The organism is uncultured Pontibacter sp. (assembly GCF_947502515.1).
Taxonomy (GTDB): domain Bacteria; phylum Bacteroidota; class Bacteroidia; order Cytophagales; family Hymenobacteraceae; genus Pontibacter.
The window spans coordinates 1-115,343 of the sequence record NZ_CANNAI010000007.1 but is presented as its reverse complement, the minus strand read 5'-3'; the positions used below and the strand labels follow the sequence as shown (position 1 = coordinate 115,343).

99 protein-coding genes (1 of these 99 running past the window's edge) are annotated in these 115,343 nt (G+C 48.9%); 55 read left to right on the top strand and 44 right to left on the bottom strand.

Annotation, left to right across the window (positions count from 1 at the left end; all coding sequences use genetic code 11):
• Nucleotides 1–236, top strand: the end of a protein-coding gene (locus Q1A54_RS16875; protein ID WP_299990521.1) for a DUF354 domain-containing protein. It extends 871 nt beyond the left edge of the window; the window shows 236 of its 1,107 coding nt (coding positions 872–1,107); its start codon lies beyond the left edge, outside the window; its stop codon occupies nucleotides 234–236.
• Nucleotides 237–344: 108 nt separating this feature from the next.
• Here the strand turns inward: Q1A54_RS16875 and Q1A54_RS16870 are convergent, their stop codons facing one another.
• A complete protein-coding gene (locus Q1A54_RS16870) occupies nucleotides 345–1,730 on the bottom strand; it encodes an exopolysaccharide biosynthesis polyprenyl glycosylphosphotransferase (protein ID WP_299990519.1) in 1,386 nt (461 codons plus the stop codon).
• Between the two features lie 802 nt (nucleotides 1,731–2,532).
• Between Q1A54_RS16870 and Q1A54_RS16865 the strand changes: the two genes are divergently transcribed.
• From Q1A54_RS16865 to Q1A54_RS16840, 6 genes are all read left to right on the top strand, one after another.
• Nucleotides 2,533–4,203, top strand: a complete 1,671-nt coding sequence (locus tag Q1A54_RS16865; protein ID WP_230392243.1) for a GNAT family N-acetyltransferase — start codon at nucleotides 2,533–2,535, stop codon at nucleotides 4,201–4,203.
• A 214-nt stretch (nucleotides 4,204–4,417) separates the two neighbouring features.
• Nucleotides 4,418–6,058 carry a GNAT family N-acetyltransferase gene (locus tag Q1A54_RS16860; RefSeq protein ID WP_299990506.1) on the top strand — a complete coding sequence of 547 codons (1,641 nt, stop codon included), beginning with the start codon at nucleotides 4,418–4,420 and terminating at the stop codon, nucleotides 6,056–6,058.
• A 436-nt stretch (nucleotides 6,059–6,494) separates the two neighbouring features.
• Nucleotides 6,495–7,880: an MBOAT family O-acyltransferase gene (locus tag Q1A54_RS16855; RefSeq protein ID WP_299990504.1), complete on the top strand. Its 1,386-nt coding sequence runs from the start codon at nucleotides 6,495–6,497 to the stop codon at nucleotides 7,878–7,880.
• Nucleotides 7,881–7,894: 14 nt separating this feature from the next.
• A complete protein-coding gene (locus Q1A54_RS16850; RefSeq protein WP_196119822.1) occupies nucleotides 7,895–8,839 on the top strand; it encodes a hypothetical protein in 945 nt (314 codons plus the stop codon).
• Between the two features lie 46 nt (nucleotides 8,840–8,885).
• Nucleotides 8,886–10,718 carry an asparagine synthase (glutamine-hydrolyzing) gene (gene asnB / locus Q1A54_RS16845; RefSeq protein ID WP_299990501.1) on the top strand — a complete coding sequence of 611 codons (1,833 nt, stop codon included), beginning with the start codon at nucleotides 8,886–8,888 and terminating at the stop codon, nucleotides 10,716–10,718.
• Between the two features lie 66 nt (nucleotides 10,719–10,784).
• Nucleotides 10,785–11,756 (top strand): glycosyltransferase, encoded by a 972-nt coding sequence (locus tag Q1A54_RS16840; protein ID WP_299990499.1) that lies wholly within the window; start codon nucleotides 10,785–10,787, stop codon nucleotides 11,754–11,756.
• 94 nt (nucleotides 11,757–11,850) lie between these two features.
• Here the strand turns inward: Q1A54_RS16840 and Q1A54_RS16835 are convergent, their stop codons facing one another.
• The 3 genes from Q1A54_RS16835 to Q1A54_RS16825 form a co-directional block, all read right to left on the bottom strand.
• A complete protein-coding gene (locus tag Q1A54_RS16835) occupies nucleotides 11,851–12,648 on the bottom strand; it encodes a polysaccharide lyase (RefSeq protein WP_230392244.1) in 798 nt (265 codons plus the stop codon).
• A 55-nt stretch (nucleotides 12,649–12,703) separates the two neighbouring features.
• A complete protein-coding gene (locus Q1A54_RS16830; RefSeq protein ID WP_299990498.1) occupies nucleotides 12,704–13,783 on the bottom strand; it encodes a polysaccharide deacetylase family protein in 1,080 nt (359 codons plus the stop codon).
• Between the two features lie 714 nt (nucleotides 13,784–14,497).
• On the bottom strand, nucleotides 14,498–15,694 hold the full coding sequence (locus Q1A54_RS16825) for a polysaccharide lyase (RefSeq protein WP_299990496.1): 1,197 nt from the start codon (nucleotides 15,692–15,694) through the stop codon (nucleotides 14,498–14,500).
• 1,772 nt (nucleotides 15,695–17,466) lie between these two features.
• On the opposite strand from Q1A54_RS16825, the gene Q1A54_RS16820 reads away from it, so the two are divergent.
• The 10 genes from Q1A54_RS16820 to Q1A54_RS16775 all read left to right on the top strand — a co-directional run bounded on the left by Q1A54_RS16820 (nucleotide 17,467) and on the right by Q1A54_RS16775 (nucleotide 31,826).
• The gene (locus Q1A54_RS16820; RefSeq protein WP_299990494.1) at nucleotides 17,467–19,944 is read left to right on the top strand and encodes an InlB B-repeat-containing protein; all 2,478 of its coding nucleotides are present in this window, start codon (nucleotides 17,467–17,469) and stop codon (nucleotides 19,942–19,944) included.
• 614 nt (nucleotides 19,945–20,558) lie between these two features.
• On the top strand, nucleotides 20,559–22,004 hold the full coding sequence (locus Q1A54_RS16815; RefSeq protein WP_299990492.1) for a T9SS type A sorting domain-containing protein: 1,446 nt from the start codon (nucleotides 20,559–20,561) through the stop codon (nucleotides 22,002–22,004).
• A 72-nt stretch (nucleotides 22,005–22,076) separates the two neighbouring features.
• Nucleotides 22,077–23,552, top strand: a complete 1,476-nt coding sequence (locus Q1A54_RS16810; protein WP_299990490.1) for a protein kinase — start codon at nucleotides 22,077–22,079, stop codon at nucleotides 23,550–23,552.
• 81 nt (nucleotides 23,553–23,633) lie between these two features.
• A complete protein-coding gene (locus tag Q1A54_RS16805; RefSeq protein WP_299990488.1) occupies nucleotides 23,634–25,109 on the top strand; it encodes a DUF5687 family protein in 1,476 nt (491 codons plus the stop codon).
• Nucleotides 25,110–25,163: 54 nt separating this feature from the next.
• Nucleotides 25,164–25,859: an ABC transporter ATP-binding protein gene (locus tag Q1A54_RS16800; RefSeq protein ID WP_299990486.1), complete on the top strand. Its 696-nt coding sequence runs from the start codon at nucleotides 25,164–25,166 to the stop codon at nucleotides 25,857–25,859.
• Nucleotides 25,860–26,042: 183 nt separating this feature from the next.
• Entirely contained in the window at nucleotides 26,043–27,413 is a 1,371-nt protein-coding gene (locus tag Q1A54_RS16795; RefSeq protein ID WP_299990484.1) for an amidohydrolase family protein, read from the top strand.
• Nucleotides 27,414–27,494: 81 nt separating this feature from the next.
• Complete coding sequence (locus tag Q1A54_RS16790; protein ID WP_299990482.1) at nucleotides 27,495–28,268, top strand: MBL fold metallo-hydrolase; 774 nt, start codon at nucleotides 27,495–27,497, stop codon at nucleotides 28,266–28,268.
• Between the two features lie 21 nt (nucleotides 28,269–28,289).
• The gene (locus Q1A54_RS16785; protein WP_196121089.1) at nucleotides 28,290–28,652 is read left to right on the top strand and encodes a DUF1622 domain-containing protein; all 363 of its coding nucleotides are present in this window, start codon (nucleotides 28,290–28,292) and stop codon (nucleotides 28,650–28,652) included.
• 102 nt (nucleotides 28,653–28,754) lie between these two features.
• Complete coding sequence (locus Q1A54_RS16780) at nucleotides 28,755–30,875, top strand: ABC transporter substrate-binding protein (protein WP_299990480.1); 2,121 nt, start codon at nucleotides 28,755–28,757, stop codon at nucleotides 30,873–30,875.
• A gap of 267 nt (nucleotides 30,876–31,142) precedes the next feature.
• Nucleotides 31,143–31,826, top strand: a complete 684-nt coding sequence (locus Q1A54_RS16775; protein WP_076423239.1) for a hypothetical protein — start codon at nucleotides 31,143–31,145, stop codon at nucleotides 31,824–31,826.
• Nucleotides 31,827–31,888: 62 nt separating this feature from the next.
• Here the strand turns inward: Q1A54_RS16775 and Q1A54_RS16770 are convergent, their stop codons facing one another.
• On the bottom strand, nucleotides 31,889–32,014 hold the full coding sequence (locus tag Q1A54_RS16770; RefSeq protein ID WP_255531127.1) for a hypothetical protein: 126 nt from the start codon (nucleotides 32,012–32,014) through the stop codon (nucleotides 31,889–31,891).
• A 650-nt stretch (nucleotides 32,015–32,664) separates the two neighbouring features.
• Here Q1A54_RS16770 and Q1A54_RS16765 point away from each other — a divergent pair.
• Together Q1A54_RS16765 and Q1A54_RS16760 are read left to right on the top strand one after the other, a co-directional pair.
• Nucleotides 32,665–35,784 (top strand): SusC/RagA family TonB-linked outer membrane protein, encoded by a 3,120-nt coding sequence (locus Q1A54_RS16765; RefSeq protein WP_299990474.1) that lies wholly within the window; start codon nucleotides 32,665–32,667, stop codon nucleotides 35,782–35,784.
• Between the two features lie 14 nt (nucleotides 35,785–35,798).
• Nucleotides 35,799–37,217, top strand: coding sequence for a SusD/RagB family nutrient-binding outer membrane lipoprotein (locus tag Q1A54_RS16760; protein WP_299990472.1), 1,419 nt, complete (start codon nucleotides 35,799–35,801; stop codon nucleotides 37,215–37,217).
• Between the two features lie 250 nt (nucleotides 37,218–37,467).
• On the opposite strand, the gene Q1A54_RS16755 is transcribed toward Q1A54_RS16760, so the two are convergent.
• Entirely contained in the window at nucleotides 37,468–38,751 is a 1,284-nt protein-coding gene (locus tag Q1A54_RS16755; protein ID WP_299990470.1) for a serine hydrolase, read from the bottom strand.
• A gap of 228 nt (nucleotides 38,752–38,979) precedes the next feature.
• Between Q1A54_RS16755 and Q1A54_RS16750 the strand changes: the two genes are divergently transcribed.
• The 5 genes from Q1A54_RS16750 (at nucleotide 38,980) to Q1A54_RS16730 (ending at nucleotide 42,253) form a co-directional block, all read left to right on the top strand.
• Nucleotides 38,980–39,297 (top strand): antibiotic biosynthesis monooxygenase, encoded by a 318-nt coding sequence (locus tag Q1A54_RS16750; RefSeq protein ID WP_299990468.1) that lies wholly within the window; start codon nucleotides 38,980–38,982, stop codon nucleotides 39,295–39,297.
• Between the two features lie 19 nt (nucleotides 39,298–39,316).
• Nucleotides 39,317–39,988 (top strand): porin family protein, encoded by a 672-nt coding sequence (locus Q1A54_RS16745; protein ID WP_299990466.1) that lies wholly within the window; start codon nucleotides 39,317–39,319, stop codon nucleotides 39,986–39,988.
• Nucleotides 39,989–40,062: 74 nt separating this feature from the next.
• The gene (locus Q1A54_RS16740) at nucleotides 40,063–40,590 is read left to right on the top strand and encodes an N-acetyltransferase (protein ID WP_299990464.1); all 528 of its coding nucleotides are present in this window, start codon (nucleotides 40,063–40,065) and stop codon (nucleotides 40,588–40,590) included.
• A gap of 180 nt (nucleotides 40,591–40,770) precedes the next feature.
• On the top strand, nucleotides 40,771–41,616 hold the full coding sequence (locus Q1A54_RS16735; protein WP_299990462.1) for a carboxypeptidase-like regulatory domain-containing protein: 846 nt from the start codon (nucleotides 40,771–40,773) through the stop codon (nucleotides 41,614–41,616).
• Between the two features lie 22 nt (nucleotides 41,617–41,638).
• Nucleotides 41,639–42,253, top strand: a complete 615-nt coding sequence (locus Q1A54_RS16730; protein ID WP_299990460.1) for a carboxypeptidase-like regulatory domain-containing protein — start codon at nucleotides 41,639–41,641, stop codon at nucleotides 42,251–42,253.
• Nucleotides 42,254–42,337: 84 nt separating this feature from the next.
• On the opposite strand, the gene hemA is transcribed toward Q1A54_RS16730, so the two are convergent.
• Nucleotides 42,338–43,600: a glutamyl-tRNA reductase gene (gene hemA, locus Q1A54_RS16725; RefSeq protein ID WP_299990458.1), complete on the bottom strand. Its 1,263-nt coding sequence runs from the start codon at nucleotides 43,598–43,600 to the stop codon at nucleotides 42,338–42,340.
• A 186-nt stretch (nucleotides 43,601–43,786) separates the two neighbouring features.
• On the opposite strand from hemA, the gene Q1A54_RS16720 reads away from it, so the two are divergent.
• Nucleotides 43,787–44,902 (top strand): Fic family protein, encoded by a 1,116-nt coding sequence (locus Q1A54_RS16720; RefSeq protein ID WP_299990456.1) that lies wholly within the window; start codon nucleotides 43,787–43,789, stop codon nucleotides 44,900–44,902.
• A gap of 7 nt (nucleotides 44,903–44,909) precedes the next feature.
• Here Q1A54_RS16720 and Q1A54_RS16715 read toward each other — a convergent pair whose 3' ends face one another.
• From Q1A54_RS16715 to ric, 12 genes are all read right to left on the bottom strand, one after another.
• Entirely contained in the window at nucleotides 44,910–45,971 is a 1,062-nt protein-coding gene (locus tag Q1A54_RS16715; RefSeq protein ID WP_007658680.1) for a response regulator, read from the bottom strand.
• A gap of 2 nt (nucleotides 45,972–45,973) precedes the next feature.
• The gene (locus Q1A54_RS16710; RefSeq protein ID WP_299990454.1) at nucleotides 45,974–47,203 is read right to left on the bottom strand and encodes an ATP-binding protein; all 1,230 of its coding nucleotides are present in this window, start codon (nucleotides 47,201–47,203) and stop codon (nucleotides 45,974–45,976) included.
• A 218-nt stretch (nucleotides 47,204–47,421) separates the two neighbouring features.
• A complete protein-coding gene (locus tag Q1A54_RS16705; protein ID WP_196120965.1) occupies nucleotides 47,422–47,868 on the bottom strand; it encodes a response regulator in 447 nt (148 codons plus the stop codon).
• 6 nt (nucleotides 47,869–47,874) lie between these two features.
• Complete coding sequence (locus Q1A54_RS16700) at nucleotides 47,875–49,419, bottom strand: PAS domain-containing sensor histidine kinase (RefSeq protein ID WP_196120964.1); 1,545 nt, start codon at nucleotides 49,417–49,419, stop codon at nucleotides 47,875–47,877.
• A gap of 93 nt (nucleotides 49,420–49,512) precedes the next feature.
• Nucleotides 49,513–51,069, bottom strand: coding sequence for an L-aspartate oxidase (nadB, locus tag Q1A54_RS16695; protein ID WP_299990451.1), 1,557 nt, complete (start codon nucleotides 51,067–51,069; stop codon nucleotides 49,513–49,515).
• Between the two features lie 95 nt (nucleotides 51,070–51,164).
• Nucleotides 51,165–52,208 carry a quinolinate synthase NadA gene (gene nadA / locus Q1A54_RS16690; protein ID WP_299990449.1) on the bottom strand — a complete coding sequence of 348 codons (1,044 nt, stop codon included), beginning with the start codon at nucleotides 52,206–52,208 and terminating at the stop codon, nucleotides 51,165–51,167.
• Between the two features lie 46 nt (nucleotides 52,209–52,254).
• Nucleotides 52,255–52,710: an Rrf2 family transcriptional regulator gene (locus tag Q1A54_RS16685; protein WP_076423179.1), complete on the bottom strand. Its 456-nt coding sequence runs from the start codon at nucleotides 52,708–52,710 to the stop codon at nucleotides 52,255–52,257.
• Nucleotides 52,711–52,749: 39 nt separating this feature from the next.
• Complete coding sequence (locus Q1A54_RS16680) at nucleotides 52,750–53,070, bottom strand: metal-sulfur cluster assembly factor (RefSeq protein WP_299990446.1); 321 nt, start codon at nucleotides 53,068–53,070, stop codon at nucleotides 52,750–52,752.
• Nucleotides 53,030–54,358 carry a hypothetical protein gene (locus Q1A54_RS16675; RefSeq protein ID WP_299990444.1) on the bottom strand — a complete coding sequence of 443 codons (1,329 nt, stop codon included), beginning with the start codon at nucleotides 54,356–54,358 and terminating at the stop codon, nucleotides 53,030–53,032. The genes Q1A54_RS16680 and Q1A54_RS16675 overlap by 41 nt, the downstream gene beginning before the upstream one ends.
• A 213-nt stretch (nucleotides 54,359–54,571) precedes the next feature.
• A complete protein-coding gene (locus Q1A54_RS16670) occupies nucleotides 54,572–55,390 on the bottom strand; it encodes a DUF2249 domain-containing protein (protein WP_299990442.1) in 819 nt (272 codons plus the stop codon).
• Nucleotides 55,391–55,392: 2 nt separating this feature from the next.
• Nucleotides 55,393–55,899 carry a hemerythrin domain-containing protein gene (locus tag Q1A54_RS16665; RefSeq protein WP_299990440.1) on the bottom strand — a complete coding sequence of 169 codons (507 nt, stop codon included), beginning with the start codon at nucleotides 55,897–55,899 and terminating at the stop codon, nucleotides 55,393–55,395.
• A gap of 403 nt (nucleotides 55,900–56,302) precedes the next feature.
• Nucleotides 56,303–57,259 carry an iron-sulfur cluster repair di-iron protein gene (ric, locus tag Q1A54_RS16660; RefSeq protein ID WP_299990438.1) on the bottom strand — a complete coding sequence of 319 codons (957 nt, stop codon included), beginning with the start codon at nucleotides 57,257–57,259 and terminating at the stop codon, nucleotides 56,303–56,305.
• A 193-nt stretch (nucleotides 57,260–57,452) separates the two neighbouring features.
• Here ric and Q1A54_RS16655 point away from each other — a divergent pair, with 193 nt between their 5' ends.
• Nucleotides 57,453–60,752 (top strand): vitamin B12-dependent ribonucleotide reductase, encoded by a 3,300-nt coding sequence (locus Q1A54_RS16655; RefSeq protein WP_299990436.1) that lies wholly within the window; start codon nucleotides 57,453–57,455, stop codon nucleotides 60,750–60,752.
• A 173-nt stretch (nucleotides 60,753–60,925) separates the two neighbouring features.
• Here Q1A54_RS16655 and Q1A54_RS16650 read toward each other — a convergent pair whose 3' ends face one another.
• Nucleotides 60,926–61,441: a GNAT family N-acetyltransferase gene (locus Q1A54_RS16650; RefSeq protein WP_299990434.1), complete on the bottom strand. Its 516-nt coding sequence runs from the start codon at nucleotides 61,439–61,441 to the stop codon at nucleotides 60,926–60,928.
• A 52-nt stretch (nucleotides 61,442–61,493) separates the two neighbouring features.
• A complete protein-coding gene (locus tag Q1A54_RS16645; protein ID WP_299990432.1) occupies nucleotides 61,494–62,732 on the bottom strand; it encodes an MFS transporter in 1,239 nt (412 codons plus the stop codon).
• Nucleotides 62,733–62,818: 86 nt separating this feature from the next.
• On the opposite strand from Q1A54_RS16645, the gene Q1A54_RS16640 reads away from it, so the two are divergent.
• Nucleotides 62,819–63,685 (top strand): LysR family transcriptional regulator, encoded by an 867-nt coding sequence (locus Q1A54_RS16640; protein ID WP_299990430.1) that lies wholly within the window; start codon nucleotides 62,819–62,821, stop codon nucleotides 63,683–63,685.
• A gap of 262 nt (nucleotides 63,686–63,947) precedes the next feature.
• On the opposite strand, the gene Q1A54_RS16635 is transcribed toward Q1A54_RS16640, so the two are convergent.
• From Q1A54_RS16635 to Q1A54_RS16625, 3 genes are read right to left on the bottom strand one after another with little or no spacing between them, the layout of a single operon-like run.
• Complete coding sequence (locus Q1A54_RS16635) at nucleotides 63,948–65,228, bottom strand: hypothetical protein (protein ID WP_299990428.1); 1,281 nt, start codon at nucleotides 65,226–65,228, stop codon at nucleotides 63,948–63,950.
• 3 nt (nucleotides 65,229–65,231) lie between these two features.
• A complete protein-coding gene (locus Q1A54_RS16630) occupies nucleotides 65,232–65,672 on the bottom strand; it encodes a hypothetical protein (protein ID WP_299990426.1) in 441 nt (146 codons plus the stop codon).
• Nucleotides 65,669–66,313, bottom strand: coding sequence for a thioredoxin family protein (locus Q1A54_RS16625; RefSeq protein WP_299990424.1), 645 nt, complete (start codon nucleotides 66,311–66,313; stop codon nucleotides 65,669–65,671). The genes Q1A54_RS16630 and Q1A54_RS16625 overlap by 4 nt, the downstream gene beginning before the upstream one ends.
• Nucleotides 66,314–66,552: 239 nt before the next feature.
• On the opposite strand from Q1A54_RS16625, the gene Q1A54_RS16620 reads away from it, so the two are divergent.
• From Q1A54_RS16620 to Q1A54_RS16605, 4 genes are all read left to right on the top strand, one after another.
• The gene (locus tag Q1A54_RS16620; RefSeq protein WP_299990421.1) at nucleotides 66,553–67,746 is read left to right on the top strand and encodes a proline dehydrogenase family protein; all 1,194 of its coding nucleotides are present in this window, start codon (nucleotides 66,553–66,555) and stop codon (nucleotides 67,744–67,746) included.
• Nucleotides 67,747–67,978: 232 nt separating this feature from the next.
• Nucleotides 67,979–69,784: a hypothetical protein gene (locus Q1A54_RS16615; protein ID WP_299990419.1), complete on the top strand. Its 1,806-nt coding sequence runs from the start codon at nucleotides 67,979–67,981 to the stop codon at nucleotides 69,782–69,784.
• Between the two features lie 6 nt (nucleotides 69,785–69,790).
• Nucleotides 69,791–70,240 (top strand): 6-carboxytetrahydropterin synthase, encoded by a 450-nt coding sequence (locus Q1A54_RS16610; RefSeq protein ID WP_299990417.1) that lies wholly within the window; start codon nucleotides 69,791–69,793, stop codon nucleotides 70,238–70,240.
• Nucleotides 70,241–70,394: 154 nt separating this feature from the next.
• Entirely contained in the window at nucleotides 70,395–70,628 is a 234-nt protein-coding gene (locus tag Q1A54_RS16605; protein WP_196120953.1) for a hypothetical protein, read from the top strand.
• 132 nt (nucleotides 70,629–70,760) lie between these two features.
• Here Q1A54_RS16605 and Q1A54_RS16600 read toward each other — a convergent pair whose 3' ends face one another.
• The 15 genes from Q1A54_RS16600 to Q1A54_RS16530 form a co-directional block, all read right to left on the bottom strand.
• Nucleotides 70,761–71,528 carry an ABC transporter permease subunit gene (locus Q1A54_RS16600; protein ID WP_299990415.1) on the bottom strand — a complete coding sequence of 256 codons (768 nt, stop codon included), beginning with the start codon at nucleotides 71,526–71,528 and terminating at the stop codon, nucleotides 70,761–70,763.
• The gene (locus tag Q1A54_RS16595) at nucleotides 71,525–72,235 is read right to left on the bottom strand and encodes an ABC transporter ATP-binding protein (protein ID WP_299990413.1); all 711 of its coding nucleotides are present in this window, start codon (nucleotides 72,233–72,235) and stop codon (nucleotides 71,525–71,527) included. Before Q1A54_RS16595 ends, Q1A54_RS16600 begins: the two co-directional genes overlap by 4 nt.
• On the bottom strand, nucleotides 72,180–73,448 hold the full coding sequence (nosD, locus tag Q1A54_RS16590; RefSeq protein WP_299990411.1) for a nitrous oxide reductase family maturation protein NosD: 1,269 nt from the start codon (nucleotides 73,446–73,448) through the stop codon (nucleotides 72,180–72,182). The genes Q1A54_RS16595 and nosD overlap by 56 nt, the downstream gene beginning before the upstream one ends.
• 31 nt (nucleotides 73,449–73,479) lie before the next feature.
• Nucleotides 73,480–73,947: a nitrous oxide reductase accessory protein NosL gene (locus tag Q1A54_RS16585; RefSeq protein WP_299990409.1), complete on the bottom strand. Its 468-nt coding sequence runs from the start codon at nucleotides 73,945–73,947 to the stop codon at nucleotides 73,480–73,482.
• Between the two features lie 16 nt (nucleotides 73,948–73,963).
• Nucleotides 73,964–74,545, bottom strand: a complete 582-nt coding sequence (locus Q1A54_RS16580; RefSeq protein WP_299990407.1) for a hypothetical protein — start codon at nucleotides 74,543–74,545, stop codon at nucleotides 73,964–73,966.
• Between the two features lie 83 nt (nucleotides 74,546–74,628).
• Complete coding sequence (nosZ, locus tag Q1A54_RS16575; RefSeq protein WP_299990405.1) at nucleotides 74,629–76,665, bottom strand: Sec-dependent nitrous-oxide reductase; 2,037 nt, start codon at nucleotides 76,663–76,665, stop codon at nucleotides 74,629–74,631.
• Nucleotides 76,666–76,682: 17 nt separating this feature from the next.
• Nucleotides 76,683–77,228, bottom strand: coding sequence for a cytochrome c (locus tag Q1A54_RS16570; RefSeq protein WP_230392323.1), 546 nt, complete (start codon nucleotides 77,226–77,228; stop codon nucleotides 76,683–76,685).
• A 251-nt stretch (nucleotides 77,229–77,479) separates the two neighbouring features.
• On the bottom strand, nucleotides 77,480–78,247 hold the full coding sequence (locus Q1A54_RS16565) for an ABC transporter permease subunit (protein ID WP_299990402.1): 768 nt from the start codon (nucleotides 78,245–78,247) through the stop codon (nucleotides 77,480–77,482).
• Nucleotides 78,248–78,250: 3 nt separating this feature from the next.
• Entirely contained in the window at nucleotides 78,251–78,958 is a 708-nt protein-coding gene (locus tag Q1A54_RS16560) for an ABC transporter ATP-binding protein (RefSeq protein ID WP_299990400.1), read from the bottom strand.
• Nucleotides 78,921–80,219: a nitrous oxide reductase family maturation protein NosD gene (locus Q1A54_RS16555; RefSeq protein WP_299990398.1), complete on the bottom strand. Its 1,299-nt coding sequence runs from the start codon at nucleotides 80,217–80,219 to the stop codon at nucleotides 78,921–78,923. Before Q1A54_RS16555 ends, Q1A54_RS16560 begins: the two co-directional genes overlap by 38 nt.
• Nucleotides 80,203–80,670: a nitrous oxide reductase accessory protein NosL gene (locus tag Q1A54_RS16550; protein ID WP_196120944.1), complete on the bottom strand. Its 468-nt coding sequence runs from the start codon at nucleotides 80,668–80,670 to the stop codon at nucleotides 80,203–80,205. Before Q1A54_RS16550 ends, Q1A54_RS16555 begins: the two co-directional genes overlap by 17 nt.
• Nucleotides 80,667–81,269: a hypothetical protein gene (locus tag Q1A54_RS16545; RefSeq protein ID WP_299990396.1), complete on the bottom strand. Its 603-nt coding sequence runs from the start codon at nucleotides 81,267–81,269 to the stop codon at nucleotides 80,667–80,669. The genes Q1A54_RS16550 and Q1A54_RS16545 overlap by 4 nt, the downstream gene beginning before the upstream one ends.
• Before the next feature lie 91 nt (nucleotides 81,270–81,360).
• Entirely contained in the window at nucleotides 81,361–83,379 is a 2,019-nt protein-coding gene (gene nosZ / locus Q1A54_RS16540) for a Sec-dependent nitrous-oxide reductase (RefSeq protein WP_196120942.1), read from the bottom strand.
• A gap of 29 nt (nucleotides 83,380–83,408) precedes the next feature.
• On the bottom strand, nucleotides 83,409–83,891 hold the full coding sequence (locus Q1A54_RS16535) for a cytochrome c (protein ID WP_299990393.1): 483 nt from the start codon (nucleotides 83,889–83,891) through the stop codon (nucleotides 83,409–83,411).
• 212 nt (nucleotides 83,892–84,103) lie between these two features.
• Nucleotides 84,104–84,505, bottom strand: coding sequence for a cupin domain-containing protein (locus Q1A54_RS16530; protein WP_299990391.1), 402 nt, complete (start codon nucleotides 84,503–84,505; stop codon nucleotides 84,104–84,106).
• A gap of 183 nt (nucleotides 84,506–84,688) precedes the next feature.
• On the opposite strand from Q1A54_RS16530, the gene Q1A54_RS16525 reads away from it, so the two are divergent.
• From Q1A54_RS16525 to Q1A54_RS16505, 5 genes are all read left to right on the top strand, one after another.
• Nucleotides 84,689–85,063: a hypothetical protein gene (locus tag Q1A54_RS16525; RefSeq protein WP_299990389.1), complete on the top strand. Its 375-nt coding sequence runs from the start codon at nucleotides 84,689–84,691 to the stop codon at nucleotides 85,061–85,063.
• Between the two features lie 65 nt (nucleotides 85,064–85,128).
• Nucleotides 85,129–86,028, top strand: coding sequence for a hypothetical protein (locus Q1A54_RS16520; protein WP_299990387.1), 900 nt, complete (start codon nucleotides 85,129–85,131; stop codon nucleotides 86,026–86,028).
• Between the two features lie 73 nt (nucleotides 86,029–86,101).
• A complete protein-coding gene (locus tag Q1A54_RS16515) occupies nucleotides 86,102–88,402 on the top strand; it encodes a nitric-oxide reductase large subunit (protein WP_299990386.1) in 2,301 nt (766 codons plus the stop codon).
• A 329-nt stretch (nucleotides 88,403–88,731) separates the two neighbouring features.
• Nucleotides 88,732–89,364: a hypothetical protein gene (locus Q1A54_RS16510; protein WP_299990384.1), complete on the top strand. Its 633-nt coding sequence runs from the start codon at nucleotides 88,732–88,734 to the stop codon at nucleotides 89,362–89,364.
• A gap of 228 nt (nucleotides 89,365–89,592) precedes the next feature.
• A complete protein-coding gene (locus Q1A54_RS16505; RefSeq protein ID WP_299990382.1) occupies nucleotides 89,593–91,245 on the top strand; it encodes a M28 family metallopeptidase in 1,653 nt (550 codons plus the stop codon).
• A 157-nt stretch (nucleotides 91,246–91,402) separates the two neighbouring features.
• On the opposite strand, the gene glgP is transcribed toward Q1A54_RS16505, so the two are convergent.
• Both glgP and Q1A54_RS16495 read right to left on the bottom strand, forming a co-directional pair.
• Nucleotides 91,403–93,049 carry an alpha-glucan family phosphorylase gene (glgP, locus tag Q1A54_RS16500; protein ID WP_299990380.1) on the bottom strand — a complete coding sequence of 549 codons (1,647 nt, stop codon included), beginning with the start codon at nucleotides 93,047–93,049 and terminating at the stop codon, nucleotides 91,403–91,405.
• Nucleotides 93,050–93,364: 315 nt separating this feature from the next.
• A complete protein-coding gene (locus Q1A54_RS16495) occupies nucleotides 93,365–96,106 on the bottom strand; it encodes a S8/S53 family peptidase (protein ID WP_299990378.1) in 2,742 nt (913 codons plus the stop codon).
• A gap of 431 nt (nucleotides 96,107–96,537) precedes the next feature.
• Here Q1A54_RS16495 and Q1A54_RS16490 point away from each other — a divergent pair, with 431 nt between their 5' ends.
• Nucleotides 96,538–97,056: a GNAT family N-acetyltransferase gene (locus tag Q1A54_RS16490; protein WP_299990376.1), complete on the top strand. Its 519-nt coding sequence runs from the start codon at nucleotides 96,538–96,540 to the stop codon at nucleotides 97,054–97,056.
• Nucleotides 97,057–97,073: 17 nt separating this feature from the next.
• Here the strand turns inward: Q1A54_RS16490 and Q1A54_RS16485 are convergent, their stop codons facing one another.
• Both Q1A54_RS16485 and Q1A54_RS16480 read right to left on the bottom strand, forming a co-directional pair.
• Entirely contained in the window at nucleotides 97,074–97,937 is an 864-nt protein-coding gene (locus tag Q1A54_RS16485) for a pirin family protein (protein WP_299990374.1), read from the bottom strand.
• A 125-nt stretch (nucleotides 97,938–98,062) separates the two neighbouring features.
• A complete protein-coding gene (locus tag Q1A54_RS16480; RefSeq protein WP_196120932.1) occupies nucleotides 98,063–98,719 on the bottom strand; it encodes a response regulator transcription factor in 657 nt (218 codons plus the stop codon).
• A gap of 489 nt (nucleotides 98,720–99,208) precedes the next feature.
• Between Q1A54_RS16480 and Q1A54_RS16475 the strand changes: the two genes are divergently transcribed.
• Nucleotides 99,209–99,556, top strand: a complete 348-nt coding sequence (locus Q1A54_RS16475) for an STAS domain-containing protein (protein WP_299990371.1) — start codon at nucleotides 99,209–99,211, stop codon at nucleotides 99,554–99,556.
• Between the two features lie 51 nt (nucleotides 99,557–99,607).
• Here Q1A54_RS16475 and Q1A54_RS16470 read toward each other — a convergent pair whose 3' ends face one another.
• Nucleotides 99,608–100,468 carry a hypothetical protein gene (locus Q1A54_RS16470; RefSeq protein WP_299990369.1) on the bottom strand — a complete coding sequence of 287 codons (861 nt, stop codon included), beginning with the start codon at nucleotides 100,466–100,468 and terminating at the stop codon, nucleotides 99,608–99,610.
• A 329-nt stretch (nucleotides 100,469–100,797) separates the two neighbouring features.
• Between Q1A54_RS16470 and cphA the strand changes: the two genes are divergently transcribed.
• From cphA to Q1A54_RS16385, 17 genes are all read left to right on the top strand, one after another.
• Complete coding sequence (cphA, locus tag Q1A54_RS16465; protein WP_299990367.1) at nucleotides 100,798–103,440, top strand: cyanophycin synthetase; 2,643 nt, start codon at nucleotides 100,798–100,800, stop codon at nucleotides 103,438–103,440.
• 131 nt (nucleotides 103,441–103,571) lie between these two features.
• Nucleotides 103,572–104,537 (top strand): isoaspartyl peptidase/L-asparaginase family protein, encoded by a 966-nt coding sequence (locus Q1A54_RS16460; protein WP_299990365.1) that lies wholly within the window; start codon nucleotides 103,572–103,574, stop codon nucleotides 104,535–104,537.
• A 358-nt stretch (nucleotides 104,538–104,895) separates the two neighbouring features.
• Entirely contained in the window at nucleotides 104,896–105,519 is a 624-nt protein-coding gene (locus tag Q1A54_RS16455; RefSeq protein ID WP_299990363.1) for a hypothetical protein, read from the top strand.
• A gap of 7 nt (nucleotides 105,520–105,526) precedes the next feature.
• On the top strand, nucleotides 105,527–105,835 hold the full coding sequence (locus Q1A54_RS16450; RefSeq protein ID WP_007660395.1) for a transcriptional regulator: 309 nt from the start codon (nucleotides 105,527–105,529) through the stop codon (nucleotides 105,833–105,835).
• Between the two features lie 79 nt (nucleotides 105,836–105,914).
• Entirely contained in the window at nucleotides 105,915–106,253 is a 339-nt protein-coding gene (locus Q1A54_RS16445; RefSeq protein WP_299990360.1) for a potassium transporter KefB, read from the top strand.
• Nucleotides 106,254–106,305: 52 nt separating this feature from the next.
• Nucleotides 106,306–107,547: a DUF4153 domain-containing protein gene (locus Q1A54_RS16440; RefSeq protein ID WP_299990358.1), complete on the top strand. Its 1,242-nt coding sequence runs from the start codon at nucleotides 106,306–106,308 to the stop codon at nucleotides 107,545–107,547.
• Between the two features lie 42 nt (nucleotides 107,548–107,589).
• Nucleotides 107,590–107,877: a hypothetical protein gene (locus tag Q1A54_RS16435; RefSeq protein ID WP_299990356.1), complete on the top strand. Its 288-nt coding sequence runs from the start codon at nucleotides 107,590–107,592 to the stop codon at nucleotides 107,875–107,877.
• Nucleotides 107,878–107,929: 52 nt separating this feature from the next.
• Nucleotides 107,930–108,220, top strand: a complete 291-nt coding sequence (locus Q1A54_RS16430; protein WP_299990354.1) for a hypothetical protein — start codon at nucleotides 107,930–107,932, stop codon at nucleotides 108,218–108,220.
• A gap of 11 nt (nucleotides 108,221–108,231) precedes the next feature.
• The gene (locus Q1A54_RS16425; RefSeq protein WP_196120923.1) at nucleotides 108,232–108,504 is read left to right on the top strand and encodes a hypothetical protein; all 273 of its coding nucleotides are present in this window, start codon (nucleotides 108,232–108,234) and stop codon (nucleotides 108,502–108,504) included.
• A gap of 144 nt (nucleotides 108,505–108,648) precedes the next feature.
• Complete coding sequence (locus Q1A54_RS16420; protein WP_196120922.1) at nucleotides 108,649–109,662, top strand: NAD(P)/FAD-dependent oxidoreductase; 1,014 nt, start codon at nucleotides 108,649–108,651, stop codon at nucleotides 109,660–109,662.
• Nucleotides 109,662–109,985, top strand: coding sequence for a 2Fe-2S iron-sulfur cluster-binding protein (locus Q1A54_RS16415; protein ID WP_196120921.1), 324 nt, complete (start codon nucleotides 109,662–109,664; stop codon nucleotides 109,983–109,985). The genes Q1A54_RS16420 and Q1A54_RS16415 overlap by 1 nt, the downstream gene beginning before the upstream one ends.
• Nucleotides 109,986–110,010: 25 nt before the next feature.
• Nucleotides 110,011–111,288 (top strand): tyrosine-type recombinase/integrase, encoded by a 1,278-nt coding sequence (locus Q1A54_RS16410; protein ID WP_299990349.1) that lies wholly within the window; start codon nucleotides 110,011–110,013, stop codon nucleotides 111,286–111,288.
• Nucleotides 111,289–111,489: 201 nt separating this feature from the next.
• Nucleotides 111,490–112,374, top strand: coding sequence for an ankyrin repeat domain-containing protein (locus Q1A54_RS16405; protein ID WP_299990347.1), 885 nt, complete (start codon nucleotides 111,490–111,492; stop codon nucleotides 112,372–112,374).
• Nucleotides 112,375–112,500: 126 nt separating this feature from the next.
• Nucleotides 112,501–113,001, top strand: a complete 501-nt coding sequence (locus tag Q1A54_RS16400) for a hypothetical protein (RefSeq protein ID WP_299990345.1) — start codon at nucleotides 112,501–112,503, stop codon at nucleotides 112,999–113,001.
• 655 nt (nucleotides 113,002–113,656) lie between these two features.
• The gene (locus tag Q1A54_RS16395; protein WP_299990343.1) at nucleotides 113,657–114,127 is read left to right on the top strand and encodes a hypothetical protein; all 471 of its coding nucleotides are present in this window, start codon (nucleotides 113,657–113,659) and stop codon (nucleotides 114,125–114,127) included.
• An 88-nt stretch (nucleotides 114,128–114,215) separates the two neighbouring features.
• On the top strand, nucleotides 114,216–114,788 hold the full coding sequence (locus Q1A54_RS16390) for a hypothetical protein (RefSeq protein ID WP_299990341.1): 573 nt from the start codon (nucleotides 114,216–114,218) through the stop codon (nucleotides 114,786–114,788).
• 75 nt (nucleotides 114,789–114,863) lie between these two features.
• Nucleotides 114,864–115,307, top strand: a complete 444-nt coding sequence (locus tag Q1A54_RS16385) for a hypothetical protein (RefSeq protein ID WP_299990339.1) — start codon at nucleotides 114,864–114,866, stop codon at nucleotides 115,305–115,307.
• Nucleotides 115,308–115,343 lie beyond the last annotated feature (36 nt).

The window sequence follows — 115,343 nt, the reverse complement described above, 5'->3', positions numbered from 1 at the left end:
TCACAGAAAGCTTGGAAGACCAGGAACGGGCTATAGCAAAAGCAGAAGAACTTATAATGGATGATCAAAGCTTCGAAAAGTTTAGGAAGATTCGGGAGAAGCTTTTATCCGAATGTATCGATACTACTCAATTTATGGTGCATGAAGTATTGAAATACGACATGACTAATACAACACCTACCTTTATTCGGCCCTTGCAGCAACTTACTACACCTCCCTTTTCTACTGCCATATAATTAAGGCAGGCCTTCTTTAATAATGCAATCTTTTTTAAACTGAAAAACCTGTGATCAGACGTGCTTATCACAGGTTTACTTTTTATAATTCGGAACCATAGAAAACTGTTAGAAAGCGCTTAGATGAGTCTTTTTGTCAAAAACAGTCATATACACTATTTTAAGATCAAGCGATAGCGTCCAGTTTTCGACATACCACAAATCGTGTTGTGTGCGCTGGCTTTTCTGTTCTTTGGTTTCAGTAGGGCCTCTCCATCCATTAACCTGAGCCCATCCGGTTATGCCCGGTTTGCAATAATGACGGATCATGTACTTTTCTTCACTGGCTTGGAACTGTTGGTTCAGGTAGCTCCTATGTGGCCTAGGTCCCACGACACTCATATCTCCGAGAAGTACATTTAGGAATTGTGGCAATTCATCCAAACTATATTTTCTCAGGATACGGCCTAGCCTTGTGATACGCTCGTCTCCTGCTTTTGTTGATAAACTTCCTCCTACTGCCTTATCGCATACCTTCATGCTTCTAAACTTGAAGAGTCTAAATGGCTTGCCTCCTTTTCCTATCCGGACTGGGCAATAAAAGATAGGTCCATCTGAATCTAGTTTAATAAGAATTGCAATAATAGCAAAGACAGGCATCAGGAAAAGAAGTGCAAAGAAAGAGAATAGTACATCAAATACATATTTGGAGATGGATGCACTTTTTTTATCGAGTGGTACCTGTCTTACATTAATAACATCCATGTTTCCATAACGGCATAGCTTATATGACTTACCCAAAACACCTTGAAAATCGGGAATATACTTAACCCTAATGCCATGATAATCGGCAGCATCAATTACACGCTTTACTTTTTTGGAAACTTTAATAGGTAATGCGATAACAATCTCATCAACCTTATTTGACATAAGATATTGGTTCATGGCATCTAAGTCACCAACTATCCTATCTTGCTCAACCTGGCACTCTTCCTCTTTACATTTAATAAAACCTTTAATATTGTGAGTGGCTAATTGGCTGCTTTGAAGTTGCTTGTAAGCATGGTTAGCAGAATCACCTATACCTGCTATTAGCGTATGTTTCGTCTGGTTAACTGCTATCTTTTCTACAAAGCGATTAAGAAGATAGTTTAAAGGTATGCCAATTAATGGGATGCCTAATGAAAACGCAATAAGTACGTTACGATTAGGTGCTAGTAATCCAAATACCTCAAAAAAGACAAATGCGAAGCCAACTAGCATTATGTAAGTCTGAGCATACTTATAAACCTTCGAACCTTTCCTCACAGAGTTGTCACTATACAGGTTTTTCCAGTAACCTAACAAAAACCAGGAGAAAAACATACTTAAAAATAATGCCCATTCAGCCCCCATATACTCTCTGTCACTAAAAAGATATAATGAAAACAGGAATGAAATAAATAACACGAATATGTCTCTACCAAAATACACAGAATTTACTATCTGCTTTGATTTAATCATAACCTTCTCCATATTATTTACAATATTATCATGAACAGAGTGGCCTTATCTTTACACCTTTATTACCTTGATTTTGTTTGTATTAGGATAGGGTAAAGTCTAGAGCATATAATCTAAATTAAAAGTAAAATTCAATTTATAACACAAGACAATTATTCGATTAAATCACATTAAATTTTATTATTCAGGTTTAATAATTAAACTTAACATAAATTAACTATAACTATATTGTGTATTATAGTAACGTATTTATTATAAATTGGATTTGAAAAATTGATTTTTTAAATAATTATTTTAACATCAAAAAGGTTTAATATTTAAAAACATAAAACGCTTGCTTTTTCAACGTGTTCCTCAAAGCTACATGTTCGGTTATGGGTCATATAGGTAATCTGAAGCAAATCTCTTCTATATAGAATTATAAACTGACTTGAAATTGGGTATAAGCAGAATGAAATCAGTCTAGATTTAGCTCATTCTAAAGGTCTAATTCTTATGAAATTATATTTTTTATGGGGAAATGTATCTTTTTACTAAAATATCGTATAGTGTTTATACTTATATCATGTTAAATATCACAGTACAGATCCTTTAATTATATCTTATATTGATAAAATATTAGCGTAAAGAGTTTGAATTATTAATAGCCAGCAGGAACAATAAGTGACATATAGAGCTAAGCATAGTTTTAACTAACCTGCTGATAAGCCTCGATACTTTGTCTTCATTATCAAAAACCCCGAAAGGAAGGCAGAACACTGTAAATGATTAACAATATTGAAATCGACATGGTTAAACCTCTATCTTGATTCATATGATGCAAGAGCAAATCAATGCCTCACCCGTTATACCTGCAATGACGACACCCTTAACTGATAAATTGAAAATTGTAGTAGGGGAAGCGGCACTTGGACTGATACATGAACAAGCCTTTATAGATGAATGGGATACATTGTATAATGCCTGTCCTTGGGCAACTATATTTCAAGAAAAAAAGTTTGCGGCAGCATGGTACCAGCTCTATAATAGTGAGTTCACACCAATCATTGTCAGTAACTGGCAAAATGGCAACCTCACTGGCTTACTATTATTAGCACAAAATAGGAAAGATAAGAAAATCCAAGGTGCTGGTGGTGATTACGCTTACTATAAAACTTGGCTTTCTACTGAATCAGACAATGACTTTATCAAAGCATCACTTCGAAAATTAATAAAATATTTTCCTGGGCATATCATTTCTTTATCCCAGCTTCCTCCGAACACCCCTATAAGCTGGATAGAGGAGGACCCCTATTTTAGAAAGAGGAGTATATTAAGAACAATATCTCGCCCTCTAGTGAATCTAAAGAACCCGGAGGCTGAAAAGCTGGTTAACAAAAAAGAATTCAAATCTAATTGTAATCGTCTAAAACGCTCGGGAGAATTAAGCTACGAACGAGTAATTGATTTTGACGAATTTTATAGTGTTCTAGACGAGCTCATTTATCAGTATGACTTTAGGCAGGGGGCTATAAGAAATCTGACACCATTCCGCAATTCTCCCGCTAGAAAACAGTTGTTAATAGAAATGTTCAATCAAGATATGCTACATGTAACATTGCTTAAGCTAAACAATGACATAGTAGCATCATTAGTTACCACAAAAGAAAGGAACAACTGGATGCATGGTGTAGGTATTAACAGCTACTCCCCTATTTATGCCAACTACTCTCCTGGATTTATATGTTTTGTAAAATTTGTGCAGCTGCTTATTCATGAAGGATATGACACCTTAAACATGGCCACAGGTAATCAGCACTACAAAGGAAGATTGGCAAATAGTTATGATCAAGTATATGAACTTACTGTAACAAATAAATCTACCTATGTTGCTAAAGAATACTTAAAAGCGAGCATACGCAAGCATGTCAAACCAAATTTTATAAGACTGCTAAAACAGTACAGTGCTTATCTATTTCATACTAAACAAAAATTTGGGGTTATCAAAAACCAAGGCTTAGTTTCATATTATTCGCATTATCAAAAGAATAAGAAATTAGTATTATGTGATTTTAGAACAGATCAAGAGCCTAACAATTTGGTGGATGCTATACAAATAAAGCGAAACAGTCTTCAGGACCTTCTATGCTTCGATGAGACTAAGGCCTTTGTGGGTCGGCAAGAGTTTCTAAGTGATGCCATGAAGAGGTTTGAGCTAGGAGAGCAGTCATTCACATGGGTAGAAGATGGGAAACTAATCGCTTGCGCTTGGCTTCTTGGTCCAGAAAGATCGAGAAAAGACAATCGCGCAATTGTATTACCTGAAGGCTGTGCCATCATACACGGTATTTCTCATCATACCATAGTTGGAGATCAACTGGGTAGATTCCTCCATATTGTAAAAGTGGAAGCGACTAGGCTCCTTGATGCAGTAAGAATTCTTGCTATTGTATCTGAAGCAGATGCTAAGCGAAGCAAAATACTTGCCAGGTCAGCCCTAGTTTAACACTCCAGTTGAAGCTTTAGTCTAAGACTTTTAATCTCAGGTCTTATCAATTTCGATTATCCACTTAGTTAGCCTCATTCAAAAAGCTAAAGTTTGTAAACCCTCAAAGCTTAGAAACTGATTAAATCACAAATAATTTAAAAAGGGTGTCATTTCGAACATCTACTTAATAAATACTTCCCAGCTACTTAAACAGGTATAACTTTTCGATAATATGATTGATATTAACCAAAACATACTGGAAAGAAGAGTTGAGACTTTAGATTTGTTAATTGGTGATGATGCATTATCACTTATTTATGATGACTGGTTCATAGCTGAATGGGACAGTTTGTATGAGCGCTGTCCATGGGCCACTGTTTTTCAAAAAAGGGAGTTTGTAACCTCATGGTATACTGTCTATTTAGAAAAGCATATTCCCATTATTGTTTTAGCAAAAGATAATGGGAAGCTCACAGGCCTACTAACTTTAGCAAAGACCAATGAAAAGTATATAACTGGTGCAGGTGGGAACCAGGCCGAATACCAGGTCTGGTTAGCTGAAGAGGTTAATAGCTCGGTCTTTATTAAAAAGACGCTAGAACTGCTCCGAAAGCATTTTCCTAAAGCTACTATTCAATTGAATTACATCCCTTATGCGACTCCTATTAGCTGGATAAAGACTGATGCATATTGGAGTAGACAATGCAAGATACAGTCTTTTAAACAGCCACTACTTATCGTAGATGAGGACAGTATTACTAAAGAATTAAGGAAGAAGAATAAAAGAGAGAAAATAAATCGTTTGAAAAGACTTGGTGAGTTGAAGTTCGAGCGAATAACAGAAGTTGGAGAGTTTACTTCTATCATCGATGAACTTGCAATTCAGTTTGATTTCAGAAAAGGAGCTACAGTAAATATTAGCCCGTTCAAAGATGACAAGCTGAAGAAAAAATTCATACTAGCCTTATTTGATCAAAATGTAATACATGCTACTATTCTTAAGTTAAATGATGAAATTATTGCTTCTAATATAGGAGCTACAGGAAAGAACTGGATTCATTTACAAGGGCTCAATACCCATTCTCCCTTCTACGCAAAACATTCTCCAGGTATATTACATTTCCTGATGTTAGGAAAGCAGATGGTAGATGAGAACTTAGAAGTTTTTGATTTAACGCCTGGTGAAAATTCTTATAAAGATGGTCTTGCAAACCATTATATACAGGCATTCAGTCTTACCTTTAGTAGCCCTCGTCATATTTTAATCCAAAAGATACAGTACATACTGACTAATTATATAAAGGCGCTTATGCTGAAAGCAGGAGCAAAAAAAACTGCTTTCAAAGACTTTAAAAAAACTGCTTGGATAGTATCTAAAAAAGTCAGACAAAATCTAAACCCAACAATTATTGATCGTGTTAATTTTATAAAGCTAACCAATAAGGATATTATTTACAGTGCTGACTTATATTCAATTAAGGCACTAAACACAGCAATACAAGTTAATAGCATGAGCCTGGAAGATCTACTAAATTATAACGATCAAGGTGAATGGCTTACTCGCTGGGAGTTTCTAGAGGATGCTATGAAGCGTTTTGAAGGCGGGCAGCGCTGCTATACTTGGGCAAAGGACGGTCTTCTGCTAGCATGCGCCTGGTTAGGGCCTTGGACAATAAATGTCGTCACACCAAAAGAGGCTGACTTGATATTACAGGGGCTGTACGGTCACCGGGAAAGTATTGGACATTTAGCAAGTTTCTTAGCTTCTGTTGCAGTTAAGTCCTCAGATGATCGGGTAGTGTATGCTATGACAAAGGAACGACACATAAGCAGGGCTTTAGAAGAGGCAGGCTTTAAGTCTACTTTATTTTAAATTTTGCATAAAGGAAGTCATTCTTATTACAGATTATTTTGTAATGCTATGAAGTCAATACTAAATAGCACTACAACTAATTCCTCTCATTAAACTTAATGCTTTACAGACGTCATCCTTAATTAAAGTATTATGTTTAGGCAATTCAAATTGCAGCTACATTTAATAGTAGACAAAGTTGGAGTTCGCGTGTACAACTTAAATTACACCGTCAGCTTTTCAGTTATAGCACATCAATTCACTGCTTAATAATTCATATTTTTTATTAAAATAAAAACAACACTATATATAAAGCGTATAAGTATTGCATGGTTTATTATAAACCAATTTAAAAAAACTTAGACTTAACCAATCCAGTGTATTATAGGAACGTTTAATATAATAGAATATGCTATTCAATTCTTTCTCGTTCCTGCTATTTTTCCCTAGCATTTGCTTGCTGTATTTCGCCCTACCAGCCAGGTATAGGTGGGTGCTGCTGCTGGCAGGAAGCTATTACTTTTACATGAACTGGATTCCGGTTTATGCTTTGCTTCTATTCCTCTCCACCATTATAACCTACTTCTGTGCACTTCTGATCCATAAGACACATCACGCTAGTAAAAAGAAAGCATTCCTACTCTTCAGTTTAGTTTCCAACTTCAGCATTCTGTTCTTCTTCAAGTATTTCAATTTTATAAACGAGTCTGTTTTCGAGTTGCTGTCTCAGTTCAATATGCGCTGGGAAGTTCCTAATCTACATATTCTGCTTCCAGTTGGCATATCTTTCTATACCTTTCAAGCAGTAGGTTATTCTATTGACGTATACCGGGGCAACTTAAAGCCTGAAAAGCACCTGGGTATTTACGCCCTGTTTGTTTCCTTTTTTCCGCAGTTAGTCGCAGGTCCTATTGAACGTGCAGCCAATCTGCTGCCGCAGTTTCACCAAAAGTTTGACTTTAACTACCACCGCGCCGTGCAAGGCCTCAAACTTATGCTCTGGGGCTTTTTCATGAAACTGGTTGTGGCCGACAGGTTGTCGATTTATGTTGATGCCGTGTACAACAACGCCGACAAGCACGACGGCACCACATTGCTTCTTGCCACGCTTTTCTTTACTGTCCAAATTTACGGGGACTTTGCAGGTTACTCCTACATCGCCATTGGGAGCGCCCGTGTGATGGGTTTTAACCTGATGATGAACTTCAACCAACCATATTTTGCAAAGTCAATCGCGGAGTTTTGGAGTCGCTGGCACATCTCACTCTCTACCTGGTTCAGAGACTATGTATACATTTCTATGGGTGGCAACAGGGTTCCATTCCACCGTTGGCAGTTTAACCTCCTTGTTACGTTTTTGGTAAGCGGCATCTGGCACGGAGCTAACTGGACTTTTGTGCTCTGGGGCACAATGCACGGTGTGTTTCTGATTATGAGCAATATCAGCAAAAAATATATTTTCAGGCAAAGCATTTGGAACAGGCTGGCAACAAACAGCAGCGTTTATCAAAGCCTTCAGATTATCACAACCATCATGCTGGTTGCCTTCACCTGGATATTATTTAGGGCCAATACCTTATCAGATGCTTTTCTGATTATCAGCAAGATTTTTACAACGGCTAACGTGCCTTTTATTGGAGATAGCAGGTCATATATGGTATACTCTGTTATGGCAATTGCGCTACTCTTTATTGTAGAATATGTGCGGGAGTACTATCCTAACATTGAGCTCTTCGAAAACAGAAAAGTGCAGGTACGCTACTTCTCCTATACCGCTATGGCTGTGATCATTCTTTTGTTCGGTGTATTCGATGGTGGTCAGTTCATTTATTTTCAATTCTAAAGGTATAGGGCGATATGAAACATCAACTGAACAAATTCCTTAAGAAACTCGCACTAATGCTATCGCTTGTTTTTGCTACTGACTTTGGTATTGGAAATTTGCTAGAACACTTCTACTTCCGGATGGGCCCATCTGCGCCGGAATACAACACTACCTATGCGCTTAACAAGGCAGAGGAAGACATTCTTGTATTTGGATCTTCGCGAGCACAGCACCACTACGACCCGACCCCATTTGAGGAAAACTTAAATAAAACCTTTTACAACACCGGCCAGGATGGACAGGGCATTCTGTACTCGTATGTGGTGCTGAAGAGTATACTGCAGCGTTCCCAAAAGCCCCGGATTATTCTACTAGACTTGAACCCGAATGAATTTCATGCCCACCAGGATGATTACGACCGATTGTCAGAACTGCTCCCCTACTACCACTCCAATAAAGCGGTGAAAGAGGTGGTAGACCTTAAAAGCAACTTTGAGTATCTTAAGGCACAGTCTTATTTATACCGCTACAACTCGCTTCCCCTTACTATCATTATGCATAACTTGTCTTTAGAAGAGGACAATACAGAGAAGGGCTTTGAGCCTATACCTGATCAGGTATGGACAGAAGAACTGCAAACGTATACGGAAGAAGAGCAGATAGACAGTACAGAAGTCAGGCTTTTTAAAAACTTTCTGGAAGCTGCCCAAAAAGCCAATTGCGAGGTATATGTCATTATATCGCCCTCTTACCGCAAGTATAGCCAGGAAACCCTGAGCATCCAGCTCGCAGAAGAGATTTGCGAAGATTTGGGTGTAAACATGCTCGACTATAATCAGGATGCTCATTTTCTGAAAAACAGATCGCTTTTCGTAGACCCAACACACCTTAATGAAGATGGCGCCGAGATATACTCTAAAATAATTGCCTCCAAACTAACAGCAGCCAACATAAAACTAATAACTGGCTTACACTAATTGCCGATCCAAAATCTATAGTTATACCCCTTATATATTTAAACCGATGTGTGGAATAGCAGGAATAATTCAGTTTGAAAACAAAACACCCCAAGAAACAGCTTTGCGAAACATGATGCAGCGAATGAAGCATCGTGGTCCGGATGATAACGGGGTCTTTATAGAAGATAAGGTAGGTTTAGGTTTTGTAAGGTTAAGCATTATTGATTTGTCACCGGACGGGCACCAACCTATGGTGTCGGATGACGGCAGGTATGTGCTTGTCTTTAATGGGGAGATTTTTAACTATGTCGAGCTCAGAGAAGAGCTCTCTCAAAAAGGGGTAAAATTCAAGACCAAGACAGACACAGAGGTCCTTCTCAATTCCTACATCTATTGGGGAGAGCAATGCATGCATCACTTTAATGGCATGTGGGCCTTCGCTATTTATGACCGGGTAAATAAGTCTGTGTTCGCGTCGAGAGACCGTTTCGGTATCAAACCCTTTTATTACCTGCAAACTGACTCCTCTTTTGCTTTCTGCTCTGAAATCCCGCCATTACTCACCTTGCTGGAAAACAGACCGACACCGAACCAGCAAAGCATATTCGACTACCTGGCTTTCAGCAGAACAGACCAAAATGAAAACACATTTTTCAACGAAGTTAAAAAGCTGCAGCATGGCTGTAAACTCTCTGTAACAGATGGGCATGTAACAATAGACAAGTGGTATCACTTAAAAGAAAGAGTGGCTGACACAGAAGCATTTAATAACCCCGAAGAATACCGGGAATTACTCGCTTCGTCCATCAAACTCAGGCTTAGGAGCGATGTGCCCGTTGGTGTTTGCCTGAGCGGAGGGCTGGACTCATCCAGCATTGTTTCTGTATTGCTGAAGGACTTTAATAAAACAGATCTGAACACCTTTTCAGCAGTATATGAAGATGGGCAGTTTGGCGATGAAAAGCGATTTATACACGAGTATAAGGCCACTCTGCAAAATATGCACTATACCTCACCCAGTGCTTATACTTTACAAAACGACCTGCACGACTTTGTAAGAGCACACGCAGAGCCGCTCCCATCCACTTCCCCCTACGCCCAGTACAAGGTAATGGAACTGGCTAAAGGCAATGTTGTAGTAACATTAGACGGGCAGGGCGCTGATGAGAAGCTGGCTGGCTACCACTACTTCTTTGGTTTCTACTTTAAAGATTTGCTTCGATCGGCCAGGCTTGGCAGGTTGAGCGGTGAGGTATACCATTATATGGCCAGACACAGGAGTTTGTATGGCTTAAAGGCTTTCATCTACTTCATGCTCCCAGAAAACTCCAGAACCTCGCTGCGGGTAGATGAAAAAGGATACATGGAAACTGCTTTTGTGGACAGGTATAGCAAATCAAACGCTATTGCAGGGCAGTTGTACGGCTCCAACACTTTAAAAGACTCGCTGCTCGATCACTTCGAAAACAAACTGGAGCATTTGCTTAAATGGGAAGACATCAACTCCATGCATTATTCACTGGAGGCCCGAGTGCCGTTCCTTGATTACCGGTTAGTAGAGAAAACGCTGGCAAGTTCCGATAACTGGTCTATACGCAACGGCATCACCAAGTATATTCTAAGGGAAGCTATGAGAGGCACGCTTCCGGAAAAAATACGCCTGCGCCAGGATAAAATGGGCTTTGGTACACCGCAGGATGAGTGGTTCAGAGAGCCTGCTTGGCAAAAAACAATCACAGATTTACTACAGAGCGATTCCTTTAAAGCACGAGGCATTATTAACCCAAGTATAGCACTGAGGAAGTATAATGAGCATTTGGACGGCAAAACCAATATTGCAAAAGAGATTTGGAAATGGATACACCTTGAGCTGTGGTTCCGTGAGTTCATTGATTAGACAGATATAGTCAATGCATTGTTATAATCAGATTTATTCATTAAAAATAATACAGGAGACCTCGCTTTGGAAAAGAAGATGAAAGTACTGTTTGTGTCGTCAGGCAACTCTAAAGCCTTTGATATTGCACCCTTCATAAAAGTTCAGGGAGAATCATTGAGGGAAAAGCAAATTGATATAGAATACTTTAAAATTACTGGAAAAGGGTTCTCTGGCTACCTTTCGAATGTTAAATTACTGAAGGAACAATTGAAATCGAACGAGTTCGACGTGATACATGCCCATTTTACACTTTCGGCTTGGGTAGTGGTGCTAGCTATGCCCCGAGTTCCGGTGGTGCTGTCTCTTATGGGAGATGACGCCCGCGGAAGAGTAAGGAAGCTTGTTAAAAACAGGGTGTATATTAATTTTTTTACTTTTTCGACGCTATTGATTCAACCATTTGTAAAGAAAATCATCTCAAAATCTCCCAATCTCGAAAAATTCGTTTGGCAGAAAAAAAAGTCGTACTTATTGCCAAATGGCGTTGATGTGCAAAAGTTTTGCCCAACAGAGCAGGATTTTCGAGAAGAATTAGGCTTGATCAAAGATAAAAAATATGTTTTATTTCTTGGGAATACCCAAGACCCGACAAAAAACTTTCAGTTATTAAACGCGACGAGAGAAAAACTGGCGCTGCATGGTATTGAGATTGTCTCGCCCTATCCAATTCCCCATCAGCAGGTTTTCAAGTATTTAAATTCTGTTGATGTACTTGTGATGTGCTCTCTCGACGAAGGCTCTCCTAATGTAGTTAAAGAAGGTATGGCCTGCAATTGCAAAGGTGTTTTTACTGATGTTGGGGATGTACGTTATCTGGTTAACAACACACCAGGCTATGCTATTACGGATTTTGATGCTGACGATCTTACACAAAAGATACTGGAGGTGATGGAAATGGACACTTGCAAAGGCAGACAGAGGCTTTTGGATCTTAAGTTAGACTTACCTACAGTAGCCGATAAACTGAAAAGAATATATCAGGAAGCGCAAGCTTGATCATCCAGTGCTTATCTACATCTATCACTAACATTCCATTGAACACATGGCCAATTAAAGCTTTTAGCTAATTGATTTTATCTGGTAAAGGCGTTTAGGAAGAGATCATATCAGTCAGTTTAGTGCCTGCCCTTCCCACCTGTATGTTATCGAAGTATAGTACGCGTTTATCGGTAGTGGTCTTTTCCTTAGCCCAATCTGACTTATATATACCCAGTTTCAACTTTGGCATTCCCCCTTCGTTGTACATGTTCCCTCCCTTTCGCGAGAGTAACTTTTTGCCATCTATCCAAACCTCAGTGAGGCCGTCAGAGTCATAAGAATGCACCATATGTACCACAATACTGATCCACTTGTTCTTTTTTATTGGGCCTAGGTCCACCTTATCCTTCTCCTCCTGTTCATTGCGGACTGTTATCCTAAGGCGACCGTTTTTTGTACGGATGGAGGCCGACGGGCTGCCCATTCCGCTCTGATGCCATTGCGTGATACACTCGTCATCCTTCTCGTCCACAAAGCCGTCCGAAGGAAAGTAAACTTCATAAGCGTACCACATTTCTCTTTCTAAATTACCTTTGACCACCGTCACCTCTGCACGGCGACTACCCTTTACGTCAGGATCGCTCTGGCGGAGCTCAAAACGTGCTGCTTTGCCATTACCCTTTGGCCTTTTTACTATATTTAGAGAGTGGGGGGCGCCCAGTTCAAGGCTGTAGAAAGAAGAGAGCGGGTTACTACCCTCGAAGCTTTGGCTGAAGACAAGGGAAGCCGTGGTCAGGCTCGTAGATTCAACTCCATTCGATGTCTCAAGCTTTTCAAAATACTGTTGTACGTTTAACAGTAACAGGAGACATATCACACAAAATACGAGAATTTTATTAAAGTTTGGCATCATAATAGTCTGGATTAGCAGTCGTATAAATGTTCCAGAAATGGCAATTCTTCTACTATGACATTTTAACATGCACATTACTAGCCGTAGGGTACACTGGTTCTCTTATGCTATCCTTACTACTTTTAAAAATTTTCTTTAAGCTGCGTACCGTTGGGTGCCACACACCAACCATTCGACAGATATTCTCGGCTAATGAAGCGCCTTCTAGCAAACCAATTCGTGGAATCTCGTATTTGTGAGTCAGTTGAGATTTGGTTAAATAGGTAGGCACATTCGAAAAGGCCAATCTATATCCCTGCTCTTTTAGTGCCCTAACCTCACGCTGACCATAATCTCCATTAGGATATGCGAAATAAGAAACTTCCTTGTTAATCCATTTCTCAAGTTTCTTCTTAGAGAAACTAATTTCATGGTATAACTCTGCATCCTCGCAATTTACAAGAATGGGATGCGAGTGGGTATGGCCACCAATTGTAACTACTGACGATCTGGAGATTCGTTTTATTTGCTCAACCGTCATTGCCTCTCTTGGAATATTAGCGTATTTTTTAAGTTTTTCTACAATTGCAAGTCGTTCTACATTAGGCAGTTGTTTTAATGTTGCTACCCTGTTCTTAGAATTATTTTTAATACTCTTGTTTACATAGGACCACCAATAAGCTCCTTCTTCCACTGCCTGAGTCGATACAAATATGGTTACAGGGACTTCATACTTAGCTGCTATTTCTACAATATTCTGTTCATTTGGCTGCCAACCATCATCCACAGTCAACAGCACACTGCTCTTTGGAAATTGCATTTCGTTATTAACAATCCTTTCTAGATCGTTAATAGTTAAAAAATTAAACTTCTGTTTAATCAGCCATTTTATACAAGCTTCAAACTCTCGCTTTGTGGGGTTATGAGAATAAATCGAAAGTATATAATCACCATTCAAAGCTCTCATTTTCGCCTTCTTTACAAAGCCAAAATTGATAAGTGCTTTTGCCAGAAACCAGGCACAGAGATTTCTGAAATTAAAGTCCATAGGTAGTATTATAAGTAAACGTTTGCTGAAAAAAGTATTTAAAAAATAAATCTGTTGTACTAACTTTCTTCCATCTCGTTGCTGTCCGGTAATCTTGTTTATCACCAGAGCTCTACACGATAATATCTACAAGAGAATTACAGTACTTCAGTATGGAGTTATAGTTATGCACCTTAATTGGCTCCTTTCTGCCCCTTCTTTGGACTGAATCCAGTGGCAGCAAACCAATCTTAAACTTTGCACCTTCAAAATAGACTAGAACCTTTGAACTTTACCTCAAAAAAAATAGTGTATAAGTTTCTCATCCATAATGCATCTTAAATATTTAAACTAAACTCTTCGTGATTCACTCCTAATGTCACATCCTGGTTGAATCTTAAAACCTAAAGAGCAATTAGCAGGGCTAATATAGATTCTACTTGAAAACTCAGAGAATTTGATAAATTTTGCCTTTAATGTTTAGACTTGATAATTTATTTCTACAGAAGCCATTTGATCTTTTATACCCCCTAAATATCATTACTAAATTTATAAAATTTTGTTTTATTTTATTATTCTATTTGTATTACTTTTAGTGTCTCTGCTAGCTTTCATGGTATTACTCGTCAATAATATGTACGTATCATAATTATTTCTAATAGCATACATGTGGATTACACATTTATGTTATTATATGTAGGAACATTTATTAAACTCTTCTAAATAAAAAAAGCAGCTATATATAGCTGCTTTTTTTATTTAGATCAAGATTACCAACCAGTCAAGGTCTAATCCGATTTTAAGACAATAAGATTCTATAATTGTCGAATTTATAAATGCTTATTTCGTGATTGTGAAGGTATACGTTACCGGCGTTCCAGCTGATCCTGACCCTTTTGCCTGTGTGTAAGGAGTAGCTGTTAGGGTGTAGGTACCGGCTGGCAAGGTAGTATTGCCGTAGTAGTAATTACCTTTTCCATCATCACCGAACAGTGCATGGGGAGCTGCATTATCAATATAAGTATGCGACTTAGCACCTCTTAGTTCGAATTTAACGCTACCTACAGACGAGCCTAGGTTGGCACGGAAGTTTACTTTCTGGCTTCCCATCTGATGGAAGCTGATCTTGCTACCATTTGTCAGGGTAGCAACGTCTCTCTCTGTCTGGGCATTTACAACAGTCAGGCTAGTTATTTGATTGCCCGTACCAGGCTGCACTGGTGCTGGCGTAGGAGCCGGTGCTGGCGTAGGAGCCGGCGCTGGCGTAGGAGCCGGCGCTGGCGTAGGAGCCGGTGCTGGCGTAGGAGTCGGTGCAGGAGCCGTAGATGACGAAGAAGAAGTCATGTCAGACAATTTGGTACCTGCTTTACCTACTTTGATGTTATCGAAGTATAGCACGCGCTTATCAGTAGTGGTTTTCTGATCAGCCCAAGTAGACTTGTACACACCCAGTTTCAACTTAGGAAGTCCACCTTTGCTATAAAGGTTACCGCCCTTGCGGGAAAGTACTTGTTTGCCATCGATCCAAACCTCACTCAGGCCATCTGATCCGTGAGAGTGTACCATGTGCACAACAATGTTAAGCCACTTATTTTTAGTTATCGGACCTAAGTCCACTTTTTCTTTTTTACTCTGCTCATTACGTACCGTCATTATAATACGGCCGTTCGCTGTGCGGATGGAGGCAGATGGGCTGCCCATGTCGCTCTGGTGAAACTGCGTGATACACTCGTCGTCTTTTTCGTCTACGAAACCGTCAGCAGGGAAATAAACGTCATAAGCGTACCACATCTCCTTCTGTATTTCGTTCGATTCAACTACTGTTACCTCGGCGCGGCGGCTGCCTTTTACCTCAGGGTCATTCTGGCGCAGCTCGAAGCGGGCTGCCTTGCCACCACCACCAATACGGTCAACTACATTAAGAGAGTGGGATGAACCCAGCTCAAGGCCATGAAAGGTGTTTAGCGGCTTGCTGCCTTCAAAGTTCTCACTGAAGAGCATACTAGCAGTCGCATGGGCCACTGACTCAACTCCCATCGATGGGCTAATTTCTTCTAATTCTTTCTGCTCACAAGACACTGTTATTGCAGCTAAAAGTACTGGTGTTAGTAAATAACGAAACTTGAAATTCATTTTGGTTTGGCTAAAGTTGTTAATAATTTAATTGTACTATTATTATAAAATATCTTTTTCAACAAAGTTAAAATCGATTATGGAATTCATTCTGTAGATTGTTAGCAACTAGGACTTTTATAAAAGTTCACTCTTTAAAAGTTTAATCATAGGCTTACATAGACAGCTAAAATTCAACATATAAACATCCATCATTAGAGAACTGAAAAGCAATTAACAATTGTACATTTCATCCATATGACTGTCACAAATGTAAAGGATCAATAAGTTAATTTCAAAATGCATAATGCCTAAAAGGGCTTAAATTATTGTTATTTCATATTTTATATTAAAAAAGTTAATTTAAAATCAGATTTATGCCGAAACTTTTATGAAACGGATTCGTTAGACAATTTTTAGTGTTTGTATTATTTTTATCTGTTTTATAAGATGAATTTAAGATTACTTAACCCATAAATGTCTTATGATCAAAAGTATACAATCGCAATTAACTATAAAAATTTTCAATTATTTATATTAATAAATATACAAGCCATAAATAGAATCAAAATAAACTTTTAGCCAATTGGACAAATATCAGCCAAAGTCATTTTACATACATGATGGCTTCCATCAAACCATAAATCTGTTATTGTATATAAATTTTGTTATATATAAAACTCGATTTAGAGGCTAGGAACTATTTATAAAAAAATTTAGAACAATATTAAGAAATAGCTATATAGTTAAGGCGCATCATACGTCTTGTTTTTTAGCTTCATTTTTCCCCTTGATGGGATAAAAGGTAAGAAACTGGCTGGATCCAACACAATTGATAACAATTCTCCTGTGTTTATTCCAATAAGGAGTTACCAGTTTGGTTAAAATCTATCTAAATTTTGTTAATCTCAATTTCTAGTTAAGCTTTATCCCTTCACATTTCTTTTAACAGTATCCTTGGTTTCTCAACTAGAACGATTTGCAAGTATGATTGAAATTAAAGGTATAATCTAGGTCAGGATAATTCAGAAAACATGCAACGAAGCAGGTTTTCTAAAAAAATTCTATAATTATTGTAACTTTTTTTTAAAATAATAATATAAGGGTTATAACCAAAATTATGGAATCGGCTGATAAGTAAGCACATACAAAAGGCCCTATATCCTAAGCTGCTAAAGGCAAAAAACTTGATCTTATTATCACTCTTTTATAATAGTTCTTTACAACTATATCGCAACTCCAAAAAATACTTATGCAAGAAATTTAACTCTAAGAATATGTCCAGACTTTTTTTACTCCTGCTCGTTTATTTATTTTCTTCTATCACGGCATCGGCTCAGTTTTCGTCTCTCCAGCAAATAGAGCCGTTACCGATAACATCCAACACTCAGGATAAAACACAATCAAAGTTATTTGCGCACGACGGTAAGCACTGGGCAGTGCTACCAAATGCAACAGGCACACATTTGTGGAGGTTAGACGGAGATTCATGGACTCACATACTCAGATTGAGTACCAAGACCGGGTCGAGAGCCGATTGCAAGGTAGTAGGCAATCTAGTGCATATATTCATGTATCAAGGTACAAACTCTCAATTAGTGTCACTTGAATACATACCAGGTTCATCCACATACAAACTGTGGACAGCGCAAAATTCATTGGTTAGCATTTCAATAAATTCTGGAGTTGAAACGGCTATGATTGAGGTAGACGACACAGGTAGAATGTGGCTGGCCTACGACGGATCAAGCACCGTTAATGTTAGATGGAGTGATGCTCCCTATACTCAGTGGAGTTCGCCTATTACGTTAGCTTCAGGCATTGCTTCGAATGATAAGTGTGCCATCATTGCTATGCCTGGCAAAATTGGAGTGTTCTGGTCTAACCAAAATACTAAAAGATGGGGTTTCAAGACGCATACTGATGGAGATTCCCCTACAAACTGGTCTGTTGATGAAGTACCTGCTTCACAGTCTGCATTAAACGTAGGGTACGGGATGGCTGATGACCACATGAACCTGAAAGTAGCTAGTGATGGCACCCTATACTGCGCCATCAAGACAGGATATAATGATGAATCATATCCCCTGATAGGGCTTTTAGTACGCAGAGCAAACGGTACTTGGGATAACTTATATGATGTTTCTCGCTTAGGAACAACCCCTATTGTCGTTCTAAATGAAGATGCTGGAAAATTAAGAATAGTTTACTCTTCAAGAACGTACGGAGGGGATATTCTCTATAACGAATCCCCAATATCCAACATCTCCATTGGACCACAAATGACCTTAAAGGAAGGAGCTAGATTTCGTGATCCTACTAGCAGCAAACAGAATTTCAACCCAGACGGGCTCATACTTATAACAAACGTAGATGCAGGTGTTGCAGTTGGAGTATTAGCAAGTGATGACGGCTCTTCACCTGATCCTACAGATAAGTTTCATTTAACTATTAACACTATAGGCGACGGCACTGTTGCCAAGACCCCCAGCCAGGAAACCTACGACGCCGGCAGCGCCGTGAGCCTGACGGCAACGCCGGCCGCCGGCTACCGGTTCGCCGGCTGGGGCGGCGACGCCTCCGGCACGGCCAACCCCCTGACTGTGACGATGGACGGCGACAAGGCCGTCACGGCCACCTTCGAGGCAATCCCTGCCAGTGAGTACAGCCTGGCTGTGAGCACGACGGGCGGCGGCGCGGTGTCAAAGAGCCCAGACCGCGCGACCTATACGGCCGGCAGCGCCGTGAGCCTGACGGCAACGCCGGCCACCGGCTACCAGTTCGCCGGCTGGGGCGGCGACGCCTCCGGCACGGCCAACCCCCTGACTGTGACGATGGACGGCGACAAGGCCGTCACGGCCACCTTCACCGCCGTCACCGCGGGCCCGTCACAGGTGACAGGGTTTACCTTGGTGGACGCCCAGACGGAGCAGGACGTGCAGCCCCTTGAGGATGGGGCCACCATCAGCCTCTCATCGCTGAGCAACTCCAAGCTCAACATCCGGGCTAACACTTCGCCGACCTCGGTGGGCAGCGTGCTCTTCGAGCTGAGCGGAACGCAGAGCAGGACCTACTCCGACAACGCCGCCCCTTACGCCCTGCACGGCGACAACGGCAGCGGCAACTACTACTACGGCAACTGGAACCCGCCGGCGGTGGGCACCTACACCCTCAAGGCAACCCCCTACTCGGGCAGCAAGGCCACCGGAGCAGCCGGCACCCCGCTCACCATACGCTTCACTGTAGTGGAGCAGGTAGTTACTCCTACAGATAAGTTTCATTTAACCATTAACACTATAGGCGACGGCACTGTTGCCAAGACCCCCAGCCAGGAAACCTACGACGCCGGCAGCGCCGTGAGCCTGACGGCAACGCCGGCCACCGGCTACCAGTTCGCCGGCTGGGGCGGCGACGCCTCCGGCACGGCCAACCCCCTGACTGTGACGATGGACGGCGACAAGGCCGTCACGGCCACCTTCACCGCCGTCACCGCGGGCCCGTCACAGGTGACAGGGTTTACCTTGGTGGACGCCCAGACGGAGCAGGACGTGCAGCCCCTTGAGGATGGGGCCACCATCAGCCTCTCATCGCTGAGCAACTCCAAGCTCAACATCCGGGCTAACACCTCGCCGACCTCGGTGGGCAGCGTGCTCTTCGAGCTGAGCGGAACGCAGAGCAGGACCTACTCCGACAACGCCGCCCCTTACGCCCTGCACGGCGACAACGGCAGCGGCAACTACTACTACGGCAACTGGAACCCGCCGGCGGTGGGCACCTACACCCTCAAGGCAACCCCCTACTCGGGCAGCAAGGCCACCGGAGCAGCCGGCACCCCGCTCACCATACGCTTCACTGTAGTGGAAAGCAATCTGACAACTCAATCTGAAAAAAGCTTATTTGTAAATCAGCCCAGACTTGAAAAATTGAGTGCCCATCCTAATCCTTTTTCAGACAAGGCCAGGGTTAGGTTTACAGTATCAGAAGGTCAAGATTATACTCTCTCACTTTACGATAGCAAAGGAAGTCTAATCAAAACCCTACACCAAGGCAAAACCGTGTCAGGACAGTTACACCAGATTGATATTGATGGTACTGATTTAGGGAAGGGACTCTATATACTCAGGCTACAGACAAAAAGCAAAAACGAAACGTTTAGGCTAATGCTAGATCGCTAACAGTTTCAAATCGAATCTGAAGAGTAATTTTATAAAAACCTCATCCTTGCCCTCCCTCATAATTAATTATGAGGGAGGGCAAGGATGAGGTTTTTATATTATTCAATTACAAGGTTGGTATTTTAGATAATATTAAAATGAATATCAAATAACACCTTAATACTAGCACTAATATAAAAAAACGAGACTACAAGCTGATTTTTACTTCTCTGACATACTCTTCCGAATTCACACTTCTTAAGCATAATATGCCTAAGGTTTTTCAGGAACTGCTATATCAAATAGCTCCTTCTTCTGCCTGGTCTTAAAATAGTGCATTGAGTATAACTATCAATTGGAAGCATATCAAATCATACAACTTTAAAGTGAGTATAGTTGATATAAAATTACAAACAAATCAAAATATTTAGATTTATATCATGCTATTATATTCTATCTATTTTATACGTTCAAATGAATCTATTTATTATTCTAAACGTAAATTCATATATATTATATTAAGTAGTTTGAATAATTTTTAATTTAAACTGGACAGCTCTTCAGTTATTAAACCTAGTTAAACTGTGCATTTGTCTTCCTGAATTATTAATTCTGCGTGTTTAAAGGCCATTTGTATGAGAAATACATTTACGTTATTCCTAATTTGCACCCTTGCTTTTTCATTTGAATTAGCAGCACAATTTACTAGTGTAAGTGATTTAAACCCACTAAAGACAGCTGCCTTTGCAACCAGAGAGAAACCACAGGCTAAAGTCCTCTTACTCGATGGAAAATATTGGGCTGTTTTAGCCAATACCACGGGGACGCATTTGTGGCGACTGGAAAACAATGATTGGAAACATGAACTAGAACTAAGTACAAAGAACTCATTGGCAGACTATGTTATGATTGAAAACAAGGTCCATATTCTGCTTTATTCTGGATCTCAATCACAGTTTGTTTCACTGGAATATGATAAAAGCCAGAAGAAGTTTATGGCATGGAAACAAAATAAATCAACCGTCAAAATTGATCTTGAAGAGAAAGTTGAAGTTGCCTCGATAACTGCAGATAATGCCGGGACGCTGTGGATTGCTTCATCAGGAGGTGATGGCAATGTTAATGTCCGCTGGAGTACTGCCCCCTATACGGAATGGAGTTCGCCCCTCACAATAGCACAGGGTTTAAACCCAGATGATATATGTGCTGTTATATCACTTCCAAAAACAAATCAAATCGGGGTAATGTGGTCAAATCAGAAGACTAAAAGATGGGGATTTAAGACACATACTTTAGGTGATGAATCTACCAAATGGTCAAAGGATGAAGTCCCTGCATCTCAGTCTGCCCTTAGTCAAGGAACTGGCATGTCAGATGATCATATCAATATGAAGGTAGCATCTGATGGTACACTGTATGTAGCTATTAAAACCGGATATAATGCGATAGGCTACCCGCTTATCTCTTTATTGGTTAGACGGCCTTCAGGTGTTTGGGATGACCTTTATGAAGTTTCTCAAACTGGTACATTGCCTATTGTGATTTTGAATGAAGAACAAAACCTATTGAAAGTTGTGTATACCTCTGCAACATATGGCGGGGATATACTTTACAAAGAAACATCGCTTAGCAATATCAGTTTTTGTACGCCACATGTTCTTCTGAAAGGGAAATACAATTATGCCACTAGCACAAAAGATGGTTACAGTTCAGAAACAGTAATACTAGCCTCTAACGAAACACATGTGGTAGGTGTGGTAGCAACAGATAACCTTGACCTAAGATCTCCTTTAGTTGCTGATTGTGATAATGGAGAAATAGAACCAAGTTTTAATGCATATCCTAACCCCTTTCTTAATGAAACTATAATAAATTTCAGGTTACCAAAAGATCAAAACTATTCCCTGACTTTGTATAATAGTAATGGAGGTAAGGTTTCACAGCTTCATAGTTCAACAGCAGTTGCCAGTAAACTAAATAGCTTTACACTGGACGCTTCCAAACTAGCCAGAGGCTTGTATATACTTAAGCTTGAAACCTCTGATAAAGTAGAAGCGATTAAGCTTATACACGAACGATAAGCGCATACTATTACCCATTTCATCACCTTAATCCCTCATTCCCGTATTACCCCATGTGAATACAGGGGTTTTATGAGCATACCGGAAACGAACGGCATATTTGCGTCACATTATTTATTAAAGGAACAGCTTAGTTCAGGAAGGGTTGAAGAAGTCTGGAAAGCAGAAGACTGGACTGCGGAAGGGGCTCCTGTCACGCTGAGGCTGTATGCGCCCCATATCCGGCTCGATCACCACAGCCTGGAACAGCTGCAACGGGAGCAGGAACAACGGGCACAGCTACAGCACCCTCACCTGCTTACACCTACCCATTTTGGCGTGCACGAAGGTATACCTTTTGAAGTAGCTCCGCTCCACTTGCAGCAAACCGTGGCACAGGCCGCACCGCTTCCGGAAAACCAGATAGCCCGACTGATCGCCCAGGTAGGTAGCGCTTTGGAGTATCTGCACACACAGCAACCTCCTGTGTTGCATCGCCAAATCAACCCGGACAATATCATACTGGATGCACAGGGCAATTACCTCCTGGCCGTACCTGCATTAAGCAGTCAACTGCGCACGCTCCTGCACCGGGCTACCGGCACCCCGTTGGCCCAGGGCACAGCTTATGCTGCTCCTGAGCTGTTCGGTCCTCATCCTATGCACTCGGGAGCTAGCGATGTGTTTGCACTGGGGGTGAGTCTGTATGAGCTGTGCATGGGAGAAACTCCGTGGCTCGGCAATGGGGGGCTGAGCCTGAGCCAAGGGGCAGAGATTCCGATCATTGCAGCTCCTTATTCCCGTATATTGAGCAATCTCGTGCGTGCCTGCCTGCACCCCGACCCTGAAAGAAGACCTTCGGCACAAGTACTGGTTGAAGAAGCTACTTATTACCTCGAGTATGGGAATTGGAAATCCTATGGTGCTTTTGGTAATGTTACGGCAGAGTCGATCGTGTATAGGAAGAGATCGCGCCTATGGCCGGTGCTGCTCATACTGCTACTGGCAGGGGCGCTGGCTGCCGCCTACTATTTTTTTGTATGGAAAGCACCCCATGAGGAGTTGGCTGCCGATGTTGCTGTGACCGCCGCTGATACAACGACTGCCCAGCCAGCCATCACGGACACCTCGGTTGCGGCCCGCACACCGGAGGAGGCTAAGCCAGACACTCCAGTCAAAAGGCAGGCTGCCGTCCAAAAGCCGCAAGCCCGTACCAGAACACAGCAAACCCCGACTACTACCAAGCCTGCCCCATCACGTCCGGTGCAACCGGCCTACCCACAGCCCACCAGCCTGGAAGGTTACCTCAATGGTTTACTCAACGAGGAGATCCCCCTGCAGGTGCGAGACCGGTGGCGGACACAAATCCTGAAATACTTCTCTCCGGACGCTATCATTTACGCCCGCATGCATGACGCCCCCTTAGGCAGCTTTGGCGTAGGAGAATTTATCGATATTCTGTTAAGTACGGAGGAAGGCAATAGTATTGTGATTGATAAAGTGATCTATGACCCTGAGGAGGAAGATGCCATTGACGAAATCAATGTGAGCATCATCGCTGCCCAATAATTTTAAGGCATGTAGCGCATTTAGTTTGGCATTCTGAGCATATTTTATAATATTTAGTAAGTCATATATTTTTGCACAGTTATGCTCGGAACACTCCTTAGTCTGCAATGGAAGCAGAGCCGTCGATCGCCAGCTTATCAGAAAAGCCTGGTGGTAAAGATCATACTCGGCTTTTTCATCGTCTACTTTGCGCTCATCTTTATTGCGCTTGGCTTTTTTAGTCATAAACTGCTTACCGAGATTTATCCGGATCAAAGCCCCATTGTCTCGTTCAACAGCTTCCTGCTCTTTTACTTTCTGATAGACCTGGTTTCGCGCTTCATGCTGCAGGACTTACCGGTACTGGCCATTCAGCCTTTCCTGCACCTGCCTTTGAAGCGGAACAAGCTTGTGCACTTCGTGCTGCTGCGTTCCATACCCAGCGTGTTTAATCTGCTTATGTTGCTGGTATTCGTGCCATTTATGCTTCGTGCGGTGGTGCCGGTGCATGGTACAGGTATAGCGCTGGTGTGGCTGGCTGCTCTCCTGCTGCTCACATTTATCAATAATTTCATCCTCATTTATTTTAAGCGTCAGCTTACCTCTAATCCCAAGCTTACGCTCATACTCGCTCTGGTGGTCGGTGGCCTCATTCTATTGGACTACCTGCAGCTGCTGTCTCTGCGTCAGGCTTCGGTAGCCGCATTTGGCGCCTTGCTACAGCAACCCTGGCTCCTGTTTGTGCCTGTGCTTGGCCTCGTGGGGACATACCTGCTCAACTATCGGTTCCTGATGCAACATCTATACCCGGAGGAAATCTTCATTAAAAAAGTAGCTACAGTAGAAGGCAACGACATGGCTTTCCTGAACAGGTTTGGTGATACCGGAAAGTTGATCGCCCTGGAGTTAAAACTGATCTGGCGTCATAAGCGACCGAAATCGATGGTGATGATCTCAGCTTTTCTGCTGTTTTATGGCCTTATCTTCTACACCAACAAGGTATACTTGGAAGGTTGGGGCATGCTTATTTTCGTAGGCATATTTGTCACGGGCTCTCCGATGTTCAACTATGGTCAGTTTGTGCCAGCCTGGCAAAGCGCGCATTACGATGCTCTGCTCACCAGACCCATTACCACGTACCAGTATGTGAAAGCCAAATACCTGATGTTTGTGCCTTCTATTCTTCTTGTAACAGTCCTGACACTCCCTTATGCGCTGTTCGGCTCCAAAGTACTCCTGATTAACCTGGCCAGTTGCCTCTTTAATATTGGGGTGAACAGCATTGTGGTGCTTTACTTTGCGGCACTCAACAAAGACCGGCTCGACCTGAGCAATGGTTCTGCCTTTAACTGGCAGGGCGTAGGCGCCTCCAGATTTGTGATGATGCTACCCATGGTGCTCGGGCCGATTGCGATCTTCCTGCCTTTCTCGTTCATGGACATCCCGCAATGGGGCATTTTCGCCATCGCACTGAGCGGTGTACTCGGCATCGTTTTCCATCGCCAGCTGCTCAGCATGATGGCCAAACGACTTCAAGAGCGGAAGTATACTTTGGCTGCTGGGTTCAGACAACACTAAGCGCCACCCCTACCTGAAGAAGAAAACATCAGCTATACCTGAAAAGAAATGAATATGATTGAAGTAAGAGATCTCGTAAAGTCCTACAGCAGTGCTACAGTCGTGAACATACCTGCGCTGTACATTGCGCCCGGCGAAACCATTGGTCTGGTGGGGAACAACGGTGCAGGCAAAACTACACTGTTCCGGATGCTGCTGGACCTGGTGCGCCCTACAGACGGCGTGGTTACCTCCAAAGGTATACCTGTGGCGCACACCGACGCCTGGAAATACTATACCGGTTCACACCTCGATGAGGGTTTCCTGATCGACTACCTGACGCCGGAAGAATACTTTAAGTTTATCGGTGACCTGCATGGCCTATCCACCGGCGACATACAGGAGCGGCTGCTGCCATTTACTGATTTGTTCAACGGGGAAGTACTGAAGCAGCGCAAGTATATCCGCGACTTTTCGAAAGGCAACCAGAAAAAGGTAGGTATAGCGGCGGCGGCTCTGTCCCACCCTGAACTCCTGATCCTGGATGAGCCATTCGCCAACCTCGACCCTAGCTCCCAGATCAGGCTGAAGAACCTGTTGCGCAGCCTGCACGAACAGCACGGCATGACCATGCTCATCTCCAGCCACGACCTTAACCACGTGACGGAGGTATGCAAGCGCATTGTCATATTGGAGAAAGGGCAGATCGTACAAGATATGCAGACTACCGAAAATACCCTGCAGGCTTTGGAGGCTTACTTCACAGTTTAACTTAAGTATCATAGCAAACACCAAAAGCCACCTATCCCGGATCAGGTGGCTTTTGCTTTCCAGCGAAGGCTGCTTCGAATACACATCGACTTAATAGCTTGTTTTACGTTTAAGCATACAGACAATATAAATCAGCCAACTTTGACTTTAACAAAACAAATATAACCTTTATCATATTTCATCATGAAGGCATACTTTCTACTTCTTATTCTGATTGTCAGCTTATACCCGGCTCTGGCTCAGCAGCCTATTAACTCCCGCGATCGGGAGGTGGTGTTTCGGGGAGTCAGCCTGATACCGATGGACAAAGAGCAGGTGATCGAAAACCAGACGGTAGTGGTGAAAGACGGGAAAATAACTGCCATCGGTAGCGCCGCAAAAGTGAAGCATAGCAAAAATGCGCTGATCGTAGACGGCAAAGGGAAATACCTGATGCCGGGATTGGCTGAGATGCATGCTCACGTCCCCCCTGTCGATGACCTGGAGCCGATGAAAGAGGTGTTGCAGTTGTTTACCCTCCATGGCATCACCACCATTCGGGGAATGCTGGGTCACCCGCGCCACCTGGAGCTGCGCAGTAAGTTGCAGTCCGGCGAACTGCTTGGGCCAAGGTTCTATACCTCCGGGCCCTCCCTAAATGGCAACAGCGTCAAAACGCCGGAAGCCGGTGCTGAGATGGTGCGACAGCAAAAGCAGGCTGGATACGATTTCCTAAAGCTTCATCCCGGGCTTAACAACGAAACCTTTGGTGCAATTGCCAGCACGGCCAACCAGATCGGGATGCCTTTTGCCGGCCACGTATCCTATGATGTTGGTGTTTGGCGAGCCATTGAGGCGGGCTATGCTTCGATCGACCACATGGATGGTTTTGTCGAGAGTCTGGTCCCCGGGCTGGAGGCTATACCTGAGCAGGAGGCCGGACTCTTTGCTATGTACATCGCAGACCAGGCAGATACGACGCGTATACCTAAACTAATGACTGCATTGCGCGAGAAGAACATCTGGGTAGTGCCCACGCAGGCCCTCGCCGAACGCTGGATGTCACCTACAGAGTCACCTGAAACGTTGGGCAACAAGCCTGAGATGAAGTACATGAATCCTAAAACAGTACAGAACTGGGTGGCTACTAAACAGAAACTGATGGCTGACCCGCGTTACGATGCAGAAGCTATCAACAGGTATGTGGACCTCCGCCGGAAACTGATCAAAGCCTGCAACGACAACCAGGTGGGCTTGTTGCTTGGCTGCGATGCGCCGCAGGTATTTAACGTGCCGGGCATCTCTACGCACCAGGAACTCGAATACCTGGTAGCCGCAGGGCTCAGTCCATACGAAGCGCTTCGTACGGGCACGGTCAATGTCGGCAGGTATTTCAATCGCAACGATATAGGTGTGCTGAAAGTAGGAGCCACTGCTGACATGCTCCTGCTCCATGGCAACCCGCTCAACGATATCTCCCAAACCCAACGTATAGCAGGTATAGTAATTGGCCATACCTATCTGCCCGAAACTTATATCAAACAGGAACTGAAGAAGATGGAAAAGACAAGGTGAACAAGAGGATGTAACCAAATACCCTTTGGCTTGTTAGCAATCGGATAATGAAAGAAATATGATCATCTAAAAGCTAAGACTATGAAATTAAAATTGACTTTGCTCCTCACAGGCATGCTACTGTTTGTGGCAGCATATGCACAGCAAGCAGAAACAACAGACCAGATCGAAACCGAGAAAGGCCCGCTTACCATCCAGCCCATTTTGCATGGCACGCTGGTTTTCACCTGGGATGGCAAAACGATTTATGTTGATCCGTACGGGGGTGGAGAGGCGTTCAAAGGTATAGCAGCCCCAGACCTGATCCTGATAACCGACATCCACGGCGACCACCTCGATATGAAAACCCTGGAGGCTATCAACACTGACAAAGCTACTTTTGTAGTGCCGCAGGCGGTGGCCGACAAACTGCCCGAAAACTTTAAAAAGCGTGCTGTTGTACTGAGTAACAATGAACACATACAGCAACTCGGTATTGCCATTGCGGCGCTGCCGATGTATAATCTGCCTGAAAGCGAGGACTCCCGCCACACCAAAGGCCGTGGCAATGGCTATGTGTTGGAGTTCGCAGACAAGACCGTATACCTGTCAGGTGACACCGAAGACATACCTGAGATGCGCGCCCTGCGCAACATCGATGTCGCCTTTGTATGCATGAACCTGCCGTATACCATGGACATTGATCAGGCTGCCTCTGCTGTGCTCGAGTTCAAGCCTGCTATCGTATACCCTTACCACTACCGGGGTCAGGATGGCCTGAGTGATGTGGAAGCCTTCAAAAGAAAAGTGAACGAAGGTGACCAGAATATTGAAGTGCGTTTGCGTAACTGGTACCCGGAACAAGCTAAAAACTAAATAAAACGACTCTCCTCATACATGCACGAATCCAGGCTGTACATTGAATATGTTGCCCGTGTTATAGAAGCGATTGGCGTCCTGATCATTGCGAGCGGGGCGGCCATTGCGCTTTTTCGCTTCATTTTTCCGCTAAGACACAACTCCCGCCGTTCTTACAAAGTGCTGCGGCACGAGCTGGGCAAAGCCATTCTGCTAGGGCTTGAGATACTGGTGGCCGCCGACATCATCGCAACTGTAGTCACGGAGCCTTCCATGGATCGGGTGGTCACGCTTGGTCTGATCGTACTGATCAGGACATTCCTGAGTCTTTCCCTGCAGGTAGAACTCGAGGGTCGTTTCCCCTGGCAAGCCAGAAGGCCTGAAGCAGAGCATCCCCTTTAGCATTCCGCCGCCAAACTACGTATAAAAGCATACTCCCCGGATCGTGGCCCACGCCATGCCATACCTGCTGTTATACCTGTACCGGTTCTCTTATTGCTGTGCATGCGCACAAAGGTCCTATCTCCCAAACAAACAATCGTGCTGCTGGCAGGCGTCTTGTTAGTCCTGTATATCATCTTCCGACAATTTACAAGCTTTGACCGCCTGCGTGGTCACTATACGATCGGAGTGATTCTCAACACGATCGAACTCACGCCCGGTGATATGGATGTTGTCAAACTGATCATCAGCAAAAAACTGGAGCAGATAAACAGACAGGGAGGCGTGCAGGGACGGGAATTGCGTGTAAAGTACCTGGATGACAAAGGAAGTTCCGAAAAAGCCCGTGAAATAGTGCGGGAAACGATGGACGACAAGCGCCTGATCGGCTATGTGGGCTGCTGGAGTTCTACCCGCTCCAAAGCCATCTCCGAGTTGGTGGGACCGGCCCGTATACCTTTTGTCGGTGGCTATGCCCTTACCCCTCTCTTCACTGATTACACTACCATGTACACAGCCGAGCGAAGTATTGTGGACCTTGCCTCAGTTTTCAGTGAATTGCTTGCAGCTTACCGCCGTCCGGCTTTTGTGGGTAAGGCAGAGGACCTGTACTCGATTGCCATTTTCAGAAAAATGCAGGAAACAGCGGACCGAAGCCCAGGGATGAAGCTTGTTCATGAAAAGTGGTTTGCAGGAGAACACCGCTATACCCCTAACGACATCGATTCCCTGAGCCAGGCGCTGCGTTCCAATGAGGTAGACTTTCTGGTGCTCTCTTTTGAGAGTGGTATCACCTCATACCTTGTCCGGGAGCTCCGGAAGGCCGGCCTGAACATGCCCATCTACACAGCCCTGGGCGACCTGGGCTTTGTAGCATCACAGGCTGACGGAAAGGAAGCCGGCGAGTTATTCGACTTGAACGTGGTAGGTATACCGGGCACCTTCAATCTGCGCCTACAGGAGCAGGTACCGGCTTTCAAGAAGGAGATCAGGTATGGGCAAACACTGGAGCTACAGTTGAGCTTCGGCGCTCGCCTTGCGGATAGTATCGGCATACTGGCGGAGGCGGCACGGACTTCAGGCACGGCAGACAGCGTCGATCTGCCCATCAGAGAACGTATCAACCAGGGCATGCAGCAGTATATTGGGGCAGGTCGCATTTACAGGGGCTGGTTCAACGACTGGTACTTTACTCCTGAAAGAGCCATTGCCGGAGATGTACTGCTTGCCTGGAAACCGCCTAACACGTCGCAGCATATACTGGCCCCGCGGCAGTACATGCACCTGGATGATACCCTGCGCAGCGTGCCAGTGCTCTATACCCACATGGACCTGGTGCAGATTAACAGGGTAAGCGATACAGATGGAAGCTTTTATGCTACATTTTACCTGGAGGTGACATCGGCGGGGCGCTTCATGGTAGAGCAACTCGATTTTACGAATGCCGCCCGCAGTGAAATCAGTCATAATTACCTGCTGGATATTAAACTGGTGCGACAGCGCCAACTTGAGGGCGTCACACCCTTGTATAACTACCTCTACAAAATTTCCGGCAAGTTCATCTTTGAGCCTGACCTGCGCCAGTATCCCTTTGACACCCAGCGTTTCCCCATTTCATTTCAGCCAGCCAGCGCTTTGAGGCCTTTTCTGGTACAGCCCTCCCACCCTGCCTCCCGCGATACGGTGTTTGAGGTGAAAGGCTGGAACTACAACAGTCACTATGTTGGCTTCGATCACGACATCATCAGTTCAGTGAATACCTTTGAGTCCTCGCGCCATACTATACCTTTCTATAAGTTCAACTATACCTTTGTGCTTGCCAGGGCGCGCATCGATTTCTTTCTGAAAGTGTTTACCCCGCTCCTTGTTATCCTGACCATCACGTATTTTTCGGTTTTCATCCCGCTGCACCGCTTCGAAACACTGGAGGCTATACAGGTCACATCATTGCTCGCGTCCATTGCGCTCTACTTCTCAGCATACAAGCCGGAGATGGAGTACGCTACTGTATCAGACAAAATCTTCATCTTCACTTATGTGATGATCACCTCCCTGATCGGTACTTCCATTTTGCAGTTTGTTAAGCGCAAGAAATATAACACTGAAAGCCGCCTGGCACGCATTTACCAGCATTATATCTTTCCGGCCATCGTGCTGGTGTTTACCCTGGCGGTAGTGTGGTAGAGTCCCAATCGATTAATTGCCGCTAATAATCAGAACTTTACCGGAACGGCAAGTGTTAAGCGGGAATGTAAAGGCGGTGCGTCTGCTGAATTAGCAAGACGACACGGCCTATCTTTTTGAGTCAGTTTTGGCAATAAAAAATAAACTTTTAAAGTTAGTGTAAAAAGGTTTTTGGATTTGAAGCACAAAATCAAGCATTCGACTTTCTCAAAAAAATATTATTTTTATATTTACCGCAATTCAACTTTTACCATTATTCAAAACAACATGAAAGCATTCTTTCTTTCCTTATTGATCGTGCTGACCACAGCGGCACAAGCAGTGCAGGCGCAGGGAACGGCTAAAGATGAGAACAAGTCAGCCACTGCCTTGACAGGGCAGTTCAACGATCTCAAGAGCAAGTCCAATTCCTACATGGAAGGCAACAGGGAGTACAAAGTGGTGAACGTAGGCCTCCTTAACTCATTCTGGCAAAGTGTGCAGTCCACCATCAAGGAAGTGGAGCAGAAGCAGATGAAAGATCTGAACGCAACCCGCCAGGACTTGGAGACAGCACAGGCGCGCATTACCGAACAGGAAAAAGAAATTGAAGCCCTGAAACTGGACAATGCTCAAAAGGAGGCTGCCGTGCAGCAGAGCGAAGATGCAGTAAACAACCTGCATGTACTTGGCATTCCCATCCACAAGCAGGTATACGTGGTTATCAACACAGCTATTATTGCCTTGCTCCTGATTGCGCTAGGTGTAGTGTATACGCAGTTCAAGAGCAGCAGAAAGGTGACAGACCAGAAGAAGAAAGAGTTTGACGATATCGACCGTGAGTTTGCAGATTTCAAGAAGAATGCCCGTGAACGTGAGATCAAAATCAAGCGTGAGCTGCAGACAGAGATGAACCTCGTTGCAGAACTAAACGAGCAGATTGCCGTGCTACAGAAGAAAGTACACGTGTAAGCATCTTTCTATCAAGCCACTAAGCAGAACAGGCTGTCCTACTTCAAGGGCAGCCTGTTTTTTTATGGCCAGAAGTGATCGTAAAACTTCTTTTTGCGTTTTTTCTTTCTGTCCCTGCCATACATGTAATACACGAAGTAACCAACGGCATAAAGGGCGAGTACCGACATGATGATGATGATCTCCATGCCCTTCTATACGTAAAAACCGCACAAAAGGCATTCTGCCTTAAACTCCCTCATTTTACAAGGTTAGTACCCCCAATAAGCAAACTACTTACAACTATCTCTCAGATTATTCCATCTTACCTTTTGTGTCCTCCTGAAAGGATCTTGGTGAAGAGGCCCCCTACCCCCGCTAGTAGTACAGGCTTATCACTTCTTTGACCAAGTTTCCCTGAAGCAAGTTCGGGATGTGCCACTTAACAGGATGACAGTGAGTTTGGAGCTTGTCTCTCTAGAATGAACCAGCCCAGTCTTTATTATACCTAAGATCTGGCCAACTCTACTCCCAATTGCCAAACTGTAATGGAAAAGAAACCAATCTTGCATGTAGCAGCATATTTTCTTGCTTTTGTATTCATCTTTCTGCGTATTCAACGTATAAAAGACAACTTTTTTATATTTAAATCATATAACATACATTATCTGCTCGTGTGACATGGCTTTGCTTAAACAGCTACAGCTACTGGTAGCAACATCAGGTAAACGCCGCAATACGGTAGGCAGCCAGGCTTATGAAAAATGACACACATGTTATCATGCACTCCCCGATATGCTGAATAATTGAATAGAAACGCGCTTTAAAATAATTACATGATGCAATAAATGAGAATATTATGAAGAACACCTTTACACTCATTTTATTAATGCTGTTTGTACTTGGCACCACAGATGCCTGGGCACAGCAGCGGCAAGTCAGCGGCCGTGTGACCGCCGCCGACACAGGCCAGGGCATGCCGGGGGTAAGTGTGGCCGTCAAAGGCACCACTACCGGTGTAGCAACAGACTCCGAAGGCAGCTACCAAATCCAGGTGCCAGATAACAATGCGGTACTCGTCTTCCGCTTTCTGGGCTACCAGACAAGAGAAATTACAGTAGGCAGTCAGACGACGATCAATGTAACCCTCAACACCGATGCGCAGCAGCTCGGCGAGGTAATGGTGACGGCGCTGGGCATTACCCGGGAGACAAAGGCCCTTGGCTATGCCGCTCAGTCCGTGCAATCGGAAGAGTTGACACAGCACCGCCAGCCCAACGTACTCAATGCCCTGCAGGGAAAAGTAGCCGGCGCTACTATTTCGAGCACAGGCGGCGCACCGGGGCAGGGCACCAATATTCAGATCAGGGGCATCAACTCAATTGACGTGGGCCGTAACAACCAACCGCTTTTTGTGATTGATGGCGTCCTGATGGACAACTCCACCTCCACTGTAGGGGCCGGCGCCGAACTCAGGGGCATGAGTAACCGCCTCGCTGACATCAACCCGGATGACATTGAGAGTATCAACGTGCTGCGTGGTGGCGCCGCAACAGCGCTGTATGGCTTGCGCGGTGCTAACGGTGTCGTGGTAATAACTACCAAACGGGGCGAGCAGGGCTCTCTACGTGTGAATTTTACCAGCACGGCAGGTATAGAAGAGGTAAACAAATTCCCGGATATGCAGAGCACCTACAGCCAGGGAACCCGGGGCGTATATGACGCAACAAACTTCTTCCCGTCGTGGGGTCCCCGTGTAGAACAAGCCCGTCAGCTAGATCCGACACACCCCGAAAGACTCTATAATCATTTTGAAGACGCGTACGAGATGGGACACCAGTTCCGCAACTCACTTTCCTTTTCGGGCGGTACCGAGGCCATCACCTTCCTTTCCTCTATCTCCCACCTCACACATGAAGGGGTGCTGCCATTCACGGATTTCAGCAATACCTCGGCTCGGCTGAACGCCGAAGTAAAGATTAGCGATAAATTTAGAACAGGCGCCAACTTTAACTATGTAAACTCGGGAGGAGCCCGCTACAACGCTGACCGATTTAATGAGAGTCTGAGCTACTGGTCACCACGCTGGGATGTGACAGATTTCCGGAAGCCGGATGGCACCATGAACACTTACGGCAACAACAACCCGATATACGGAGCCGCTACCAACCGCCTGGAAGATGATGTAAACAGATTTATAGGCGGCCTGAGCTTTGGCTATACCCCTACCAGTTGGCTTGACCTGACCTACCGAATCGGTTTGGACACCTACAACGATGACCGCACCCGCACGGCTCCGGGACCATTGGGTGTGGCGGGCGAACGCGTGTACGAAGACAACGGACAAGGTTTTGTGGGGGAATACACCACCAAGTTCCGGGCTATCAACTCCACTTTCCTGGCATCCATGAACAGGAGTTTCGGAGAAGACTTTAACGCCACCCTGCGCCTGGGGCACGAGCTGTACGACAGAAGAGTCAAAAGCTTCGGGGTGTTCGGGAATGAGTTGACGGTGCACGACTGGTTCTTCCTGCCAAACGCACGTTTGCTCACCTCTACCCAAGACTTAAGGGAATACCGCCTGATGGGCTTGTTTGCAGAGGCCTCTGTGGACTACCGGGATTTCCTATTCCTGACACTCACCGGCCGCAATGACATCACCTCTACCCTCCGAAAACCAAACAACTCGTTCTTCTACCCTTCTGCCAGCTTGAGCTATGTGTTCTCTGAGCATATGGAGCTGCCTTCTTTCATCAACCAGACCAAGTTAAGGTTATCGTATGCGCAGATAGGCAAGGATGCCGAGGAGTATGCCACTTCATCCGGTTTTGCTTCCTACACAGGTCTGCCAACCGGAAACACGGGTTTTACACGTGCTGCGCTGCTGGGCAACGTGGATCTTCGTCCCGAATTCACCGACACCTACGAGGCTGGTCTGGAGATGTCTTTCCTGAACAACCGCCTGGGTTTTGATTTCACTTATTATTACTCACTCAGCAAAGACCAGATCATCAACATTGCCGTGGCCTCCACAACGGGTTATGTGCGGGCTGCCGTGAACTCCGGCGAAATGCGCAACAAGGGTGTAGAGATCGTTCTGAATGCCGTGCCTGTTCAAACGCAGGATTTCACCTGGGACTCCAAACTGATTTTCTCGGCTAACCGCAATAAGATCCTGAGTATACGGGAAGGACTGGAAGAGATTACCTACGCCTCCCAGTTCGGCTATGTAGGCTCCACTGTTACCATGAAGTTGATACCTGGTCAGCCATACGGTAACATCTATGGCTCACACTGGCAGCGCTACTACGGTGGGGCTGAGGAAGACCCACTGTTCATCGACAAAGACAGGCCAATTGTGATTGGTGAGAATGGCTTCCCGGTACGTGCACCGCTTACCAGCCAGAAGATCCTGGGCAATTCCATGCCTGACTGGATTGGTGGTTTTACGAACACCTTCAGTTACAAAGGCCTAAGCCTGACAAGCTTGTTTGACGCGCAGTGGGGACACGAGAAATACAACCAGATGGGCAACTTCTTCTCTGCGTTTGGTATAGCAGATTATACAGAGGACAGAGAAGATTTCAGGGTTTTTGAAGGCGTGTTGGCAGACGGAACACCTAACACGCAACAGGTATGGCTCGGACAAGGCGTTGGACCTGATGGCGTAGATTACGGTGACGGTTTTTACCGCCGCTTCCACCGTGGCGTATCCGAAAACTTTGTGGAAGACGCCTCCTGGATCAGGTTACGCTCCCTGACCCTCAGCTACTCCCTGCCAAGCAGGCTCTTTGAAAACATATTTATCCGAAACAGTTCAGTGGCACTCACAGGTAACAACCTGTGGCTCTGGACCAGATATTCCGGCTTTGACCCTGAGAACAGCTCCACACCAAGCGGTAGCAACGTCACTGGTTTTGCCGGTTTCACTTATCCGGCCGTGAGGAGCTACCTGATTACGCTGAATATAGGATTCTAAAAAGAGGAACGAACATGAGAAAGATACATAGATTTGCGCTTGCCTTCACACTGATAGGGGCATCGCTGAGCCTGCAAAGCTGCGAGGATTACTTCGACCTGCATGAAAATCCAAACCTGGTGTCGAACCCGCCGCTGAATGCCATGCTTTCCACCACCACTCACAAGACCGGGCTTAACAGCCAACGGATCGCCGCCACTACTGCCTTTTACGTTCAGTACCTGGCCAGTCCGGTTGCCGGCAACGCCACAGATACCTACCAGGAGGTGGACCTCACCGGCACCTGGGATGCGATCTATCTGGCCATGGCTGACATCCAGGACATGAAGGAGAAAGGAATGGAAGAAGGCGCCACCGACTATGTGGGAGTGGCCAACATCATGATGGCCTACCACCTCAACCTGATAGTTGACCATTGGGGCGATGCCCCATACACGCAGGCTTTCGACAACACAACCCTCACACCTCGGTTTGATTCATCGCAGGACCTCTATGCTGAAGCGCTGCGCCTGCTCGATGAAGGTATAGTCGAATTGAATAAAACAGATTCTCGCATCCCGCTAAGAGCAGCGGATGACCTGATACACGGGGGCAACAAGCCCCAATGGATTCGTACGGCTAATGCCTTTAAGGCACGTATGCTCAATAAAGTGAGCAAGCTTCCCAGCTATGACCCTACCGCCGTACTGACTGCCGTCGACAACTCTTACCAGTCCAATGCCGATGATGCGGAGATGGAGGTGTTTGAAGTGCGTAACCCATGGGCCCAGGTAGCAATTAGCAACACGCAGCTGATATTAGGCGGCTGGTTATCGGAGCAATTCGTAGACCACCTCAACGGCACGACCTACGGCATAGTGGACCCACGCCTGACACGCATTACCGAGCCAACCGTGACCGGAACCTTTGTGGGCACACCAAATGGCGTAGGCAATGTGGGAACCGCCAGCAATACCTTTCGCGATGAGGTATATATCTCCATCACTTCCCCTTTGACAGGAGAAACCTCTCCCGTTGTGATCGCTTCGTATGCTGAGATGAAATTTATAGAGGCAGAAGCCGCTTTCAGAGCCGGCAACCGTGATCGCGCCTACGCTGCTTACTTAGCAGGCATAACAGCGCATATGAATAAGCTGGGTGTGCCGGAGGGCGAGCGTAACGCCTACATCAACAACCCTGCAGTAAGTGTAGGCGCTGCCAACCTGACGCTGGATCTCATCTTTAAGGAGAAGTATGTAGTTACCTACCTTAGTTCGGAAGCCTGGACGGATGCCCGGCGCTACGATTACCAGTACGCTGACTTCGATTTGCCAGCCAATGCCGAATTGACAACCTTTATCCGCAGGGTGGCTTATCCGCAGGGCGAATCCAGCAAGAACCCGAATACACCAAACACTCCTGCCTTGTCAGAACCACTTTGGTGGGATCAATAGACTTTAGGAGTTAGAGCGTATAGGAGTTTAAGAGTGATCTGAATAATTGGGTCACACACAAAAAACCGGCAGCGGATCTAAGTGGATCAGCTGCCGGTTTTTTTCTGTATTAAGTGGTAATCTAGTATCAGTTTGGATAGGCCAAAGTCAGGTTTTGTCCTGCCTGATCATCTTATCTCTGCTAAGCTTTTTGTATTGTGTCAATAACCCTTGTGTCATCATACTTGTCACAAATGACCAGGTATAGCGATTAGTATTGCAGCCTGAATTTGTCGAGGTTGGGGAGGTGCTGTTTTTTGCGCTTCACTTCGTGCTCGTAGAAGGCACGGCCCAAGTTCTGCATAAAAGGATAGCCTACAGTTTCGTATTCATACTTGCCATCGTTGAAGATCTCGTCTTCATTTACCAGAATTACCGCTGTTAACATAAACTCTACCTGCTTGTCGAAATCCACGATATAGGCATTGTCAATCAGGAAGCCGTAGGCATTGCCGATCTTGTTGAAAATGCGGATGTTTTGAGGTATACGCTCTTTCGAGTTACCGTACATCAGGAATTTCACGTAGCCATCCGGATACTCTTTTGAATCATAACTTGGGTAGTCGCTCTCGCGGGGCAACATGGACATGTACTTGTAAAGGAAGGTATAGTCTTTGTCAGTCAGGTTGAAACGCTGCTCAGCTGGCACCGCCTCCGGAAACAGCACAGTCTTGAGTATACCTTGCAGGGCTTCTAATGAGATGTAGTTCTTGACCGTGAAGTCCATGGGCCCGTCCATGAGCTTGTCGCCGACTATGTGCCCCTTGCCCAGCATACCTTCAAACTTTGCCTGGGTGAAAGGAGTTGGGTTGCTGACCAGCGGCTGCTCGTAGATTACCTGCCCGTCTTTGTAAAACCGGAACGGATTGGTGTGGCGGTTTTCGTCAGGGCTTAGAAAGATGCTCAAACGATGCACAAGCTGCACATCATTAAACCCTTTCTGGTGCAAGGACTGGTTCAACCGCTGCTGCCCCACAAACTCGTAGAGGCGATTGTAGGCATCGTTGTCGCTCACCAGGAACAGCTTTTTGATGTAATGCGCAATAGTAGCCTGTCCGTCAGCAGAGGTACTGTCGCCCTGTACCGGGCTTTGGCCTGCGTAGGCGCTGTCAACCTGCAGTGGCGAGTACTTGCCCAGTCCGTCTATACCTAATTCGTTTAGCTTCTCCAGCGCCACCACCGCACCTAGCAGCTTTACGGTGCTGGCTGGGTAAAAGTACTCCTGCGGATTGACCCGATAGGTATAGGATGTGAATTGCGGCTGATTCTGTTCATCGCGGTCGATCTGGGTATAGAGGATCTGCACCCTGTACTGGTCCGGGTTGTCAAGTATGGACTTGAACCGCTCAGGTTTGGATTTGAGAATTTTTTCGATCATGTTGGTATGTGTGCTCGCCGCTTGCCTGTTGCCTGTGCAGGAAGCCAGAATTATACTTCCAACCAGACTCAGGTATAGCCCCAGTTTGCGCATTGGAGTAACAGTTGTTCTTTTCATGTCAGGCAGTATAGCTATCTGGATTTAAAATAAGCAGCATTTCTTGGTTTGTCCTACAGTTCAAGTATAAATTAAGCCTAGTTCTCAGAAACGGAGTTTTGGTCCGCGCTTTTTTAATACAGGACAACAAATACATAGAGAATTACTATATTGTATCTCTATACCTCTTCATTCAAACCCCAAGGTGTAGCAGCAACTGAAACATACCTTCACCTTAAAACCTCACTCATGAACAGATACGGCCTGCATGGAAAGCTACAGGTAACAGCTGGTAACGGACCGCAACTTGCTCAGATTCTATTAGAAGCCTCCAGGCTGGTTTCGACCGCAAAAGGCTGCCGGCTATACCTGGTAAGCCAGGAAGACACAAGCCCTGATGAGGTATGGGTAACGGAGGTATGGGATAGCAAGGAAGACCACGACAACTCCCTCCAGGTACCGGGTGTCAAAGAACTGATCAGTCAGGCGATGCCCCTGCTGGCGGGCAGACCAGAGAAGGGTCAGGAGCTGACAGTGCTTGGCGGAGCCGGCCTCTCTAACTTGTAACCCATAGTACGCTCAAATCATGAAACTATTTTTACTGACATTCATCAGCTTTTTTGTAATAACCGGTTTTTGCGCTGCGCAAAAGAGAGAGGCCACTTACACTGGCGTCGGTCTGAAAGGCGGCTCCAGTTCCTCCTCGTTCAACTTCGATCCTTCTCAAAACCAAGGCTGGGCAACTGGTTACACAGCAGGATTTGTACTGAAGCATGCCGTGCGGGTAAACGAAAATGAGCCTATGATGGGAATACAGGCTGAGCTAAACTGGGTACAACGCGGCTGGTCTGACAGGATCGACTCTACTACTACTCATACCCGAACGCTCAATTACATCGAACTGCCTTTTATGACACATGTCATATGGGGACGCAATAAAACAAAATATATAGCCAACCTCGGTCCGTCCATCAGCTACCTTGTCTCTAACCGCGACAGTATACAGGCGATCACAGATAATGAACACTTTGGCTATTATCAAAAGGAGATTGAAAGCCCCTGGCTCCTGGGTCTCACCTTAGGTGTCGGGGTGCAGTACTCTACAGCTTTTGGCACCTTTCAATTGGAAGCCAGGGCCACACAGAGCTTTAACAGCATTATGGGTAAAAGGCAGGATGTTGTCTCCGCCACCAATACCAACGTCACACTTACGGCTGCTTACTTGTTCGAACTCCGACCGAAAAACCGGAAGGAGTAGGTTTATAACATCAAATAATTCTGTGGATTTCCATCAGTATTCTGTATTGGCTGCCACGTAACCACATTCCAGCTATGCCGATTCAGATCAGACAAGAACAACCTGCTGACTACCCCGCTGTATTTGCCCTGGTGGAGCAGGCTTTCAGAGAATTGGAGATTAGCGACCATAATGAGCAATTTCTGGTGGAGCGGCTCCGCCAGTCGGACGCATTTATACCTGAGCTTTCGCTGGTGGCTGCCGACAGCGGCAAAATAGTAGGCCATATCCTGCTCACAAAGTTGAAAATACGAAGCAGAGATCAGGAGTTTAGATCACTGTCACTGGCCCCTGTGGCGGTACTACCTGCGTATCAGCGCCAAGGTATAGGCGGTATGCTGATTCAGCATGCCCATCAGGTCGCCAGACAACTAGGCTATACCTCTGTTATATTGGTGGGGCACGAAAACTACTATCCCCGCTTTGGCTACAAACGAGCCTCCACATTTGGCATCACTTTTCCTTTCGAAGTGCCCGATGCAAACGCCATGGCAGTGGAGCTTGTCACCAATGGGCTGCAGGGTGTAAGTGGGGAAGTAGTGTACCCAAAAGAATTCTTTTAAAAAGCTTATACTTGGCATTTCATAAAGCCTTGTGGTTCAGCAGCAAGGGGCAACTCCTCACATTGTTTTGCAAAGATTGCCACAGTGCTTGCAACCTATGTTATAAATATGGAATCTTCTTGATAGTAACTATACCTATACCTGGTATGGCTTCACCCAAACTATCAAAAGATTCAAGCTATGCCTAAGAACAAACTAAGCCGTCTGCTCATTACTTTCTTTTTCCTTTTCATGGCCAGTATCTCTTATGGCCAGGGTTTACAAATAAAAGGAACCGTCAAAAACGCCGCGCAGCAAGAGGCTATACCTTACGTGAACATCGGCATTAAAAAGAAGAACCTGGGCACCGCCAGCAGACCGGATGGTAGCTTTACGCTCAAGCTCCAGGCAGAAAACCAGAACGACACGCTCACCTTTTCAGCCATTGGTTACAACGAGCTTTCCCTACCCATTTCAACCATCCTCTCCGGCGGCCTGACTACTTTTGAGCTATCCGAAAAAACCACAGCGCTCCGGGAGGTTGTCATCAGCAACAAGGCTCCGAAGATCAAGAAATTTGGCACCACTTCGCGCAACCCTCTCCTGTACGGCTCAGCTGAAACAATGCACTCAGAAGATATTTCGGAGCTGGGCAAATACATTAACCTGAACAAAAAAACGTCTGAGATCCTATCGGCTACGGTATACCTGCGCAGCATCAAGCGTGACTCCGCTTCGTTTCGCATCAACCTGTACAAAAACGAAAATGGTATGCCGGGTGAGCGCCTGATCGAGAAAAGCATCATCAGGCGGTTGCCGCTGACAAAAGGCTGGGTCACTGTTCCACTCGAGCAGTATGGCCTGGTGGTAGACGAGGATTTCTTTTTAGGTATAGAGTACCTGCCTGAATACAGCAATCACGAGAAGTATATTTTCATTTACGGCTGTGCACTGGGAGGCAGCTTCTACTCCAGAAAAGCCAGTCTGGCGGACTGGGAAAAAGGTGTTGGAGGCCGGCTGGCAGCTTACGTGACGGTAAGACAATAAGCATCGGGCTCAACCACGCAGTATGAAAAAGCTAGCCGGTCGTGTTCTCTTTCTGACAGCACTTTGCTGGATGCAGTTCTTTGCGGCAGAGGCACAGTCGCGCTTTGTAACAGACAAGCAAATTCTGCAATTCTCGGGTCGGGTGGTGGCAGGAGATAGCTTGATGGAACTGGAAGGGGTGGCTGTATATGTACCGGGCACTACCCGGGGCACGCATACCCGAAAAAACGGTTACTTCTCGATGCCTGTGGTGGCAGGAGACACGGTAGTATTTGCGGCGCTGGGCTTCGAAAAGCTATACATGACCATACCTGCTAACATCAAAGAGAGTAGTCTTACCTTGAACATCATGCTGGAAGAAAGGCGCAATACCCTGCCCACTGTGGATGTGATGCCCTGGGCAACGGAGTATGACCTGAAGCAGGCAGTTCTAAGAACGAAGCTTCCGGCAGATCCCTCCGAGCAAATCCCTGTAATCCCTCCTCCGGTCGTGTATAAATCAATCACGGATATGCCTGCTATGGATGCTGATGCGAACTTCAGGTATGGCCAGCAACAGCATCAGGGCCAACGGGAAGCACGCTTTAGAGTACCAGATATTCTGAAGGTATTTTCAATCCCGATTAAGTATTACTAGTACTGCTTCAATTGAAGCCATAAAAACAAAAACTCTCCCACAGGGGAGAGTTTGGATGCGTGTATTGACTTTACAAGGTATGGCCTAGGCCTCCTGCTTCTCCAGGTTAAAGAGGGCGCTCAGGCCTTCAAGCAATGCCTCAGACTCACCGCGCTGGCAAGCTGCTTTCAACTCCAGGGCTGGCAGCTTCACGATCTTGTTAAGTATGTTTTTAGTGATAGCTTCTACCAATTCTTTCTGATCATCACCCAGCTTCTTGGTATAGCGGGCCAGCTCCTGCTGACGAATCTCCTCCAGTCGGCTCTTGAACTGCTGCAAAGCAGGTGACATGGCCATTTCGCGGGTCCAGGAATTGAATTCAGTCATTGCTTCTGCTATGATCTCCTTCACCTGAGGTATAGCAGCCATGCGCATGGTCAGCGCCTCGGTGGCACGGTTACGGATATTGTCTACGTTGTATACCTTCGCATTTGGCAAAGCTTCAATGCCAGCATCGATGCTGCGTGGCATGGACAAGTCTACAAAGAACTGAGGTGCGTTTTCACCTAGCTGCGCAATATCAGCCTGTCCGATAAAGAAGCAGTCGCCCGGTACAGACGAGATCACCACATCGGCCTGCGCCATTTCTTCCCACACGTTCTCCCAGTAAATAGCACGGGCGTTGGTTTTCTGAGCCAGTTCCAGCGCCTTGTGGTGTGTGCGGTTAGCGATGGTGATGTTGCTGATTTTCGACTTACCGAAGTTGTCGTACACATTGGCACCGATCTCCCCTACCCCGATCATCAGTACACGCGGGTCAGCCATACCTTTGGTCAGCTCCTCTACCAGCTCCACTGTGGCGTAAGACACCGAGGCGGCACCGTCAAAAAAGGAGGTCTGGTTAAAAACCTGCTTGTTCGTAAAGAAAATAGTATGCATCAGCCTGTGCAGGAACGGTCCGGCCATGTTGGCATCAGCCGCCCACTGGTAGGCTTTTTTCACCTGGTTGAGTATCTGCATATCGCCCACCACCTGCGACTCCAGCCCCAGCGACACATAAAATAAGTGCTGCACCGCCTGCTGGTGATCCGTGATGTTCTGGAAATAAGCGGAGATCTCTTTTGTTGCAATGAAGCCTTTCTCAATCGCGATCAGCTTGATGATCTCGCGGGACAAGTCTTGCGCCGCTGAGTAGTATACCTCGGTACGGTTGCAGGTAGAAAGCACCATGACATCCTGTGCGTCGGTAAACTCGCATATTTTATCAAGCAAATTGCGGCAGCCAATCTCGTTCAACGACACGGCTTCGCGCACGGCAATAGGAGCTTGCTTGTAAGATAATGTAAGGGCTTTAAACTGATTTTGCATGTCTTTCTCTCAGATACAATACAAAGGTCTCAAAACCTTGAGTCGGAAAGTATGACTTTTGTCACTTTCGTGTAGGAGAAATGTCAATGTTTGGAAACGCAGTAAATGAGTTGTGCGGAGATTAGCCTTGTTAATCTCCGCAAATTTGCGGAGATTAGAGCCATTATTCTCCGCATTCACCAACAGATGAGCTACTACATATACCACCACCCTGATTGGCCTGCCTTTACATGGGACGCTGAAGCACTTACGGCCAGGTTAGCCGAAGTGCGTTATTTGCAAGGGCTAATGGCTGGACGCATGGAGGCCTTAGGCTTTTCAGCTCGTTCAGAAGCGGTACTGCAAACGCTCACACAAGACGTTACCAAATCTACCGAAATAGAAGGAGAAACTCTTGATACAGAACAGGTACGCTCTTCGATTGCCCGCCGCTTAGGTATAGATATAGGTGGCCTGGTGCCATCCGACAGGCATGTGGAAGGTATAGTGGAGATGATGCTGGATGCTACACAGCATTTTGAACAACCGTTAACTGCAGAGCGTCTAAAGGCATGGCAGGCCTGCCTCTTTCCGACAGGCAGGAGCGGTATGCACCAAATTATAGTTGGTGACTGGCGAGACAATACAAAGGGGCCTATGCAGGTCGTATCCGGGCCGCTCGGTCGCGAAAGAGTTCATTTTCAAGCACCTGATGCTGACAATTTACCTCATGAAATGAACCTCTTTATAGATTGGTTTAATAAGCAAAACGACTGCGATTCCGTTTTGAAGGCAGGTATAGCTCACCTTTGGTTTGTTACGCTACATCCCTTCGATGATGGCAATGGGCGCATTGCACGTGCTATTACAGACATGCAATTGGCAAGAGCTGAACATAGTGCGCAGCGCTATTACAGCATGTCAGCCCAAATAAGGCTGGAGCGGAATGCTTACTATAGCATACTAGAGAAAACACAGAAGGGGCCGCTTGATATTACATCCTGGCTACGTTGGTTTCTGGATTGCCTGCACAATGCGCTGAAAGTTTCGCATGAAAAACTTGGGACCGTGCTACTGCGTGTCAGATTTTGGGATGTGCACGCCGAGACACCATTAAATGAGCGGCAGCGCCTTCTCATTAATAAACTTCAGGAAGGATTTGAAGGAAAGCTAACATCTTCTAAATGGGCCAAAATAGCTAAGTGCTCCCAAGACACCGCCAGCCGTGATATTCAGGATTTAGTAGCAAAGGATATCCTGAAAAAAGAAGCGGCAGGCGGTAGAAGCACGAGCTATACGCTTCTTCAGCCTGCCGCAGAATAAAGTTGTCTTAATTCCGCATCCGCTCCAGCTTCTGCGAGTTCAGGATCGTGATCTTGCTGCCACGGGTGTCGATGAGGTTTTCGTCTTTGAAATCGGCCAAGGTGCGGATCACGGTTTCTTTGGAAGCACCTACAATGCTGGCCAGGTCCTCGCGGGTGATGGACACTTCGGATTTGTAATTCGGATCTTCCTTGTACTGCTTTTCAACAAACAGCAGCGCCTCTGCCACACGCTTGCGCACGGAGTTGTAGGCCAGCTTCAGCAGGCGTTCTTCGCGGTCAGCCAGGTTATCAGACAGTATCTTGATGAACTTGCCGGCTACGTCGCGGTTCTGGTAAAGCAAGGTATAGAAGTCCTCCCGCGGGATGATGTATACCTCCGAGTCCTCCAGCGCCATGGCTGACTCGCGGTAGGTCTTCTCCTCCAGTAGATCGAGGTAGCCTATGAAATCCCCGTCCTTGTACAGGCTGGTGATATACTCACGACCCTCTTCATTCGACTTGTATGTTTTGATCTTGCCTTTGTTCAGGAAATAGAGGTTGCTTGGGTAATTGCCTTCCGAGAACAAATGCTGCTTCTTGCGGAACACCGTCACACGGCGATTTTCAGAGATCAGCTTGTTTAGCTCCTCATAGCCTTTTGCCTCCTGTATAAAGTTGTCGATGCCCTGTACATCACGCTGAAATTCAGCTTTCAGTATCTCGTTTTTCTTCAGACGCATTTCTACCACGTCAAGCAGCTCCACGTCATCAAAAGGCTTGGTCAGGTAGTCATCAGCACCCAGGTTCATGCCTTTGCGGAAGTCGTCCTTCTCCGACTTGGCCGTCAGGAAAACAAAGGGGATGCTGGCCGTTTCCGGATTTTTGCTGAGCATGTGCAGCACCCCGTAGCCATCGAGCTGTGGCATCATGATGTCGCAGATGATCAGGTCGGGGTGCTCCTTCTTGGCCAGGTCCACGCCTATCTTTCCGTTAGGTGCTTCAATGACCTGGTAGTTGGCCAGCGACAGGATCTCGGCGGTATTCTCGCGGATCTCCTGGTTGTCTTCAATCAGTAATATTTTTCTCATACTTATGCGGTAGTGTATGGCAATGTGATCGTGAAAGTGGTGCCGCGGCCCAGTTCGCTTTCGTAGTGCAGCTCGCCGCCCATTATTTCCACATATTTCTTTACAATATTAAGGCCCAGACCCGTTCCTTGTATATTGGTGACGTTCTGCGCTCTGAAAAACGGCGTAAACAGGTGTGCTTTGTCCTCGTCAGGTATACCGATCCCCTCGTCACGCACTACCAGCCTTATTGCGTCTCCCTTGATGTCAGTCGTAAACCAGATTGTGCTGTCCTCTCCTGAGTATTTACTGCCGTTTGAGAGCAGGTTGATCATGACGTTGCGCATGAGCTGCTTATCCAGGTATACGGTAATTTGTTCACTCTCGTGCCGGTAATCAATGCGCTGCCCCTCTTTCAGGAAGCCCTGCATTTCGTCGACTACCTCTGCTGCGAAACTCTGCAGGTCAAACGTGCTCGGCACATTGTGAATCTTCCCTTCCTCCATCCTGCTGATCGACAGAAAATCGTTCAGGATATTGGTCAGGTTGTGAACAGCGGACTTAATACGGCCTACGTGCTTCAGGCGTTTTTCATCGTCTTCGGCAGACTTGTATTTGGTGATCAGCGAGGCCGATGAAAGCACCGTGCTGAGCGGTGTCCGGAACTCGTGTGAGGCGATGGTCACGAAGCGCGACTTCAGCTCATGCAGTTCCTTCTCCTTCTGTAGTGCTTTGTAAATCTCCTGCTGCGCTTTTTTAAGTGTCTTATTGGCCTTCTCCAGGTTCTGTATGGCAGCGGCAAGCTCCTGCGTGCGGTCCTCTACCCGTTGTTCCAGCTCCGTGTTCAGCTTCTGGATTTCGGCCAGGCTCTTGGCGTGCTCTATGCTATACCTGATGGAGCGCTCCAGGTCGTATGGATTGAAAGTACCCTTCACCAGGTAGTCCTGCGCTCCGGCCCGCATGGCTTTCTCGTCAGTTTCGCGGTCGCTCTGACCGGTTAGCAAAATGAACGGTGCTGTTATACCTTCGTTCACAGCCTGCGTGATCAGTTCCAGTCCGTCATGCGCCCCCAGCCTGAAATCAACCAGGTATACATGGTGTCGCTGCTCCCTGATTATGCTGATAGCCTCGTTGAAGGACGGCGCCCAATCGAGCACATAATTGCGCCCGGGTATATCGTCCATGATATCACGCGCAATGATGAAATCATCTTCATCATCATCAACCAGCAAAACACGAATTCTGTCAGGCATATTTGAGTTTGAGAGTTTAGGAGTTGGTAAGCGTTTTGAGTTTTAGCTGGTTTGTCATTTCAACTACTCTTGAGGCGTGAGCCAAAGAGAGCCAGCGTAGTGTGGCTATGAGCACTCGATGTGAGAAATCTGAGCCATTGCGATTCATATTCCAGATTTCTCACTTGCGTACGAAATGACAAGCAAGTTTAAACGCATAAATTTAACTCTTAACTAAACTACGGTTTCGGCAGTTCTACTATTTCAAACCAGTACTTACTCAGGGTTTTCATTACGTCTACCAGGGCTGTGAAAGTAACTGGCTTGGTAATGAAGGAGCTCACGCCCAGATCGTAGGTGCGCAGGATGTCCTCTTCGGCTTTGGAAGTAGTCAGCACCACCACCGGTAGCACGCGCAGGTGATCGTCAGCTTTGATCTCTTTCAGCGCCTCACGGCCATCTTTTTTGGGCATGTTGAGGTCCAGCAGGATCAGGCCGGGTGTCTGGTACTTGTCTTTGTCAGCGAACTTTCCGCGGTTGTGCAGGTAGTCCATCAGTTCCTCGCCGTTCTCCACAAACTGAATCGCATTACTCAGCCGGTTCTCGTCAAGCGCTTCTTTTATGAGCATGCGGTCCTCAGCGTCGTCGTCAGCTATCAGTATCACGATTGGTCTATTCGATTTCATAGGCGTTTATTCCTTCAGGTGAGTTTTTGCTAAGGTAACAATAAAATGCGTTCCTTCCCCCGGTTTGCTTTTGGCTGTGATATCACCTCCGTGGCGGATCGCAATCTTACGGCAAATGGCCAGTCCAATGCCGGAGCCTTCATATTTCTGGCCTTCCAGTCGCTGGAAAATGTTGAAGATCCGGTCCAGGTACTTTTCTTCAAAGCCGATGCCGTTGTCCTCGATGTGCAGTTCCACCAGCTCGTCGCCAGGCGTGGCTGTCATGTGGGCTTTCAACTGCAGCTCCTTCGCGTATACCTTCACGACCGGGTCTACCTCGTCTCTGCGGAACTTGATGGCATTGCTGATCAGGTTCTGCAGCAGTTGGCGCATCTGCGTCGGCTCTGCCTGGATAGTGGGTAGTGCCCCTATCTCTACTTTGGCATGATTGCGCTCAATGGCAATTTCTAAATCTGAAACGACCTCCCTTGCAATTTGATTCAGGTCTGTTTTAGAGAAAGGCTTCGCCTGGGACGTCACCCTGGAGAACGTGAGCAGGTCATTGATCAGGTTCTGCATGCGGTTGGCGGCATTGAGCATCCGGTCCACATAGTCCTTGCCCTGCTCGCTCAGGTTTTCGTACTCCTTCATCTTGAGTCGGTCGCCGAAGGCCTGTATCTTGCGCAGCGGCTCCTGCAAATCGTGCGACGAAACGTAGGCGAAGTCCTGCAATTCCCGGTTGCTTCGCTCCAGTTCGGCAGCGTAGCGGCGCAGGCGCTCTTCTGTTACTTTTTGTCTTGTGATGTCGTGGATGAAGCCGGTGTATACCTTGCGGTCTGACAGCTGCACCTCACTGATGCTCAGGTATAGCGGGAAGATGGTACCGTCTTTTTTCAGGCCAGATACCTCACGTCCTATACCGATAATGCGTTTCTCACCCGTTTCGTGGTAGTGATGCATGTAGTTGTCGTGCAGGCTCTTGTCCGGCTCCGGCATCAGCATATTGATCTTCCTGCCCAGTACTTCTGAAGCGTCGTAGCCAAATAGCCTGCAGGCAGAGGGATTAACCATTTCGATGACACCACGCGTGTCGATGGTGATGATGCCGTCTACTGCAGTCTGGATGATGGAGTTGATGCGGCTCTCACTTTCACGCAGGGCAGCCTCCGTTTTTTTGAGTTCTGAAATGTCGTGGATCACACCTGTGAAGATCTGCTTGTCGTGCAGGTTCACTTCGCTGATACTGAGCAGAAACGGGAAAACCTTACCGTTCTTCCTCTTGCCCAGTACCTCGCGCCCCTTGCCGATGATCTGCCCTACCCCTGTGCGGTGATAGTTTTCAAGATAGGTATCGTGCAGGCTATGATCGGGTTCCGGCATCAGTACGCTTACGTTCTGTCCGATGATTTCTTCAGGCTGATAGCCAAAAATGTGGGCCGCCGCCGGATTTACGGTTTCAATGACACCTCGCCGGTCAATGGTAATAATGCCGTCAATAGCCGTTTCAATGATGGCCTTTAAGCGTGACTCGCTGTCTATTTGGTGATTATCGGAATGGTCTTGTTCTTTCACGCGTATTTCTTTTGCTAAATATACGCACTACGGCCTTAATGTCAAAGGAAGCGCAGAGTCCCAGTTTTTGCCAAAGTTCATTTGGTTCTGGTCTTATACAGCGCATAATTCTGATAAGTTTTCCTTTACGAAATGCCCACCCACATTTTCCCGCCTACGCAAGGCAGCATCTGTGATCAGCCCGGCCACCGTGATCAGGTTTTGAAGCTCCAGCACCTCCTGCTGTACACCTGTCAGTTCCCGTATACCTTTGGCCTTTCGCTGTAGCGCCTCAATTTCGGATTGGCAGCGCAGCAGGCCTTTGACTGAACGGACAATACCGGCCTGTTCCCAAAGCAACTTTTGTAGTTTCGCACGGCTGCGTGCTACCTCGGCCCGCATACCTAACCATAAGGCACCTACATACTCTTTTTCTGCAGCGCTATCAGGTATAGCCCCTTCCTGATACGCGACTATGCCCGTTACATGCTCCGCTGCACTCCGGGCAAACACTACCCCCTCCAGCAGCGAGTTGCTGGCCAGTCGGTTTGCCCCGTGCACACCTGTGCAGGCCACCTCTCCTATCGCATACAGCCGGTCAATGGAAGTACGTCCGCTCAGGTCTGCTTTCACGCCGCCGCACTGGTAATGCGCTGCCGGCACGATGGGTATCAGGTGCTTTTCGACATCAATGCCAATAGTGGCACATTTATGATAAATTGAAGGAAAGCTCTGTCGTACCTTTCCGATTGGAAGATGGCGCACATCCAGGTATAGACAAGGACTGTTGTGCCGCTGCATTTCGGTGAGCACGGCGCGGGCCACGATATCGCGGGGAGCCAGCGAACCCATGGCGTGATATAGGTGCATAAAGTGGCTGCCGTCGGGCAGGACCAGCTCCGCCCCCGCTCCACGTAAGGCCTCGCTGATCAGGAAGACCTCCCCGTTTGGTTGGTAGAGCGCTGTCGGGTGAAACTGGAAGAACTCCATGTTCTGGATCTCGGCTCCTGCACGGGCAGCCATGGCTAGCCCGTCGCCGGTGGCTATACCTGGGTTGGTGGTATACTGGTATACCTGCCCGGAGCCCCCAGTGGCCAGCACCACCGCTTGCGCTTGTATAGACCGAACCTCGTTGGTGTGCAGATCCAGCACCTGTACGCCATAGCAAAACGTACCTGTGTCGCTGGTATCCGTGAGTAGTTCTATACCCATCTGATGTTCCTGCACCGAGATGTTCGGATGTCGCCGCACCGCCTCCTCCAGGGCTTGCTGTATGCTGCGTCCCGTATGGTCTTTTACATGCACAATACGGTGATGGCTGTGGCCGCCTTCCAGCCCGAGGGCCATATCGCCAGATCCGTCCTTGTCGAAGCCCACGGCCATACCTTGCAGCCAGCGTATAGCGGCAGGCGCCTCCTGTACCATAAAGCGCACAGCCATTTCCCGGCACAGTCCTGCGCCCGCCTCGAGCGTGTCCTGCACGTGCTGTTCAAAGGTGTCGGTAGGGTCGAGCACGGCGGCTATACCTCCCTGCGCATAGGCCGTATTGGTTTCGGAAAGGCTAGCTTTGCAAAGCACCAGTACGCGGGAATGGGCAGCGGACTGCAGAGCAAACGTAAGCCCTGCAATGCCACTGCCCAACACCACGAAATCAAAATCTGGCACTTTCATTTTTGATAGGAAAAAAGACTTGTGGCAAGGGACAAAGACTTTCTGATCGTTTAGCTTATGTCTTTCCCCATACCTTATTTTATTAGATTCTATTTTTATGAAAAGACCAGCATGCGTTCTATCGGCAGCAAGGCTCTTTGACGAATGTCCTCTGCCAGGTCGACGGTATACATACGCTCCGCTTCCGTGCCGATGGCCCGCAATGCCTGCAGCGTACGCTGTATCGTAATCTGCTTCATGTGCGGACACTTAATGCAAGGCACGATAAACTCTTTCTCCGGATACATGCCGCGCAAGGTCGCACCCAGGTCGCACTCCGAACCCAGGATGAACTGCCGTGATTTGCTCTCGCCTACAAAGCGTAGAATATCCGATGTGCTGCCCACCACGCCGCCGGCACCTGTCAGGGCATCGGCTACGGTGTCGTCGGGCACTTCCCAGTGCACCAGCACCTGCGCCTCGGGGTACATCAACTTGAGCCCGTTGATGCGCTGCGGCGTGAACTGTTCGTGCACCTCGCACTTACCTTCCCAGAGAATCAGTTCCTTGCCTGTCTCGGCTTTGATGCGGGTCTGCAGGTTGCGGCCCATAAACAAGTCCGGCAGGAAAATCAGTCGGTCGGAGTCGAAAGAGCGGGCAATGTCCAAGGCATTGCGGGAGGTGCAGCAGATGTCGGCTTCGGCTTTGGTCTCGGCGTAGGTGTTGATGTAAGCTACCACCGGCACACCCGGGTACTGCGCCTTGAGTTTGCGCACATCGGCACCTGTAATGCTTTCGGCCAGCGAACAACCGGCCTCAAAACTCGGCAGCAATACCTGCTTAGCCGGGTTGAGTATTTTGGCGGTTTCAGCCATGAACTTCACACCGCAGAAAATGATGTTATCAGCCTCCACACTTTTGGCGGCCACACTCAGTCCGAGGGAGTCGCCTACAAAGTCGGCTATACCCCCATCAACGTGCTGCACCTGCAGTTCGGGCGACATGTAGAAGTGGGACAGGATCACCGCGTTCTTCTCACGCTTCAGTTCCCGGATCTCTTCCACCGCCTCCTGCAGGGCGGCAATCTCTTCGGTTTGGGCAAAAGGGTGCATGGCTCTGAATTTTTCAGAGAAGGCACCCTGTGTCAGGGTCGCTATCATGTTATGTGTTAGAATTGTTTGAGCTGTGCCTCAGGTCAGCTTGAGCTTAGCCGTTCAGCACTGGTTCGGGTTGGTTTTTGATGAAATATTTTCCGGTTTTCACGTCGTCTACCAAACTCTGTATGGTCTTGTCGCGGAACACCTGCAAGAGGTGATCGCGGTAAACTTTGATCTCATCGTGGAGTGGACAAGGGTGCTTGTCAGAGCATTGCTTCATGCCCATACCGCATTTTTTGAAAGCTTCGAGCCCATCGATCAGGCGCACCACTTCCAGAATGCTGATTTCATTGGCGGGACGGTGCAGGAAAAATCCACCGTGGGGACCTTTGATGGACGCGATCACACCTTTGCGCACCATGTCCTGCAGGATCTTACCCATAAAATGGGCCGGCAGTTCCAGTTCGTTCGCTATTTCCTTTATACCTACCCGCTTGCCTTCATCGTCGGCCATCGCGATGTATACAATGGACCGCAGGGCGTATTCTGTTGTTTTTGAAAGCATAACCTTGTCTTTATATCCTGTGCTCGGATCGCAAATTTATCAGGTATTTCCCAGTAATCGCATTCCTTCCTCACTTATCATCTCGGGCGTCCACGGTGGGAGCCATACCAACTCCACCTTTATCTCCAGATTTGGAAAACGCTTGTGCAGCATTTGCTCGGCTGCCGTGGTAATGGTGCCACTCATGGGGCAACCCGGCGTTGTCAGTGTCAACTCCACCCGCAGTGTCTCCTTGTCTTCGTCGACCACTACTTTATATACCAGGCCGAGGTCGACAATGTTTATACCTATTTCAGGGTCGATGATGTATTTGAGCGCTTCATACGCTTCGTTGACGAGCTCCTGTTCCAGCGTTTTCATATCCAAATGGTTTTAAATCTTTCACCTTGTGCAGCAGCACCTTAAACACATTGCCCGCGTACAAAACTGCCGCTATGCTCAGCAGCATCGCCCCCAGCAGGATCACTGTTTGCTCTGCTAGCAACACCCCTCCCAGCAAACCCACCAGCCCGACAATATAGGCGATGTTCTGCCAGCGCAGCAGCGTTACGCTATACAAGTCCTTCGGCATGGGCGTTTTGAAGCGGCCGACATAGTCTTCGTAGCTGTGCATCCAGACGATGAACGGCAGCGTCTTGAAGGTCTGCCCCAGAATCAGCGCCGACACAAAGCCGAAGAAGATGGACAGCCCATACACCAGGTATAGCGAAGACAGCAGGTGCTGCGGTAAGCCAAACTGCAATGTCACCACAAAGACCAGCACAATAGGCAGGATCAGCAGCGTCAACGCCACGAAAGTCTGTTTCATCCCCAGGTCCAGGTCAGGCCGTTTAGCGAGACACTTGGCCTGGTACAGAAAGTAGAGGAAGCAGCCTATACCGGACACCACCATGGCCGCATACAGCGCATAGTAGCCTGTGTGTACAAACAAGTGATCTGCCGCAAAGAGGACCAATCCACCGTTGATCAGATAATAGCTCCAGTTCAGGCTTCGGGTATCTTCAGGATGTGAAAGCAGGAACATCGGCATCAGTTTGGAACCTACGCCCACGATCAGAAGCAGGAACCAGCCCGCCATACCCAAGTGCGCATGCAGTTTCAAATAGTGCACGTGGTCCTGTGGCAAAAACGGATACTGAAAGTTGAAGACCATCAATACGCCCACTAGTCCCGTAGCTACCAGCCATACGACTGACGTGACCATAAAATCAGCCTCTACCCCCCACTTCTTTACTTGCCGGGCGGTTTGCACCACATTATAGGCAAAAAGCGAAAAGGAGATAAAGAGCAGGCAGGCCGCAATGTGCATGATGGTGCCCACCCAGAAATTCCAGAAGGCTATTGAAAGCAGTATCGTACCTGTTGACAGCATCGCAAATGCTACCATACCTAGTTTATCACTGTAGAGCCGCACTTCCAGCACCACCGGCAGCAATTGGTAAACGGAACCGAAGATGATCATAGTAGCCCAGCCCAATGCTGCCACATGTGTGAGCGTGAGCAGCTTCGGGTGGAAGTAATGTCCGCCAAAGGCATCGGTAGAGAAAACCAACAGCAGACACAACACCACAAAGGACACCGCCGCGAAGGCGTAGTGCGGTAGCACAAGCCATTTAGATGGTGAATTGGTTATCGTTGCGGCGCTCATGGTTTTAGTCGTTGTTGTTTGCTCTAACTTGTTTTATTTCTTCCATTGTCATCTCGAATGAAATGAGAGATCTGGAATATTTTATAACAGTAGTAAAATTCCAGATTTCTCCTGACGGTCGAAATGACAAAAGTCACTTGAAAAGACAGCATTGGTCCAAAATAAAGTCAATGAATATCTCCACCCTCGCTCGCGTCTCGCGAGCGAGGGCCTTTACTTATATATCAACAAATACACTTCATTCGGCCCTACCTCTTTTATACTCACTGTAAAGCCCCGCTCTATCAGTTGGGGCAGTAGAAACTGCGGTACTTTGCGGTGATGCACATATAGCGCCTCATTTTCAGGCAGTGTTTCCAATGCACTGAGTATAGACACCATGGGCTGGGGCATTTCCATTTGTCGCACATCGATGTGCTGCAACCTGCCGCTATACCTGGCCATAACAGTCTCGAAATTCTCTTCAGTTTTGGTATCAACGACCTCTAGCTTCTCTCCTACACGCTGCCTTTTGAAATAAGTCTTCACCAGATTCGGACCCAGCGTTTCGGTATAGTAGTCAAAGCCTTTCGGGCGGACAATGGCGATCAGCGGAATCGGTTCGAAGGTGTTCACAATGCAGAGCACCTGCTTGGGATTCAGCTTATTCACCGCGTCCATGATCTGCAGAAAGGGGTCGTCGCCTTTGGCGATGGTATCGCGCACGTCCAGCACGAGGGTGTCTGTTGCCTTCAGATTTGTCATGAAGGCGGGTCTTTCCAAAACATCGGTTTCCATGGGTATTGCCCTTTTGTTGTGAGTTGGTGTTGACGCGATGCTGAAGCCCAGCGGCTGCAGCTTTTCATAAAAATCCTCCACCCTGCACTTGCCTATGCGGGCAGCGTCGGCGATGGTGACCCGCGACGCCAGCACTTTGCGCAGCACGGGGTTCCGCAGCTTCTCAAAGTGCTTGTTGATCGACACGATGGCCTCTATCGCCGCAGGGTTTTCCCGCAGAATAGTCGAGATGCGTGTGGTGGCAGAAAGCTCCATGGTTAGGCTACCTTTTTGTTTTCCCAGAAAGCGGGCTCAAACTCGTCTTTCGGCTCCTGCAGGTCATGCTCTAGCAACCGTCCCACATCAGCCAGTTCCTCGGGGTCGGCCATGGTTTGAAGGTATGGGAACAGCTCGCGTTCTTCCCAACGGATGTGATCGGTCAGGTCCTGCTGCAGCGTGGCTACGAGCGAAGTGTTCACCGTCTTTTGTTTGTTGATCAGCCCGATGATGGCTTCAATCAGTTGGTGCTCTTCGTGCAGCCTGACAGAGTTCACATCGTCTTTTGGTAAGAGTCTTTTCAGGATCATCTCCTCTTCGCGGCAGTGCGCTTTCAGGATGTTCTTCCAGAAGTACTGTATGTACTGGCGCATGATCTCCAGCGAAGTGCCGTTGGCTAAGCCTTGCTTCAGCTTCCAGCAAAACAGCAGCCCAAAATGGTGCTCCCGTGAGAGCGGTACCAGGCTTTTGTCACGTTTCAGTGGTTTGGTTGCAGTTGCAGTTTTCATGGTTGTGGTCACCCCTCCCCAACCCTCCCCTAAAAACAGGGGAGGGAGTTGAGTGGATTGTTTAATTTATTGCTCTTTTACATCAGAAGTGTTTGCTCACTGATGGAACACACCCCTGCCCCTCTCAAGAGGGGAATTTTCTGTTGCTACCTTTCTTCAGGTATAAGCGCTGTAGCTAACTTTATACCTGTGCACGATTGTCATTCACCTGTCCCTTTCTTTGTCGAGGGCCCCTAACCCCAAGTAAGACAGCTAATAGATGATTTCCCCAGTTGTAGGGACAGGTCGCGACCTGTCCGAATCATTCCCTGAAATCCCCTTCTTGAGAGGGGCAGGGATGTGTTAATCATTCTCAAACTCTCCTCCTGTTTTTAGGAGGGGGCTGGGGGAGGTGAAAGCGGGGTTACTTCAACACCTCTTTCTCCAGCTCAACCGCTTTCGGGAACAACACGTTGTTCTCGAGGTGGATGTGGCGGTGCAGGTCTTCTTCGAACTCCTGCAGCTTCGAGAACATCACGCGGTAAGTTGCGCAGGCATCGGCTGGCAGGGTGTAGTTGTCGGTCAGGGTGCGGATCGCGGCCAGTTCATCGCCAGCGGCTTCGTGCTCCATTTCCATCATGTTAATCGGGTTCTGGATGCTGCCGAATGCAGGGCGGTCGAGTTTCACGCCGTTCTTCTTAGCTTCCTCCAGTTGCTTGATGAACGGGAACAGCACGCGCTCTTCTTTCGGCATGTGGGCCTCCAGTTCGTTGGCGATGTTCACAAAATGCTTGGCTACTTCCACCACTTCAGGGTGACGACCGCCGTGTACGCGGGCTACTTTAGTAGTGTATTCATAAAGTGTAGGTATAGCTTCGCGCACATAGCTGTGGTGCATGTTCACGATGTAATCGCCGAGGAAGCTCAGGCTCCATTTTTCGTACTCGTTGCCGCGGGTGGTGGCGCTGCCTGTTTCAGGTATAGCGTTCAGCTCGTTTTCTACCACTTCGGGGCTAATGCCTTTTTCTTCGCACACTTGCTTCAGCGATTTCTTGCCGCCGCAGCAAAAGTCGATGCCGTATTTTTTGAACACCTGCGCTTTGCGGTAGTCTTTGGCCACAAGCTCGCCTACGGTTTCCCCCTCCTCTGGTGTCAGTTTAGAAATTTTCACTTCCCAGATTTCAGGGCCCTGCAGCAGGTACTCCCACTTAAAGGTATTGCCGCGCTCGCCGAGCAACTGGTAGTACAGCGGCTTCGGGTCGTGGTCGTTGTGAATCACGAATGCTTCGCCGCCATTCAGGTTGTCGAACCAGTTAAAAATGGTCGGGTGCTTCATGCGTGGCTCCAGTACCGTTACGTCTAATTTTTCTATGGTTTCCATGGTGTTGTTTTAAATGAATAATGGGTTGTAAATGATTGCCGATGTAAAAGTATGTACGAAAATAATTAAATAAAAGATAAAAAGGTCTTTTTTTCTTAATTATTTAATTTCTACATTTACTCCATGCTATATAGACATTAACAATATTACATAAAACACTTAAAATCAATACATAACATCAAAAACAAGCCTTATGAAAAAAGGAAGTCCTCGAGCCAGCGGTCTGGCTGTTTCCCGCTTCTTCACCCAAAAAGGTGGGAGCCCGTATGCCTTGTTCGACTACGAAACACGGTCCTCCACCATCCGCGACCCCACAGGCGGTGTCGTTGCCGAGATCAAGGATGTGGAAGTGCCTAAAAACTGGTCTCAAATCGCCACCGACATCCTTGCACAGAAGTACCTGCGCAAGGCGGGGGTGCCACAGCCCGACGGCAGTATCGGCGCCGAGAAATCGGTGAAACAGGTAGCCCACCGCCTGGCCGATTGCTGGCGCTCGTGGGGTGAAAAATATGGTTACTTTAAAAGCACCGAAGATGCGCAGGCGTTCTATGACGAGCTAGTATACATGCTCCTTGGCCAGTATGCTGCACCCAACTCCCCGCAGTGGTTCAACACGGGTCTCTACAACTCCTATAAGTTAAAGGGCAAGGCACAGGGGCACTTTTATGTAGACCCCGAAACGGGCAAGCTGCGCGAGTCGACTTCCGCTTACGAGCGTCCGCAGCCGCATGCCTGTTTTATACTGGCCGTGGACGATGATCTCGTGAACAAAGGCGGTATTATGGACCTGTGGGTGCAGGAGGCGCGCATCTTCAAGTATGGCTCGGGCGTGGGCACCAATTTCTCCAACATTCGGGGAAAGGATGAGCCCCTGGCGGGCGGCGGCAGCTCTTCGGGGCTGATGTCGTTTCTGAAGATTGGCGACCGTGCGGCGGGGGCGATTAAGTCGGGTGGCACGACGCGAAGGGCTGCCAAAATGGTGTGCCTCGACCTCGACCACCCCGAGATAGTGGACTTCATCAACTGGAAAAAGGAAGAAGAGAAAAAAGTGGCGGCCCTGATTGCGGCGGGCTACTCCTCCGACTACAACGGCGAAGCCTACCAGACCGTGTCAGGTCAGAACTCGAACAACTCAGTACGGGTGCCGAATGCCTTTTTTAAGGCGCTGCAAAACGACGAGCCGTGGCACCTGCGCGCCCGCTCTACCGGCAAGGTGATGCAGTCTATACCTGCGCGCGAACTGTGGGAACAGATAGCCGACGCGGCCTGGTCCTGCGCCGACCCGGGTCTGCAGTTCGACACGACCATCAACGAGTGGCATACCTCTCCCGCCGAAGGTCCGATCCGCGCTTCCAACCCCTGTTCGGAGTACATGTTCCTCGACAACACGGCCTGCAACCTGGCCTCGCTCAACCTGATTCGCTTTTTCGATGAAGCCACGCAGACATTTGATGTGGAGGCCTACCGCCACGCCTGCCGCCTGTGGACGGTGGTGCTGGAGATTTCGGTGCTGATGGCGCAGTTCCCCTCCGAAGAAGTGGCGCAGCGCTCCTATGATTACCGCACCATTGGCCTCGGCTATGCCAACCTCGGCGCTTTGCTGATGGTGCAGGGCCTCGCCTACGACAGCGACCAAGCCCGCACGGTAGCCGCCGCGCTCACCGCGATTATGACGGGCACTTCCTATGCGACTTCCGCCGAGATGGCCGCCGAACTAGGCGCTTTTCCGAAGTATAAACTCAACGAGGAAGCCATGCTGCGGGTCATCCGCAACCACCGCGCCGCCGCCTACAACCAACCCGAAGCCTACGACCAACTCGCTATACCTGCCCAGCCCCTCGACCCTGCCCTCTGCCCCGACTACCTATACCTGGCTGCCTGCCAGGCCTGGGACGAGGCCCTGAAACTGGGCGAAAAGCACGGCTACCGCAACGCGCAAGCCACGGTCATCGCCCCAACGGGCACCATTGGTTTGCTGATGGACTGCGACACCACGGGCGTGGAGCCTGACTTTGCGCTGGTGAAGTACAAGAAGCTGGCGGGTGGCGGTTATTTCAAAATCATCAACCAGTCTATACCTGCCGCGCTCCGCAAACTGGGCTATTCCGAAGCAGAGATCCAGGCCATCGTGAACTACGCCAAAGGCCATGCGACCTTTAAGGGCGCCCCGCACATCAACGAAAAATCCTTGCTCGAAAAAGGCTTTACCAAGGCAGAGATACAGAAACTGGAAGCGGCCCTGCCGACGGCTTATGATGTGGCCTCGCTCTTCAGTGCCTATACCTTGGGCGACGCCACCCTGCAGCGACTCGGCTTTAAATCGGAACAGTACTACAAGCCGGACTTCAATCTGTTAAAGGCGCTCGGCTATACCTATACCCAGCAAGAAGAAGCCAGCGACTACATCTGCGGCACCATGACAACCGAGGGCGCGCCCTACCTGCGCCCCGAGCATTACCCTGTGTTTGACTGCGCCAACAAGTGCGGGCACAAAGGCAAGCGTTTCATCAAGCCCGAGGGCCACATACAGATGATGGCGGCGGTGCAGCCGTTTATTTCGGGGGCCATCTCCAAGACCATCAACCTGCCCAACGAAACCACCCGCGAAGAAGTGGCCCGTTGCTACCACCTGTCGTGGGAACTGGGCCTGAAAGCCTGTTCGATTTACCGCGACGGCAGCAAGCTGTCGCAGCCGCTCTCGTCTAGTAGCAAGAAAGCAGAAACCGACGAAGCACCTGACGCGGAAGCGCCGCAGACCGACAACAGCATAAGTGCCGAACAGGTGTTGCAGGCGGCCAAAGCCATTCTGGAAGACGCCGCCAACGAGCCTTTCCGCAAGCAACTGGCCCACATGGTGGAGCGCCGCAAACTGCCCGACAAGCGCAGCGGTTTCACCCAGAAAGCCAAGATTGACGGCCACACCGTGTACATCCGCACGGGCGAATACCCGAACGGCGAGCTCGGCGAAGTGTTCATCGACATGTACAAGGAGGGCGCCTCGTTCCGCTCCATCCTCAACTGTTTCGCCATTTCGGTGTCGTTGGGCCTGCAGTATGGCGTGCCGCTGGAAGAGTTCGTGAACCGCTTCACCTTTACCCGTTTCGAGCCAGCGGGCCGCGTGGAGCACCCCAACATCAAGTCGGCTACCTCGGTTTTCGACTACCTCTTCCGCCTCCTCGGCTACGAGTACCTGCAGCGCGAAGACCTGGTGCATGTGCCGAACGAGAAAACGGAAACCCCCGCTCCGCCCCTTGCCACGGCTATACCTGCCGTAACAAAGCCAGTGGTCCAGCCAGAGCCTGCCACCGACGTGAAAGCCAATGGCTATACCCTGGTGTCGCAGAGCCGCACCGTGCTACTGGAACAGACCCAACAGGTGCTGGCCAACATGATGGGCGATGCCCCCATCTGCAACGTCTGCGGCCACATTACCATACGCTCCGGCACGTGCTACAAATGCCTGAACTGTGGGAATAGTTTGGGTTGTAGTTGAGGGAGTTTAGTGGAAATGAAGCAGGAGCGTCTAGGTATAGGCGCTCCTGCTTTTTTTGATTATGTATATTCAGTTGACTGATTATAGAAAAAAGGTCTATATCAGATTTTAATATATTCAGTGGTAGGTTCTTAGAAATTGAGCAAGAAACAACAGTTTTAAAACTGTAAATTTTAATTAATCTTGGTCAATACTTTCTCATATGCTTTTCTTGGACTTCCTCTAAAATAAACTTCTCCGCAGTATACGTATCCGTTTTTCTCAAAAAGACTCATCATCGCAAGATTGTCAAAGTTTGTATCTGCTTTGATGCTGAAAATATTTTTACTACGTGCGAAGTCCTCTATAGACGCTAAAATCTTTTTCGCCAAGCCTTTTCCCAAATGCTGCTCTGATATGGCGACACGATGAAACACAACAAAGTCTTCGTTCGTCAGCCATTTCCCTTCAATTTTCTCATATTCCGGCTCGTCATTTATCAAGACTGCGGTATACCCAACAATGGTCTCTCCTTCAGTCAGGACAAAACCAACCCCTTGTTCAATGTCTTGTCGTATGACTTCCGGATTAGGATAGCCGTCCTGCCATTGGTTGCTACCATCTTCTTTTCTGCGAACGATGGCTTGCTGCAAAATATCCCATATTTGAGCTTGCTCTGTCAAATTTGCTTTTCTGAAATTATGTTCCATTTTGATTATGCTTAAGTAATAAATTAAAGGTAGTGAACAGCTATGAGCTGTATTAAGTGACCAGATTTATCTTCAGTTCTTTTGTAGCGTATTCTTTCTGTTGCGCTATTTCCTGGCGTATGATAAAGCACAGGATGATATTGACAAGGGCCAATAAACAGAAGGTATAGATGAACACCGAAACGCTAAATTGTTGTATTAGGAAACCACATATAAAAGGCGTTATAGCTTGCGCCAATAAAGGAAAACGGGCCAGCTTTCCTATCACAACAGCATAGCTTTCCTGTCCGAAAACGGCTAAGGGCAATGTTCCTCTTAAAATAGAACGTAAACCATTTCCCATTCCAAAAAGGATGACTCCCAGATAAGCAACATTTGGGTCGAACAGGAATAACAATATGCCTATGAGTGTCGCGAAAGCAGCAATGATGGCTGTTCTCACGGGTGCATTTTTAGAAAAAACTAACTCTATTACCCGAACGACTGCCTGACTTGGCCCGAGAAAAGCAACGATACTTATTATAGTAGCCATCGTTATTCCTTTGGCTAACAGGATGTCGATGAGATGCACGACAATGCCGGTTGTCAGAACTGCACCAATCGTAAAACTACTCAGCAGTAAATAGAATAGTTTAGAATGAAAGATGTCCGCTGGGACTGTTCCTTTACTTACTGGATGCGGCGTTCGGGTAACGCTGTTTGCTGCTGCAGGAAAGGCAAACCGGTGAATTGGGTATACTGTAACCAACAACAAGATGGCATATATAAAGCAGGTGTTACGCCAGCCATAGTTGCTCAGTAAAAGTGACACGATAGACCACGAAATGGTAGGTGCCAGACTGGCAATAAGCGTTACCTGCACAATTACTTTACTTGTGGCCTTCCCGTAATTTTTTCCAAGGGATGCAAAGAGCGCGTCATACAAACCCATCCCCATAGCAACACCAATGACTACCCAACCTGACAAGAACAATAGGAAATGTTCTGACAAGCCCAGTATAACAAGCCCCCCCGCCATCACAAAACCCGCATAAGGAAGAATAAGGTTTTTCTCCTTTTCATTGATGATACTCCCGATTTTGGGCAACAGCAAGCCAGATATCAATAGCGCTATAGATAGCGAGCCATATACCATAGCATATGACCAGCCTGTATCTTTCATGATCGGGTCAGCCAAAACTGACAAAATAAAATACGAGCCGCCCCACAGTATAATTTGAGCAATACCCAGCGCCACATTTTTTGATATGGACGGTTTTGGGGTTTCTATATGCATAACTACTTCTTCCAATCTTCTTGCCGTAAAGTTCGAAAGAATTCATAGATTCGTAAAACGTTATTTTTCGATAACATTAATCGATAAAACCGATTTACGATATGGAACTAAGACAACTGCGCTACTTCCTTAAAGCTAAGGAACTGCTGAATTTCACAGCGGCGGCGCACAGCTTGCATATAAGCCAGAGCACACTGTCTCAGCAAATAAAACAACTGGAAGAAGAGCTGGGAATTAGTTTGTTTAACCGAATTGGAAAACGGATAACACTCACTGAAGCAGGTGAATTATTTGCGACGTATGCCTCTCAAAGTGTAAAGAATGCAAACGATGGCTTGATGCTGCTAAACGATCTGAATGACTTAAATACAGGTACAATTTATATTGGAGTCACTTACGGGTTGCAGCATATGCTAACGCAAGCATTAATGCGGTTTGCGAGTGCATTTCCTAAGATTAATGTTCAAGTACTTTTTGGTACTTCAGAAGATTTAATCGAGAAGTTATACCACCTTGAATTCGACTTAATCTTAGTATTCAATGAGTCAACGCAAGAGCCCGCCTTCAAATATCACCCCCTCTTCGATTCTCCCGTAACATTGGTTACTTCCAAAACGTCTCCACTTTCCGACCGAACCTCTATCACACTAGAAGAGATAGCCCAACTTCCGTTGGCGATAACAACTAAAGGAAATGGGCTAAACCATTTTATCATGAAAGCATTTAAGGAAAGTGGTTTAAAATCAAATATCGGTATTGAAGTAAATGACATCCCGACGATACTAGAACTTGTTAAAACCGGGCAATGGCACACCATCTTAGTACAGACGAGTGTAAACCATAAAGAATTAGTTACCATCCCCATTAAAGGGGAAAAAATGGTGCGTACGGCAATGCTTATTTCGCTAAAAGATGCTTATGAAAAGAAAGCCGTAACAAAATTTTATGAACAACTGATGAAAATATAAAATCAACTAGCACGCATGGGCTTTGAGCTACAATATGATACATACTCTACAAGGCCAAAAAAAATAGGAAGGACTGGTAAAGCCCCAGGTATCTTTCATTCTTCCCATACAAAGCCCGTCAAGTTATTCTTGATTTCATAGTGCTGGATGTATACTTCTTAACTGCTAAGTGACAGCATCCAGATAAATATGGATAAGCTTAGGTATAGCTCAGCAGATGATAGCTAAATTAGAATAAGTTCATGTGAAGATTGGTTAGACTTTAGTAAAAGCTCGCCCTCACCCCCCGCTGCCCCAAAAACAATAACCCCAACCCCAGCGGCATGGGCACACTCACCCAGAACATCAGCCAGTTGAAACTCGGCAAAGCCGTCAGCCCGAGCCAGAGCAAGGTGCCCTGCCCGAACAGCATTAATTCCGTAGCGAAGAAACCCGTCAGGAAAAGAGCCAGTCCAATACCGCCATACCTGCCGATTCGGTAAAGGCCTTGCTGCAAGAGGAAGCCGAGCACGAAGAGCGACACAAAACCGAGTAGCGACAGGTGCAGGTAGCCGATGACAAAGTAGCGTAGTTTATAGGCCAGATCGGCCATGTACGGAAAAGCGGATGCGGTTTGCAGGGCCAGTTTCAGCACAAAAAAGAACAGCGCCATACCTACCAGCGCCCGCACCCAGGGCTTGAGCAACAGCACCGTTTCTGTCCATACCTGCCGCACTACTTTTGCCAGGTATAGCAAGCCCGCCAGTTGCATGGCTACCGACACATAGCCTATGGCGTATACCCAGTCCGCAGGTTGGGTCCAGAGCACCGACAGCGCATAGGCGGGCAGACAGGCCAGCGCCAACAGCCAGAAAGCCCGCATGGCCCAGCGGCGGTTGAACGTGATGTGGTGGCGCTCCAGAAACCAGAACAGCAAGCCGAGCACGGCAAAGGTAAACCAGCCGTTGTACTGGAAGTGCAGGTAAAAATAGATGGCCGAGTAGTAGAGTTCGCCGCCAATGGTGCCTTTCGCCATAATCGGCCCCATGGCCCAGGGACCGATGGAAGACACCACCATAAACAGCAAGGCCGCCCCGATGTATTTCAGGGAAGTGGCGTGTGTGCTGGTAGTAACATGCAGCTGCACATGGCGCCAGTAGCTGCGGGCAAACCAGTAACTAAGCAAAATGTGCAGGGTTGAGAAAATGATGGAGAAGAGCGCATAGCCCTGCACGGGGAATGTGAACAGCATGCCCAGCACCGAGACCTGCGTCAGGAAAAACTGCCGTCGGAATGAGCGGCGGTCGGCGGAGGTAGTGGCGGGGAAAATGTAGAGCAAAGCGGCAAAAAAGGCGCAGTAGAGCCAGCCCAGCAAAGCCACATGCGAGTGCGCGTGCAGGAAGTTTTTGTAGTTCACCCCCACCACAGGCGACACCATGAGCCAGCGCAGGAAAAGGCCCAGCAGCGCCACTACTACAAAATACCCGAGCGCAAGCCGTGCCCGCACCAGGGTATCCTGTTCTGTTCGTATGTTCTGCCGCAGCCTTTCCTTAACCTCTGTCATTGTTTACTCAAAGTACTGGTTATATTCCTTCAGCCGTGCACTCACCCGTGCCAGCGCCTGTTCGGACTGGTGCTCGTCTTTTTCGGCCAGCACGTTCACGTCTTCCACCAACGGTACCAGGTATACGTGCAGCATGTCGTGGGCGGGGCCTTTCATGCGGCAGTCCTTAAAAAGCTGCTGCATTTCAGCTTTCATCGAAATCCCCAGGTCGTTGTAGGCCTCTGCCGAATTGTTCTCCGACTGCAGCTTGAATTCCTGCAGCATACCTTGCAACTGGGCGATGTGGCGGTTGGTTGGCTCGTCTGCTTTCCAGCGCTCGGTGCCGTTTAGAGCCAGTGCTTGCTCTTCATGGATCACTTCAGTATGCTCTGTTTCCAGATCACGCTCGTGTCCGCACATGGAAGTGAGGCTGGCCAGAAAAATAGCGATAATGATCAGCTTCATAATACACCCCCTTCCGCTTCTTCCGCCACAGGTATAGCGCTCAGCACCAGGCGCAGCAAATCCTGCTGCAGCGACTGACTGCGGTCTTTCGCATAGAGCATATGCACCAGTGTACCTATCTCCTCTTTCGTCGCATTCGGGTTTTCCTCCTTGAAGTGCAGCACTTGCTCGAGTATCGCCAACGGCCGCGGCCCCCAGGTGAACAGGCGCTCGTTTGTCTCTGCATTCAGGCAGATCAGCTTAGGTATAGCACGGCTGCCATTGGTGAGGCAGGTGTCCATCCAGGCCGGGTTTTCGTCGCGCAAAATAATGGTCAGTTCGATAGTTGGCACGGCGTCAGCGATAGCTGCAAGAGCAGGCAGTTGCTGCGCTCCGTCGCCGCACCACGACTCCACCAGCACCACCCAATGCCACTCAGGGCGCGGCTGCTGCAGGGCTGCGAGCAAGTTGGGGTTGATGGAGAATTGCTTCTCGACGCGCTTCATGCGTTGCTGGTTCAGCCTGGTATAGCCAATGCGCTCTTCGGTTTGCTCAGGGCCTGTGGTTTGGTTGTTGGCTACGAGTTCATCTATCAATTTCTTGAAGCTCTGGTAGGTCAGCGGGTTGATGAGTTCGGGGGTCAATATATCGGGGGTATTCATGAGACGTTTGGGTTAAATTATACTGCAAGTCTACCCATCTATACCTGCTTATAAAATGACTTAAGTCACTCACATACAATAATTAACAAACCTCTAACCGAATGTAAAAATAAATACATAGAAAATGACCTATGTCATTATTTTGACTAACGATACTCATTTCTGAGGGCTTGAAATTAGCCTACCTTGTCATGCCATCTATCCTGTTAAGACGGCATCTATCCTATCAAATTACACACATGGGCGTCACTACCATACAACCAACCACATTATTCGATCCGGACGATCTTAAAATCGCTTTCAGTAATAAAACGGATGAAGAACTTAAACTTGCCCACTTCCTATTCAGGATGATGGGTAAGCCCACGCTAGTCAAACTGGGCGGCATCGCCACAGTCTGGGCGCTTAAGCTTGGGCTGCCGATCAAAGGACTGGTAAAGAATACAATCTACCGTCACTTTTGCGGGGGAGAAACAGCGCAGCAGGCACAACGAGCCATCCGTCGCATGGCCAATGCCAAGGTATACACGGTGCTCGATTATGCCGCTGAAGCGAAGGAAGACGAAGCCGGTTTTGACTACGTACTCGATGAGATCATGCGCAACATCCGGCTGGCAAAAGTCACTGGGGAAATTCCTTATATCAGTGTGAAGCTGACAGGTATAGGCTCCCGTGAAATTTTTCAGAAACTGCAGGAAGGCGAGTTACTTACAGCCGAGGAAACAGCGGCCTTTCAGCGCACAGAAAACAGGCTTGACCTGATCTGCAAAGCCGCCTACGAAGCCAACATTACGGTATACATCGACGCAGAGGAAAGCTGGCTGCAGCAAGCCATGGACGAGCTGGCCGAAAAGATGATGCTGCGCTATAACGAGCACCGTGCCGTGGTGTTCAACACCCTGCAAATGTACCGCACGGACCGCATCGCTTACCTCACCGATCTGCTCAAAAGAAGCGAGGGCTATGATGTGGTGCTGGGTATAAAAATCGTGCGGGGCGCCTACATCGAGAAAGAGCAGGAACGAGCCACAGAGTATGGGTATCCGAGCCCGGTATTTAGCATCAAAGCCGATACCGATCACAGCTTTGACAAAGCCATCGACATCTGTCTGCAAAATCTACATAGAGTAGAACTCTGCGCCGCGACGCACAACGAAGCCAGCACCCGCTACCTTGTCAACCAGATCAACCGCCGGGGTATAGCTGACCACCGCAAGTGTATTTACTTCTCGCAGCTCTACGGCATGAGCGACAACCTGACCTACAACCTGGCCAGCGCCGGCTTCAACGCCTCCAAATACCTGCCTTACGGCGATGTAGCCACGACCCTGCCTTACATGATCAGGCGGGCAGAAGAGAACACTTCAATCGCCGGGCAGATGGGCAGAGAATTGAGTTTGCTGGAGGCAGAGATGAAGCGGCGGGGGTTGTAGCACCCCAATCAACTAAATGCCCTCGCTCGCGTCCCGCGAGTGTAAGCTATCTGGCGGACTCTGGCCGCTAGTTTGTGCCTGTCGGCACAGGTGGCGGGACGCCACTGGATAGCTCACACTCGCCAGAGGCGAGCGAGGGAAGAACAATGAACAGAAAACGAAAAATAAATAAAACCCCCTCACCTCCCCTTCCTTTTTTGGGGGCTGGGGGGAGGTAAAAACCATTTCATTCATGATCAAAAACACACCGCACACCTTCCACATCCCGGTTATGGGACTGGCCTTTTCCATCGACTCGCCCATGAAAGTGGCGCAGTACGGCATTTCATCGGTTGTCTCGCTGAGCGACGATACCCTGATTGAACAAATGCGCCAGCATTACAGTCAGGTATACCAGGAACGCTTCACGCCCATTACCCCTAAAGAAGAGGATTACCGCGCCCGTCGCATCACAGAGTACCTCAACCTGGCCGACCGTATTGTGAAGCAGCAAGTGGAGAGCCTGAAACAGGAGTCGTTTGATGCGGAGTCGCGCCTGAGCAAGTACTTTTTGCTGCTGCCTGACCAGGCGCCGCTAAAGGTCCTTTATCAGAAGATGGTGCAGACCAACAATCCGGAGCTGAAAAAGATCATGCAGGATGAGCTGCGCCAGGCTGTGGTACCGGGAAGCATTGATGTGAACATAATGACCAAGCTCGACAAAACCAATTACGACAAAGACGGCAATCCGCTGCCATCGGAGTACTCCGACGCACTGGCCGCGCTGCGAGGTTTTGCAAAGAGTACCGTACATGCTTCGGTGATCTTCTCGGCAGGTATGAACATGCGCCTCTACAGTTACCTGGAGCAGTTCCCTTGCTTCTTCCCTGACGAAAACGGCTATTTGCAAAAGCAGGTGGTTATCAAGGTGAGTGATTACCGCTCGGCATTTGTGCAGGGTAAGATTCTGGCCAAGAAAGGTATCTGGGTATCGGAGTTCCGCATCGAGTCGGGACTGAACTGCGGCGGGCACGCTTTTGCCACAGACGGTTACCTGATCGGCCCGATTCTGGAGGAGTTCAAGCAAAACCGACAGGCCATGCAGGAGGAGCTCTATACCTTGTTCAGCAATGCCCTCACGGCCAAAGGCTATACCGTGCCAGCCACTGCGCCAACCATGCACATTACAATGCAGGGCGGTATTGGCACAGCCGAGGAGCACAATTTCCTGCTGGAGCACTACGGCATGGATGCTGCTGGTTGGGGTACACCGTTTTTGCTTGTACCCGAAGCCACAACGGTAGACGTAGAAACAATGGAGAAGCTGGCCCGCGCCAAAAAAGAAGACCTTTACCTGAGCCCGATCTCCCCGCTTGGTGTACCCTTCAACTCGCTGCGCGGTACCAGCTCCGAAGCGCTCACCTTGGCTCGCATTGAAAAAGGAAAACCAGGTAGTCCGTGCGAGAAGAAGCACCTTGTCTCTAACTCAGACTTTACCAAAGAACCTATCTGCACCGCCTCCCGCAAGTACCAGCGCAACAAACTCGTGCAGCTGCAGGGATTAGGTTTGCCAGAAGGGGAATACAAAGCGCAGGAAGCCAAAGTACTGGAGAAAGAGTGCCTCTGTGAAGGTCTGGCCAACACAGCCCTCGTAAAACTAGGTATAGCACGCAAAGCCGTTGCATCCAGACCGGTGGCCATTTGCCCGGGACCGAACCTGGCCTACTTCTCCAACATCTTCAAGCTGCAGGAAATGGTGGACCACATTTACGGCCGCATGAACGTGCTAAACAACACCTACCGTCCGCACGTGTTCGTCAACGAGCTGCGGATGTATGTGGACTACTGGAAGAACAAGAAGGCAGAGTTGCAGGAGAGCATGACCGACAAACAGGAGAAATACCTGCAGAACTTCTGGCAGAACCTGCAGCAAGGTATAAGCTATTACAAAGAGCAGCTGCCTGTTCTGTTCAAGGACCAGCTGGAGAAGCGCGTGCTGATGCTGGATGAATTACTGGATGCTGAAGACCAGTTACAATTGGCCAATCAGAAGGTATAGACAGCTATGAGCAGAATACGATTAACCCGCCTGTTTACGTTTGAAGCGGCCCATGCCCTGCAAAACTACAAAGGTGGCTGCCGCAACATACACGGGCATTCTTACAAACTGGAAGTGACCATCATCGGCACGCCCATCGTGAGCGAAACGCATCCGAATGACGGCATGGTGATGGACTTTAAAGAGCTGAAGAAGCTGGTGCAGGAAACGATCATTGAGCCGATCGACCATGCGCTCTTGCTGCGGCAGGACGCTCCGCAGGAACTGATTCTGGCGCTGCGGCATTTTCACCACAAGCTGGTGCTTACCCCCTATCAGCCTACCTGCGAGAATATGCTGATCGACTTTAAGCAGCGCATCCGCCACTTGCTCCCGCCTTATGTGGAGCTGCACAGCCTCAAGCTTTGGGAAACCGAGAAGTCCTTTGCAGAATGGTATGCTTCGGATAACCTGTAAGTAAGTCTTACCTCCAGCTAAACCACCCTGTTCGTTAGGCCAAAAGTAACGGACAGGGTGGTTTTTTTTATATGTTTCAGAATAGTATTACCTGATTCCCAATGCCATACCTTGAAACGAAGCCGCCTGATATCCGTTGTAAAGTCTGTTACCAATGAACACGATTATGAAAAAGGCATTTATAATTTTTATCGGCATTTTCTTCTTCTCCTGCACCTCAGACAATACCACGCATGATACCGCTACTGATACACGCGGTACCGAAAGCATGGATGAAAGTGTAGAGATTGGTTCTGGCGAAGAGATCAACCCACAACTGGAAATGCAGGACGACACAGCCGCATTTGAAGTCGATACGGTGACGACTCCAAGACGGAATAATCAGTAAAATCCGGTTTGCTTTCGCTGCACGTTTGCTGGCAAGGTAGCGACTTTGTACAAGGAGAGAGTGCTCAAGCTTGTGCCAGCTATACCAGGTCTTGTTGCCTTTGTATAGTTGCGGCAGGTATAGCAACCTGACTTACATATCCCTCCGCTTGAATATCCTCCTGGAGGCCAGCACCGGCACCAGCACCCAGAGCACCATCACCGCAAAGGCCAGGCCTATTCCCCACAGGCTGCCGAAGATGCTCTTGTACAAGGCGCCGGTGTAGCCCATCATGGCCGACACGTCCAGGTTGAGCAGCACCATCACGCGCCCCAGGTCCACCGGGTTGAGCGCAGTAAGTACAAGTGTGGCATACTCCAGCGGGTAGTCGCCGAAGGAGTAGAGGATGAAGAGCACGATGCCGTCGTAGATCAATGCAAAGTAGAACCAGAGCAGCAGCGCTATACCTATACCTTTAGCCTTGTCGCGGGTGATGACCGAGGCCAGGAAGGCGAGTGCCACGAAGATGAAAGTGATGAACACGCCCGTCAGCACCAGGTACAGTCCCGTGGCGCCGGGCGCGAACAGTAGCACCGGTATACCTACGCCGATCATAAAAGCGGCAGACAGTGAGAGGGACACGCCCAGGTACTCGCTCATGAAGATCTTGCTGCGCCGGATCGGCTGCGATACCAGCAGCTCCATGAACTCGTAGGAGTTGTAGAAGTGCGTGGTGCCGAAGGCGATGCTGATCAGCGGTACGGTGAGCAGCACCAGGTTGAGCAGGCTCAGGAGGCCCTTGTCCGGGCTGCCGCCCAGGTTGAATAAACCGATCGAGAGCAGCAACAGAAACAAGGTATAGGCCACAATGATCTTGTTGCGGACAATGTCGTAGAGTACGTATTTGATGATCTTGTTCATGGTTTGTATCCTTCGTTCATGATTTTGGCAACGGCACGGCTCAATCTCGTTTCCTGTGTTTGCTCTTTTAAGTCAGAAATCGTTTCATAGAACATCACACTGCCATCCACCAGGCACAGCACCTCGTCAGCTACTTCTTCAATCTCGCTCATCACATGCGAAGTGATCAGAATCAGTTTCCCTTTCTTTTTCTCTTTCAGGATTTTGCCTTTCAGAATTTCAGCTGCAAAAGGATCCAGACCAGCGGTTGGCTCATCCAGGATCAGTACCTGCGGGTCGAACAGGAAGGCAAGTGCCGCGCTCACTTTCTGCTTCGTACCACCTGACAGCGCTCCCATCCGCTTTTCATACATCTCTTCCAGCCGGTACAAACCAATCAGTTCATCATCAACGGCAGTATCTTTTCGGATGTCACGGATCATCTCGATCACCTGCCGGATCTTCATGTTCTCCGGGTACTTTCCGATTTGGGGCATATACCCAATCTGGCTGCGGTAGGCGTACTTCTTCAGCACACTCTCGCCATTGAATTTGATATCTCCCTTGTCGGGTAGCACCATGCCCAGTATGCACTTGCTCATGGTGGTTTTGCCCGAGCCGTTCGGCCCGATAATGGATATGACTTTGCCCTTGTCCAGCTCAACGCTCACATTACGGAGCACTTGCAGCTTTCCGTAGGACTTGTACAAATTCTCTATTGTTATCATGATTCACTTTCTTCATCAAGGGGCGCTCGTCCACCAGGTTTTGAGGAATGATACTTGGCAGCACTCTTTCCATGTTATCGAGCAGGTCTACCATAAAGCTGCGCATCAGCATGACGGAGGGCGGCACCCGCTCAATCAGCATGGAGTACAGACTCACTGGCCGATAAGGCACATCGCCCACCCCGTCTTTGTCCAGGTCGTAGCCGCTATACTTCTCCCAGTAGTTGTGCTCAAAGTAGTTGTGCTGCGCGTTTCCGTTGGTACTGATGTCAAAGGAGTTTCCAGTGAAGTTATTGAGCCGGAAGGTGTCCTGTATGCAGGTAGTCATCAGTTTAATGGCCCAGCCGTTGCGCTCAAAATCGTTGTTTTTAAAATCGAGGCGGCTCGAGCTTTCCATGTGTATACCTGTGGTGTTGCGCCGGAATGTGTTGTTGTAAATAACGCTGTTGTTTATTTCTTTCAGAAGCAGACCGTACGAAGCTGCGCCCCAGTTATCTTCAAACACGTTGTGCTCCATCCGGACGTTGGTGGTATACATCACCGCCACACCGGCCCCGTTTTTCCGGAAGATGTTATGGGTATAGGCATTCCCGTCCGAGAACATAAAGTGCAGGCCGTAGCGGCTGTTCTGGTGGCTGAGGTTACGCTCCACGGTGCTGTTCTTCACCGTCTCCAGGTAGATGCCGTCCCGGTGGCCTTGCACCTCGTTCCCTATTATCTGCACCTCGTCTGTGTAGTACACATGAATGGCATTGCCCAGCGAGGACTCGGTTCTGCCCACGTTCTCCCCTTTCACCACATTGCCTTTCACAACAATGCCGTCCGAATACTGCAGGTATATCCCGTAATAGGTTTTCAGGATGGTATTGTCGAGGATCTGGATGTTATTTTGCTGCCTGACCCGGATGGCAGCGTCGTCGCGGGTATAGCTGGTGGCCACGTTCTGCAGCGTGAAACCCTGAATCGTGACATTGTCAGAGGACACCGTGATGATCTGACCGCTGTTGTTACTGTCAATCACCGGGTTGTTCTGCCCGATCAGGCGGATGGGTTGGGTGATCTCTATACCTGACTCCAGGTATACGCCGCCGTCCACCAGCACCACGTCGCCGGCCTTCGCCTGGCTCACGGCCTGTTTCACGGAGGTATAGGCACAGTTGGTGCATACCTTTAGTGTGCCGCCAACCGCCTGCAGGCTCGTTAGCAGCAACACTAAAGCGCATGCTGTCCAAACTACTATATTTTTACTCGGGTTTCTCATTATTCCTAACGGCATCTTTCGCCCCCTCCCAGTTCAGCAGGCGGCCTCCATACTCCTGTTGCAGTCTGCTGGCTGTGGCCTCGTCAGCCACGGCTGTCAGGTACATGCCCATGGGGCTGGGCAGCTCCCGGCTTTGCAGAAAGTGTGCTTTGTCTACCTCAACCAGGTTATCAGGATTGGTAAAGTCCGTTACCAGCAGGTAAGCTGCAGCATCGCTCAGTTCCGGCTGCTCCAGTGCGTAAGCGGCCAGGCACTCCGCCGAATCAAAGAAAAAAGCCTTGCCCTTGTCGTTTACCAGCTCAGCGCCATACCGGTTGTCAGACACGGTCATCTGGCAATGGACGCAGTTCGCCTCACCATAGGGCACAGGTTTTGGCTCCACCGAGCAACCCGCAGCTCCTATTAGCAGGAGTAAGAGGCTCAGTGTGTAAAGGGTGGTTTTGTGTAGCATGTCAATGATTTTCAGTTTAAGTTGAATAAGTTTTGCGCCTGCTTAACAGGTATACGAGTCCGCCTATGACGATAGCCAGGAAGATGCCCAGACTCCCCCAGGCGGGCAGCGAAAGCGCATTGAAGTTGAGCAGCGCCTTGTGGCCGAGCAGCGGCGGGATATAGGTCATGCCCGGCACTTTGATGGGAGCAGTCGGGTCAAGGTTGGTGCCGAACTTATGCAGCCAGAGGTAAAAGTCTGCAATGCCAGCTGCACCCGCTATGGCCAGCAGAATCACCCAGAACAGCACCAGTTTTCTTTTCCCGATAATCCCTGCCAGCACGCCCGTCACCATAAAGAAGATGACGATGTAGGGCATGTACTTGAGCTCGGCAAAAGAGTCCGGATGAATGGCCTCCATGCCGATGTAGTGATTCAGGATGTTGAAATTCTGCAGCACGTGGTCAGAGCTGCCGCCCAGCTTGTTTATCCAGATGTGCAGCTCCAGCCCTTCGGGGTACTGCGGCGCTTCCAGGTAGATCTTCCACATGGGGAAGAAAAACAGTGTGCCCAGCGACAAAGCGGCTATTACCATCAGAATTCTCAGGTATGTGTGCATACTTTCCTGTTTAAGTTGGAGGTATAAAAAGACAGCGAAGCCTGGTTTTAACAAACTCCGCTGTCTTACACAATCAGCTAATCTTAATTCACGCTTGCCTGAACCGGAGGAACCGGTTTCTTTTCTCCTGTTGAGAACTTGATAGGGACATTGGATCCCCTTGGCGATACCCGTACATAGCCTTGCATTTCCTGGTGCAGGGCCGAGCAGAAGTCTGTGCAGTAGAACGGGTAAACGCCCTCCTGCTTCGGTACCCACCTCAGCGACTGCGTAGCGCCTGGCATGATCAGCGTCTCGGCGTTGTTGGCACCCATGATCGCAAAGCCATGCGGCACGTCCCAGTCCTGCTCGAGGTTGGTCACATGGAAGATAACCGTATCGCCTACCTGCACGCCTTCAATGTTATCCGGTGTGAAGTGGCTTCGGATCGAGGTCATGTTCACTTTAACAGTCCTGCCTTGCCGCGTCACACGCACGTCAGACTCTTTCTTCACAGCCTCCGGATGAGAGTTCTCGTCCAGCTTGAAGAACTTCACGCTGTTCGGCGCCACCTTGTCTGCCTGTATGGCCTGTGCGTAGTGCGGTTCAGCCAGGGTTGGGAAGTCGAGAAGCATGCGCATTTTGTCACCACTGATGTCAATCAACTGCGCAGAGTGCAACAGTTCAGGTCCGGTTGGGAGATAGCGGTCTTTGGTGATCTTGTTCATCACGACCAGGTACTTGCCATCCGGCTCTCTTGTGTCGCCGCCTGGAATCATCAGGTGGCCCGGGGAGTAGTAAACCGGCATTCTGTCCAGTACCTGCAGGTCTTTCACATTCCACTTCACTACTTCCGACGACACAAACATGGTAGAGTAAGCATTGCCTTTGCCATCAAACTCCGTGTGCAACGGCCCTAAGCCAGGCTCCTGTACTTCGCCGTAAAGCACCGATTCATATTTGAATACCGGTATACCATTCACCTCGCCATCAAAGTCCTTGTTCTCGATGGCCTGCTGCATTTTAGAGAAAGAGAATACAGGAAGCGTGGCGGCCAGTTTTCCGTTCACCACCATGTACTCCCCTGTCGGGTCCACGTCGATACCATGCGGCGACTTAGGAGCCGGGATCAGGTACATCATACCCGGGCACTCTTCCGGCAGGAGGTAACGCACTGATTTCTTCACGTTAGATGTGGCGATGTGGGAATTGTGGTCCATCGTGTTGTGGTAATAGTTGGCCGGCATCTCGTGTGCCTTCCCTTCAGCAGCGTACTTGGCTGCCAGTTTCCAGTTGATGGCCGCCAGGTAGTCGCGGTCGTTCTGAGAAGCTCCCAGCTCTTTCAATGTGGAAGACTTCTCGGTGTTATAAGTTGTAAAGAACACCCAGTCATTAGAAGGGCCTTTACCACCGTTCGCCAGGTCATAATCAAAGCCGGGCACCAGGATCTGGAAGTCCAGCTCCATGTGGCCATCGTCTTCATTTGTTTTGATGAAAGAAATAGAACCGCGGAACTTTTCCTTGTACTCCGACAGGCTGGCATCTCCCATCCCGGCTTTATCTGTGTCTATCGGCACACTGAAACGGGTACCCGCCAGTATGTACTCGTTGTTGTTGGTGGGGTATGGCGAACAGTGGTTACCGGCAGAGTTCGGAATTTCCATGATCTCCACTGTCTCGAAGGTAGTCAGGTCCACCTTGGCCACACGCGGCGTGTTGTTGCCGTTCACGTACAGGTACTTGCCATCGGCCATTCCGTCACTACGCGAGAGTTTGGGATGGTGCAGGTCATCCCAAGGCACGAAGCCATGTGAGGTCATCAGCATGGGCTTTGTCTCTTCGTTGTAGCCGTAGCCGTTTTCGGCAAATTGCGTGAAAACAGGTATAACTTTCAGCAGCCTGCCCGAAGGAAGCCCGTATACTGAAACCTGTCCGTTGAAACCTCCTGACAGGAAAGAGTAGTACTCATCGTGCTGCCCTGGCGGAACATAAACCGCTGCGGCGGCATCTGAATCAACTGTACCGGATTTCTGATTTCCTTCTCCTCCTCCACATCCCTGCAACATCGCACCTGCCATTAGCATCGGTATAAAGCCTAGCTTGGGTGCTATCCTTTTTAAATTCTGCTTCAATACTTCCATTATACTAGCGGTTTAGTTTACTTTCCTTGTGCTTGTAGGTCGTTAAGGCGCATAAACTCAAGCAGTGCGCGGGCATCCGACTCGTTGATATTCTGGTTTGTCATCTGCGTTAAGTGCTCTGCGAGTAGCTTCTTGGCGGTTGGGTCTTTCTTGGTCATCTCTTCCGGGTTGATCACCATGTTCATGATCCACTCCGGCTTGCGCTTTTCGGTTACACCCAGCAGGCCTGGACCCACTACTTTTTCGTCTGTAAGGGTATGGCAGGCAGAACATTTGCTTTCATAAATTGACTTACCCTCTGCTGCCAGGGCATCATCAATGTTCTCGCTTACCTCAATGGAAGAAACAGGTCCTATCCCTTTGCCATCATCCTCTACAGGAGCCTGCTCCTGCTGGTGAGCCAATCCGGTTTGCTCTTGTGACTCAGCAGCGTTGTTTTCGCTATCACCTGATGAACAGCTAAAAAGTAAGGAGCCACAGAACAGGACTACTACGCTATACCTGATAGACTTTGGCAGAAGACTATATAGTGTTTTGTTTAGTGAAGAGAGCTGATTTGTCATAGTTTTGGATAGTTAAGGTGAGTAATGGTTAAACATGATTGGCCTTTGTTTACGAAGACCTTTCGTTTCGGTTCAATTTGGGTAAGTATATACCGCAATCAGCAGCGTTTTATACCTTTTCCCCTTTTTCCTCAATACGGATAACAAATGCAGGCTACCAAAATCAAAAGAGCGCAGACCTCAGGGCCTGCGCTCTTTTGATTAAGAAGACTGTCTGATCAGCTAACCAGGCAGCGGGTGTTTCACATTATTTACAGATCTCTCCTGGTAAAAGCTCTTCTGGAGGCCAGCACCGGCACCAGCACCCAGAGCACCATCACCGCAAAGGCTAGTCCTATGCCCCACAGGCTGCCAAAGATGCTCTTGTACAAAGCCCCGGTATAGCCCATCATGGCCGACACGTCCAGGTTGAGCAGCACCAGCACACGCCCCAGGTCTACCGGGTTAAGCGCAGTAAGTACCAGTGTGGCGTATTCCAGCGGGTAGTCACCGAAAGAGTAGAGGATGAAGAGCACGATGCCGTCGTAGATCAGCGCGAAGTAGAACCAGAGCAAGAGCGCGATGCCTATCCCCTTGGCTTTGTCGCGGGTGATGACCGAGGCCAGGAAGGCGAGTGCTACGAAGATAAAGGTGATGAAAACACCCGTCAGCACCAGGTACAGTCCCGTAGCGCCCGGCGCGAACAACAGCACTGGTATGCCCACCCCGATCATAAAAGCGGCAGACAGTGAGAGGGACACGCCCAGGTACTCGCTCATGAAGATCTTGCTGCGCCGGATGGGCTGGGAGACCAGCAGCTCCATGAACTCGTAGGAGTTGTAGAAGTGCGTGGTGCCGAAGACGATGCTGATCAGCGGCACAGTGAGCAGCACCAGGTTGAGCAGGCTCAGGAGGCCCTTGTCCGGGCTGCCGCCCAGGTTGAACAATCCGATCGAGAGCAGCAGCAGGAACAAGGTATAGGCCACGATGATCTTGTTTCTGACAATGTCGTAGAGTACGTATTTGATGATCTTGTTCATGGTTTAGTCCTCCTCGTTCATAATTTTGGCAATAGCGCGGCTCAGGCGCTCTTCGTTGGTGTGCTGCTTGATACTGGTGATCGTCTCGTGGAATTTGAGCGTACCGTCCACCAGACACATCACCTCGTCGGCCACTTCCTCTACTTCGCTCATGATGTGCGATGTAATCAGGATCAGCTTACCTTTTTTCTTTTCCTTCAGAATCTTACACTTCAGGATCTCCGCAGAAATCGGGTCGAGTCCGGCGGTTGGTTCATCGAGAATAAGCACCTGCGGGTCGAACATGAAGGCAAGTGCCGCACTCACTTTCTGCTTCGTGCCGCCCGACAGGGAGCCCATTCTTTTATCATACATATTTTGTAAGCCATACAGGCCAATTAGTTCCTCGTCGATCACGGCGGCGTCTTTGCGGATGTCGCGGATCATCTCAATTACCTGCCGGATCTTCATGTTCTCGGGGTACTTGCCTATCTGAGGCATATACCCGATCTGGCTACGGTAAGCGTACTGTTTCAGCACACTCTCGCCATTGTATTTGATATCGCCGCTGTCAGGCAGCACCATGCCCAGTATGCACTTGCTCATGGTGGTTTTGCCCGAGCCGTTCGGCCCGATAATGGACACCACACGGCCACCACTAAAGCGTACCGTCAGGTCTTTGAGCACGGTTAAATTACCGTAGGTTTTGGACAAGTTTTCTATCGCTATCATGATTCACTTTCTTCATTAAAGGCCGTTCATCGACCAGACTCTCAGGTATAAAACTCGGCAGCACCCGCTCGATGCTGTCCATCAGATCGACCATAAAACTTCGCATGAACATCACCGAAGGCGGCACCCGCTCCACCAGCATGGAGTACAGGCTCACCGGGCGGTAAGGCACGTCCCCTACCCTGTTCTTGTTCAGGTCGTAACCATTGTATTTGTCCCAGTAGTTATGCTCAAACAGGTTCATGGTCGGGCTGCCATTGGTGCTCACATCAAAGGAGTTGCCGGTGAAGTTGTTGAGCCGAAAGGTATCCTGGATGCAGCTCGCCAGCAGACGGATTGCCCAGCCATTGCGGTCAAAATCGTTGTTTTCTATGTACAACCGGCTGGAGCTCTCCATGTAAATGCCGGTGGTGTTTCTTCGGAATGTGTTGTTGAGAATGACACTTTGCGAAATATCTTTCAGGAGCAATCCATAAGCAGCAGACCCCCAGTTATCTTCAAAGGTATTGTGTTCCATCCGGATGTTTCGGGTATACATCACGGCTACGCCAGCTCCGTTTTTCCGGAAGATGTTGCGGGTATACACGTTGCCGTCCGAGAACATAAAGTGCAGACCGTAGCGGTTATTACGCTCACTGATGTTCTCGTGGATCAGGCTATTGGTCACATATTCAAAATAGATTCCATCGCGGTGACCTTCCACTTTGTTGCCGCTTACTTCAGCACCGTCGGTGCGCCACACATGTATGGCATTGCCCAGCGCCGATTCTATCTTGCCTGTGTTGACGCCCTTCACCACATTGCCTTTCACGATGCTGTTGTCGGCGTTCTGCAGGTATATACCAAAGTAGGTGTTTAGGACGGTATTGTTCAGTATCTGTATGTTTTCACGGTCAGCTACCCGTATGGCAGCGTCGTCGCGCATGTAGCTTACGGCCACGTTCTGCACCGTAAAGCCTTCCACTTTCACGTTGGATGAGGTAATGGTGATAATCTGGCCGCTGTTCTGGCCGTCTATCACCGGGTTGTTGCGCCCGATCAGGCTGATGGGTTTGGTGATCTCTATACCTGACTCCAGGTATACACCGCCGTCCACCAGCACCACATCGCCGGCTTTCGCCTTGCTTACGGCTTCTTTCACGGAGTGATACTCGCAGGTGTTGCATACCTTTAGTGTGTCGCCGAGAGCCGCTGGGCTACCCAGCATCCACACCAAAGCGCATGCTGTCCAAACTACAATATATTTACTCAGGTTTTTCATTGTTCTTTACGGCTATCATGGCCTGATCCCAGTTCAGCAGACGACCGCCTACTTCCTGATGCATTTTAGTGGCAGTTCCCTCATCTGACAAAGCGGTCAGGTACATACCCATCGGGCTTGGGAGCTCCTTACTCTGTATAAAACTGGCGCTACGGGCGTCAATCAATTGATTAGGTCGGGTAAAGTCGGTCACCAGCAGATAGGCAGCCTTCTCTTGCTGCTCCGGGTTATCCTGCAGGTATGCTGCCAGGCACTCCGCTGAGTCGAAATAGTAGGGCTTGCCTTTGTCATTGACCAGCTCAGCACCATATCGGCTGTCAGAAACAGTCATCTGGCAGTGGGCGCAGTTCACCTCCCCATAAGCGATGGGCTTAGGCTCCACCTGGCACCCTGCCAGCAGCAGGATCACCAGCAGCACCAGGCAGCTCATGTATAGGTTTAGTGATTTCATGCCATTACTTTTTTTGTTGTTTTCACATGCACTGTGCTGCGGCTGAAGAAGTATACCAAACCTGCCAGCAGTATGGCCAGCCCTATTCCTAAACTACCCATGGCAGGCAGCGACAAGGCATCGAAGTTGAGCAGCGTCTTGCTTCCGAGTAGCGGTGGCACATACGTCATACCCGGTACTTTGATGGGGGCGCTTGGGTCTAAGTTGGTGCCGAACTTGTTGAGCCACATGTAGAAGTCGGCTATACCTACGGCACCGCTTATCATCAGCAGCACAACCCAGGAAAGAACCAGTTTTCTTTTGCCCAACAGCGCTACCAGTATACCTGCCACCATAAAGAAGATGACGATATAAGGCATGATCTTGAGTTCAGCGAATGAGTCGGCGTGGATAGGCTCCATGCCAATGTAGTGGTTGAGGATGTTAAAATTCTGGAGCGATCCTTCAGTGTCACCTGAAATCTTGTTCACCCAGATGTGCATCTCCAGTCCTTCCGGATACTGTGGAGCCTGCAGGTAAATCTTCCACATCGGGAAGAGGAACAACAAACCGAGAGACAGCGAGGCTATCATCATCAGCACTTTGTGGTAAGCTTTCATCCTTGTGAGTTTTAAGGTGAAAATTTAAAAAATAAGCGGAGGCTGCCCCGGGCAACCTCCGCTTGTGTTATGCCCGGCTTATACCTGTTGGTTAAGCGGCAGGCTTCTTCTTGCCTGTAGAGAATGTAATCGGTACGTTTGATCCCTTAGGAGATACGCGGATGTAACCTTGCATTTCCTGGTGCAGCGCAGAGCAGAAGTCTGTGCAGTAGAATGGGAACACACCGGCTTTCTTCGGTACCCAGCGCAGTGTTTGTGTTGCGCCCGGCATGATCAGCGTCTCGGCATTGTTAGCGCCCATCACTGCGAAGCCGTGCGGTACGTCCCAGTCCTGCTCGAGGTTCGTCACGTGGAAAAGTACGGTGTCACCTACCTGCACACCTTCAATGTTGTCCGGTGTCATGTGGCTTCGGATGGCCGTCATTTTCACACGCACCACGTTTCCTTCGCGGGTTACGCTGGCGTCAGACTCTTTCTTCACCGCATGTGGGTGGGTGTTCTTGGCCAGGTCGTAGAATTTCACACTGTTCGGCGCTACTCTTTCAGCTTTGATAGCCTGTGCGTAGTGCGGTTCAGCTACGGTTGGGAAGTCAAGGAGCATGCGCATTTTCTCGCCGCTGATGTCGATCAACTGAGCAGAGTGCGCCAGTTCAGGACCAGTTGGCAGGTAGCGGTCTTTGGTGATCTTGTTCATCGCTACCAGGTATTTGCCGTCAGGAGTGTGCGTATCGCCACCAGGGATCATCAAGTGACCAACTGAGTAGTAAACCGGCATTCTGTCCACTACTGTGAAGTCGCTCAATTTCCATTTCACGATCTCAGAAGACACGAACATAGAGGTATAGGCGTTGCCTTTGCCGTCGAACTCGGTGTGCAATGGACCAAGACCTGGCTCTGGCACTTCAGCTTTCAGCACAGACTCGTACTTGAACACTGGGATACCGTTGATCTCGCCGTCAAACGCTTTGTCTTTAATTGCCTGCTGCATTTTAGAGAAGGAGAATACAGGTATAGTTGCAGCCAGTTTGCCGCTCACAACCATGTGCTCGCCGCTTGGGTCCACGTCGATACCGTGCGGAGACTTAGGAGCCGGGATCAGGTACATCATACCTGGGCAGTCCTCAGGAAGCAGGTAGCGAACAGACTTCTTTATAGTAGACTTCGCCATGTGCGAGTCTTTGTCCATTTTGTTATGGTAGTAGTAAGCTGGCATTTCCTTCGCCTTGCCTTCAGCAGCATACTTGGCAGCCAGTTTCCAGTTCACAGCAGCCAGGTAGTCGCGGTCATTCTGGGAAGCACCCAGTTCTTTAAGCGTACCAGAGCGCTCTGTGTTATAGGTAGTGAAGAATACCCAGTCAGAAGACGGGCCTTTGCCACCGTTAGCCAGGTCGTAGTCGAAGCCTGGTACCAGGATCTGGAAGTCAAGTTCCATGTCGCCTTTATCCTGGTCAACTTTGATGAAGGAGATAGAGCCGCGGAACTTGTCAGCATATTCGTTCATGCTCACGTCAGCCGTACCGCCTTTCATGTCAAGTGGCACAGAGAAACGCGTACCTGCGATCACATACTCGTTGTTATCAGTTGGATAAGGCGAGCAGTGGTTACCGGCAGAGTTAGGTATCTCCATGATCTCCACGGTCTCGAAGGTAGTCAGGTCGACACGGGCGACACGCGGGGTGTTGTTACCGTTGGCGAACAACCAGCGACCGTCTGTCATACCGTTAGTGCGTGACAGTTTCGGGTGGTGCAAGTCATCCCAGGGCACGAAGCCGTGTGATGTCATCAGCATTGCCTTAGACTCTTCGCTGTAGCCGTAGCCGTTCTCACCGTGCTGTGTGAACACAGGGATGATTTTCAGCAGTCGACCAGAAGGCAGACCATACACGGACATCTGTCCGTTGAAACCACCTGACAGGAAAGAGTAGTACTCGTCGTGCTTGCCAGGAGCTACATACACTGCCTGAGCAGCATCAGAGGAGACGCCTGCAGCAGTGGCGCTTCCTTCGCCCGGGCCGCTGCTGCAGCCCTGCAGCACGGCACCACCGCCTACCGCCATGATAAAGGCGGCTGCAGGAGCGACATTTTTGAATTTATTGAATAAAGATTTCATGATGATTATGATTTTCGTGTTGTTTCAGATTAAGAATTCTTGTCATTCTGACGCAGGAACTCCAGCAGGGCTCTGGCGTCAGTTTCGTTGATGTTCTGGTTAGTCATCTGCGTTAAGTGCTCAGCCAGCAGCTTTTTAGCAGTCGGGTCTTTTTTGGTCATCTCCTCCGGGTTGATGATCATGTTCATCACCCACTCCGGCTTGCGGCGCTCCGTTACGCCCGCCATACCCGGGCCTACTACTTTCTGGTCTGACAACTGGTGGCAGGCAGAGCATTTGCCTTCGAAAATAGACTGACCTTCAGAAGCCAATGCCTGGTCTATGTCTGCACCCACTTCAACTGACTTAACTGGTCCTATACCTTTTCCGTCATCTTCTACCGGTGCAGCAGGCGCCTGATGGGCGAGGCCCGACTCCTGTTTGGTTTCAGTAGTTGTGGTGTTGTCAGAAGAGCAGCTGTAGAATACCATAGCGGCCAGAAAAAGGAAAGCAACGGATTTAATAGATTTCATGATGGTTGGTTTTTGTTTTTTGAAATTCATGATGTTTACCTGTTTAACTATGAGGTGATCAGGTTCCGTTGTTGTCTTGTGTTTGCAGACTTTCACTTTCAGGTTTTGACCCCCTCTGTAATCAGTACTGTTTGGCTTTCATTTACAATACAAAGGTATTCTCAGAGTGTCTCGAAATAAAAGACCTTTATCTCTTTTAATAGTGACCTTTGTCATCTTTTTGAAGTGAGCGGTGAAACAGTCAGCAGGAAAGCTGCTTCTTCGAGTGCCTCCACGCTGTGTCGCACATGCTCTTGCAGCGTCAGTAGCTGTCCTTTGGTCAGCACCACAGTTTCCGTTTCGGTGTTGAACCGGATACTTCCTTCTATCACCTGCACACTGATGGGACCCGGTGCCTGGTGCGGCTTTATCTCAGAGCCCGCCTGCATCACATTCAGCAGGATGCGCATCGTCTCAGACTTGTAGATCGTCCTGGACCCTCGACCGGTCTTCTGCCAGTTCTCCTCCCCTTTCAGCTCAAGTGCCAGGGCAGGAAGATCAGTAGTGATCAAAGCCTTGTCGCTATCCCTGGGAAGGGAGTTGCCGGATTGCTGTGAGTTTTCTGTTTCTTTCATGGCTCTATTATTATATAAGAGTAGGCGGGGTATTCCTTACCGCCTTGACCTTGCACAAAAGTATCCCAGCCCGGCCTGACAATAGAAGACCTCAATCTCTTTTATTAGTGATCTATGTCATTTTTCTCCTTCCCTGCCTGTATGACCTTTGCAACAGTTCAAAACCATTGAAGAGAAGATGCCATGAAACGGCTTGCTATTATAATGTGTGTGATCTGTGTGCTGGTGCAGCCCTTGAGCAAGCAGGGTATCTTGTTGGTATACCAACTGAATAAGGCCTACATCGCCAGTGAACTGTGCGAAAACAGGTTTATACCTGGCTCCGAATGCAATGGAAAATGCCACCTCCGCAAAGAGCTGAAAAAAGAGAGTGAGCGTGAGCAGCAATCGCAGCGTCAGCAGCACAGCGTGATCGACCTGATTGCTTTTAATGCAGAGCTGCTTCCTGCGGCGCCTGCCATAGCACCAGAAAAAACCAGCGGACACTCCCTATACCGGGCAGGTGTCTATGCATCACCCGATTTTTCCATCTTTCACCCTCCGCGATTCATCGCTTAGTCTCTGATCCCGGTGCCACTCCGGCACCCTCCTGTTTATTTTAAAAATTCAAAGAGTACTAAGTCATGAAAAAGATATTATTAATCGTCATCGCCCTATTATCAATCAACATCAGCAGCCAGGCCTGCGACAAAGGCTGCACCATGGGCGGCAGCTACATGGGCATATTGCCTCAATTCCATAAAAACTTTGTGGGTTTGCGCTATACCACACGCTCCTACACCACTACTGCCACACACGGCCACCATGTGCAGGTAACTGACGAGCGCTTTGCCACAGCCGAGCTGTGGGGCCGTTTTGTGCCGGTCAAGAACGTGCAGATTTTCGCCTTTGTGCCCTACATGCTCAATGAACAGAGCGGTGGTCACCATGCCATCAAGAGCAGAGGCTTTGGGGATGTGACCCTGATGGCCAACTATTCGCTTATCAACACCGGTGACAGAATGGACAAGAACCTGAAGCACACGCTGCAGGTAGGTGGCGGCGTAAAACTTGCCACAGGTGCCTACCGCAACCAGGAGCATGGTGAGCAGCTGGCACCAAACATGCAACCCGGCACAGGCAGCACCGATTACATGGCAAATGGTATCTATACCGTCCGCTACAAGCAACTGGGCCTGAGCAATGATGTGACCTACCGTTTCAACAGCGAGAACAGCAACGGCTACCGTTTCGGCAACCGTGTCAGCGCTTCTTCTAACCTGTTTTACTGGCAGAATGTGAAAGGTATCTCCCTGCTGCCTAGTGCGGGCGTGTACTACGAGCATGCCGAAGGCGACCAATACGAAGGGGCTCCTAACCTGCAAAAAGGCGGCGACTCTTTCTTCACTAACCTGGGCATGAGCGTGTATGTGAAAAACATCGCGGTGGGCGGTACAATACAGTTACCTGTGAGCAGCACCGAGGCGCACCACCATACCGAAGGCAACCGTCGCACCATGGTTAACCTAACCTACATGTTCTAAGGCTCATGGCCTGAACCTCAGCTACTGATTTTCAACTCAAATTCAACTATAACCACTCAAACCTTTACCTTTTATGAAATACAGAAACCTATGGCTGGGGTTCATTGCCGTGATCGTCGGCTCCTTCGCCGTTCTCGGATACTATGGTATCGAGATTTACAGAGAAGCACCACCTATACCGAACAAGGTGGTCACCACATCCGGAAAAGTGCTTTTTACCGGGGATGACATCAAAGACGGACAGAACGTTTGGCAGTCCACGGGCGGCCAGCAGCTGGGCTCAGTGTGGGGCCACGGTGCTTATATAGCACCTGACTGGAGTGCCGACTGGCTGCACAAAGAGGCCATGTACTTCCTCGACTACTGGGCACAGCAGGAAAAAGGCGTGCTGTATGACGACCTGGACGAAGAGACAAAAGCGATGCTGGAGGCCCGTCTGCAAAAGCAGATCCGTGCGAACACTTACGACCCGGAGACAGGTATACTGACTGTATCGGATCTGCGTGCTGAGGCGATAGCAGAAGTGGGCAAGCACTATACTGGCCTGTTTATGAACGACCCGGCGTTGGCCAAGCACCGCGATGCCTATGCCATGAAAGACAACACTGTGGAAGATCCGGTGCGCATGGAGAAGCTCAACACCTTCTTCTTCTGGACTTCGTGGGCCTGCGTGACCGAGCGTCCGGGCAAGAAAATCACCTATACCAACAACTGGCCTGCAGAGAAACTGGTGGCTAACGAGCCTAGCTCTGACCTGATCATTTGGACCGGCTTCTCTGTGATCATTCTGATTGCGGGTGTGGGCATGCTGGCTTATTACTATGCCTCTAACCGTGAAGAGGAGATCGACCATTCCAAGCTGCCGAAGCAAGATCCATTGCTGGGCTTAACGGCTACTCCTTCCATGAAGGCGACCTTGAAGTACTTCTGGATTGTGACAGCTCTGATTCTCGTCCAAGTCACGCTCGGGGTTGTCTCGGCGCACTATGGTGTGGAAGGACAGGCCTTGTATGGCTTCCCGCTAGCCGAGTACCTCCCTTACTCCATTACCCGTACCTGGCACGTGCAGCTGGCCATCTTCTGGATCGCGACATCCTGGCTGGCAACAGGTTTATACATCGCTCCTGCCGTGTCGGGTCATGAACCTAAATTCCAGAAATTAGGCGTTAACTTCCTCTTCGTTTGCTTGCTCATCATTGTGGCTGGTTCACTGGCTGGTCAGTGGTACGGCATCATGCAGAAGCTAGGCTACACCGAAAACTTCTGGTTTGGTCACCAGGGCTACGAGTATGTGGACCTGGGTCGCTTCTGGCAGATCTTCCTGCTGGTGGGCTTGTTCCTGTGGCTGGGGCTAATGGTACGTGCCATTCTGCCTGCCTTTAAGAAGGATGTGGATGGACGCCACTTATTAGGTATGTTCCTGATCTCATCGGCAGCTATCGCCATCTTCTACGCCTCTGGCCTGATGTGGGGTCAGCATACCAACCTGGCCATTGCCGAGTACTGGCGCTGGTGGGTAGTGCACCTGTGGGTAGAAGGCTTCTTCGAAGTATTCGCCACCGTGGTAATCGCTTTCCTGTTCGTACGCATGGGGCTGCTAGATACCAAAATGGCAACGGCAACGGTGCTCTTCTCGACCATCATCTTTCTGTTCGGCGGTATCATCGGTACGTTCCACCACCTTTATTTCAGTGGTACGCCTACAGCCGTAATGGCCCTGGGAGCGACCTTCAGTGCGCTGGAAGTAGTGCCATTGGTGCTGATCGGTTTCGAGGCCTACCACAACCTGCAGATCAGTAAGCTCACCCAGTGGATCAAAGCTTATAAGTGGCCGATCTACTCTTTCGTGGCTGTTGCTTTCTGGAACCTGGTGGGTGCCGGTGTGTTCGGTTTCGTGATTAACCCGCCGATTGCGCTCTACTACATGCAGGGACTTAATACGACACCAGTGCACGCCCATACGGCCCTGTTCGGGGTATACGGTATGCTGGGTATCGGTCTGATGCTGTTCGTGCTGAAAGGTTTGTCTGCCCGCCGTCGCTGGAAAGACGGGGTGATCAGCTTCGCCTTCTGGTCTATCAACATCGGCCTGATCCTGATGGTGCTAATCAGCGTGCTGCCAATCGGTCTGATGCAAACCTGGGCGAGTGTGGAGCACGGTCTGTGGTATGCCCGCTCTATGGAGTTCATGCAAACAGACACCATGAACATCCTGCGCTGGCTGCGCGTGATCGGTGACACGATCTTTGCGGGTGGCGTGCTGGCCCTGGCATGGTTCATTATCGGCCTCAAAACAGGCTGGTCGCTGGAAGAGGACGAGGACGTAGCACCGCTAATCGAAGAAGAAGCCCCTGCAAAACAGGTTCGTTCTTAAGGTATAGCTATACCTGAAATTGATCTTCGAGCGTTACGCTCACTATACATAAACCCTTTACTTAACAAGCCCTTCTGCCTTTGGCGGGAGGGCTTGTTTTTTGTGTCTATACCTGTGGCTTCAGGTATAGCAGCGAAACTGGTGCAGGTATACCTTATACTTCCTACCCTTTTGTGCGTATGGTATAGGCTGACTGAGGTAGAGCGTTTGGGTTTTATCAACCCCGAAATAAACAGTGGGTGTTTTTTAATCCCCGTATACCTATATGGGAGCATGTGGGTCAGGAGACCTGCAACAGCATCCAATCATCCAACAATAGAATAAAAGTTATGGGCATCAAGAAAGTAGTAGATAAGGTAAAAGAAGAAGTAAAAGTGCTGAAGGGTGAAGAGTCCAAAGACAAAGTCTACCAGAACGAGCAGAACTACCCGGATATGACCACTGCGAGGACAGCTTTTGAAGAATCAAAGAAGAAGCTTTTCAATGTAAATCTCTGGTCTAACCTGGAGGGGATCAATTCCACATTCGAGCTGCATGATGACCGGGGGCGGAAAACGACGGCAGAAATTCCGGAGATTGGCTATTTTGTGAAGATTACGCTGCCTGCTTCCAATGTAGAGAACTGGGTGAATATATCCAGCATCCGCATCGAGGATAACCTGGCTGAGTTTACGGTACATCCCAGCGAGAAACCCAATCCGCCGGCAGACGAGGAGGAGGTAACAGAGCACTTTTTCACCAAAGAGGCCAGCAGTACGTTTCGGGTAGAATTGCAGGGCACCACACTCATTGCCTCCGAGATAGGCAAAAACGAATACATCAACAACCAGGGTGAAGAATCCGGTGACCGCTCCGTGCTGAACACCCTGATCGCAGAAGGCGGCTGGGCCGGTTTTCAGGGGCTGCAATGGGACAAGCTCACCAGCTACCTGGTGCACCAGGAGGAGAGAAAAGACGAGTAGGCAACTGTGTATACCTCATCCGACAGTTGCATAAGGTATGAAAATCCTGAGTCTAATTCTGTTTCTGATGTTCCTGACTGCGCTGACCTTCATTTTGAGAAAGATCGAGCGCCGTAAAAACCGCAGAGACTAGCGCTATACCTGTCCTCCTATACCTTTCGGGCAGGTATAGCATAGGCGCTGTGCTGCATTTCCCTTATATTTGGTGAAACAACCAATCTGATCTGAATGAAACGCTTTCTGTTCCTGGCCCTTTCCTGTGGCCTTCTGCTACAAGGAAGTGCCTCCGCCCAGTCGCTGGCACTTGAAAAACCTGTCGAGAAATCGCTCAAAAGAGTAAAACCAAACGATATAAAAGCCCACATCAAGTACCTGGCCGATGACCGCCTGCTGGGTCGCAAGCCCGGCACTGAAGGCTACCAGATGGCTGTGGACTATGTAGTGGAACATTACCAGAAGGCAGGTATAGAGCCCGGTGGTGAGAACGGCACCTACCTGCAGCTGGTGCGTTTGCGCCAGTCTTTCCCCGGCAAAGAGGCCAGCATGGTGATTGCCGATTCAATGGGATCCGCAATGCAGCTGACTTACAACAAGGACTTTTCAGTATACCCACATGCCGAAGAGCCGGAAGTAAGCATCGAGGCTCCGCTGGTGTTTGCTGGCTACGGCATCAGCGCTCCTGACCTGGGCTACGACGACTACGCAGGTATAGACGTAGCAGGCAAGATCGTGGTGGTGCTGCGCGGTGCTCCAACCAACTTCCCTTCTACGGTGTCGGCCTACAGCCGCGACATGATGACGGTACTGAAGATCGCTGCCGAGAAAGGCGCCGTGGGCGTGATCGTAGCCAATACGAATCCGAAAGCCGGTGTGCCTAACCTGCAGGGCGGCACGTACAGCGTGATGGACCCGAATGGCAAAGTGGCCGTTTCCCGCAACTATGTATCGGATAAGATCCGGGTGCTGGCCAGCATCAACAGCAGCACCTTCGAGCAGCTTCTTAAAGGCACAGGTATAGAGATGGCAAAACTTGGCGAGCAACTGCAACAGGGCAAGCCGGCCTCTACCCCACTGGCCCATACCCTGCGCACCAGCTATACCTCTACCTACAAGGATTTTGAAAGCCACAATGTGATCGGTAAGATCACAGGCGCCGATCCGCAACTGCAGAATGAATACGTGGTGCACAGCGCCCACCTCGACCACGTAGGTGTAGGTCGCGCCGTGAACGGTGACTCCATCTACAACGGCGCCCACGACAATGCCTCCGGTGTGGCCAGTGTGCTCGAGATCGGGAAAATCTATTCCAGGCTGCCTGAAAAACCGAAGCGCTCTGTGCTGTTTGTGATGGTAACTGCTGAGGAAATGGGTCTGCTGGGTTCCGCATACTTCGCCCGCTTCCCGACAGTGCCGGTGGAGCAAATCGTGGCTAACATCAATACCGACATGCCGACCATTATTGCGCCGCTATTGTCAGTTGTAGGTCTGGGTGCAAACCACTCCTCGCTTGAAAACGAAGTAGCCGCCGCAGCAAACCACCTGGGCCTGACGGTAGAGGAAGATCCGGAGCCGGAGCAGATGCGCTTTATCCGCAGCGACCAGTACAGCTTTGTGATGCAAGGTATACCTGCGCTGCACATCAAGTATGGCAACAAGACTAAAGACGGACTCAATAACCTGAACAAGCAGGTGGAGCAATGGCGTGCCATCCACTACCACAAGCCACAGGATAACTTCAACGATACCTTCGACTACAAAGCCGGGAAAAAGTACGTGCAGCTGAACTTCCTGATCAGTTACCAGGTGGCAAATGCAACGCAGCGGCCAAGCTGGAAAGCAGGTGATTTCTTCGGAAGTCGCTTCGGGAAAGGAAGTAATTAATGAATAATGACGAATGAGTAATAAGTAATAGCGAATAAGTAGCTACTAAAAGGCGAAGGGAAATGGATATTGATTATCTATTTCCCTTCGCCTTTTAGTCATCAATCACTCAACTCCTCCTGAATTATTCATTCATCATTACTCATTACACAAAGCATTAATACATTTGCTCATAGTACTGATGCGCCATGCGGTCTGAGTCGAAGAAAGGAATCACATCGCGCATGCTCTGCTTGACAATGCCCATCCATTTTCCGCGATCCTTGTAATAAGTCGGGATCACTTCATTTTCCAGGATGTTCATCAGGTTCTTATGGTCGATCTCATCCTGCATGGAATCGGGCAGGTTGCTGTCTACTACCGGCAGCACAAAGCTGTTCTCGCCGTGGCGGGCAAACTCTGGCAGCCATCCATCCAGCACCGACAGGTTCACGGCTCCGTTCATGGCAGCGGTCATACCGCTGGTGCCCGAGGCTTCGCGGGGTCTTCGCGGTGTGTTCAACCACACATCTGCTCCCTGCTTTAGTTTGCGCGACAAGCCGATTTCGTAGCCTGTCAGCACCGCAAAGTTCTTGCGCTGGTACGATAGATTCACCAGGCTGTTGAACACACTCACGGCTCCCTCATCAAAGGGGTAAGGCTTACCGGCCCAGATCACCTGCACGGGCTGGTCTTTCTGGGTAAGCATGTCAAAAAACCTCTCGATGTCATGCACCAGCAAGTCAGCACGCTTGTAGGCAGCAAATCGACGGGCCCATACCACCGTGAGTACATCCTTCCGGAAGAGCTTACCTGTCTGGTCGGCCACGATCTCGAACAGTTCCTGCTTCATCTCTCCCTTGCGTTGTATCAGGGCCTGGTTATCGTCCCGCTCCAAAGCCTGCCGCATGGTGCTGTCCATCCAGAAGCGGGCATTTTGGGCATTTGTGATCGCCTTGATCTCGCACACGTTATCATTCTCGTACCACATGTCGCGGGCTACCTGCCCGTGCAGTTGCGACACCCCATTGGCCACTTTCGCGATTCGCAGGGCAGCCAGGGTATAGTCAAAGAAATTGCCATGCATGCCCGTCATGCGCCGTGCCTCTTCCAGTGAGGTTTTGTTAAAGAAAGACATGTTGTTGAGCAGGTGAATGTCGTGCACCTCGTTACCTGCTTTTTCAGGCGTATGGGTCGTAAAAGCAATGCGCTTTCGCATGTCTTCCGTATTCCCGAATTTCTCGTGCAGATAGAACGCCAAAGGTAAGGCGTGACCTTCGTTCATGTGGTAAATGTCCGCGCCTCCCAGTTCTTCCACTACTTTGGCACCCGCTATACCCAGCACAATGCTCTGTGCGATGCGGGTGGACGGCTCTTTGTCGTACAGGTGATAAGTAATCGTGCGGGCCAGGTGGTCGTTTTCAGGAATGTTGGTGGTCAGGAAGTACATAGGCACCGTACCGAACACTTCAGGACGCAGTACCAGGGCTTTCACTTTTACAGGATGGCCGTTTACGTTCACCGTCACCATAATGCCGGTGTCCTCCAGGTAGGTATAGTATTTTTTCTGAAACTGTACCCGCATGGTCTGGTCGTCGTTGCGCACCTGATCATAGTAACCATACTTCCAAAGTATGCCTATCCCGATCATGTTCTGCCGCAGATCGTGGGCGCTGCGCATGTGCGAACCCGCCAGAAAACCCAGACCGCCTGAGTAAGTTTTGAGCGCCTGGTGTATACCGAACTCCATGCTGAAATAGGCCACACGTTTCTGATACTTCTCATTGATTTCGTACGGATGATACCACTTACTATATGCTTTCATAAGTTAAATGTTCATGTTTTTAAGGTGTCCTGAGACCCGGCTGAAAATTAAAATGAAAGCAGCGAAAGGCGAAATGCAACAAACGCTGAAGACATCACCTGTTCAACTGCTTTTATGCCCTTCTGAACGTAAGTCACTGTGGTAGTATACCGCTAAAAGGATAACACCTGGTCTCACGCTCGAAAAAGCTTAAGTACAATATACTTATAACCTTACCAAAGTGATTCAGTTTATTTCAGGGGAACATTTCCGTTCCCAACAAAAAAGGCCCTCCCAAAAGGGAGAGCCTTTTTTAACTCTATTTCGGCTGAGCCTTTATTTTGCCAGCAGCAACTTATTGGAGTATACCTTGTTGCCAGCCTCTACTTTGTAGATATAAGTACCGGCTGGCAGGCTACCGGCTCTGAAGTCAACACGGTGCTCACCGGCTGATTTTTTTTCTGATACCAGCGTGCGCACTTTCTTGCCCAGTATATCATACACTACAACCGTTACAGGTCCGTCCTGCTCCAGGGCGTAGCGAATGGTGGTCACTTCAGAGAACGGATTCGGATAGCTGACAAGCTTGCCTTCTTCCGAAATAGCCAGATTGGAGGTGCTCTCTGCTGCCAGCGGCTGCTCACCACTGTTCCACAGCCCGTGGGTACGCGTCACGATCACCGCGAAATCAGCGCGTGTCACATCCTGCAATGGCTTAAAACTGGCATGCAGCACCGGCTCCAGATCATAAGGTCCCTGGGTGGCGGTAAAGTAGGCGTTGATCATATTCAGCTCCAGGGCCACACTCACGTAGCCTTCCAGTCCGGCAGGTATAGCGGCGGCGTCCTCAATCGGATAGCTTTTGCCATTGTACTCCACGGTTGGTGTTTTGCCATTGCGCTGCAGGGCGTATTCCTGCAACCCCAATGCCTGCACAAGCGAGTAGGCTACTTCCGCACGATTGACTTTGCCATTCGGAGAGAATTTTCCTGGAGCCGCAGGCAGCATAATACCGTTTTGAGCATGTTTCTGATCACGCAAGGCGGCACCTGCAGCGGTTACCGATTCAGCGATCAGGTTGCGCTCTTTCACATCAGTCAGGGTATAAGCACCGCTCACCGGCAATTGCTGCCGTATACCTTCTCCCATCATCAGGTAGTCGGCCATGTCAATGCGCTTCAGCAGTTCGTCGGGCTTAAAGCCACCGCCACTCAGGCCATCAGCCAAACGGGCGCTTACTGCCAGCATGATCGACGACTCGGCAGGGTGACCCGCTATATCATTGAGACCGGAAGTGCCGGCTGCGGTCATCATGTTCACGGTTCCGCTGATCTGCTCCGGAAAGGCTGCTCCATTCAAACCAGAGATGCGCACTGTCCAGGTACCCGGCTCAGGTGAGGCCACTGCCACACCACGGTCGTAGCTCAGCGCAAACAGTACCGGTATACCGGAGCGGGTTTCGGCACCGGATGGGGAGATCAGCGACAGGTTCACCGGATTGCCGGTTTCCCCCAGTACACCAGTGGTCCTGATCTTCGCTTCGATGGCGGTAGTACCTTCTGCCACATTAAAGGTATAGTCATTCATGGCGGTGGTCGCAGGGTTATAATCTATGGTGAAATTCTCATTCACATTGTTTGCGTTCACACTGCTGCGGAACGTGCGCGTCATATTGAGCGTGGAGCCATAAGGTGCCGAGGCGCGGTAGGCTCTGTCTACGGCAGCATAGGCATTTACATAGCCTGCACCTACCTCCCATTTTTCTCTGTTCGGTATGTTGGTGGCGGTTTGCTGCAGGATTTCCTTCACCTGGTAAGGCGTCAACGTCGGGTTAGCTTCCAGTAGTAGGGCCACTATACCTGCCACATGTGGGGCAGCCATGGAAGTACCGCTCATGTGGGTATAATAAGGTACATGCGCCGGGTCCAGCTCCTGCACGTCCTTGTCAGCGGAAAGCGAAGAGACAGGTGCGATCACACGCGCTGCGATGATGTCAACTCCCGGTGAAGTCACCGTCGGACGATCTTCCCAGGTATAGGTCTTGCCGTCGAGCGAGAAAGAGCCTCCTTTGTTTTTGATGCCGCGTGAAGAGAAGTCCGCCAGTCGGCCCGACTTGTCCCCAGCCGCCACTGCGATCACCCATGGCGCTTTCTTATACTGCCCGGTAATGGTGCCCGATCCCGGACCGGAGTTACCGGCTGAGAATACCACCACGATGTTGCGGTCCACGCAGCGCTTGGTAGCCAGGGTGATTGGGTCAGCAGGGTTCACCTCCGTGCCGGTGTCACTGGTGGTGCCAAAAGAGTTGGTGATCACCCGGATGTTGTAACGAGCCTGGTTCGTGATCGCATAGTCAAAGCCGGAAAGTACGTCGAGCAGCAAGAGGGCCGCGCCAGAACCGTAACCGATCAGGTCAGCGCCCGGTGCCACGCCTTCGTATAAACCCTGCGAAGCCTGACCGGTTCCACCCACTATACCTGCCACGTGTGTACCATGACCGCCTGTGGCATCGGTGTTCGGCACATTCTCCAATATTAGATAAGGCAATAGCGACGAAACAGCGTTGAGGTTAGTGGCGGCTGTCACGTTCTGCTTCAGGTTGCGGCCGAACTGCAGGTCAGGGTGCGTGCCATCTACGCCACTATCGTTCACCACAATGCCAATGCCCTTGCCGGTTAGCGGCAAACCGCCGTTACGGCTCATAAAAACCGGTTCGGTGCGTAGCTTATCTACCCCGGTCAGGGCGGTGCCTGAATTGTTTTCATATTGAAGCGATTCGTTCAGGTAGAGAGAGAGCACGCGGGAGCTTTTGGAGAGGAGTTCTACTTGCAGACCAGTTGCCAGCACGCCGGCAATAGGCAGCGACTTGAGTGTGAGGCCTTTTGTAATACCCGCCTGGGTTAGCACAGACAGGTCAAGCAAAGTGGGTGCACTTTCACCTTTGAAAGTTACAACCACCTGCACCAACCTGGTCTTATCACTGATGGCAGCACGGAGCTTGCTGTCCATGTAGGCCTGTGCAAAAACGTTGCTTACTGCCAACAGGCTGAGCGCAACAACTGCTAAGAGTTTTCTCATAAAATAGGGATTAGTTAAACGTGTTACATAAAGTGTTTTAAGGTAAACAGACTGCCATACCCTCCAGGGATGGCAGTAGGGTGAAGAAAGAATCCGGGTGAATTAAGGTGTCGTTATAAGAAGTGTAATACGGAGGGTTATCACAGAAAAATAACATTATAAAAACAAGGTATAGCACCTAAAACAGAAAATATCAATCAAATAAGCTTTTCAAATCCTGTGTTACACCTTCAAATAATCATATCACGAATCGTGTCATAACACTAGTTCATTGGTTCATCCATCCCCCTCCCATGGGTATGTTCACTGTCCAAGATTGTTGTAGTCTTTCTAAAAAAATTACTCCCGAGGGTAAGGACCTTTGTGCCCTGATTTGTCAAATTTGCTAATTTGCAGTCGCTGCAAAACGCAGTTCATACCTTATACCTTTCATGATACAGTTTATACCCTACCCCGCACTTACGCCCGACTTGCTGCGGACATTAAATGAATGCATAACTGTGGAGTTTGGCCATGTACCCTTTGTGCAGCAGCGCAGTTGGGCCACACCGGATTGGGTGGTGCTATGGGAAGCAGATGGCGAAGTTGCCACTTTCTGTAACATTGTGGAGCGGGAAATTCTGGTAGATGGTCAGCGCCGGAAGGCAGCAGGAATCAATAATGTGATCACCCCCGCGGCGCACCGGGGCAAAGGCTACGCCAGCCAGGTACTGCGCGAAGCAAACGCCTTTCTGTTCCGGAAACTGCAGGCCGATATGGGTCTCCTGCTCTGCGCTGATGCCCTGGTGCCTTTCTATGAGCGATTAGGATGGTACACTGTAGAGTGCCAATTAGTATATGATCAGCCGGCCGGCCAGGAGGAGTATGACTCGAATGTAATGCTGCTCAGCCCAGCGCATACCAACCGACAGGCTCCTGCGCACATTGACCTGCAGGGCCTGCCCTGGTAAGCTGCTGTTATCGATATTTACTCGATCAGTATTCCCATTTTACCCATCTGGTAGTCACGCATGGCCTGCATCACCTCGGTCTGGTTGTTCATCACAAAAGGTCCGTGCATGGCCAATGGTTCTTCCAGTGGCTTTCCTGCTAATAGCAGCAGGCGGGTGTCCTGGCGGGCAGTGATGGTACAGGCCTCACCATCCTTGTTCAGGAGCGCCAGGTGCAGCCCATCCACCAGGCCATAGCCTTCGAGCATCACCTGGCCGTCGAGCAGGTAAAGCATGGCATTGAAATCAGCAGGTATAGGTATAGTGCATTGCCCACCGGCCTGCAGGGTGAGACGCAGCGCCATTACGGGGCTGGGGGTCTGTACGGGGCCTGTTGTGCCTTTGTAATCTCCTGCTACCACGGCTATTTGCACACGCTCTTCACTGATCACTGGGGTGTCATCAGCTTGCAAGGCATAGTAAGCAGGCTGTTCCATTTTGAGGGCTGCCGGAGTGTTCACCCACAGCTGCACAATCTCCTGCACGCCACCCTGCTCCTGCATTTCACGGGGAGGGCGCTCACTGTGCACTATACCCAGGCCGGCATTCATCCACTGGGTGCCGCCGGCATACACCACGCTGTCGTTGCCACGGGAGTCGCGGTGATGCACGCCGCCCTGGTACACAAAGGTAACCGGCGAAAAACCACGATGCGGGTGCGGGTCCACGCCTAGCTTATAGGGGTAGTCTGACTGCGGAATAACTGTGGTGTGATGATGCAGTAGCAGAAATGGGTCGTGCTGCTCTACCTGATTGGTGGGCAGTGGCTGCCGGAGCGGCAGCCCACCCATGTCAGTTTCCTCTGCATAAAGAAGTCGTGCGACGCTTCGGTTCTGATACATTGGCGCTGTCGGGCTATGGTTTCATCTCAAGATACGAAAATACCTGAGCCAGGGAGCCCTACCGCACTCAAAACATTCTGTTCCGGCTATTTTACCTGTTTGCAGAGGCGCTACTTTGTAGCTGGTCAGGAGATCAGGCCGCGCTGCAGGGCGTACTTAATAAGTGCAGCTGTGTTTCGGGCTTTGGTTTTCTCAAGCAGGTTTTGGCGATGGGTTTCGACGGTGCGCTTGCTCGTAAAAAGCCTTTCTGATATCTCGGCATTGGTATAGCCCTCGCCTATCAATGCCAGCACTTCCAATTCCCGCTTGGACAGTTCACGATGCGACTCTCCGTTCCCGCTCGTATGTTGTAGCTCATTCGGCAACTGCTTCACTTTACGCAGTAGTTCCAGCGTCACATCCGGGCTAATGTAGCGACAGCCTTGTGCGACAAGCTGCAGGGCACAATAAAGCTCATCTTTACCGGCATTTTTAAGGATGTAGCCAGAAGCACCAAGCTCCAACATACGGTTCACATATTTCTCGTGACTGAGCATGGAGAGTACCACCACCTTCAGCCCGGGATAGTTTTTAAAAATATGAGCGGCCGTTTCAAAACCGTCCATATCTGGCATACTGATGTCCATCAGGACAATATCTGCGTCAACTTTAGGCAATAACTCCATCAACTCACTGCCGCTGGCGGCTTCCCCTACCACTTGTACCGCCGTGTGGTCCTGCAGCAATGCTTTCAGGCCGTCACGCACTATTTTGTGGTCATCGGTGATTATAAGGTTTATCATTTTATAATTTTAAATGAGAGGCTAACATCTACCTCATGGTCCGGCATATTCAGAGCCCAGGATCGGAGCACAAAAAGTCAGAAGTGATGTAAAGAAGAAAAATGGATTGCGTCCGGTCCTAAGGCGATTTAATCTGACATACCTGCTTGCAGACAATTTTCACAATAAATAACTGAATGTACAATCGTACCTCTCGAACATTTAACTTAAATTTGAAGCATTAGTAAAAAATCATTATTTCCAGCATCATGGTATACGTATTTACAACGGAACTAACCGAAATTGAGGAGTAGATATACTTCCGATCATTACGCATACCATAGCAGGGGTATTTTGATTCGCGTTTCATGAGCTGTTGGCTACTGCAGTCGGACAGCCCAGGAAACGTTTTTGCGTATGAGAGCCAATAACACTAACCAATCACCTTATTGCGGGAGGACATGTGCCCGAAATGGTGGAGATTGGTCAACCAAAGGAAAACAACGATAGATGAAAACTTTTAGCGTTACGACAGATGCGATTGGTAAGGGAGTATTGCTTCGGTTTAAGGGAGAGCTTGACGCCAGTTCATCTGTTTACGCCGACAACGCCCTGGAGGAGACAATTGCTGCTTCGTCAGGTTTTGTGCTGATCGATTGCAGCGAACTGACCTACATCTCTTCTGCCGGCCTGGGCGTTTTGCTGGCCGCTTTTCAGGCTTGTAACCTGAAGGAGATGGACATGGTCATGGTGAACATGCAGCCTAAGATCCGCAACGTGTTCGAGATTCTGGGGCTCGACCGCCTGATCAAGTCAGCCGAAACTGTGGAAGAAGCACGACAGATGATTGCCAAGTAAATAAAAAAGGGACCGCTTTATACGGTCCCTTTTCTTTTGAACATTTCCTGGTTATCTGTCCCAGTCACTGCCGAAGTTTTGGTCAGACTGGCCCCGACGGCGCTGCTCGCGGCGGGAGTAATCGTAGTCAGAACGGCTGTAGCCCTCTGAGCTGCCGTATCCGCCTGTGCTTCCCATGGAGCTGTTTCTGCCCTGGAAGCCCTGGCCGGAGTCGCGCTGCGATCCGCTGCGCGATCTGTAGCCCGCGTTGCCGGTGTCACCGTACGGGCCACCGCTCCACGGCCCTGCCCCACTGCCGAAATAGCCGCCGCCCATAGAGCCGGAGCTGCCACTGCCGTAGTCTGAGCCGCGCGGGAAGCCCATGGAGCTACGCCCGTAGCCTCCTGAAGATTCGCCGTAACCTGAAGAGCTGCCGTAGTCACGCTGTGAGCTGCCATAACCTGTGTGCTCTGAAGCGCCGTACTCCCCTCCGCTGGAGCCGGCTCCGTATGGAGAGCCAGTGCGGCCGTAGCTGCTGCCCTGCGATGAAGATCCGTAATCAGACATGCGGCCACTGTAGCCACTACTGCTTTCGCTCTGGCCCGAGCGGTAAGAGCTGCCTTGTGAGTGCTGTGGGCTATACCTGCCCATTTGGGACTGACCGTAGCGCTGGCCCTGGCTTCCTGAAGTGCCCGAACCATACCCTGATGAGCGGTACCCGCCGCGGTCAAATTCTCCTGAATAAGGATGATGCGTACTGCCTCGCTGCTGTCTCTCTCCGCGATCGTCCTCATCTCCGGCTATACGCTCCCAGGCATGGCTGATCTTTTCTCCAATCCGGTTGAAAAAGCCTCCTTCCTCGTGTTGAGAGCGGTCGCGGTCATGAGAGCGATAGCTTCCCCTGCCATAATCATCCTGATAATCTCTTGCCATAACTGTATATTTTATTTAATTATAGAACTTATTGAATATGCATTTAGACAAAACGCGCACTTATTAAACGTTTAAGGTGGGGCGGGGTTTTACATTAACGGACTCAAAACAGCCATTTACCCAAAAGACGTACAAATACGGAAAACGAGCTGGTACAAAACACTTTCTGCTACACTACAGCTGTTTTAACTACTCATTTTTAGAAAAATCAGGCTTCATTTGAAGCCCCGGCGTTCTCCCAAAGTTCTCCTAATCCGTACTAATCTTAGGCATTGCCCTTGCGGCCCGCTACCTGTTGACACAGGCTCAAACCTGATGTGTGAAAGCAAATGAAAATACTTGAACTGAGGATCATGCGTGGACCTAACTACTGGTCTATCAAACATCCCAAAATAATTGTCCTGAAACTTGACCTGGAAGGTCTACAGGATGTGCTTACAAACGAGGTCCCACAATTTCCGGAGCGGTTGGAAAAGCTATTCCCGGGCATGTATGAGCATCGCTCGTCCAAGGGTACACCCGGCGGTTTTTTCAGGCTCGTGCGCGAAGGCACCACGTTCAGCAAGGTGGTGCAGCATATTGCCCTCGAGCTGCAGACCCTGGCCGGCATGAACAGTGGCTATGGCCGCCGCTACGCCGGCCCCGGTCCCGGAGTGGACTATGTCATCTTCTCTTACCAGCAGGAGCGTGCCGGGGAATATGCGGCACATGCCGCGGTGCGCATCACCGAACTTATGGCCAAAGGCAAAAAGCCCAGCATTGTGCAGGACATTGCCCGGTTGCACCAGATACGGGAAGACGAGTACTTTGGCCCAAGCACGGAGGCTATTGTGTCGGAGGCGGTAAGCCGCGGTATACCTTATATCAACAACCAGCGAAGCGGGCTTATACAACTCGGGTACGGCATACACCAGAAGCACATACAGGCTGCCATGACCTCCCGCACCTCCTGCTTCGGGGTGGAAAGTGCCGGTAACAAAAACGCTACCAAACTGATCCTGGAAGATGCAGGTATACCGGTGCCCCGGGGCCATATCGTGCATGATGCCGATGAACTGGAAGAGGCGGTGCAGGAACTAGGCTACCCTGTGGTGGTGAAACCGCTGGACGGCAACCAGGGAAAGGGCGCTACCATCAACATCCATACCTGGAAGGAAGCGCAACGTGCCCTGACGGAAGCACAGCGCTACTCCAAGAAGGTGATGGTAGAGCAGTTCATCACAGGCGACGACTACCGCCTGCTGGTGATCAACGGCAAGTTCACAGCCGCCGCCAAACGCACACCGGCCATGGTCACCGGCAACGGCATCTCGACCATACAGCAACTGGTGAAAGAAGTCAACAAGGATCCCCGACGAGGTATAGGACATGAAAAGGCGCTCACGCACATCAAAATAGACAAGCATACGCGCAGTCTGCTCAAAGAGAAAGGGCTGACGCTGCAGGCAGTCTTGCCGGAGGGCGAAGTGCTATACCTGAAAAGCACAGCCAACCTCAGTACCGGCGGCACAGCCACCGATGTAACGGACCTGGTGCATCCTTATAATGTGCTCATGGCAGAGCGCATTGCGGGCATCATCGGGCTCGATGTGTGTGGCATCGATGTGATGACGACCGACATTGCCATCCCGCTGCCTGAAACAAAGGGCGCTGTGATCGAAGTGAACGCCGCTCCCGGACTGCGCATGCACATCTCCCCTACTGATGGCCTGCCCCGCAACGTGGCAGAACCGATCATCAACATGCTTTTTCCGCACGGTACGCCGACGCGAATACCTATTGTGGCCATCACAGGCACCAACGGCAAAACCACCACTACCCGCCTCGTGGCCCACATGCTCAAGTTCAAAGGATACCAGGTCGGCTATACCACCACCGACGGCATCTACATACAAGACAACAAGATTATCAAAGGCGATACCACCGGATCCTACAGCAGTGAGTTTGTGCTCAAAGACCCCACCGTGAACTACGCTGTACTGGAGTGTGCCCGGGGCGGTATGCTCCGCTCTGGCCTGGCTTTCCGGCAGTGCGACATCGGCATCGTCACCAACGTGTCGGCTGACCATCTGGGGCTGGGTGATATTAATACCGTAGAGGAAATGGCCGAAGTAAAAGCCGTGATCCCCCGCACCGTATGCCAGAACGGCTATGCCGTGCTCAATGCGGATGATGACCTTGTTTTTGAAATGGCAACGGGACTCTCCTGCAAAGTGGCTTTCTTTAGCCTCGACGAAAACAACCCGCGCATCCTGCAGCACATCAGCAAAGGCGGACTGGCAGCTGTGCTTGAAAACGGGTACATCTCTATCTTCAAGAATACTTACAAGATCCGGGTAGACCGGGTGGCTGACATTCCGCTGACCTTCGGGGGCCGCGCCCGCTTTAACATCCATAATGTGCTGGCGGCAACCCTGACCGGGTATATCAACCACTTTGAGATTGCAGAGATCAGAACGGCCCTGCGCACTTTTATTCCTTCCGCAGAAACCACACCGGGCCGCATGAACCTGTTCAAACTCCCGCGCTATGAAGTACTCATCGACTATGCCCACAACATTGCCAGCATGGAAGCCATCGCCGACTTTATCGACAATGTGCAGGCCACTTACAAGATCGGCATTGTGGCAGGTATAGGCGACCGCCAGGAAGAAGACACCATCGAGATTGGCCGCATTGCGGCCGAAACCTTTGACGAGATCATCATCCGGCAGGACAAGGACCTGCGTGGCAAATCCGGAAAGGAGATCAACAGCCTGATCAAGCAAGGCATTATGGCCGTTAAACCCAACATGAAGCTCACAGAGATCAACCAGGAAACCCGTGCTCTGGCCCATGCCATGGAATATGCCCCTGAAGGTTCCTTTATTACTCTGTTCTCAGAGGATATACCGGAGTCGATCAAGCTGGTGGAGAGTTTCCGGATCATCGATCACCGGCGCATTTCCTCTCTGGAGCAGGACTCATTTTAATGCAGGGTATCTCCTACGGCGGCTGTCCCTGAACCAGGTGGCAGCCGCTGCATTTTGGGCTATACCTTGTCATAACCAGGAATAGTTCATCCCGTACTATCAGGTGCTTAATTAAACGGAAACAAACAATAATGAAAAAATTTGCGATTGCGATACACGGAGGTGCAGAATCTGTAGATCCCGGTGAGTTGGATAAGGAAAAAGAGGAAGCATACAGACAAGGGCTGGCAGAAGCGCTGAAAGAAGGGTATGAAGTGCTGGAGAAAGGCGGAAGTGCCCTGGATGCTGTAGAGGCTGCTGTCAACAGCATGGAGCGTAACGTTGTGTTTAATGCAGGACGGGGCGCTAGCCTGACACAGCGGGGAGAGAATGAATTTGACGCAGCCATTATGGACGGTAATACGCTTCGGGTGGGCGCTGTGGGCGGTGTGCGCTATGTGCAGCACCCCATTAGCCTGGCAAAGGTAATTCTGCAGAAGTGCGAACACTGCCTGCTGGTGGGTACCGGCGCCGAGGAGTTTGCCCTGGCCAATAACCTGCCACTCAAAGGCCCGGAGTATTTTATTACCCCTGAAAAAAGAGAGACCTGGCTTGACAAGCAGCAGGAAAAAGCTGAGAGGAAAGGGATGCCCGGCTCCATGACAGATACAGTGGGCGCTGTTGCCCTGGACATAAACGGTAACCTGGCCGCTGCGACTTCTACCGGTGGCCTGACACACCAGTTGAAAGGACGTGTCGGGGATACCCCCATCATCGGAGGGGGCACGCTAGCCAACAACGAGGTATGCGCTGTGAGTTGTACCGGCGAAGGCGAAGTGATCATGCGTGGTGTGCTGGCGCATGAGGTCTACGCGCTAATGAAGTATGCCGGCAACTCCTTACAGTCGGCCACTGACAAAGCCGTTCAGTTGCATGACGACAAACTTAAGGGTGACAGGGGCATCCTGGCAATGGACACTGCCGGCAAAGTAGCCTTTGGCTTTAACACCGGCTTTATGAAGCGGGGATACCATGCAGCAGACGAAGAACCTTATATAGCTTTGTGGGAATCCGAAAAGCTAAAGAAGCCTGCCAAACAAAAGGAAATGGAAAAATAGCCTCAGGCCAGGAAACAACTATACCTGTCCCGAAATAAAAAGGCATTTGTAAAACTGGTTCGGATATAGCTATCCGAAATTAAATTGTAGCAGGTCTCCAGACCCGCGCGAACCGCTTAGTAGTTCACGGGGATTATGAAATCCCCTACAGTTTACTTCGGGGTTTAAAAATCCTGAAAAGCATTAAGTGCCATTTGCTTGTATTAGCAGCCAGTCTTTCTAAAATCTGTATACCCTGGACCAGGTTGAGGGTTGAGGGCTGATCCCATACACTTCCTAAATTCTTAAAAAATTATTTAGCCCCTGCGCTTGACTTTACGTAAACCTCTATTAACTTTGAAACTCAAAGTACTTTATAATGAATCAGCAGCAAGACCAGTTAGAAGCCCTGCACGAGATCCGCAACATCATGGATCGCTCTTCCCGCTTTATCTCCCTGAGCGGATTGTCCGGCGTTTTTGCAGGCTTGTCGGCGCTTGCCGGTGCGGCTGTGGTTAAGTGGTATTTAACGCAGCACAACATCAATTACGTTAGCGACCTGGCTGGCAACTTCAGCCGCGACAACACCCTGTTTGTGTTGGCAGTAGCGGCTGCTGTGCTCATACTTGCCTTCGGTACCGCCACCTACTTTACGGCGCGCAATGCCCGCAAGAAAAACCAGCGCACCTGGGACAACCAGTCGAAGCGACTGCTGGTGAACCTGGCTATACCTTTGGCTGCCGGTGGTGTGTTTTGTGCCGTGCTGCTTTACCATGGCATACTATACCTGGTAGCGCCTGCCATGCTGGTTTTTTATGGCCTGGCCCTGCTCAATGGCAGCAAGTATACCTTGGGCGATATTCGCTACCTGGGCATCATCGAGATCATCATGGGCCTGGTGGCCTGTGTGTTTGTAAGCTATGGCCTGATGCTCTGGACGCTGGGCTTCGGTATACTGCACATTGTATATGGTGCGCTGGTGTACTTTAAATACGAACGCTAGCAGACCTGTGAAAGAGTATCTTGAAAATATAAACAAAGCCTTCGAAAGCAGGGCGCGGCTGGGCATTATGTCGGTGCTGATGGTGGACGACAAGGTGGACTTTAACACCCTGAAGGAAACCCTGCAACTGACCGATGGCAACCTGGCCAGTCACCTGCGGGCGCTGGAAGAAGCCCAATACCTGCGTGTGGAAAAGCAGTTTGTGGGCCGCAAACCCAATACGACTTACCATGCGACGGATGCGGGCCGTGAGGCTTTCAAAAGTCACCTGGATGCGCTGGAACAACTGATTTTGAACAACAGGCAGAGCGACTAAATTTTTTTTGCGGCTTTACTTTGAAACTCAAAGTACTTTAATGACACAGAAATAATTCATAACCTTAACTCAGATTAAAATGGTACAGCAACATGATTATCAAAACCAGCACTGGCAACCTGCTGCGGCAGCCAGGCGGGCACTGACAGGCGCCTCGATCGGATTAGCCTTGATCACAATTTTCTTGATAGGTGTTAAATCGCCTGACCCGGCTTGGGGCGATTTATGGATGCTTCGGCCACTGCTCATCGTTCCCATGGCTGGCGCACTCGGAGGCCTGATCAACTATATCCTGCTGCAGTATCATCACCGGTTCGGGATACACAAAGCCATCGCGGTGGTGCTCAGTGTTCTGATTTTTGTGGTAGGTCTGTGGCTTGGCTTTGTGCTGGGTCTGGCAGGCACGCTGTGGCACTAGGCGGCGGCAGCTATCAGGTATAGATCATCTTGAAAAATTAACCAATAGATTCATGAAAGCGCAAATACTATCGCACCTGAACGACCCCAACAAGTTGGAGAAGCTGTATAGGTCAGATAAAGCAGGCTTTAAGCAGGAGTTCAGCGGCTTATACCCACAGCTCAGCGGCACTGCGCTGGCTGACTTCTGGCACGCAAGACTGCACTACGAAGCAGAGGATGTTTTCTGGCGCTTCAACCGGGAGTTTCTGTTTGTGGTGATCGCCGCATTGGTGGCAGGTATACTGGTCAAGCTGCCTGCCATCTTCCCGATCAGCGAGGACTTCTACTACCCGCGCAACCTCAGCTTCTTTGTGCTACCGCCCTTGATGGCCTACTTCGCCTGGAAAAATCAACTGCCTGCATACAGTGTAGGTATCTTAACCGGGATCACGGCTATCTGTCTGATTTACATCAACGTACTGCCGGACAACCAGAGTGACACCCTGGTTCTGGCCTGCATACACCTGCCTTTGCTGCTGTGGGTACTGCTGGGCGTGTCCTATGCTGGCAACGAGCTTCACCTGGCTGACAAGCGACTCAGCTTCCTGCGCTTCAACGGCGACCTGGCCGTAATGTCGGCGCTGCTGGTCATAGCGGGCGGTATGATGACAGGTATAACAATCGGCTTGTTCGCGCTGATCGGGCTTCGGATCGAGGAGTTTTACTTTGAGTACATCGTCGCCTTCGGTTTGCCGGCTGTACCGATCGTGGCCGCTTACCTGACGCAAAACAACCCGCAGCTTGTCAACAAGGTGTCGCCGGTTATTGCCCGGATCTTCAGTCCGCTGGTACTGGTGATGCTGGTGATCTACCTCGGGGCTATTATCTATTCCGGTAAGGACCCTTACAACGACCGGGAGTTTCTGCTGCTCTTCAATGTGCTCCTGATCGGGGTGATGGCGCTGATCTTCTTCTCGGTTGCGGAGAGCACGAATCGGTCGAGCACTTTGTCAGCCGTGTGGGTGCTGCTCATGCTTTCGGTTATGACAGTGGTTGTGAATGGCATTGCGCTGTCGGCTATTTCGTTCCGCATCTCGGAGTGGGGCATCACACCCAACAGAGTGGCTGTGCTGGGCGGCAACGTGCTCATGCTGGTGCACCTGCTCATCGTCACGGTCATGCTCTTTAAAGCAGCTACCCGCAAGGCAGCCATCACCGAAGTTGGTCGCTCCATTGTGCTCTACATTCCGGTCTACTTTGCCTGGACCATCATCGTCGTTTTCCTTTTTCCGATTATGTTCGGGTTTAAGTAAGCCGCAGAAACATTCACTTCATCATCAAATCAAAAACACATCATGGAAAAAACTTTGCAAATCGGGAGTGTGGTCAGCTGGCTGTTTGGCTTCCTCTTTCTGGCAATCGGATTCATCAACACGTTTTGGGGCAACGACGCCGGCTATGGCCTGTTTATCATTATCCTATCACTCGTTTACTTCCCTCCCATGACCGCTATTCTGCGAGAGACAACGGGCTTATCTGTTCCATTGGCAGTCAAGATCATCCTGGGCCTCTTCATCCTGTGGTCTGCTCTGGGTGTGGCCGAGCTGCCTGAAAAGATCGACCTGATGCTGATGGACTTTTAGGACATCTGGAATTCGAAATACAAATCATTCTCATCATAAAAAAAAAACAGATATGGTAACGCAAAACAAAAGATTGATCGGCATTGTGCTCGGCGTGGCACTGCTGTTGTGCATCCCGCTAATTGCGATGCAATTCACAAGCGAAGTAGACTGGGATCTGCGTGACTTTGTGATCATGGGCATCCTGCTGCTCAGCACCGGACTTGCGGCAGAGTTTGTCATCCGAAAAGTGAGAAATAACGAATCTCGGCTCGTTATCATCGGAATCATTCTGCTGGTTTTCTTCCTCATTTGGGCTGAGCTGGCTGTTGGCATCTTTGGAAGTCCATTTGCGGGAAGCTAAACAGTAACCTTATGAAAGCGCATAACCTGACATTTCCCCTGCTCGGATGGTTTTTCGGCAGTGTGGTAGCTGTAGTAGGTATACTGAACCTGGTGCTGGTGCACCCTGTGCCGGGCATCGCCTACCTGCTCCTTTCGCTTGTTTATTTTCCGCCAGCCAATGTATACCTGAAGCGACATTTGGGCCTCTCCATTCCGGTAGTGCTCAAAGTGGTGCTGGCCATTGTGCTGTTCATGTTCACGCTGGGCGTGAGTGACCTGGGCGACATGATCGACAAATTGTAATCAGATCATAAAACTTGTGAAATGGGGGTGGTTTGCAGCACGTGCTGTTGATCACCCCCATTTTATAGCAGAAATTACTATGGATGCTTGACACATGGCCGTATCTTTACGGTAGAAAATTGATTGATCAAAAAACAATTTTACATGGACAGAATAACAACTGATATATGCATTGTGGGTGCAGGTCCGGTGGGCCTGTTTGCTGTGTTTGAAGCCGGCTTGCTCAAAATGCGCTGCCACGTGGTGGACGCCCTGCCCGTGGTAGGTGGCCAGCTGGCCGAGATATACCCCAAAAAACCGATCTACGATATACCTGGTTTCCCGTCTATACTGGCCGGTGAGCTGGTAGACAACCTAATGAAGCAAATCGAGCCCTTCCACCCGACCTTTACCCTGGGTGAGCGTGTGGAGGAGCTGGACAAGCAGGAAGACGGCTCGTTCATTGTGCGCACTTCCGAAGGCACTGAGATTGCCTGCAAGGTAGTGGCCATCGCAGGCGGACTGGGTTCGTTTGAGCCGCGCAAGCCGGCCATAGAAAGCCTGGAGAGCTTTGAAGGCAAAGGCGTGACCTACATGGTGCGTGACCCGGAGCTGTTCCGCAGCAAGAAAGTGGTGCTGGCCGGCGGCGGCGACTCTGCCCTGGACTGGGCGATATACCTGGCCGGTGTAGCCGAAGAATTGACGCTGGTACACCGTGGCTCTACCTTCAGGGGAGCGCCGGAGTCGGCTGAGAAAGTACTGACCCTGGCCGAAGAAGGGCAGATCAAACTTCTGCTCAAGTCGAACGTGACAGACGTGCAGGGCAACGGCAAAGTAGACGCTGTGACTGTGCTGATCGACAATAAGGACGAGCACAAGATCGAGACCGACTACTTCATTCCGCTCTTCGGGCTGGTACCAAAACTGGGGCCGCTTGAGAACTGGGGGCTGGAACTGGAGAAAGGTGCCATTGTAGTGAATACCTTCGACTACTCCACCAACATACCGGGCGTATACGCTATCGGCGACATCAACACCTACCCGGGCAAGCTTAAGCTGATCTTGTGCGGCTTCCACGAGTCCGCTTTGATGGCCCAGAGCGCTTACAACGTCATCTACCCTGACAAGAAGTTTGTGCTGAAGTACACGACCGTAAACGGCATACAGGAGCTGAGCTAATGGAGGAGCTGATCAACATACACGTGGAGCTACCCGACGGTAGCCGCGTGACGCTGGAGGCTCCGACTGACATGGGCCTGTCGGTGATGGAAGTGATGAAAGCCAACGAGCTGGACGTGCCGGCCATTTGCGGCGGTATGGCCATTTGCGCCACCTGCCACGTGGAGGTGCTCGAAAGCGGTGAGTTGCCAGAGCCTGGAGATGACGAAGCCTACATGCTCGAAACCCTGCCACATGCCACTGCGACCAGCCGTCTTTCGTGCCAGCTGCGCGTGAACCCTGACCTTGATGGGCTGGTGGTGCGCCTGATGCCGGAAGCGTAGTAAGCTATACCTTATCACTGGAAATTTGGAAAGCCATACCTGCACAGGGTATGGCTTTTTGTTGCGCTATACGGACGCACGCTACCTGGACAGGCCTAAGCGGCTTCGGCCCGCCGAGGGTGCGACCATACTGGCTTCCGGGCACGCCTCTGACCCACTGCCGCGCGTGACGGCCCTGCCTGTAGTGCGCCTGCAACCTCTTCAACACGAGGAAAAGACGCTTATTCAGCTCTCTTTCCAGTACAGCAAGGAGATCTATACCTGCCTCTGGCGCTTCAGCGGCTGTACCTGGATCAAGGAACTCAAGTGCTTTGCCATGCCCAGTCAGAGCCACCACATCCATGAGTTGCTGGACGCGTTGGAGGGCACGGCGCAGGTATGGCTGGCCCAGACAATGCAGCTACGGGACCTGGCTTTGCAGGTGAGGCTCTGGGAGCAGGGTTACGTGCAGGGGCCTGCCTATTTAACCTGTCCACTTCCCTTTGTAGAGAAGCTTTTCCTGCTCAACTACTCCATGAATACGATCCGCACCTACCACGCGCTGCTGCTGCGCTTCCTCAACGGGCACAGCACACTGGGGCTGGGGCAGATAGACGCTTTCTCTGCAGAGGAGATCAACCGCTACCACCGGGGCATGGTGCAGAGCCAAAGGTATTCCCACTCCACCGTGAGCCAGTCGATCAACGCCGTCAAGTTCTACTACCAGCGGGTGCTGGGCCGCCACAGCGTGCGGCTCGAGGAGGTGGAGCGGCCCGAGAAGCCGAGTCGCCTGCCTCAGGTGCTCAGCAAGCAGGAGGTGCAGCGCATCCTCGCCGCCACGGAGAACCTGAAGCACCGCTGCCTGCTGCAGCTGCTTTATGCGGGCGGGCTCCGCATCGGAGAGGTGATCAATCTGAGGATCAGTGACGTGCAGTCGGACCGCAACCTGCTCTTCATCAGGGGTGGCAAAGGCAAAAAGGACCGCACCACGCTGCTGTCGCAGAAGCTACTCGAGAGCCTCAGGGCTTACTACAAGGTATACAGGCCCAAGGTGTGGCTCTTTGAGGGGCAGACGGGGGGGCAGTACACGGTAGAGAGCATCCGCAGCGTGTTTCGTGCAGCCAAGGACAAAGCCGGGGTGAAGACGAAGGCCACGCCCCACACGCTCCGGCACTCCTTTGCCACGCACCTGCTGGAACAGGGCACCGACCTGCGTTACATCCAAACCCTGCTCGGGCACCGCTCCAGTAGAACAACAGAGATCTACACCCACGTGACGAGCTATGCGCTCGATAAAATCACGAGCCCGCTGGATTGTCTGTAGGATTATTGTATATTAGCTAAAGAAAATATAAAACGATGAAAGAAGGGAAAAACGGTCAAAATGGTGCTTTCAAGATGCCGATAAAGGCGAATTCCTCCTTCGCACATAGTGCCAATAACCGTATGTTCACGCTTTCGAGGTAGTTGTGCATAATGCAAAGTAGAATAGGTGGCAATAAGAACTTAACTAATTGAATAGATAGTGATTTGGATTAAACATTCTATACTTGTTACCTTTTGTTTTCTCTTAATGAGCTGCAATGGTCAAAATAGTCAAAACACTGAGTATTTCGAAGGAACAAGAGCATACGAACTTGCAAAAGCAGTAGAAAGGGGAGACACATCTATAATCAGAGAACTGGTAGAGAAGGATTCAACCTTGTTAAAGGTGCATGATCCTGTAACTGGCTCCAACTGTCTTTCTTTAGCTATTGATTTAGAACAATTCGGTTCCTTTAAGAAGCTGCTTGAATTAGGAACAAACCCTAATGCTATTAACCCATTGACTCAATACAGTGTTCTGATGGAAGCATTTCAACCTTTCGGGAATCAGTTTGAGTGGAGAAGGGAGCATAAATATGCAAAACTACTGCTTGAGCATGGAGCCAATCCTAACTATGCAGTGGAGAGAGATTTTATCAATGAGAAAGGACATCACATTAGCGCTACATCCCCTCTAATGGAAGCCTCTGAATATGACTTGGACGCTGTTAAACTGTTATTGAAATATGGTGCTAACCCGCATAAAAAGCTTCAAGAAGACCAATCCACTCCTTTCTCAAGAGCTGTCAGAAGAGGAAAAATTGATATTGTCAATTTTTATATAGACTCGGTTAGGGTAGATGTGCATCAGCCAATGGCAACAGTTATCAGGAAACCTAAAAATGAAAGAGTCACCTTTTATATTCAGGACTATGTTGTAAATAAATTTACTAAGGCAAGATTAACAGGAAACACTGATGAAGTTGAAAGGCTAAAAAGAGAAAATCCAGATATTGAAAAAGCTAATGAAGATTTATGGCAGTTAATCCAAAAACTAAAGGGGTTGGGCGTAAATTTCAAAGATTATAACTATAAACTAATCTGAAAAGCACAATCGCACAACCCAGTGCATACTCAACCTTTCGCTGGCGCTTAAGGCTTTGTATGCACCAAACGTTAGCGGTCAGGCTAAGACCGCACTATTATAATTAAATTTTAAAATATTTATAATATGGCAAAATACATAGCAAAATCTACAAACTCACTATCCTTTTACCTGACTTCTGACGATGAAAAAATTGGAAAACTAATCTATGAAAAGTGGTATGCTTCCAATGCCGAAATAAAAACATCTAATGGTGCTAATTTTCATCTTAAGCCAAAAGGAATATGGAATTCCAAAATTGAATTAAAGGACGGAGAAAAAACTCTATTAGAATTTAAACTTGGTTGGAATGGAATACTAATAAAAACCTCTTTTCAGGATTCAGAAAAGAGCTATTCATTTCGCACAAAGGGATTTTCAAGCAACAAATTTATACTGACTGACTCCGAAAAGAAAGAGTTATTAGTTGCCGAAATGGATACCAAATTAGATAATCTTAATTATAAGTACTCAATTAGAACAACTGAAATATTTGAGAGTTTCAGAAATAAAGATATTTTGGTTTTAGCATTATTACATTGTATTAATTACTACATCTATATAACAACCATAGTTTCAGTAAAATAAAGCCCGAACCGCTAACAAGGCATATAAAAATTAGGCGAATTACTGCTAAATTTAAAGCTTTTGGATCGTATCAGACTATGTGCTTAATCGAAAGTGTCATGCTTCGTAATCGCCTACTTTTCATATACTAACCGTTAGGGGTAAGTAGTAATTATTAGAAAAACTTAAAACATCAATGGGGATTCTAGACCTTTTATCAGAGTTGCCGATCTTTCTTTCATCATTTGACGATAGAGCTAGGAAAAAGAAAAAGAGCATACTTAAAACTTTCTCTGTTTTACTATGTATAGTCGGGGCTTTCTGGTTGATTATTGAACTACAGACTATTAAAGAGTTAGTAAACCCGTTATTGTTTCTCATCTTAAGTGGAATGGTCAGTTTAGTAATAGCTTTACTTTTGGTTCTAGTGTTATATATAATCAGGGTACTGAACTCTATAACACCAACCGACTTTGTGCTTATAGTATTGGCTCTTTCACTTAATCTGGTCTGCATAACAAGTTACCTTAATAGGAAGAGTGACTATAAACTTATGGAAAGAGTGTCGGCAGTAGTAGGAGAAGAATACCTAACCCCTAACAAGGTATAGCACAAAGGCTTGCTGACGCTGCGCCACTTGCTATACGAACACCGTTATGCTTAATGTAAATCAAGAATGAAAAAAGCTGTATTGCTTACTCAACTTTATCTACTGCTTACGCTTGTTCTGTTCTCGTGTGAATCAAAAGACGACGCAGAAGTAGGAGTGCCTTCTACAGAAGTTGAGAAAAAGCAATTAGCTGCAAGTGCCGATACATCAGAAACACATGTATGCCCTATTGAAATACCTTGCTATCAACTAACGGACGACAGTGTAAATCCACTCAGTCTTCAAAAAGATTATCATGGCTTAGTTGTTCTGAAAGCAGAGTATGATAGGGAAAGCCTAAAGTTCAACAAGTATGAAATCATGGTAGCTAAGCTCCGCTTTAAGGATAACGAAGAGCCTTTAACCTTGACTGAAAAAGAATTATCTCAACTGCTGCCAGTATTGATTAAGCACGTTGAGTACATTCAGTTGAGAAGAAACAGTCAAGAAGGGTGTACAGAACCTTCACTGTTCTATTTGCCAGTCAGGATAGAATAAAAAACAAATAGCATAACAAAGTACATAAGCCAAGCCGCGGCTACGCCTTGCTCGCTTTATGTACCAACCGTTCTCAGTAATTTTAAGTATGAAATTTTACTTCACTACAGTTGTCTTAATTCTTTCAATGGCTTTGGCTTGTAAAGCACAAGTGTACACAGTAGAAAATCTAAAAAAGAGAGTAATTGCTAAATATAACACACAACCTGACTCATTAAATTTCTGTGATTTTGTAGTAATTGATGGAGTGCCTTACTCTTTTTCAGATATTGAGAATGGGAAAAAAGAATTAACAGCTGAAGAGCTTAGAGTTTTCTTATTTGTAAAGGCACAGCAATTATCACCACATATGAAATGTGACTGGCTGTTGATATTAGGTTCTGGGGAATATCAGAAAAAGAAAGCAAAAAAGGAGCTACTCAGTAAGTTGAAAGAGAACTTAAACTCATGCGCTTCTGGACTGACAATCTATGATAAGTTTGACAGTTGTATGGCTGTTGTTGTGGGTGGTAAGGCTCTGAACGAAGCCGAGAGTATTCAATTAGTAAAAAAATTAAAGGCTGGAAGAATCGCTTATATAGCTTTATACCAAAATGCTAATCCTGACTACTATGGATATAGAGCGAGAAACGGCATAGTGGAGATATTTCTAAAAGAATAACTGCTGAGAACAAGGTACAGGCTCCATACTCGGCTACGCCTTGCTCACAGCCTGTACTAAACGTTATGTGTAATCATGAAAGATGAAAATCTCGCAATACCATTAATATTGACAGCCTTTTTGCTGGTGTCGTCTTTTGTGCCTGTAATTCAAATTTTGCTGATTTATCTGAATACTGCACTTGTGTATCCAATAACAAGAATAGCTGGAACAGATAGTATGGCTGTGCATTTTATTACAGATGGACTTCTTGCCATAGTTACCTTGTTTAGCTTCTATTACTCCAAGAAAACAATCTGGAAAATTATTTCAGCCATTGGTTTTACACTCTTTGTTTTGCCAATGTTGGTTTATGCAACAGAAGGGGTATTTAACGAAGAAGACAAATACTATCTGAGATTCATGTTGTTCGGAATAATAGTAGGTATACCATTGATACTGGTAGGGCTATTGAAAATGAAGAAAGAACGTCTTCACATAACAACTAAGGCTTCGTTGGGTACGGAGTGCCGACAATGAAGCCGCGGTTGCACTAACCGTGCGACGCGCTATGGG

Coding starts and splice junctions, on each gene's coding strand:
- Q1A54_RS16870 (WP_299990519.1), bottom strand. CDS start 1,730: ATGGAGAAGGTTATGATTAAATCAAAGCAGATAGTAAATTCTGTGTAT.
- Q1A54_RS16865 (WP_230392243.1), top strand. CDS start 2,533: ATGATGCAAGAGCAAATCAATGCCTCACCCGTTATACCTGCAATGACG.
- Q1A54_RS16860 (WP_299990506.1), top strand. CDS start 4,418: ATGATTGATATTAACCAAAACATACTGGAAAGAAGAGTTGAGACTTTA.
- Q1A54_RS16850 (WP_196119822.1), top strand. CDS start 7,895: ATGAAACATCAACTGAACAAATTCCTTAAGAAACTCGCACTAATGCTA.
- asnB (WP_299990501.1), top strand. CDS start 8,886: ATGTGTGGAATAGCAGGAATAATTCAGTTTGAAAACAAAACACCCCAA.
- Q1A54_RS16835 (WP_230392244.1), bottom strand. CDS start 12,648: ATGCCAAACTTTAATAAAATTCTCGTATTTTGTGTGATATGTCTCCTG.
- Q1A54_RS16825 (WP_299990496.1), bottom strand. CDS start 15,694: ATGGGAGTTGAGTCAGTGGCCCATGCGACTGCTAGTATGCTCTTCAGT.
- Q1A54_RS16820 (WP_299990494.1), top strand. CDS start 17,467: ATGATTGAGGTAGACGACACAGGTAGAATGTGGCTGGCCTACGACGGA.
- Q1A54_RS16815 (WP_299990492.1), top strand. CDS start 20,559: ATGAGAAATACATTTACGTTATTCCTAATTTGCACCCTTGCTTTTTCA.
- Q1A54_RS16810 (WP_299990490.1), top strand. CDS start 22,077: ATGAGCATACCGGAAACGAACGGCATATTTGCGTCACATTATTTATTA.
- Q1A54_RS16805 (WP_299990488.1), top strand. CDS start 23,634: ATGCTCGGAACACTCCTTAGTCTGCAATGGAAGCAGAGCCGTCGATCG.
- Q1A54_RS16800 (WP_299990486.1), top strand. CDS start 25,164: ATGATTGAAGTAAGAGATCTCGTAAAGTCCTACAGCAGTGCTACAGTC.
- Q1A54_RS16795 (WP_299990484.1), top strand. CDS start 26,043: ATGAAGGCATACTTTCTACTTCTTATTCTGATTGTCAGCTTATACCCG.
- Q1A54_RS16790 (WP_299990482.1), top strand. CDS start 27,495: ATGAAATTAAAATTGACTTTGCTCCTCACAGGCATGCTACTGTTTGTG.
- Q1A54_RS16785 (WP_196121089.1), top strand. CDS start 28,290: ATGCACGAATCCAGGCTGTACATTGAATATGTTGCCCGTGTTATAGAA.
- Q1A54_RS16780 (WP_299990480.1), top strand. CDS start 28,755: ATGCGCACAAAGGTCCTATCTCCCAAACAAACAATCGTGCTGCTGGCA.
- Q1A54_RS16775 (WP_076423239.1), top strand. CDS start 31,143: ATGAAAGCATTCTTTCTTTCCTTATTGATCGTGCTGACCACAGCGGCA.
- Q1A54_RS16770 (WP_255531127.1), bottom strand. CDS start 32,014: ATGGAGATCATCATCATCATGTCGGTACTCGCCCTTTATGCCGTTGGT.
- Q1A54_RS16765 (WP_299990474.1), top strand. CDS start 32,665: ATGAAGAACACCTTTACACTCATTTTATTAATGCTGTTTGTACTTGGC.
- Q1A54_RS16760 (WP_299990472.1), top strand. CDS start 35,799: ATGAGAAAGATACATAGATTTGCGCTTGCCTTCACACTGATAGGGGCA.
- Q1A54_RS16755 (WP_299990470.1), bottom strand. CDS start 38,751: ATGAAAAGAACAACTGTTACTCCAATGCGCAAACTGGGGCTATACCTG.
- Q1A54_RS16750 (WP_299990468.1), top strand. CDS start 38,980: ATGAACAGATACGGCCTGCATGGAAAGCTACAGGTAACAGCTGGTAAC.
- Q1A54_RS16745 (WP_299990466.1), top strand. CDS start 39,317: ATGAAACTATTTTTACTGACATTCATCAGCTTTTTTGTAATAACCGGT.
- Q1A54_RS16740 (WP_299990464.1), top strand. CDS start 40,063: ATGCCGATTCAGATCAGACAAGAACAACCTGCTGACTACCCCGCTGTA.
- Q1A54_RS16735 (WP_299990462.1), top strand. CDS start 40,771: ATGCCTAAGAACAAACTAAGCCGTCTGCTCATTACTTTCTTTTTCCTT.
- Q1A54_RS16730 (WP_299990460.1), top strand. CDS start 41,639: ATGAAAAAGCTAGCCGGTCGTGTTCTCTTTCTGACAGCACTTTGCTGG.
- hemA (WP_299990458.1), bottom strand. CDS start 43,600: ATGCAAAATCAGTTTAAAGCCCTTACATTATCTTACAAGCAAGCTCCT.
- Q1A54_RS16720 (WP_299990456.1), top strand. CDS start 43,787: ATGAGCTACTACATATACCACCACCCTGATTGGCCTGCCTTTACATGG.
- Q1A54_RS16715 (WP_007658680.1), bottom strand. CDS start 45,971: ATGAGAAAAATATTACTGATTGAAGACAACCAGGAGATCCGCGAGAAT.
- Q1A54_RS16710 (WP_299990454.1), bottom strand. CDS start 47,203: ATGCCTGACAGAATTCGTGTTTTGCTGGTTGATGATGATGAAGATGAT.
- Q1A54_RS16705 (WP_196120965.1), bottom strand. CDS start 47,868: ATGAAATCGAATAGACCAATCGTGATACTGATAGCTGACGACGACGCT.
- nadB (WP_299990451.1), bottom strand. CDS start 51,069: ATGAAAGTGCCAGATTTTGATTTCGTGGTGTTGGGCAGTGGCATTGCA.
- nadA (WP_299990449.1), bottom strand. CDS start 52,208: ATGATAGCGACCCTGACACAGGGTGCCTTCTCTGAAAAATTCAGAGCC.
- Q1A54_RS16685 (WP_076423179.1), bottom strand. CDS start 52,710: ATGCTTTCAAAAACAACAGAATACGCCCTGCGGTCCATTGTATACATC.
- Q1A54_RS16680 (WP_299990446.1), bottom strand. CDS start 53,070: ATGAAAACGCTGGAACAGGAGCTCGTCAACGAAGCGTATGAAGCGCTC.
- Q1A54_RS16675 (WP_299990444.1), bottom strand. CDS start 54,358: ATGAGCGCCGCAACGATAACCAATTCACCATCTAAATGGCTTGTGCTA.
- Q1A54_RS16670 (WP_299990442.1), bottom strand. CDS start 55,390: ATGGAGCTTTCTGCCACCACACGCATCTCGACTATTCTGCGGGAAAAC.
- Q1A54_RS16665 (WP_299990440.1), bottom strand. CDS start 55,899: ATGAAAACTGCAACTGCAACCAAACCACTGAAACGTGACAAAAGCCTG.
- ric (WP_299990438.1), bottom strand. CDS start 57,259: ATGGAAACCATAGAAAAATTAGACGTAACGGTACTGGAGCCACGCATG.
- Q1A54_RS16655 (WP_299990436.1), top strand. CDS start 57,453: ATGAAAAAAGGAAGTCCTCGAGCCAGCGGTCTGGCTGTTTCCCGCTTC.
- Q1A54_RS16650 (WP_299990434.1), bottom strand. CDS start 61,441: ATGGAACATAATTTCAGAAAAGCAAATTTGACAGAGCAAGCTCAAATA.
- Q1A54_RS16640 (WP_299990430.1), top strand. CDS start 62,819: ATGGAACTAAGACAACTGCGCTACTTCCTTAAAGCTAAGGAACTGCTG.
- Q1A54_RS16635 (WP_299990428.1), bottom strand. CDS start 65,228: ATGACAGAGGTTAAGGAAAGGCTGCGGCAGAACATACGAACAGAACAG.
- Q1A54_RS16630 (WP_299990426.1), bottom strand. CDS start 65,672: ATGAAGCTGATCATTATCGCTATTTTTCTGGCCAGCCTCACTTCCATG.
- Q1A54_RS16625 (WP_299990424.1), bottom strand. CDS start 66,313: ATGAATACCCCCGATATATTGACCCCCGAACTCATCAACCCGCTGACC.
- Q1A54_RS16620 (WP_299990421.1), top strand. CDS start 66,553: ATGGGCGTCACTACCATACAACCAACCACATTATTCGATCCGGACGAT.
- Q1A54_RS16615 (WP_299990419.1), top strand. CDS start 67,979: ATGATCAAAAACACACCGCACACCTTCCACATCCCGGTTATGGGACTG.
- Q1A54_RS16610 (WP_299990417.1), top strand. CDS start 69,791: ATGAGCAGAATACGATTAACCCGCCTGTTTACGTTTGAAGCGGCCCAT.
- Q1A54_RS16605 (WP_196120953.1), top strand. CDS start 70,395: ATGAACACGATTATGAAAAAGGCATTTATAATTTTTATCGGCATTTTC.
- Q1A54_RS16600 (WP_299990415.1), bottom strand. CDS start 71,528: ATGAACAAGATCATCAAATACGTACTCTACGACATTGTCCGCAACAAG.
- Q1A54_RS16595 (WP_299990413.1), bottom strand. CDS start 72,235: ATGATAACAATAGAGAATTTGTACAAGTCCTACGGAAAGCTGCAAGTG.
- Q1A54_RS16585 (WP_299990409.1), bottom strand. CDS start 73,947: ATGCTACACAAAACCACCCTTTACACACTGAGCCTCTTACTCCTGCTA.
- Q1A54_RS16580 (WP_299990407.1), bottom strand. CDS start 74,545: ATGCACACATACCTGAGAATTCTGATGGTAATAGCCGCTTTGTCGCTG.
- nosZ (WP_299990405.1), bottom strand. CDS start 76,665: ATGGAAGTATTGAAGCAGAATTTAAAAAGGATAGCACCCAAGCTAGGC.
- Q1A54_RS16570 (WP_230392323.1), bottom strand. CDS start 77,228: ATGACAAATCAGCTCTCTTCACTAAACAAAACACTATATAGTCTTCTG.
- Q1A54_RS16565 (WP_299990402.1), bottom strand. CDS start 78,247: ATGAACAAGATCATCAAATACGTACTCTACGACATTGTCAGAAACAAG.
- Q1A54_RS16560 (WP_299990400.1), bottom strand. CDS start 78,958: ATGATAGCGATAGAAAACTTGTCCAAAACCTACGGTAATTTAACCGTG.
- Q1A54_RS16555 (WP_299990398.1), bottom strand. CDS start 80,219: ATGAAAAACCTGAGTAAATATATTGTAGTTTGGACAGCATGCGCTTTG.
- Q1A54_RS16550 (WP_196120944.1), bottom strand. CDS start 80,670: ATGAAATCACTAAACCTATACATGAGCTGCCTGGTGCTGCTGGTGATC.
- Q1A54_RS16545 (WP_299990396.1), bottom strand. CDS start 81,269: ATGAAAGCTTACCACAAAGTGCTGATGATGATAGCCTCGCTGTCTCTC.
- nosZ (WP_196120942.1), bottom strand. CDS start 83,379: ATGAAATCTTTATTCAATAAATTCAAAAATGTCGCTCCTGCAGCCGCC.
- Q1A54_RS16535 (WP_299990393.1), bottom strand. CDS start 83,891: ATGAAATCTATTAAATCCGTTGCTTTCCTTTTTCTGGCCGCTATGGTA.
- Q1A54_RS16530 (WP_299990391.1), bottom strand. CDS start 84,505: ATGAAAGAAACAGAAAACTCACAGCAATCCGGCAACTCCCTTCCCAGG.
- Q1A54_RS16525 (WP_299990389.1), top strand. CDS start 84,689: ATGAAACGGCTTGCTATTATAATGTGTGTGATCTGTGTGCTGGTGCAG.
- Q1A54_RS16520 (WP_299990387.1), top strand. CDS start 85,129: ATGAAAAAGATATTATTAATCGTCATCGCCCTATTATCAATCAACATC.
- Q1A54_RS16515 (WP_299990386.1), top strand. CDS start 86,102: ATGAAATACAGAAACCTATGGCTGGGGTTCATTGCCGTGATCGTCGGC.
- Q1A54_RS16510 (WP_299990384.1), top strand. CDS start 88,732: ATGGGCATCAAGAAAGTAGTAGATAAGGTAAAAGAAGAAGTAAAAGTG.
- Q1A54_RS16505 (WP_299990382.1), top strand. CDS start 89,593: ATGAAACGCTTTCTGTTCCTGGCCCTTTCCTGTGGCCTTCTGCTACAA.
- glgP (WP_299990380.1), bottom strand. CDS start 93,049: ATGAAAGCATATAGTAAGTGGTATCATCCGTACGAAATCAATGAGAAG.
- Q1A54_RS16495 (WP_299990378.1), bottom strand. CDS start 96,106: ATGAGAAAACTCTTAGCAGTTGTTGCGCTCAGCCTGTTGGCAGTAAGC.
- Q1A54_RS16490 (WP_299990376.1), top strand. CDS start 96,538: ATGATACAGTTTATACCCTACCCCGCACTTACGCCCGACTTGCTGCGG.
- Q1A54_RS16485 (WP_299990374.1), bottom strand. CDS start 97,937: ATGTATCAGAACCGAAGCGTCGCACGACTTCTTTATGCAGAGGAAACT.
- Q1A54_RS16480 (WP_196120932.1), bottom strand. CDS start 98,719: ATGATAAACCTTATAATCACCGATGACCACAAAATAGTGCGTGACGGC.
- Q1A54_RS16475 (WP_299990371.1), top strand. CDS start 99,209: ATGAAAACTTTTAGCGTTACGACAGATGCGATTGGTAAGGGAGTATTG.
- Q1A54_RS16470 (WP_299990369.1), bottom strand. CDS start 100,468: ATGGCAAGAGATTATCAGGATGATTATGGCAGGGGAAGCTATCGCTCT.
- cphA (WP_299990367.1), top strand. CDS start 100,798: ATGAAAATACTTGAACTGAGGATCATGCGTGGACCTAACTACTGGTCT.
- Q1A54_RS16460 (WP_299990365.1), top strand. CDS start 103,572: ATGAAAAAATTTGCGATTGCGATACACGGAGGTGCAGAATCTGTAGAT.
- Q1A54_RS16455 (WP_299990363.1), top strand. CDS start 104,896: ATGAATCAGCAGCAAGACCAGTTAGAAGCCCTGCACGAGATCCGCAAC.
- Q1A54_RS16445 (WP_299990360.1), top strand. CDS start 105,915: ATGGTACAGCAACATGATTATCAAAACCAGCACTGGCAACCTGCTGCG.
- Q1A54_RS16440 (WP_299990358.1), top strand. CDS start 106,306: ATGAAAGCGCAAATACTATCGCACCTGAACGACCCCAACAAGTTGGAG.
- Q1A54_RS16435 (WP_299990356.1), top strand. CDS start 107,590: ATGGAAAAAACTTTGCAAATCGGGAGTGTGGTCAGCTGGCTGTTTGGC.
- Q1A54_RS16430 (WP_299990354.1), top strand. CDS start 107,930: ATGGTAACGCAAAACAAAAGATTGATCGGCATTGTGCTCGGCGTGGCA.
- Q1A54_RS16425 (WP_196120923.1), top strand. CDS start 108,232: ATGAAAGCGCATAACCTGACATTTCCCCTGCTCGGATGGTTTTTCGGC.
- Q1A54_RS16420 (WP_196120922.1), top strand. CDS start 108,649: ATGGACAGAATAACAACTGATATATGCATTGTGGGTGCAGGTCCGGTG.
- Q1A54_RS16415 (WP_196120921.1), top strand. CDS start 109,662: ATGGAGGAGCTGATCAACATACACGTGGAGCTACCCGACGGTAGCCGC.
- Q1A54_RS16400 (WP_299990345.1), top strand. CDS start 112,501: ATGGCAAAATACATAGCAAAATCTACAAACTCACTATCCTTTTACCTG.
- Q1A54_RS16395 (WP_299990343.1), top strand. CDS start 113,657: ATGAAAAAAGCTGTATTGCTTACTCAACTTTATCTACTGCTTACGCTT.
- Q1A54_RS16390 (WP_299990341.1), top strand. CDS start 114,216: ATGAAATTTTACTTCACTACAGTTGTCTTAATTCTTTCAATGGCTTTG.
- Q1A54_RS16385 (WP_299990339.1), top strand. CDS start 114,864: ATGAAAGATGAAAATCTCGCAATACCATTAATATTGACAGCCTTTTTG.